We start from the raw sequence: 114742 nt of genomic DNA, 5'->3' as shown, positions 1-114742 counted from the left end.
CGGCCGCCTGGGCGCGCTCGTCAATTTTCAGGATGGAGGCCGATTGATACACCGGCTTGGTGTAGCGCAGGTAAAGCCACGAAGCCGTAACGCCCAACACCACCAGCAGCAACAGCCACAGCAGGCTGCGGCGGGCCACTAGCACCAAGGTAGCCACATCGAGGCCGCCCGCATCGTCTTCCTCGGCCGTCATGCCGGCCATAGGCGTCGCGGGAGGCGTCGCTACGCCGCCCGAAGCGTTGCGGATGAGCTCTTCTAACTCGGTGTTCTCATTTATAGCCATTGCACTGGAATTGCATCTCACGCTCGATTCCCAGCCGCAGCATACGCCGGGCGAAGCACCAGAGAATTAACGGTTTAATTGCGAGATAATAAAAAAAGTAGTCGTGGTCAGCAAGCTTGCTATCCCGATGATGGGATTAATGTCGTTGAGTGCATCCAGGAACGGCCGGCGGATGGGCTCCACGTAAATTACATCATTGGGCTCCACCTGCAGGTTGGCCCGGCGCATGCCATTGAGGGTCGACAGGTCGATTTGCTGCACGCGCGGGTTTTTCAAGTCGCCGCGGATGATGCGAATGTTGTCGGCCCGGCCGCCGTTGCGGTACAGGCCCGCCCCGCCGGCCCCGCCGGCTCCGTCGACGCCGCCGGCCAGGGCCAGCACTTCCAGCAGGTTCATGTTGTCGTTGGTGAGGGCAATGACCTGCCCGCCCGCGGCTCCCAGCACAATCACCCGGTTGTTGGTGACGTGGGTGGTCACGAACGACTCCTTGTAAAACTCGTTGAAGCGCCGGGCCAGCATGCTGTCGGCCTGTAGCAGCGTCAGGCCGCTCACGCTCACCCGGCCCACCAGCGGCAGCGTGGCCGTGCCATCGGCCTGCACCAGAAATTCGGAGCCGCCGCTAGTGGCCCCGGCGCCTTGGCCCGTGTTGCGGGTGCCTGCGCTGCCCTGCTGGCCGCCCCGCACGCTACTGCGGCTGGGCAATGTGCCCGTGGGCTGCCCAAACTGCAACTCGCCGTTGGGGTCCAGAATGCGTTCGCCCTTGTTGGTGTTCACTCGTACCTCCAAAAAGTCGTTGGGCTGAATGACATAATTGCGCTCGCTCCGGTTCACCGCAATGCGCAGCTTGGTGGTGTCGAGTTGGTGGCCCTGGCTGTCGGTAAGGCGAAAAAGGGTTCTCTTTTGATAGTATTTCGTCGAGGCACACGACGAGAACAGCAGCACGGCGGGCAGCGCAAGCAGCCACAGCCGCCCGAGGCGGCGAAGGAAAAAAGTCGGCATGAAGGCCAAGGAGCGCAAAATCAAATAAAAAAACCAGGAAAAACGCGGGCCGTGGGCGTCAGGTTCTCCCCAAAAAGCCTCAAAAGTAACGCTTTTGCCGCGCCCTTTCAACTACGGGCCGGCGAGCGGTGCCCGCCGGCCGCCGTTTCCAAGCGCCAAAACCGTACTTTCGTGGAGCCAAAACGAACGGTCGTTGGTTTTGGTCTTACCCGTTCTGCACCTATTAATAATTCCCACCAACCGTTCTCCATCCATGGAAGCCGTAGCCACCGAAAACCAGACCATGATTGCGCAGATGGTGCGCGATTTTGGCGCCCAACACATCAAGCCCCACATGATGAAGTGGGACGAAAGCCAGGAATTTCCCGTCGAGGTGTTCCACAAATTGGGCGAGCTGGGCCTGATGGGCGTGCTCGTGCCGCAGGAATACGGCGGCTCCGGCTTCGGCTACATGGAGTACGTGACGGCCATCGCGGAGCTGTCGAAAATCGACGGCAGCATCGGCCTGAGCATGGCGGCCCACAACTCGCTGTGCACCGGCCACATTCTGCAACACGCCTCCGAAGAGCAAAAGCGCAAGTACCTGCCCAAGCTGGCCAGCGGCGAATGGATTGGCGCCTGGGGCCTCACCGAGCCCAACACCGGCTCCGATGCCGGCAACATGCGCACCACCGCCGTGCTCGATGAAAGCGGCGAAAACTACGTGCTCAACGGCGCCAAAAACTTCATCACCCACGGCAAAACCGGCAACGTGGCCGTCGTCATTGCCCGCACCGGCGAAGTGGGCGACTCGCACGGCATGACGGCCTTCATCATCGAGCGCGGCACGCCGGGCTTCGCCGCCGGCCGCAAGGAGGACAAGCTGGGGATGCGCGCCTCGGAAACCACGGAGTTGATTTTTACCGATTGCAAAGTGCCCGTGGGCAACGTCATCGGCAAAGTGGGCGACGGCTTCGTGCAGAGCCTCAAAGTGCTCGACGGCGGCCGCATCAGCATCGCGGCCCTCAGCCTGGGCATCGCGCAGGGCGCATTCGAGGCCGCCACGCAGTACAGCAAGGAGCGCCAGCAGTTCAACCAGCCCATCAGCAAGTTCCAGGGCATCGCCTTTAAGCTGGCCGACATGGCTACCGAAATTGAAGCCGCCAGCCTGCTCACCTACCGCGCCGCCGACATGAAGGACCGCGGCCTGAACGTGAACCTCGAATCGGCCATGGCCAAGCTCTACGCCTCCGAAGTGAGCGTGCGCGTGGCCAACGAAGGCGTGCAGATTTTCGGCGGCTATGGCTACACGAAGGACTACCCGGCCGAGAAATATTACCGCGACGCCAAGCTCTGCACCATCGGCGAGGGCACCAGCGAAATTCAGAAGCTGGTTATCGCCCGGGCGTTGCTGAAGTAGAACCGCCGACTTGACCGCAGATTTAACGAATTTTAACGGATGAAACGGATTTTGTGGTTCCGCGGCAGAGGACCAAAGGGCTTTCGGCGCGGTGCTAAAGGCTAAACCACAAAAAATCTGTTGCATCCGTTAGAATCTGTTAAATCTGCGGTTTATCTTTGCGGCCCGGTTTGCACCGACCTCCTCTGAAAAATCCCCTCATTCCCTGGTATGATTATCGTTCAAATCAAAGACAACGAATCGGTTGACCGCGCTCTGAAGCGCTTCAAGAAGAAATTTGAGCGCACCGGCGTGCTGAAAGAGCTGCGTCGTCGCACGTTCTTCCAGAAGCCCAGCATCACGCAGCGCAAAATGAAGCAGAAGGCCGTCTACAAGCTCGCCACTTACGGCCAGCCCAACGAATAGCCTCCCGCTTTAGGGCCGTTTAGCTTTGCTAAAACCGGCCGGTTTGCCCCATTTGGCAAGCCGGCCGGTTTTTTCGCGTCCGTACCCCAGGCGTTTGCTTGGTGAAAAATAAAAAAGCCCTACATTGGATGCCCGGCCCAACCGCCGGGCATTTTTGCTGTGTATGGACGCTTTTCTCGATTTTCTGCGCTTTGAAAAGCGCTACAGTGGGCACACGCTGACCTCGTACCAAACCGACCTGGGCCAGTTTGCCGCCTACCTGAAATCGGCCTACGAGCTTGACGACCCGGCGCAGGCCACGCACCCGCTTATCCGCGGCTGGGTGGTGGAGCTGATGCAGCAAAACCTCGACCCGCGCACCGTGAACCGCAAAGTGGCCTGCTTGCGCTCGTACTACAAGTTTCTGCTGCGCGCCGGCACCATTGCCGCCAATCCCATGCTGCGCATCAAGGCCCCGAAGATGGCCAAGAAGCTGCCCGAGTTCGTGCCCGAAGAGGCGCTGAACGGCTTGTTGAACTCGTTCGAGTTCGGCGACGACTTCGCCGGCGTGCGCGACCAGCTGGTGCTGGAAATGCTCTATGGCACCGGCATCCGCCTTTCGGAGCTCATCGGCATTCACGCCGACGACGTGAGCCTAGGCGCGGGCACGGTGCGCGTCACGGGCAAGGGCAACAAGCAGCGCATCGTGCCGCTAAACCCGACCTTAAAGCTGGTGATTGAAAAATACCAGGCCCGGCGGGCGCACGAGTTTGGCGCCACCGAAGGTCCGCTGCTGCTCACCGACAAGGGCGAGGCCATGTACGAGAAGTTTGTCTACCGCTGCGTGAAGCGGTATTTGAGTCAGATTACGACCTCCGGGGCGCAGCAGCACCCGCACGCCCTGCGGCACGCGTTTGCCACGCATTTGCTGGGCAAGGGCGCCGATTTGAATTCCATCAAAGAGCTACTAGGACACGCCAGCCTGGCGGCCACGCAGGTGTACACGCACCTGTCCGTCGACCGCCTGAAATCCGTATTTGAACAGGCCCATCCCCGGGCCTGAGTTTGCCACACCCTTTTACCCTCTTAATCAAACGCTTTATGAAAGTTCAGATGCATTCGGTGCACTTCGACGCCGACAAGAAATTGCTTGATTTTGTGCAGCAACGCCTCAATAAGCTCGAAACTTTTTACGATAAGTTTACCGACGGCGAGGTAATCATGCGCCTCAACAACAAGGACGGTATCGACAATAAAACGGTTGAAATTAAGCTTTTCGTGCCAGGCACTACCTTGTTCAGCGCCGAAGACGCCGCTTCCTTTGAAGCCGCCGCCGACGCCGCCACCGAAAGCCTGCGCCGCCAAATCACGCGCTATAAAGAGAAGACGCTGAGCCATTAATCATTGAGCTATTAGCTGATGGCTATTAGCTGTTAGCTTCTATAAAGTCATAGCAAAAAGCCCCGCCTGATTACTCAGGCGGGGCTTTTTGCTATGACTTTATAGAAGCTAATGGCTATCAGCTAAAGGCTGACCGCTAAAAAGCTACAAGCCAAACTCGGCCTTAATCTGGGGCACGTAGTCGAGCTTTTCCCAGGTGAAGGTTTCGAAAGTTTTGGTTTCGCCGCCGGGCATCACCACGTTCACGGTGCCGGGCTGGCGGCCCATGTGGCCGTAGGCGGCGGTTTGGCCGAAGATGGGGTTTTGCAGGCCGAAACGCTGCACGATGGCGTAGGGGCGAAGGTCGAAGAGCGTGGTTACTTTTTCGGCGATTTCGCCGTCGGTGAGGATGCTGCCGTTGGCGCCTTTGGCTTTGGTGGTGCCGTAGGTGGTCACGAATACGCCCACGGGCTCGGCCACGCCAATGGCGTAGGCCACTTGCACCAGCACCTGGTCGGCCACGCCGGCGGCCACCAGGTTTTTGGCGATGTGGCGGGTGGCGTAGGCCGCCGAGCGGTCTACTTTAGACGAGTCTTTGCCGGAAAAGGCGCCGCCGCCGTGCGCGCCCTTGCCGCCGTAGGTGTCCACGATAATTTTGCGGCCGGTGAGGCCCGAGTCGCCGTGCGGACCGCCGATGACGAACTTGCCGGTGGGGTTGATGTGGTAGGTAATCTGGTCGGTGAACAGGGCCTGGGCGTCGGCGCTGAGGCCGGCCTGCACGCGCGGAATGAGCACGCTGAGCACATCGGCCTTGATTTTATCGAGCATCACGCTCTCCGAAGCGTCGAACTCGTCGTGCTGGGTGCTGATGACGATGGTGTCGATGGCCTCGGGCTTGTGGTCGTCGGAGTAGCGAATGGTGACCTGGCTCTTAGCGTCGGGCCGCAGGTAGGGCATGTCGCGGCCTTCGCGGCGGATAGCGGCGAGCTCTTGCAGCAGGCGGTGCGAGAGGTCGAGGGCCAGCGGCATGTAGTTGGCCGTTTCGTGGCTGGCATAGCCGAACATCATGCCCTGGTCGCCGGCGCCCTGGTCTTCGTCCTTGGCCCGCTCCACGCCCTGGTTGATGTCGGGCGACTGCTCGTGCAGGCGGTTCATCACCTCGCAGGTGTCGGCGTTGAAAAGGTATTCGGGCTTGTCGTAGCCGATGCGGCGGATGGTTTCGCGCACAATGGGCTCGGCGTCGACGTGGGCCTTGGACTTGATTTCGCCGGCTACGAGGGCGAAATCGGTGGTCACCAACGTTTCGCACGCCACTTTGGAAGCGGGGTCCTGACGCAAATACTCATCGAGAATGGCGTCGGAAATCTGGTCGGCAACTTTATCGGGATGGCCTTCCGAAACCGATTCGGAAGTGAACAGATAGGGCATTGAATGCGCGAAAAGGGCAAGAGAGAAAAAGCAGGGCGCCCGCCTAGCCAAATAACCGGCAGGCGGGCGCGCCGCAAAACTACGGAAATCTGGGCTATTGACCGTAGTGCTGGCCACGCGAAAGTGCCGGCCCGCCCGATTTGCCAACGGGCTGGCGGTGCTGGCAGCCTATAATTGGGCCAGTCGGCCGCCGTCCACGGCCAACGTCGTGCCGTGCACAAAGCTGGCTTCGCCGGAAGCCAGGAAGGCAATGGCAGCGGCCAGCTCTTCGGGCTGGCCCACGGTGGCTTTGTCGATTTTCTCGGTGCCGTTTTTCACGTTGGGGTTGCTCCAGAGCATTGGCGTGTCGACGGCGCCGGGCGCAATGGCGTTGATGCGGGTCTGGCGGAAATCCAGCTCCCGGCTCATGCCCCGCACGAAGGCTTCCATGCCGCCCTTGCTGGTGGCGTAGGGCACCACGCTGGCGGTGGTCTGGTGGGCGTGCACCGAGCTGATGGCCACAATGGCGCTGCCTTTGGGCATGTGCGGCAGACACAGCTGCGTGAGCTGGGCCAGCGAGCGCAGGTTCACCTGCATCAGCACATCCCACTTTTCCAGCGGCAGTTTCACCAGCGGCTCAAATGTCATCATGGCCGCGTCGCACACCAGCACATCGATGCGGTGGAATTTGGCCAGCACCTTCTGCACGGTGGCTTCGATGGCCTTGGGCTTGGCCAAATCGCAAGCCATGAACACGGCCTGGCCGCCGGCTTCCTTGATGAGGCGCACGGTTTCGGCGCCATCCTTTTTGTCACGGCCCAGGGCTATTACGGTGCCGCCCTCGGCACCCAGGCGCAGGCAGGCGGCCTGGCCAATGCCGGAGGTGCCGCCCGTCACCAAGCACACTTTATCGGTAAAACGCATTGCGAAAGAATTGGCCCGGAAGCCCTGCGCTTCCGGTGCTTTCACTTACGCAAGGACCGCGGGAAGGGTATAGGGCCGCCGCAACGCTAATCAGGCAGCCGCGGGCGTCACCTTCTCGCACACCAGCACCACGGGCCGGCCGCGCAGGTCGGTGGTGGCAAACAGGTATACCTCGCCGCCTTCCCGGATGCCGGTGCGTTGCCGAAAATCGGCCACCGAATCGGGGAAGTTGCGGGTGGTGACGTGCGCCCGGGCCTCCGGGCCCAGGTGCGCCTTGAGGGCGGCCCCGTCGGCCTTCTCCACGGCCCGCACCCGGAAAATGCGCCCCGGAAAATCGGCCCGCAGCACATCGGACGTATAGAGGTGGCTGTGTTGGTGTAGCTTCAGCAGCTCGAATGCCGTGCCGATGCTGCGGAAGGCGCCGGCCTTGAGCACGGCCGCGTTGGGCTCGTAGAGGTACTGCTGAGCCTCGGCGTAGCGGGGCGTGGCGCGGGCTTCGCGGGCGCGGTTGAGGCGGAATTCCTGCTGGCTGCCGTCGCGGCGCAGGTTCAGGGCGTAGCGCTCGGGGTCCACGGCGGGCTCCTGGCCCAGCTCGTACAGCACCTCCTTCACCTCGTTGTCGACGGCCACCACCCAGAGGCGGCGCACGTGGCCCAGCCCCTGCACGGCGTGCTCAATGTCGAGCATGGGCGACGTCTTGAGCAGGACTTTATCGGCCTTGTGCAGCAGCAGGGGCAGCAGCTTCACCACGTCGGGCTCGCAGTCGCGCAACAGAAAAATCTTGCGGGCGGCGGTGTCGCGCCGGGCCGGGTCGAGGTACAGCCAGTCGTAATGCTGGGGCGTTTCCTTCAGAAATTCCAGGGCCTCAGCGGCGTGCACGTCCACGTTGGTCAGGCCCAATTGGCCAAAATTATAGCGCACCACTTCGGCCAGCGCGGGGTTGCGTTCCACATAGTCGACGTGCGCCACGCGCCGGGCAAACGCCGCCGCGTCGGCCCCGAAGCCGCCGGTGAGGTCGGCCAGCCGCTGCCCGTCCACCAGCCCGGCCTTGAACGCCGCCGTGCGCGCCGAGGACGCCTGCTCGACGGACAGCGCCGGCGGAAAAATCAAATCGGGGTTGTCGGCCCAGTCGGGCAGCTTCACGCGGGCCTTCTGGCGCGCCTGAATCTGGCGCACCAGCTCGGGCACGGGCAGGCCGGGGTGGCGGCGGGCCTGCAGGGCCAAGTGGGCGGGGTCGTCGTGCAGGTGCGCGGCCACGTAGCGCCGGGCCGCTTCGGGCAGGGGGTAGTCCATGAGGAAGCGTATACGGAAAAGCGGCGGGCGTTATCGTACCGCCCAGCGCAGCGCCAGCAGGGGCTGGCCGGTGGGCGCCGCGCCCAGGCCCACGCCGCTGGGGCGCAGCCGCGGCCACAGGCTGCCATGGGCCGGCGGGGCATCGTTGTACGCCTGCACGGCGCGCTTCATGTAGGTGTTGGTGTTGCGGTTGATGAACAGCGTGGCCAGGATGCTGGTGGCAAACACGCCGAGGGCCACTTTCTGGGTGTTGTTGAAGTACTGGCGCTCGTCGCCAATCAGGATTTGCTGGCCCCACAGACCAAAGGAGCCCACGGCCACCACGCGGTCGACCAGGAAAATGGTTTTCTGGCGGCGGTACTGGTCCAGGCTGGCCAGGGCTTCGGCGTTGCCGGCCAGGTAGGGCCGCAGCTTCTGGCCAAAGAAGCCCGCGCTTTGGTAGGCCTCGCCGCCCACGCCGGGCGGCAAAAACTCGAAGTTGTGCTGCGGGCCGTTGAGGCCGCGCTCGGCGTCTTCGGGGTGCAGGCGGATGGTGGCCGGGGCCTGCTGGGCCCGCGCCGACGCCACCAGGCTAAAAACCAGCGCCATAGAAGCCGCGCCGCGAAGCTGCCACCGCGCGGCAGCCAACCAGGAAATAGTGTGCATATAACAAAGATAGAAGGCGAACGGAGGCCGAAAATGCGCCTCGCCGCCAATATTCCGGCCGGTAAACTCAACAAAGCGGGCCGTTCTCACGTTCAGGCCGGGCCGGCCGGTAGTTTCCGGGCGGCTCATCCCCACCTTTTTAGTTGAATACCTAGTATGAAAACGTCTCTCTTTTCCCTCGCCCTCCGGGCCCTGTTGCCGGCCACGGTGCTGTTGGCCTCGTGCGGCAAAGACGACGAGCCGGCGGCTCCCGCGCCCGACCAAGGCAAAGTGCTGGTGTCGCACGCCGCCGCCGCCGCCAACACCACCGTGACCGTGTTTGTGAACGACCAGCAGGGCGGCCAGCTCAACTATGGCCAAACGGGTACGTACTTTAACATCAACTCCGGAACGCCTACGCTGAGCGTTAAAAATGGAACGCAGGTTGTTGCAAGCAAGCCGTTGACGGTTGCAAAAGACCAGAACTATTCGGCCTTTGTGTACTCGCCTACCGCTACCATTGGCAGCGCCGACTTGCTGGTGGTGTCCGACGACCTGTCGGCTCCGGCAACGGGGACTGCTAAGGTTCGCCTAGTGCACCTGGGCGTGGGCGCTGCCTCGCCGGTGCGGCTGACGGTTCCGGCTGCTACCCCGGGCGGCCCTACCACCGACCTTACTCCCGATGTCGCGTTTGGCACGGCTTCTCCCTTCGCTGCCATCAACGCTGGGCCGTTTAACCTGTCGGTGACAACCGGCACCGCCGGCAACACCACCCGTACCCCGGTTATAGCGGTGGGCGATGGCACTGGGGCCGGCACGGGCAGCAAGACGTTTGAGGCCGGAAAAATTTACACCATCTTGGTGCGGGGCATTTCGGGTTCAGGCGTTCCTATTGCTCAGCAAACCCAGGTCGTTATCACTCAGAACAACTAGCTGCGACGAGGCTTTTGCAAATTTTTTTAGAGGAAAGCCCGCTGGATACTATCCAGCGGGCTTTTTTGTATCTGAGGAATTGCCTGCTCCCCCACTGTTTTGGAGCTAACTGCGAACGGGTCGGGTAGCTAAGCTTTCCCGAAACAGTGACTCTTCTGTGGCTCAAAGCCCGGAGCAAAAGCTGGGACCGTTCGGGGCAATGCGCTGCTGCTGTTGCGCTGAAGCTGTCTGCACCAGCCCCGAACAAATCCTGTATCTTTACGGTTGAAACGCGATACTCACAATCAATTCATATCATGGTGGAAACCACGACGAAAACGTACGTTCCGTACAAAGTAAAGGACATGAGCCTGGCCGAGTGGGGCCGCAAGGAAATCCGCCTCGCCGAAGCCGAAATGCCCGGCCTTATGTCGCTGCGCGAGGAGTTTGGCGCGGCCCAGCCCTTCAAAGGGGCCCGCATTGCCGGCTGCCTGCACATGACCATCCAAACGGCCGTGCTCATCGAAACCCTCACCGCTCTGGGCGCCGAGGTGACGTGGTCGTCGTGCAACATCTTCTCGACGCAGGACCACGCCGCTGCCGCCATTGCCGCCGCCGGCATCCCGGTGTATGCCTGGAAAGGCATGGACGAGGCCTCGTTTGACTGGTGCATCGAGCAGACGCTGTTCTTCGGCGAAGACCGCCAGCCCCTGAACATGATTCTGGACGACGGCGGCGACCTCACCAACATGGTGCTGGACCGCTACCCCGAGCTGGCCGCCGGCATCAAAGGCGTGAGCGAAGAGACGACGACCGGCGTGCTGCGCCTGTACGAGCGCGTGAAGAATGGCACGCTGCCCTTCCCCGCCATCAACGTGAACGACTCGGTGACGAAGTCGAAGTTCGACAACAAGTACGGCTGCAAAGAGTCGGCCGTGGACGCCATCCGCCGGGCTACCGACGTGATGATGGCCGGCAAAGTGGCCGTGGTGGCCGGCTACGGCGACGTAGGAAAAGGCACCGCCGCCTCGCTGAGCGGCGCCGGCGCCCGCGTCATCGTGACGGAAATTGACCCCATTTGCGCCCTGCAGGCGGCCATGGACGGCTTTGAGGTGAAGAAGATGGAAAACGCCATTCCGCGCGCCGACATCGTCATCACCACCACCGGCAACTGCGATATCATCCGCGAGGAGCATTTCCGCGCCCTGAAGGATAAGGCCATTGTCTGCAACATCGGCCACTTCGACGATGAAATTGACATGGCCTGGCTGAACGGCAACTACGGCCACACCAAAGACACGGTGAAGCCGCAGGTGGACATTTACACCATCGACGGCAAAGAGGTGATTATCCTCGCCGAAGGCCGCCTCGTGAACCTGGGCTGCGCCACCGGCCACCCCTCGTTCGTGATGTCGAACTCGTTCACGAACCAGACCCTGGCCCAATTGGAGCTGTGGCAGCGCGGCGACCAGTACGAAAACCAGGTGTACACCCTGCCCAAGCACCTCGACGAGAAGGTGGCCCGCCTGCACCTCGCCAAAATCGGCGTGGAGCTGGACGAGCTGACCTCCAAGCAAGCCGACTACATCAAGGTGCCGGTAGAAGGCCCGTTCAAGTCGGACCTGTACCGCTACTAGCAGCTCTTTTTAAGCCAAAAAAGGTCGGTCCACGCATGTGGACCGGCCTTTTTCGTTGCGGGTAGGGGACTACTTTACGGCAGCAGCACCCGCTGCGTGACGGCCTCGCCGCTGGCTACGCCGATGCGCAGCGAGTATAGGCCGGCCGGCAGGGCGGGCAGGCACAACTGCCACTCGTTGCCCTGGCGCGTCAGCTCGCTGCCAGCGTATTCGAAGCAGCTACGGCCGGCCGCGTCCAGCAGCTGCAGGCGCTGAATGGCTTTGTCGGCCGGGGCCCACAGCGTGAGGGAGGAGCCGGTGGCCGGCACCGGATACACGGCCCAGCCCTCGGCCGCGGTGCGGGTGGCCAGAGCGCCGCTCACCTGGAAAGTGGCCGAGGTGGAATTGCGCATTTGCTCCACGCACTGCGTGTTGCACGACTGGATGCCGATGAATGACACCGTGTAGCTGCCCGTCGGCAGCTGGCCCACGCGCACGGTATCGAGGTAGGTTTGGGGCTGGGCGAGGGGGCCACTGTAGTAGCAGCTGGTGTAGGTGAGGGCGTTGCCGGCCCGCACCAGGCTGCCGCTGAGCTGCGCGCCCCGGCCACCGGTGGTGGCCTGAAACACGAGGCGCACGTCGTCGGTAGCCGTGGGGTTGGCGGGCAGCACCTTCACGGGCTGCATGTAGGGGCAGCATTGGCCAAATGCCGTTTGGGCCGCGAGCAGGAGCAGAAAGAAGACGTAGCGCATAGCGAAAAGGCTAAAGTGAAACCATACTTCTCCCTGACCGCCAAGCCGGTCGCTGGGTTGTCTGGTGGGTAAATAAATCTTCGGCCGCAAGCGCCTAAGCTAGGCGGCGGGTTGAACACCCAGCGCCGCCCGCACGGCCGGCGCTACTTCCTGGCCAAACAGCTCCACCGAGCGCAATACGCTCGCGGGCGAAATGCCTTCGAGCACCAGCTGCGCCAGGAAACGCGTGTTGTTGAACAGCCCGTGCAGGTGCAGCAGCTTCTGGGTGATTTCCTGCGGCGTGCCCACGAACAACGGCCCCTGCGGCCCGCGCAGGAAGTCGAAATGCCGCCGGTCCATGGGCGACCAGCCCCGCTCGCGGCCGATGCGGTTCATGAGCGTGGCGTAGGGCGGGAAAAACTCGTCGGCGGCCTGCTGGGAAGTTTCGGCCAGGTGGAAGTGGCAGTTCAGGCACAGCGGCAGCCGGGCCGCGTCGTGGCCGGCCTGCTGGGCCGCCTCGCGGTAGAGTTCGGCGAAGGGCACGTAGCGGTCGGGGGCGCCGCCCAGGATGGCAATGGTGAGCGGCAGGCCCAGCTTGCCGGTCCGCACCGCCGAAGCCGGCGTGCCGCCGATGCCTATCCAGACGGGAATTTTGGCCTGGGCCGGGCGCGGGTACACGCCCTGCGCCGCAATGCCGGGCCGGTGCTTGCCCTGCCAGGTCACAACTTCGCTTTCGTTGATTTTCAACAGCAACGACAGCTTTTCCACAAACAGCTCGTCGTAGTCGTCGAGGTCGTAGCCGAACAGGGGGTAGGACTCGATAAACGACCCGCGGCCTGCGATAATCTCGGCCCGGCCGCCGGAAATCAAGTCCACCGTGGCAAAATTCTGAAAGGTCCGCACCGGGTCGGCGGAGCTAAGCACGGTGACGGCGCTGCTCAGGCGAATGCGCCGGGTGACGGCCGCCGCGGCTGCCAGCACCACTTCGGGCGAGGAAATGATGAAGTCGGGCCGGTGGTGCTCGCCGAGGGCCAGCACGTCGAGGCCCACTTCGTCGGCGCGGCGGGCCAGGGCCAGGAGTTCCTGCATGCGCTGGGTGGCGGCGTGGTCCTGGCCAGCGAGGTGGGCGGGTGCCACTTCGCCAAAAGAGCTGATTCCTAATTCCATGGAATTTATTTTCGTTTGACTTTCGGCGTAGCCGCCGGTGGCAAGTGCGTCAGGTAGGGTTGGACGTACTTGTTTTGAGGAAACAGCTGGAGCGTTCGGTTGCCGTAGTAGCGGCACAGCCTGGCGTCGTGCAAGTGGTAGAAGCACTCGGTGAGGTAGGACAGCGCTTCCTCGTGAATGGGGCTGGTGGGCAAGGCGCCGAGTTGGTCCAGGCCCAGCAGCCCCCGGGAAATGTTGTCGACGGCGCTGGCCCATTCGGCCCGGTCCAGTTGCAGGGTTCCCAGCTTCCAGTACGCTTCCGGAAACCACAGGTCCACCACAACCACGCTGTCGTTTTCGCCGCCCTGCTTGGCCAGCGTGGCCATCAGGCGTTGGTAAACGGCGTAGCTGCGCGGTTTGGTTTCGTCGGTTTTGTAGAGGGCCCGGGCGTAGTGGTAGAGCAAAAACGGATTGTTGGGCTCGTGCGCCACGGCGTCTTCGAGGGCCGCGGCGGCTTGTGGAAAAAAGCCTTCATCATAGGCTTTTTTGGCTCCGGCCAGCACCAAATCGTAGCCTTCTGACTGCACCGCAGGCTCGGGCTGCAGCGTGGCAATCTGCTGGCCTTTTGCAATGGAGGCGCCCCGGGGCAGCTGCTCCACCACATCCACATGCGTGAAGAAGACGCTGTTCTTGCGCACTGGCAGCACGGCGTCGGGCGTGCGGTGATAGTACTGAGCAGCAACTGCTGTGGGAGACAATAGCCCTAATAAAAGCGTGGCAGCGGCCCCAATGCACGAGTAAAAAGCACGCATGGTGACTGGGGCTAGGCCTGGGGTTCGCTGGGGGGCGTCACGCCCATATTCGCGTAGCAGAAGCTCCACACGTCGGCCCACTCATCGATGAGCAGGGCGGTGCTTTTGCCGGCGCCGTGGCCGGCGTTCACGTCGATGCGAATGAGGGTGGGGGAGGGGCCGGCGGTGGCGGCCTGCAGGGCGGCGGCGTACTTGAAGGAGTGCGCGGGCACCACCCGGTCGTCGTGGTCGGCGGTGGTGATGAGCGTGGCGGGGTAGGCGGTGCCGGGCCGCAGGTTGTGCAGCGGCGAGAAAGCCAGTAGGTTATGGAATTGCGCCTCGTCGTCGGAGGTGCCGTACTCGGGCGCCCAGTTCCAGCCGATGGTGAACTTTTGGTAGCGCAGCATATCCATCACGCCAACGGCGGGCAGGGCCACGCGGCACAGGTCGGGGCGCTGGTTGGCCACGGCGCCCACCAGCAGGCCGCCGTTGGAGCCGCCCGCGATGGCGAGGTGCTGGGTGTCGGTGTAGCGGTTGGTTTTGAGGTATTCGGCGGCGGCAATGAAGTCGTCGAACACGTTTTGCTTGTGCGGGGTCATACCGGCCCGGTGCCAGTCCTCGCCGTATTCGCCGCCGCCGCGCAGGTTGGCCACGGCCAGGATGCCGCCGTTTTCCAGCCACAGCAGGCGCGCCACCGAGAAGGCGGGCGTCAGGCTCACGTTGAAGCCGCCGTAGGCGTAGAGGTAGGTGGGGTTCCGGCCGTTCAGCACCACGCCCTTTTTGTGCACGATGAACATCGGAATCCGCGTGCCGTCCTTGCTGGGGTAGAACACCTGCGTGGTTTCGTAGTCGGCCGGCTGCACGTCCACGGCCGGCGCCCGGAACACGGTGCTGGTGTTGCTGGCCAGGTCGTAGCGGTAAATGGTGGTGGGGTAGGTGAAGGACGTGAAGGCGTAGTACACCGCCGTGGCCTCGCGCCGCCCGCCAAAGCCGCTGGCCGTGCCCAGGGCCGGCAGCGCCACCTCGTGCCGAAACTCGCCCTGTTCCGAGTATACCTGCACCTGCGAGCTGGCATCGTGCAGGTAGCTGGCCAGCAGGCAGCCGCCCGCCTGGGTCACGCTTTCAAGCTTGTTGGCGGTTTCGGGCAGCACCTCGCGCCAGTGGGCTTCTTCGGGCTGCTGCGGGTCGATGCCGACCACGCGGTAGTTGGGGGCCTGGTAGTTGGTGTACACCAGCACCTCGCCGCCCACGTTGCCGATGACGGTGTTGTTGAATTCGTAGGAATCGAACAGCGTAGTCCAGGCGCTGGCCTGCGTGGCGTCGGTGAGGTCGCGCACCAGCAGGCGGTTGCCGTCCGAGACGCCATCGGTGAGGTAAAGGCACAGAAACCGCTCGTCTTCGGTGGCGCCGGCCATGCGGAAACCCAGGGGCATGGCGGGGTTTTCGTATACCAGCTCGTCTTCCGCCTGCGGCGTGTGCAGCCGGTGGAAATACACCTTGTGAAACTCATTTTTGCCCGACAGGTCGTTTTCGCCGGGCCGGGGCGCGTCGTAGCGCGAGTAGTAGAAGCCCGCCGAAGTCCACGACGTGCCCGAGACTTTCACCCAGTCCAGCTTGTCGGGCAGCAGCTCCTGGGTGCGCAGGTCCATCACGCGGACCTGGTGCCAGTCGGAGCCGCCGCTGCTGGTGGCATAAGCCAGGTAGCGGTGGTCGGGGCTGAACTCCATGCCGGCCAGGGCGGTGGTACCGTCGGCCGAGAATTTGTTGGGGTCGAGCAGCACGCGCGGCTCCTCATTGCCGCGCTGGCGGTACACCACGGCCTGGTTTTGCAGCCCGTCGTTCTTGGCATACACCAGCTCGTCGCCCACCTGTTCGGGCACGCCGTAGCGCTCGTAGTTCCAGAGCCGGGTGAGGCGCTCCCGGATGGCATCCCGAAACGGAATTTCGCTCAAATACCCGAACGTGACTTCGTTCTGGGCCGTCACCCAGGCGGCGGTTTCTTCCGAGTCAAGGTCTTCGAGCCAGCGGTAGGGGTCGGGCACTTGGGTGCCGAAATAGGTGTCGGTGGTGTCGGTTTTACGGCTGTTGGGGTACTTCACGGCGGGTGGTGTCGGGGAGTTCCAGGCCGGCTTTGCGGCTGGGCTCGGCGTTTTCGGGGGTGGTGACTTCGGTCAGGGGCTGGCGGCGCGGCAAGGTGTTGCGCGCGGGCGGCGCGGTGGCCCGGCAGGCAGGCAAAGCGGCCAGCAGCACAAGCAGGCGAAAGGCAGCTTTCATAGGAGAATTAGGAAGGAGGGGAGTGGGGGTACTCAAGCTGTCAGGTTGAGCGAAGCCGGGACATCCCGCGTGCTGAAGTAATGCCTTGTTATTGATTACCAACACACGCGAGATGTCTCGACAAGCTCGACATGACGGGTAGAGTAGCACGGCCGTAGTTGTAAAGCCGCTACTTAAAGTTAATCCATCTGCACGTTATCGGCCACCGGCCCGCTACGCCCGGCGCCTGCCGGCTCTGCCTGGGCAACTGGCGTTTCCTCCGGGGCGGCTGCGGCCGCGGGCGGCGCCACCGCGGCCGCTACCAGCTCCGGCAGGTTGGCGCGCAGCCAGCGCAGTTCCTCGTCCACGCGCTGGCTCACCAGGCGCTCCACTTCCAACCGCTGGGCGGGGCTGAGCTGGTCGAGGGCCGGCGTGGGGGCGGGCGCGGCGCCGGTTTCCGAGGCAGCCAGCACCAGCGCTTCGGCCCGTTTCACGCGGGCGATGGAGTCGGCCACGGCGGCGCTGGTTTCGGCAGCGGCCGTTTGCGCAGTCGTGGCGGCCTGCTTGGCCACCAGCGTTTCGCGGCGCTGCTGCCGGCGCCACTGCCCCAGCGTGATGCGCAGCATAACGTACAGCACCAAACTCAGAATGGCCAGAATGAGCGCCAGCGGCGCGGCAAAGCGGTAGAGCAGGCTGCCCGGCCCGGCCGCGGGCAACGCCGCGGCCGAAGCCGTGGCGGCGGCGTCGCGGTCGGCCGCAGCGGCCTGTTCGGCGGCTTCGGCCGGGCCCAGCGCGCCGGGGGCGGCCGTGGTGTCGGCCGTTTCGGGCGTCATGGCCGCCGATACGTCGCCGAGCGGGGTGCCGCTTTCCACGTAGTGGGTGAGGGCGGTTTCGAGGGCTTGCACCCGCGCCATGCGGGCGGGGTCTTTGCGGCGGGCCGGCGAGCCCTTGAGCTTGCTCACAATGGCTTTGGCGAGGGCCGCCAGCCGGGCGGGGTTGTCCTTTTTGCCCTGGTAAATGGCGCCCCGGCCCTCAATGGGCTGGTAGAGCAGCGAGTACACGCGCAGGCTGTCGGGCCGGATGCTGGCGGCCAGCGCGGCGAGGTTGCCGCCTTCGCAGCGCACGGTGCCTTTGAGGTTGGGGCGCCCGGCGTCGTCGTACACGAAGCGCACCGTGGCGCACCAGATTTGCACCTTCGATTCATCGAGCGAGGGCTGCCCGAGGGGCGTTTGGGCGCGGAGCGGGCCGGTGAGCAGCAACAGAGCCAGAGCGGCCAGAACGGGGCGGAAGGTCATAAGCAGCGCGGTTTTGGCCGAAAAGTACGGCGTGAGGCGCTATTTATTATAAGATGGGTACAAGCGCGACGCCTCTCAGGGCGCCCGCAAGGCGAGCCCCGGCTGCGCCGGATACCCGAGGTCCTGAGTAGATGCCACGCTGCCCCCGTCTCTGCGGGCGCGCTTATGCTCCCCAGGAATCCGGGCCGGATAGTACTTCGCCAAGACCTGCGGCCGCCGCCTGCTAGCAGCGGCACGCCGGCCAGGGTCGCGGCTGCCGCGCCGCCCGCGGGGCGGTGCCTGGGGCGCGGACTGCTACCGGCCGGCCCCAGGCGCTGAAGACAGCAAATGAGTGGCCGCCTGTTTTCTCCCTCATTTTGAAGGCAGAGCTCCATTGGCAGCGTGCCAACGGGGCTTCTTCTGATGGAAGCGAAAAGCGCAGCGGCGAGGGATATCATTTTATTTTTATAAAGTCAGGATTTTGCCGGGCTGGAGTTTATATTTCGACTGGCGGACTGCCGCCCGGTTGATTTTTTAATTGCTGGCCGCCCTTAAATGCGCAGCAACAGACGGACAGCCGTTACCCCTAAGCCACCGGCAAATATTACTTCTCCCCGATAGCCCGCTGCCTTAGCTCAACGGTAGCTTCCTGACTATCCACTCACTGCTTTTTCACCAACCTTATTACGCTCCACTTCTCCCTTTCCTTATGCCACAACCTCTACAAGAAAGACTGCCGCGGCAACCGCTTGTTTTCTCGTCCCGCTGGGGCCGCCTGCTGGCGGTGCTGGCCCTGCTGCTCACGGGCAGCGGCGCGGCCTGGGGGCAGAGCATAGCAAGCTATGCCACAACCCGCACCACGGGTGCTACTTACAGTTCAATCGCTAGCACGGGCAACAGCTTCACTGTCTGGCGCAATAGCACCTCTACCGACGATAACCTGAGTGGTCCCACCCCAATCGGCTTTACCTTCTATTACGATGGGACGGCTTACACGCAGTTCAGCGTTTCTACCAACGGCTTTCTGACCTTTAACACCGGCACTTCGGCTACCGGGAGCGGCACAGGGGTCTATGGCCGGACAAATACCAGGTTTTCTAATGCCACCGCCACGGCCAGTGCCCTGGCGGTGCTCTATTATGACCTTACGACCGCCACCAATGCTGCCACGGCGGCCGACTTAGCATCCTCGTTTAAGTACCTCACGACCGGCACGGCTGGCAGCCGGGTGCTCACGGCCGAATGGATTGGCCTGGTTGCCTTCGGCGCTACCGGCAGCCTCAATTACCAGATTCGCCTGTACGAGTCAGACGGCCACATCGAATACCAGTACGGCACGATGACGGCCGGCAATGGCAGCTATACTTATACCTTGGGCATCAACGGGCCAGGCGGTGGCACCGCCGCCTCGCAGCTGCTCACGCAGCAGACGGCCAACAGCAACAGCTTCAGCAACACGGCCTCGAATAGCCTGGCCACTATTCCGGCTACCGGCTCGAAGTACACGTTTACCCCGCCCCCGCCGACCGCCCCCACGAGCCTGACGTTTGCCAGCGTAACCAGCACCGGTCTGACCGTCGGCTTTACCGACAACTCGACGACGGAAAACAGGTTTCTGGTGCAATACTCCACCGACAACGTCACCTTTACGACGCCGACGGGGGGCAGCATCGCCAGCACCAGCGCCGCCACCACGGGCACTGCCTACTCGCTGGCGCTCACCGGCCTGACCCCCGCCACGACTTATTACTTCCGGGTGGTGGCCATTGCCGAAGTGCCCTCCAGTGCCCTCACCGGCTCGCAGGCCACCACGGCCGGCACGCCCCGCACCGTGAATACGCTGGCCTACACGCAGAACGGCGCCGCCACCTCCCGTGGCCAGACCAACCAGCAGGTAACGGGCCTGAACGTGAACACCGCGGGCAACAGCGGCGCCGCTCTCACGCTTACTAGCATCACCTTTGACCTAGGCAGCACCAGCGCGGCCGACATTGCCAACGCCCGGCTGTACAGCACGGGCACCAGCGCCACCTTTGCCACCACCACGCTGGTGGCCACCACCGGCACTATTGCCAGCACCTACACCCTGACGCTGACCACCCCGGCCGCCCTGCCCACCGGCGACAACTACTTCTGGCTGGCCTACGACATCAGCGCCACGGCCACGCCCGGCAACACCGTGGCCTCGGTGCCGACGGCCGTGAACGTGGCGGGCACCAGCTACACCGGCAGCACCACGCCGGCCATCACGCTGAGCGGCCCGGCCGCCACCCGCCTCATTGTGGGGCCGCTCAATGGCACCTACACCGTGGGCGTGGGCGGCAACTACACCACCCTCACGGCAGCCATTGCCGACCTGAACCTGCGCGGCGTGGACAACACCACGGCCGGGGCCACGGGCGTCACGTTCTCGCTTATCAACCCGGCGGCTACCACCTTTTACAACACCACCAACGGCGAAACCTTCCCCCTGACGGTGAACGTGCTGACCGGGGCCGACGCCACGCACCGCGTCACCATCAAGCCGGCGGCCGGCGTGACGGCCAGCATCAGCGGCAGCGCGGCCAACTCGGGCCTGCTCGTGCTGAATGGGGCCGACTACGTGACCATCGACGGCTCGAACACGGTGGGCGGCACCACCCGCGACCTGAACATTGCCAACACCAGCACCGGCACCTCGGCCGTGGTGTGGGTGAAAAGCCTGGGCACGGCGGCGGGCGCTACGTTCGACCAGCTGCTGAACCTGAACCTGCGGGCCGGCTCCAATACCGCGACGACGTTTGGGGTATTTGCGGGCGGCAGTGCTCTGAGCTTGACCAGCACCGGTACCGGGGCCGACAACGACAACCTGACCGTGCAAAACAATGCGCTGACCGGCTGCTACGTGGGCATCCTGGCGGCGGGCACGGCCACAACTTCAGCCGGGGGCCTCGACGGGCTGGTGATTAACGGAAACGTGGTGGGGCCCGCCACGGCTGCCACGGCCGACAACATCGGCTACGAAGGGCTCGATGTGAGCAATGCCGTGAACGCCGGCATTGCCGCCAATACCGTGCAGAACGTGCGGACCGGCAGCGACCTGGACCCCACGGGGATGTACCTGCACGCCATCGCCGGCCTGCAAGTGCGCAACAACACGGTGAATGGGATAGCCGTCACGACTACCTCGGGCACTTACCTGGCGTATGGACTGTACCTGAGCGCGGTTACGAACGCCGTGGTGAACGGCAACAACGTGACGGCCGTGTCGACGGTGGGCACCAGCACCACCTACACGCCCATCGGCGTCGGCATATACGTGGGGAGCGGCGGCGCGGCCGCCAACGTTACGCTCAGCAACAACTTTGTAAGTGCTATTACCGGGCGCTTTGGGCCGGTTGGCATCTACCTGAATGGGTCCACAACGGCGCAAAGCGGCATCAACCTGTATTACAATTCGGTAAACCTGCAAGGCAGCTACACCTCCTCGGCGAACGCAACCTCGGCCAGCCTGTACGTGACGGCCGGCAATACGGGCCTCGATGTTCGGAATAATATTTTCAGCAACACCCTGGCGGGGAGCAACGCCACCACCTACGGCTACGCCTTCCTGAGCTCCGTCGGCGGCAGCGCCTATGCTCCCATCGACTACAACGACTACTACGTCAGCGGCTCGCAAAACGTACTGGCTTACCTCAATGGCAGCGACCAGGCTTCGCTGGCGGCCCTGCGCACGGCTACCGGCCAGGATGCCAACTCGCTGAGCGTAGCGCCGCCTTTTGTGTCGGCCACCGACCTGCACCTCGACAACACGCAGGCCACCGCGGCGTCGTTTGATGGCAAAGCGGTAGTCATCAGCGGCCTGACGACTGACTATGACGGCGCGACCCGCAGCGCGACCACGCCCGACGTGGGCGCCGACGAATTCCTGCTGCCCAGCCAGGACGTGGGCATTACGGCGCTGCTGCAGCCGGCGGCCAGCAACTGCTACGCGGGGGCCCAGCCGGTGCAGGTCACCATCCGAAACTACGGCAGCACCGCCACCACCCAGGCCGTGCCGGTGGCCGTCACGGTTACCTTCCCCAATGCCACCACCCAAACGCTGACGGGCACCTACTCGGGCGCGGCCATCGCGGCGGGCGGCACCGCCAACTTCACGGTGGGCACCTACACCGTGAACGGCAGCGGCTCGTACGGCTTCGCGGCCACCACCACCTACAACCCCGACTCGAACCCCGGCAACGACGCACTGGCCCCGCAAACGGTGGCCGTGACCGTGCCCGATGCCATCACCATCACGCCCTCGACGTGCGGCGCCACCGTGTACGCCAACACGGCGGTGACGCTGACGGCCGGCAGCAGCACGGCCTACACCTACACCTGGGCCAGCACCGCCGGGGGCGGCCTGGCCACCAGCACCGGGGCCGCCGTGACCGCCACGCCCACCCAAACGGCTACCTACACCGTGACCGGCACCAGCGGCGCCTGCTCGATTACGCAAACCATCACGCTCCAGGTAATCGGGGCGACGGCCCCCACCCAGGCCCAGTGCGCCGGCGCGCCCTTCACGATAACGGCGGCGGTGCCCGTGCCCACCTACGCGGGCACGGCTGCGCCCGGCGCCGCCATTCCCGACAATAGCACGACGGGCGTATCGTCGACCATTGCCATCAGCGGGGCGCCGGCGGGCAGCGTCATCAGCAACAGCAGCGTGGTGAAAGTGACGCTCAACATCACTCACACCTTCGACGCCGACGTGCAGGTGTACTTGGTGGGACCCGGCAACGCGGGCACGCTGGAACTGACCACCGACAACGGCGGCAGCGGCGTCAACTATACCAACACGGTGCTGAGCACGGCGGCCGCTACATCCATTGCCGACGGCTCGGCCCCCTTCACGGGCACCTTCGCCCCCGAGGGCACCACGGCCGTCGGCTACGGCGGCACCACCTACGCCCTGCCTGCTGCGGCCCTCAACGGCGCCCCGCTGAACGGCACCTGGACGCTGCGGGTGTTCGACAACGCATCTGGCGACGTCGGAACGCTCAATAACTGGGCGCTGGAAGTGGGCAGCCCCACCGGCACCACCGCGCTCACGGGCCCGGCCGGGGCCACCATTGCCGGGCCCACGGGCAGCGGCGGCACGGCCACCTTCACGGTGAGCAACGCGCCAACCGGCAACAACACCTACACCCTGACCACCACCGACAACGCCACGAGCTGCGCCGCCACCACCAGCTTCGCGGTGAACACCACCGAAACCACCACCTGGACCGGGGCCGTGTCGGGCGCCTGGCTCACGAGCGGCAACTGGAGTGCCTGCGTGCCGAGCGCCACCATCAGCGCCCGCATCCCGGCCGGCCTGACGACTTACCCCACCATATCGGCCGCCAGCGTGACCAAAGACCTGGTGGTGGAGGCGGGGGCCACGGTGACCCACACCGGCGGCAACCTGCAGGTGTGGGGCGACCTCACCAACAACGGCACCTACGCGGCCACGGGCGGCACCATCGCCTTCCGCGGGGCCGCGCCGCAAATGGTGACGGGCCTGAGCACGTTCAACAACCTGACCGTGAACCAAGCCGTCACGGCCTCGACCGTGACCCTGATGAGCAACGCCACCGTCACCAACAACCTGACCCTGACCAGCGGCGTGCTCAACACCAACGGCAACACCCTGACGCTGGGCAACACGGCCAGCATTGTGAACGAAGACGACGCGGACTACGTGCTGGGCCGCGTGGCCACCACCCGCACGCTGGCCGCCGGCACTGCCCAAAATTTCGGCGGCCTGGGGCTGACGCTGACGCCCGACGCCGGCTCGACCGCCCCAGGCCTGACGGCGGTGGTACGCACCACTGGCACCACCCTCACCGGCCAGGGCACCAGCCAGAGCATTCAGCGCTACTTCGACATTCAGCCAGCCGTGAACACCGGCCTGAGCGTGACGATGGCCTTCAGCTACCTCGACCACGAGCGCAACGGCATTGCGGCGGCCAGCATGCGGCTGTTCAAGTCCACGGCCGGCACCAGCGGGCCCTGGCAGCCGCAGCCCGGCGCCTCCGTGAGCGGCAACACGGTGACCAAAACCGGCATCAGCGACTTCAGCATCTGGACGCTGGGCAATGGGGCCAACCCGCTGCCGGTAGAGCTGGCGAAGTTCGAGGCGAAGCGCCAGGGCCCGGACGCGCTGCTGAGCTGGGCCACGGCCAGTGAGCTCAACAACCGGGGCTTCGAGGTGCAGGTGAGCACCGATGGCAGCCGCTACCGCGCCCTGGGCTTCGTGGCCGGCGCGGGCAGTAGCGCCGGTGCCCACAGCTACCGCCTGCTCGACCAGGAAACCGGCAAGGCAGGCGTGCGCTACTACCGCCTACAGCAGCTTGATTTCAACGGGGCCAGCACGTTCTCGCCCGTGCGCACCGTGCTGTTCGACGCGCCGGCCGGCCAGCTGCTGGCCTGGCCCAACCCCAGCCCACAGGCCCCGCACCTGAGCCTGACCTTGCCCCAGGCGGCTGCCTCGGCCACCCTCACGCTCACCGATGCCCTGGGCCGCCAGGTGTGGCGCCAGGAACTGGGCGCGCTGCCCGCCGGTCCCAGCCAGCCCATGCTCGACGCGCCTGCCTTCAGCCGCTTGCCAACGGGCATCTACGTGCTGCGCCTGGCAACGCCCACCGGCACCCAGACGCTGAAGCTGGTGAAAGAGTAGGCAGCACCCGCGTAAGCAAAAAGGCCCCGGCATCCGCCGGGGCCTTTTTGTGGGTTAATTTCTGCTCTGGAACGAGGTAGAGACGCAATACTTTGCGTCTCGTCGTGCGCGCCGTATCAACGATTTCGTTCAACGACGAGACGCAAAGTATTGCGTCTCTACCTCAGCCAGCGCCCACAGCTGCTCAGCGGGCACACCCATTGATATTAACCGCCGCTGCCCAAAGAAACCACGCTGCCAGCAAGCACACCTGCGCTTTGCCGTGCAACTTGCCGCCACTCATCTTCCCCGCCTTCGCATGCGCCCCGCCCACACCCGCCACCGCGGCCCCCATCCCGCCGATGCCCACTTGTTTGCCCCCAAGTGGGTGCCGCTGCTGCAAAGCGCCGTGGCGGAGCTGTCGTGGCTGCTCACGCGCGGCTACCCGCCCGGCGCCACCCTCAAGCTGGTGGGCGACCGCTACGCCCTAACCGAGCGCCAGCGCTGGGCCGTGGGCCGCGCCGCCTGCACCGAGGCCCAACTCGCCCACCGCGCGGCCACGCAGCTCCCGCCCACCGACCTGGGCGGCCGGCCCGTGTCCATCGACGGTTTCAACCTGATTATCACCCTTGAAGCGGCCCTGAGCGGCGGCGTGGTGCTGCGGGGCCGCGACGGCGCCCTGCGCGACCTCTCCAGCATTCACGGCACCTACCGGGCCGTGCAGGAAACCGACCGCGCCATCTGGCTGGCCGCCGACGCGCTGCGGCCCCTCGGGCCTGGCCCCGTGCGCTGGTTGCTCGACCAGCCCGTGTCCAACAGCGGCCGCCTCGCCGCCCGCCTGCGCGAACTGGGCCCTGCCCTGGGCCTGCCCTGGACCGCCGAAGTGGTGATGAACCCCGACCGCGAGCTGGCCGAAACGACCGACATCGTCGTCACCGCCGATTCGGCCGTGCTCGACCGCGCCGCGGCCTGGCTCAACCTCGCCGCCCTGGCCCTAGAGCCCGAACCCCCGCGCTGGCTCCTCGATTTAAGCCAGGGCAGCACCGACACGCCGGCCGTTTAGCCCATGCGAAAGGCGAACGGAACGTTGCGCAGAATAATAAAGTAGCCCGTCATGCAGCGCGCAGCAAAAAAAGAACGTCATGCAGAGCGCAGCGAAGCATCTTTACCGCCACTACTAATCATTTACTGCTACAGAAAAGATACTTCGCTGCGCTCTGCATGACGGGCTGAATAATTGATGCGCTTAATCTCCTGACCATTTCTCAGTTATCAATAATATGCACTACAGAGAATACCGGCCGGGAGGTGCTTTGAGCAACTATGTGCAGTGCTATTTTACCTGTGCCACGGACGCGGCTTCGCTCACCGAGGACCGGGTATTTGCCAATGGCTGCGTCGAGATAATGTTCAACCTAGGCCCCCAAGGCCCGCAGCAGCTGATAAGCGCCGGACGGGTAAGCGCCCCGCGCATTCAATTGTGGGGGCAAACCATCGCGCCTCTGGTTTTTAGTTCGCTGGGCCGACATTCCATGCTGGGGGTTCGCTTTTTTACGCACACGGCGGCTTGCTTCTTTGAGGAGCCGATAGCGCTTTTCAACAACCAGGTGCTGGACTTCTACGACTTCGCTGGGAAGGAAATCCGGGAGCTGTACGCCCGGCTGCTGGAAACCACCGCGCCCGGCGACCAAATCAGCCTGCTGGAAGCCTTTCTGCTGGCCCGGCTGCTCCGGTTCCGGCCCCGGTTCACGAAATTGAAGCTGATGAACAGCCTCCTGCTGGCAGCCCGGCAACCGGACTTTCCGGAGCGGGTCAACACGATTGCCGCGCGCCATGGGGTGTCGTCCCGCTATGTGCAGAAGCTGTTTATCACGTACACCGGCCTGAGCCCAAACCTCTTCCTGAAGATTGCGCGTTTTCAAAAGAGCCTGCCGCTGCTGCTCGAAAAGCAGGCGCCCCTTACAGCCATTGCCTACCACTGCGGGTACTACGACCAGTCGCATTTCATCAAGGACTTTCGGGCTTTCACGGGCTTGGCCCCCTCGCATTTTCAACCCCTGCTTTCCAGCGACCTGTATTGGCCGCTGAATGGCTGAGTGTTCCGTTTTTTACAATTTACCGATTGCGGCCGCCGGTAGGTTTGCGGCCATGAAAGCAAAAACCACCTTCCTCCCGCTGGCCGGCACGGCCTTGTTCCTCGGCCTCGCGTCTTGCGCGGCAAATGCCCAAAATCTGCCTGCGCTCAAGGCCGAGCTGGCAGAGACGAACCGCCGGTACTTCGAGCTCTTTCAGCAGAAAGATGCCCACATTGTTGAGTTGTACACCGAGGACGCCTGCTTGATGTCGCCCAATGCCCCCGCAATCTGTGGCAAAACTGCGCTGACCAAAGATTTCACCGACACGTACGCGGCTGGCCAGGTGAGCGGGGTCAAGTTTCAGACCCAGCAGGTGTATGGAGCGGGAAAAGAGTACCTCACCGAACAAGGCACCTGGCAGGTGTTCAACGCCAATGGCCAGGTAATCGACGACGGAAAATACCTGAAGCTGTGGAAGAAGACCAGCGCGGGGTGGAAGATATTCCGGGACGTATTCAACAGCGACCATAAAAGCTGATGCCCCGAAAGCTGCTGGTCCGCAGCCGGGCGTCGGCGGGGCCCGGCCGTGGGTGATTTCGCTTTTCGATGGGTGGGTGTCCGGTCCGTGCTTATGGCCCCAGGGCTTTTGGGGCGGTTAGGCCCAGCGGCTTATCTTGCCCGCCCATGCTCGCCGCCTACCTCCGCCGCTTCCAGAAACTGCGCGTTGCGCGCACCGCCCGCCACGGCGAAGCGCCCTACAAGCCCGCCCTGCCGCTAGCCGTGCTCGACGGCATCGCCGACGGCAGCATCCGCGACAACCGCATCGAAATCACCCCCGAGCTCATCGCGGCCTTCACCGCCATCTGCACCGACCTGAGCACCGGCTCCCACTTCACGGCAACCCACGGCTCCCGCCCCCTGGCCAGAGAGGGGGCCGCTAAAAATTGCTGCACAGAGCTGCCAGGTGCGCCCCGGGCGGCATGAACGGCGCAGCCGGCGCTACCTTAGCAACATGGCTGCCGATGTGCCTGTGGGGCCGGCCACGCTGCCCCCGCCCCTTACCTGCGCCGTGCTCGACGATGAGCTGCTGCCGCGCCTGGCCGTGGTGAAAGCCCTGCGCCCTTATGCGGGCCTAACCTGCGTGGGCGCGTTTGCCAATGTGCCCGCCCTGCAAGCCGCGCTGCCCGTGCCGCCCGACGTACTGTTTCTGGATATTGAGGTGGGCCCTGACAGCGGGCTGGCGTACTACAAAAGCCTGCCCGCGCCGCCGCTGGCCGTGTTCATCACCTCGCACCCCGAATACGCGCTCGAAAGCATCGAAGCCGCGGCCTTCGACTACGTGCTGAAGCCGCTGACCGACGAGCGGTTTGCGCGGGTGGCTCAGCGCCTGCTCGACTACCAGGCCCTGCGCCACAAGGCGGCGCTGTTCGAACTGCACCTGGGGGCGGAGTTCCTGACCATTCGGGAGGGCTACGAACTGAGCCGGGTGCCGGTGTCCGATATTCTGTACCTGGAGGCGCTCGACAACTACACCAGGATTTACACCACCGAGCGGCGCTACCTGACGTTGGTAACGCTCAAAAGCCTGTGCGAGCAGCTGCCGGCCCACCGGTTTTTGCGCGTGCACCGCACCTACGCCGTGGCCGTGAGTAAAATAAGCCGCCTGAGCGGGGGCGAGCTGTTGCTGGCGGGCGGCCGGCCCCTGCCCGTGGGCCGCACCTACCGCCAGCGCGTGGCCGACACCCTGCGCCAAGCTTCCGCCCGCTCCTGACCTGACTGCTGCCGATGAGAACAGCGTGGCTTCTGACTCTGCTGCTGGCGGCGCTACTGCCCGCCCCGCGCCCGGCAGGGGCGCAACAACTGGTCGCCCGGCCCTTACCCGACTCGCTTAGCGTGCTTAAAAAGCGGGCTGACGACTTCGTGCACCGGCAGCAGTTCGACAGCCGGGGGCTGCCGCTGTTTGTGCACCTGGCCCGCTCGGCCCGGCGCGAGGGCCGCTACGGCATTGCCAGCGCCAACCGGTTTTATGCGGCCGTGAGCTACCTCCACCTGGGCCGCTCGGACAGCGCCGCCCGCTGGCTGCGCGGCAGCGTGGCCGATGCGCGGCGCGGGAACAAGCCCTATTGGGAGATTAAGGCGGAGAGCCGGCTGCTGGACGTGTATACCACCTTGGGCCTGCCCGACTCGACGCGGGCGGCGCTGGCCCGGCTGCAGGCCTTGCAGCAGCGCCTGCCGCCCGAGACGCCGGGCTACATCACCCTCTACGGGGCGCTGGCCAGCTACTACCAAAACGAAGCCCGCTACCCCGAAAGCATGCGCTACCGCCTGCTGGAAACCGCCTACCACCGCCAGCGCCGTGACACCGCCAACCTGGGCGTGGCCCTGTCCAACACGGGCGAGGTGCTCTACCTGATGGGCCAGTACCGCGAGGCGCTGCGCTACCGCTTCGAGGGCTTGCGCTGGGTGCGCCTCGATGCCAGCATGGCCGGCACCTTGCCCGAACTGCACGCCATGATTGCCAAAACCTACACCGAGCTGCACCTGCTCGACTCGGCCCGCTACCAGTACGAAACCAGCCTGCGCCTGCTGCAAGCCAACCCCGACCCCTACGGCGCGGCCTACGTGCACTCGGAGCTGAGCGGCGTGCTGGCCCGGCAGGGACGGCTGCCGCTGGCCCGCTACCACAGCCGCCTGGCGCTGGGCGTCATCAACCGCGAGGGCGACGTGGGCGACCGCGCCAAGGTGAATTATTACGCCGGCGACCTGGCCCTGCGCGACCACCGCCCCGCCCAGGCGCTGGCCTACCTGCGCCGGGCCTACGCGCTGGCCCGCCAAATCAAAAACAACGACTTCCTGGAACCCACCTCGCGGGCGCTGGCCCAGGCCGAAGCTGCCAACGGCCACTACGCCGAGGCCTACCGCCTGCGCGACCTCTCGGCCCGGCTGCTCGACTCGGCGCACGTGGCCAGCGGGCAGCGGGCCATGGCCGAGATGGAAGCCCGCTTCCAGAACCGCGACAAGCAGCAGCAGATAGCGGCGCTACACCGCGAAAACCAGCGGCGCGCGGCCGAGGCCGCGCGTGAGCGCCGCGCCACCCGGCAGGCGCTGGCCGCCGCCGGCGCGCTGCTGCTGCTGCTGGCTGCCATTGGCTACTTGCTGCGCCAGCGCCAGCGCACCGCCGCCCGCCTGGCCCGCCAAAACGCCGAGCTGGCCACCCTCAACCAGCGCCTGAACGGCAGCAACGCCCAGCTGACCGAAGCCAACCAAACCAAGGCCAAGCTTTTCTCCATTATCAGCCACGACCTGCGGGCCCCGGTAAGCAACCTGTTTCAGCTGGCCGAGCTGGCCGACACCGCCCCCGACCTGCTCGACGAGGCCACTCGCCGCCAGCAGTCGGGCCAGATTCGGCAAACGGCCCGCGACCTGCTCGACTCGATGGAGGAGCTGCTGGCCTGGTCGAAAGACCAACTCGACCGCCTCGACCCTGTGCCCGAAGACGTCGCGCTACTACCTGCCCTGGCCGAAATTCAGGCCCTGTACCAGCCCCTGGCCCAGCGCCAGCAGATAGCGCTGGCGGTGGCTTGCGACCCCGGCCTGCACTGCCACGCCGACCCAAACTTCCTGCGCGTGGTGCTGCGAAACCTGGTGCAAAATGCCATTAAGTTTACGCCCGCCGGCGGCCGGGTGCAGCTTTCGGCCGAGGCGGCCGGCCCCGCCGCCGTGCGCCTGCGCATCGCCGACACCGGCGCCGGCCTGGCGGCTGCCCGCCTCGCCCAATTACTGAGCGATACCGCCCCGCCGCCCACGCACGGCCTGGGCCTGCGCCTCACCCGCGAGTTCGTGCAAAAGCTGGGCGGCCGGCTGACGGCCCACTCCATACCCGGCCAGGGCACCACCTTCGAGGTGAAGCTGGCCGTAAATAAGGCCTTGCGATAGCAGCGGGGAATAAAATCACGCCAGGCCTGGTGTGATGACGGAAAATGGCAAAACGTAAGCAGGCAGCCAGCAGCCCTGTCGGCGGCTGCCGGGCGGCGGGCTAACGGAAGGTGTGCAGGTCGAACGTGCCGTTGGCAACGGTTGCAAACTCCGTAGGAGTAGGGTTGCTGGAAACCAGGCCAGCGGTGAAACTGAACGTGCCGCTGATTTGCTGCTTGGCTTTGTCGTACTTGGTCACCACGATGGTGCCGTTGCTGGCGTTGGGACCGTTTTGGGTATTGTAGTATTTGCTTGGGCTGGTCGCAGCCACGGTCAGGGTGCCCGCCGACACGCTGCCGGGGCTGCTGATTCTGGGCAACGTGTAGGTGCCCACGCCGTGGGCATCAATCCCCTCGATGCTCAGGTGGAGGGTGCTATTCTTGTCGACTGCCCCCGTGATGCCGATAGCCGTGCCATCGACCACGGCCCCCGAATACACGGTGCTGGTGTAGTTCTGGCCATTATACGTCCACGTGATGGTGCCATCGGAAGTGGAGGAGGGAGTTTCGTCGGCTTTCTTGGAGCATGCGGTGAGCAGTAGCACGGCCGTCAGCAAGGGCAGAAAGGCAGCATTTTTCATGGCAATCAGGGGAAAGCAGGGGTAAAAAATTTACGTTGCCAAAGCTCCCGCTTGTCCGGCCGGCTTCCGAAAAAAATGGGTCAACGGCCCGAACTAATACGCCAACGACCAGCGCCCCGGCCAGTACCGCTACTGCGATGCCCGGAAAAACCAGAAGCGGCAGGCCCTGATAGGGCAAGGGCAGCCGATTTCCACATGAATGGGGTAAAGTATGTGGAAAACTCTCGTCCCCGTCACCATTTCGGCACGTTCACGTCCGGTCACTCCCCATGCTGCTGCCCCCGCTCACCCAACTATCGGCGCTTCATTCCCCACAAGGCAGCTGCACGATGCTGAAGAAGTCCACCTTGGCCGGAGTAGCGTGGCGGGCCGGGGCGAAGCCCTGAATGGCAAACAAAGCCACGTAGCGGGGCTCGAAAGTGAAATCGCCCCGAGCCACCTCTTTGAAAGCAAAGCTTTCCAGCGAGCCGGCGGTGTAGAGAAAGCGGAAGTGCCGGCCCTTCTTTTCAATCTTCAGGGCCGACTTGCCCAGGTTGGCGGCCACGAGGCGGTCGCCGGGCTGCCGCAGGGCAAACAGCGGCACGTGCGCAAACTCTTCGGGCTTGCTGCGGCTGTCGGCCTCCGTCGAGCTGATGCCCTGCACCAGGATTTCGGCCGGCTGGGCGTAGCCGCCAAAGTAGTCGTTGTACGACAGCGACAAGCGCAGCATCTTCCCCGTAAACGCGTCGTTCTCCGCTAGCAGCAGGCCGGCCTGCTGCCAGTTGTGGGCGGGCACGAAGTCGCGAAAGTGGATTTCGGTCGAGAAGCAGTCGGCCGCCAGGGGCCGCACCAGCAGGTTGCGAATGGCCGCCGGCTGGTCGGGCGCCGGCCAGTTGTCGCCGGGCAGCGTGTAGAGCGTCAGCAGCCCGGGCTCGGTGGCGCGCCGCGTCCACCAGGCGGCATCGGGGTGTTGCACGGCCCAGCCCCGGGCGCGCAAGGAGTCGGCCGCCGTGCTGGCAAACGAGTCGGCAAAGTCAGCCAGCGCCGCAGGCGGCTGCCGGTGGCGCCAGTGCCACAGGCCCCCGGCCCCAATCAGGAGCAGCGCCAGGGCGGCCAGCCAGCGGATGCCGGGCCGCCCCGCCGGGCGCCCGGCCGGGGTGGGAGGCACCGCTTCGGCCACGGAAGCAGGCGCCGCCTCGGCCGCGGGGGGCGCCGCGAGTTGGCTGCGGTACTGAAACCAGTAGGGGTAATGGCTCTCGTGGTCCTTGCGCTGCGCCTCGTCGGTGCTGGGGGCGTGCAGCACAAAGCGCGCCAGCGTGTCGAGCGTCGCCACCGACGGATTTTCCCGCTTGCCCTCGGTCGGGTTGAGCACGTAGAGCGAGTAGTTCTTCAGGCTCTTGCCGCCCACCACCAGGCCGGTCTGCTCCAGGATGGCCGCGGCCAGCACCTTGCCGTCGGTTTCGGTGAGGGGAGCCGTGAGCGGGTAGCCCAGGCCTAGCTGGCAGGCTTCCCTAAACAGGGCCATAAAAGCCGCCTCGTTGCGCTCTTTGTGCATATACCGCATAATGGTACAACATTTCCGGGGCAATTCCCAAGGTTTCCGGCGCAATTCCGCGCTGCCGTTCGGCCCGCCGGCACCTTTGCCCCATGTCCAAACGAACCCCGGTAGCCCCGATACTGCTGCTGCTGAGTGCCTGCCTGCGGTGGGCGCCCGGCACCCAGGCGCAAAACCTGCAGCTGCACTACGACCTGCGCCACACCCTGCAGCCGGCCGCCAACAAGGCCAACTTCCCCACGTTCAGCTTCGAGTACTTCAAGAACACGGACTCCCTCAACCGGGGCTCGTTTCTGCTCAAGCTGCAGGCCGACCTCACCGGTCCGCGCTACAACGCCGGCCAGGTGTACCTGCAGCTCACCCAGACGCTCCGCTTCTGGCAGCCCAAGGTCTTTCTGGCCCTGAGCTACACCGGCGGCCTGGGGGCCACCCCCGACGGCTACGGCTACTACCTGTCCAACGCGCTGGGCACCGGCCTGGCCTACCCGTTCCAGTGGAAGGGGGGCTGGTTTTCGGCCAGTGTCCTGTACCGCTACAGTGCCTTCGCCGTGCCCAGCCACGACCCGCAGCTGATGTTTTACTTCGGCCGGGGCTTCTTTCACTACCGGCTGTTCGCGGCCGGCAGCCTGGTGGGCTGGACGGAAAACCGCAACCAGGGCACCGCCCCCACCGCCGACCTGAGCGGCAAAAAAGCCGCGTTTTTCGCCGACCCCCAACTCTGGCTTTCTGTGCGCAAAGGCTTCTCCGTGGGCACCCGGGTCAACGTCTTCTATCACCTGCTAACCACCGACAACACTGTGCAGCTATACCCCACGCTCGGCACAAAATACCAGTTCTGACGGGCGGCCCGGCCGCCAATGGCTTCGCTTCGGGCACCTGCCCCGGCCCGGAGCTGCTGCTCAGCGACTACCACTCCGTGCGCAGCTTCCGCCACCTGCGCGACGCGGTGACCTTCGCCGCCCCCATTGCCGACTTCTGGCTGCTGTCAGCGCCCGCTCATCAGGCCATCCTCACGCAGGCCCAGCCGCCGCTTCGCGAGCGGCCGGAGTGGTGGCCGGGATGGAAGAAGCTGAGGGCACAAAGGGGCGGTGACTTATCGTATACTTGAATTACCCTTTCGCTGAACCGCTGCTGGTCTACTTGGCACAGCTACGGCCCGAATACCTGCGGTCGCTTTTCCGGCACTTGTAGCCCACCTTCACTTGCTGAACGGACCATTGGCCGCGTTGGCTGACAAAGGTGAACACGCGGCGCACGGCATACATCTCCTCGTCGAGCACGCTTTCCTGTGTGGCAATTACTGTCACGACCCCGTTAAGGTGGTGCACTTCCTGGTAGGTAACGATACCCGACTTGCGGCTGGGTGGCCCGAGCAGATGTTCGGCAATGCGGCGGGGAGTGGTGGTCCAGGGCTGAGGTCTTCCTTGAATGACTTGCCGGAAATACGGCTCAAGGGGTTCTGTGCGAAAGCTCGCGGTTTCCTCGTCCCATTCGCACCCAGTGACTGCCCCATAGAGCAGCAGCGCAACGAGATAAATACGAATTGAACCCATGCAAGCAAAGTAACGCTCAGTTTACTGAACTACTGCCACGAGGGCAGAATAAGGAGCTAACAAGCTACCGGAGCACTTGGTGAGTTTACGAAACTCGTCTACGATTCAAAGTTTACGAAACGCACCGAGTAGATGAGTTTCGTAAACTTGGTAGCCTTTAGAAAATACTCGCATTGCAAAGGATTTTCCGAGGTGCTCAGAAGCCCTGCAGCAGCACAAAAGAAGCCCCGGCCGCACCAGCCGCCGGGGCTTCTTTCGCTGCTGCCCTTGCTTCCGGCCTCCCGGACGCGTAGGCTTTTAGCATTATCCCGGGTTTTCCGGCGGCGGGCCCTTCCGAGGCTCCTCCGAGCTCCCTTCGACCATCCTTCGACCGCCGGATACCGGCGGAGGCAGACCAGAAATAGGATTTTTTAGAGGGTTTGGGTGTTGGTCGTGACGTGGCCGGGGTTGTCGTACGCCGTCACCGTGATTTTGTCGCCGTCCAGGGTGGTGTTGCGGGCTGTGGCCGTGTAAAGCCACTGGTTGGGGTCGGCCTGCTGTTGGGCCGCGCCTTCCTCCACCAGGCTGCCGTCGCCGTTTTCAATCTTCACCCGCACGCCCTTCACGGCGTGGTCGTCGGTGGCGGTGATGGCGATAACGTCGTCCACCTTGCCCGTGTAGGCCGCAATGTTCACCTCCTGGATGTCGGGCGCGTGGAAGTAGTCGGACACCAGCACATTGCTAATGGTCTGGTTTCGGGCCTTGGCGTCGGCCGCGTACTCCGCCTGCACGGCCGGGTCCTGCGCCTGCCCGCGGGCGTAGATGATGGCCTGCTGGAACCGCTCGCGCTGGGCCGTCTGCGCCGCCGAGGGCGGGCCGCTGGGCGCCTGCGGGGCCACGCTCACCTCGGTGCCCCGGCTCGTTTGCCGGAACACCAGCTGGCCGCCGAGCGTGCCGCTCAGCCCCAGGGTCACGATGTTGTTTTTAACCTTTGCCATTGTGTTTGAGAATTGGGGGTTAGGGGTGGCTAAATGCCAGGCCGTCAAGCCTGACTGTCAGCGAGCCAACGCGGCACCGCCCGGCCTAGTATGCCCCGCAGCTATTTTGCAACCCCCAGGTTCTGACGGCCAACTATTCCACCCCGCTCCCTCCGCAACCCAACCAACAAACCGTGCGCCACCGTGGCTCCCCTCTCCCAAGGAGAGGGGCCCGCCCCGCAGGGGGCTCGTGAGGCGCCCGTCCGCGCCGCTTAGGCTCTTCTCTTAAAAGCCGATAACCCGGAAAAGAAGTACCTTAGCCGCTACGGGTGCGCTAGCTTTGCTTAGGTAATTCGCGCACACTCATTTTCCACCCTTTTTCCCTCTTCACCACCATGATAAACTATTTACGTTTCACGCCATCCTTCCGGTCGGGAAGGGGCTGGGCCGGCGCCCTGGCGCTGCTGGCCTGGCTGCTGCCGCACCTGGGCCAGGCCCAGGCCCGCGCCGATGCCTACGGCTTCACCCAAACCACGGGGACCTACACGCCCGTCACCGGCGGCACAGTCCTCAGCACCGACAATACCGACGATGACGTGGTGTACGCCGCCACCACGCTGCCCTTCACGTTCAACTTCGCGGGCACCGATTACACCACCCTGCGCGTCACCTCCAACGGCTTCATCACGTTCGGGGCTACCGCGCCCAGCAATACGCTCTACACGCCCATTTCATCGAGCACCGCCTACGCTGGCGCCATTGCCGTGTTTGCCCTCGACGGGGGCGGGCGCGCCAACCCGGGGGCGGCCGTGAGCACGGCCACCGTGGGCACGGCCCCGAACCGGGAGTTTGTGGTGCAATACACCAACTGGAGCGCCTTCGGCGACGTGGGCGGGAGCGCCAACTACCAGATTCGCCTGGCCGAAACCAGCAACGTCATCCGCCTGGTGTACGGCACTTTCACCGGCCTGGCGGCGGGCACCAACCCGCAGGTGGGCCTGCGCGGCGCGGCCAACACCGACTTCAACAACCGCGTAAGCACCGTGGGCTGGGACCAGACCAACACCGGCGCCGTGCCCGCCAACTCGGCCCGCGTGACGGTTAGCAGCACCCTGGTGCCGGCCTCGGGCCTCACCTTCACCTACACGCCTTCCACCACGGCGCAGCTGCCGGCCATCCGGCCGTCGGCCACGGCCGTGGCCATCGGCACTGGCACCGCCACCATCGGGTTTGTGGCCCCGGCCACGGCCACCACGGCCCCTACTTCCTACACCGCCACCGTGACGCCGGCCGTCGCCGGCAGCCCCTTCACGGTCACGGCTTCGCCCTTCACCCTCACGGGCCTGGCGCCCCTTACGCCTTACGCCGTGAGCATCGTGGCCAACTACGCCGCCGGCCCCTCGCTGCCCACCGAAACCCGGTTTGTGTCGGCCGCGGCCTGCGCCGCCCCCACGGCCCTGGCCGTCACTGGCATCACCACCACCACGGCCAACCTCACGTTTACCGCCCCCGCCTCGGGGGTGGCTAACTACACCGTGACCACCACGCCCGCCACCACCAGCTACACCGTGGCCAGCGCCACCACCGCCGCGCCGGTTGTGCTCACGGGCCTCACGGCGGGCACCACCTACACCGTGACCGTGGTGAGCAACTGCTCCGCGGGCGGGGTGGCCCCGGCCGCTACCACCACCTTCGTTTCGGGCTTTACCTGCGTGACGCCCACTTACGCCACGGTGCCCTACACCCAGACCTTTGAGAACACCTGGGTGAGCAACTGCGCCCTGCGCGACGTGCCGAGCCTGAACTGGAAGCTGACGGCCGGCAACGACCCGGACGCTTCGTTCCGCCGCTACGACGACGGCGCCGCGGCCGGTTGGACCAACAGCTTGTACGGCTACACGCCGGCCGGCAGCAACGCCGGCGGGGCGTCGTCCTCGTTCTCGGCCCGCTACCACTCGGGCAACGTGTCGCCCGCGACCGAATTTGCCACCTTCGACCTTTATGTAAACGCCGGCGCCACCACGGGCACGCCCACCCTCACGTTTGACTACATCAACGTCGACGGCTCGGACAAGCTGGAAGTGCTGCTGAGCACCGACGGCGGCACCACCTTCGGCGCGCCCCTGTTCACGCGGGTGCAGTCGGCCACCTGGGCCACCTACACCGTGCCGCTGACGGGCGCCACGGCTACCAGCGTCATCCGCTTCCGCGCCACCGGCGACAACGGCAGCTCCGACATCGGCCTCGACAACGTGGCCGTGAACTACGTGGCCTGCTCTATCGTGACGGGTCTGACCGTGGCCAACGTCACCGCTACCACGGCCAACGTGACCTTCACGGCGCCCACCGGCGGGGCCAGCTACACGGTGACCTACACGCCCGCCGCCGGCACAGCCACCACCGTCACGCCCAACCCCACGGCCTCGCCCGTGCCCCTGACGGGCCTCACGCCCAACACCGCTTACACCGTGACCGTGACCACCAATTGCGCCGGCAGTACCACTTCGGCCGCCGTAACCACCACCTTCACCACGGCCTGCGCCCCGGCTCCCTACGCCACGGTGCCCTACACCCAGACCTTTGAAACCACCTGGGTCGATGCCTGCGGTACCCGCGACATCCCGGACGTTAACTGGCGCTCTTCGCCCCTGACGGGCAACAACGCCTGGCGTCGCTTCGACGACGGCTCGGCCGCCGGCTGGAGCACCACCAACGGCGCCTACAGCCCCGCGGGCAGCAACGCCAACGGCGCCTCGTCGTCCTTCTCGGCCCGCTTCCACGCCTACAACGCCGCCGTGGGCAGCCAGGGCCTGCTCGACCTCTTCGCCAACGCAAGCAGCGGCACCGGCACGGCCACCCTCACGTTTGACTACATCAACACCAGCGGCGCGGACAAGCTGGAAGTACTGCTGAGCACCGACGGCGGGGCCACCTTCGGCGCGCCGTTGTTCACGCAGGTGCTGTCCCCGACCTGGACCACCTACACCGTGCCGCTGGCCGGCGCCACGGCCACGAGCATCATCCGCTTCCGCGCCACCGGCGACGACGGCCTCTCCGACATCGGCCTCGACAACGTGGCCATAAGCTACGTGGCCTGTGCTCCGGCGTCGGCCGTGGCCGTGCCCGCGGCCACCATCACCGCCACCACGGCCCAGGTGACGTTCACGCCCTCGCCCAGCGGCGTGACCAACTACACCGTGACCACCTCGCCGGCCACCACGCAGGCCAACGCCACGGCTTCGCCCATCACCCTGACGGGCCTCACGCCCGGCACCACCTACACCGTGACGCTGACCACCAACTGCTCCGGCACCAGCGGCAGCTCGACGGCCACCGCCCCGGTGACCTTCACCACGGCCTTCCTCTGCGTGACGCCGACCTACGCCACGGTGCCCTACACGCAGACTTTTGAGAACACCTGGGTAACCAATTGCGCCTTGCGCGACGTGCCCAGCCTGAACTGGAAGCTGACGCGCGGCAACGACCTCGACGCTTCGTTCCGCCGCTACGACGACGGCGCTGCGGCCGGTTGGTCTTCGACCAGCTACGGCTACACGCCGGCCGGCAGCAACGCCGGCGGGGCCTCGTCCTCGTTCTCGGCCCGCTACCACTCGGGCAACGTGTTTCCGGTGACCGAATTTGCTACGTTCGACCTCTACGCTAACCTAAGCGGCACTGGCGCGGCCGCGGCCGCGTTGAAGTTTGACTACATCAACGTCGACGGCTCGGACAAGCTGGAAGTGCTGCTGAGCACCGACGGCGGGGCCACCTTCGGCGCGCCGCTGTTCACGCAGGTGCTGTCCCCGACCTGGACCACCTACACCGTGCCGCTGACGGGCGGCACGGCCACGAGCGTCATCCGCTTCCGCGCCACCGGCGACAACGGCAGCTCCGACATCGGCCTCGACAACGTGGCCCTGAGCTTGGTGACGGCCACCCGCAACGAGGCCCTAGCCGCCCGGGTGAGCGTATATCCCAACCCTGCTCATGAGAGCTTCACGGTGCTGATGCCAGGCGTGGCCCACGCCACCAGCGTGCAGGTCGAGCTGCTCAACGCCCTGGGCCAAGTGGTGCGCACGCAGTCGGCGGCGTTGCCAGCGGCCGGTGCCAGCCTCCTGGTGCCCACCGCCGAGCTGGCCACCGGCGTGTATACCCTGCGCCTCCAGGCCGGGGATACGATGTTGACCAAGCGCGTGGTCATCAACTAGCTGGCCGGAGCCGGCCCTGCCTCGGGGCCGGCTCTCAAGCCCGCGTGATTGCCTGAAATAAAGAGCCCCGGCTGCGTGAGCAACCGGGGCTTTTTTGTGGCATGTCGACTGCGGTGATGGGCTAGCTGTAGTCGATTTCGGTGTTGTCGCCGATGTTGAGCGAGTGGTTCATGCCCCGGAACGAGGCGTCGGAGCCCACGATGCAGTCGTGCATCACGGCCGAGCGCAGCTCGGAGTAGGAACCGATGATGGAGTCGCTCAGGATGGTGTTCTGCACGATGGTTTTGTCGCCGATGGCCACGTTGGGGCCGATGATGGACTGCGAAATCTTGCAGCCCCGCCCGATGTATACCGGCGGAATAATCACCGAATCCGGAAACTCGGAGTAGTTCCGGTCTTCCAGAAATTCGGCCGTGTTGAGGAGGCGGGCGTTGGCTTCGAGCAGGGTTTCCTTGCGGCCGCAGTCGAACCAGTTGTCTACGGGGCAGGTGGTCATCACCTCGCCGTCCTCGATGAGGTGCATCAGCGCGTCGGTGAGCTGGAATTCGCCGTGGGTGCGCACGTCGGTTTCGCGCAGCCACTCCAGGGCCTGGGCCAACTTGTCGGGGTAGGCCAGCTTGTAGAGGCCCACCATGGCGAAGTTCGACTTCGGGATTTTGGGCTTTTCCACTACCTTGTTTACCCGGCCCTGGGCACCGGTTTCCACGATGCCGAAGCGGGTGGGGTCCTTCACTTCCTTCACGGCCAGCACCGAGCCGGGCGTGGCCAGCAGGGCCGGCAGGTCCACGTCCACGATGGTGTCGCCGAGCAGGATGAGCACGCCGTCCGGGTCGTGGCGGAATTCCTCGCGGGCCAGCCACAGCGCGTGGCCCAGGCCCTCGCGCGGCTCCTGCACCACAAAGGTGGCGTTGAGGTCGGGGTAGGTGCGGCGCACGTAGCGCACGATTTTATCGCCCAGGTAGCCCACGATGAACACAAACTCGGTGAGCCCGGCCCCGAGCAGGCGGTCGATGATGTGGCCCAGGATGGTGTTGCCGGCCACCGGCACCAGGCTTTTGGGCTGGGTGTGGGTGTGGGGGCGCAGGCGCGAGCCAATGCCGGCGACGGGAATGACGGCTTTCATTGTAATGAACCGAAGAAGAAGTCGATTAAGGAGGAGCTACCGCGGCCGGATGCCCCGGCTAGGCAGCAAGCTACAACTACTAGGGCCAAGCTACGTACTTTGCGCCAAGCCCGGAACCAAACCGGCGCGGCGGCCACAGGTTTCGCCGCCGCTTCCTACGTCCCGGGCATCTTTCACCTTCACCCCTTCTTTTTCACATGAAACGCTTTCTTCTGTATTTCGCGGGCCTGGCCCTGTTGCTCACCCAGTCGTCGTGCGGCTACAATGGCATGGTGCAGCGCGACCAGGCCGTGAAAGCCCAGGCCGGCAACGTGCAAAGCGCCTACCAGCGCCGCAACGACCTCATCGGCAACCTGGTGAACACCGTGAAGGGCGCCGCCAAGTTCGAGCAGGGCACCCTGACGTCGGTCATCGAAGCGCGGTCGAAAGCCAGCAGCGTACAGCTCAACGCCGCCGACCTCACCCCCGAAAACATCAAGCGCTTCCAGGAAGCGCAAAGCCAGCTCTCTACCGGCCTGAGCCGCCTGCTGGCCGTGTCGGAAGCCTACCCCGACCTGAAAGCCAACGCCAACTTCCAGGAGCTGCAGGCCCAGATTGAGGGCACCGAAAACCGCATCAACGTGGAGCGCAACAAGTTCAACGCCGTCACCAACGACTACAACACCTTCACCCGCTCCTTCCCCAACAACCTGTTTGCCGGCATGTTCGGCTTCCCACCCAAGCCTTATTTCGAGGCCGACCCGGCCGCGAGCAAGGCGCCGACGGTGCAGTTTTAGGTTTGGTTGGTAGAACGTCATGCCGAGCGCAGCGAAGCATCTTTACTGCGTAAGTAATTCTAAATAGTAGGATTAGTCGCGATAGTAAGATTAGTTGCGCGGTAAAGATGCTTGGCTGCGCTCGGCATGACGACCTTTTTTCCTCCTAAAACCCCGCCCATGACCTCACCTCTTACTCCCGCCCAGGACGCGGCCCTGGTGGCCGCCATCCGGCAGGCCGAAGTCACGACTTCGGGCGAAATCCGGGTGCATCTGGAAGACACCTGCCCCACGCCCGAACCGCTGGACCGCGCGGCCCAAGTGTTTGGCGAGCTGAACATGCACAAAACCGCCGCCCGCAACGGCGTGCTGTTTTACCTGGCCTGGCAAAGCCGGCAGTTTGCCGTCATCGGCGACTCGGCCATCAACGCCGCCGTGCCCGACGACTTCTGGGAAACCACCAAAGAAGCCGTGCTGGAGCAGTTTCGGCACGAAAACTACGTGCTGGGCCTGGAGCGCGGCATCAAGATGGTGGGCGAGCAGCTACAGCGCTACTTCCCCTACAACGCCAAAACCGACCAGAACGAGCTGGACGATTCCATTTCCTTCGGCGGCCCGAAGCCGTCTGCCAACGCATGAAGAATTCTGAGGCTGACGCCAGGGTAGGGGCGCCCCGCGCGCTGGTCGGTGGGGCGCACGCGCCGCGGGCGTGGCGCTGGCTGCTGGTGCTGCTGTGGGCCCTCTCGGCCCTGGGCGCGGCCGCCCAAAGCCTCCCGCCCCGGCCCAACCCGCCGCGCCTGGTGAATGACCTGGCGGGCCTGCTGCAGCCCGGCGAAGCCGACGCGCTGGAACGCAAGCTGGTGGCCTACGACGACAGCACCTCCTCGCAGATTGCCGTCGTCACCGTGCCCAACCTGGATGGCGACGACATTGCCGACTACGCCCAGAAGCTCTACGAAAGCTGGGGCATCGGCCGCAAAGGCAAGAACAACGGCATCCTGATACTGGTGGCCCAGCAGGAGCACCTGGCCCGCATCCAGACTGGCTATGGCCTGGAAGGCGCCGTGCCCGACGCCCTCGCCAAGCGCATCATCAGCAACACGCTGGTGCCGGCCTTCAAGCAAAACCAGTACGGCGCCGGCCTCGACCGCGCCACCGACCAGCTCATCGCCCTCGCCAAAGGCGAATACCAAGCCGACCCGGAAGACGCCCGGCCGCAGCGAAGCCGCGACCGTAGCGGCTCCGGTGTTCCGTTCGGGGCCATCATCATCGTGCTGATTGTCGTTTTCATCATGCTCCGCAACCGGGGCGGTGGCGGCGGGCGCGGCAACCGCGGCTTCGGCGGCGGGTTTATCCCGCCCATCATCTTCGGTGGGGGCTTCGGCGGCGGAGGTGGCGGCTGGGGCGGTGGCGGCGGTGGGGGCGGCGGCTTCGGCGGTTTCGGGGGCGGCAGCAGCGGCGGCGGCGGCGCCAGCGGCAGCTGGTAGCCGGTTGTTATTGCGAGCGCAACGAAGCAATCTGTCCTGTTCTCAGCGACTACTCTAATAAAGTAACAAATCCAATTGGAAGCCCCGGCACTGCGCAGTGCCGGGGCTTTCTGATTATAAGGTCATTGCGCGATGAGAGAATAAATTGCTTCGCTGCGCTCGCGATGTCAGCCGTTTCCTCAATGGGTGCTCTGCACGCCCACCGGGACGGCCACCGCCAAGCGGTTTTCCGCCGGCGGCACGGGGCAGGAATAGCCGTGGTTATAAGCGCACGAGGGATTATAGGCTTTGTTGAAATCGAGCTGCATCACCGTGGTGCCGGCCGGCGGAATGCGCAGGTCAATGTAGCGGCCCCCGCCGTAGCTGCCATGGCCGTTGGTCAGGTCCGTGAAGGGCAGGAACAGGTAGTCTTCCAGGCCGGGCCGCTTTATCAGTTCCTGGCTCTGGTACACGCTGAGCCGTTGCGGCTGGCCGTTTAGCACGAAGCGCAGCTCGCCGTATTTGCGGTAGGTGGGGCGCCGGACGGTGCTCGTGGCCATGGCGAAGGGCCGCGACGTGGAATCGCGCACAAACGTGGCCGTGACGTAATACCGGTACTGGGTGGGGTAGAAGGGCAGGCTGCTGAGGGCCTGCTGCTCGGCCGGCGTCAGCGGCGACTCCTTGGGGTTGCGGAACTCCGCATTAAGGGCCTGCTGAAAGGCCAGCACGCTGCGCTGGTGCGCCACGGAATCGAGGTGAATGGGCGCCGTCTGGGCCCGTGCCGGACCGCCGGGCAAGACGGCCAGCAGCAGGAAAGGAAGAAGCGGTTTCATGGCCCAAAGCTACTGCCCGACCCGAGCCAGGCTGCCAATACCAACCTTATTGGCAGAACCTAAGTATCAGGATTTATTCAGCGGTGCCAAGGCCGCGGACAACTTCTCTCATCCCCCTTCTTTTGTCAACGCCATGAATGCTTCCCGCCTTGCTCTCCTGTTCTTTTTCTTCGCGCTGGCCACCACGCTCACCGGCTGCGACGCCATTGCCGGCATCTTTAAAGCGGGCATGTACACGGCCGTTATTGGCATTTTTATAGTGGTAGCCCTGCTGTTCTTCATCGTGAACAAAATGCGCGGCCCGCGCTCCTGAGCCGGCCTTCCTACCAGAAACAAAAAGCGCGACTCCTGAGCAGGGGCCGCGCTTTTTGCTGAAAACGGAAGTCGGAAAGCTATTCGCTTTTCTTCGTGGGCATGGTGCCGATGATGTGGTCCCAGAGCGTGCTGCTCACGCCAAAGGCCACTTCGTCCTGTCGGTAGTGGTGCTGGCTGTGATGCGTCCACCACACTTTCAGGAAGTTCTTGGGCGGCGCGTAGGCATGGATGGCGTAGTGCACGAACAGGTACATGGCGTAGCCGAACGTGAAGCCCGACAGCAGCCCGAACGCATAAGAGCCAAAGCTGAAGCGGAAAATAAAGAACAGCAGCGAGGCCACAAACACCGTGATGATGGGCGGCATGGCCAGGCGCGTCTTGTCCTTGGGGTACTCGTGGTGCACGCCGTGCATGGTGTACTGGAACTTGGCCCGGCCCGGCGTGGTGGCCGGAATGTGGTACACGTAGCGATGCACCAAGTACTCCACCAGCGTAAACGCCAGCAGGCCCATCAGAAACAGCCCCAGCGCGCCCACCCCCGTCATGAAGCCGCGGGTGAGGCCATAATACATGCTCAGAATGCCGGTAACGGCGAAAATGCCCACCGGCAGAGCAATGTGCGTGTGCGAAAGCCGCTCCAGCACGGGATTCTGAAATAGCTGGGCGGAGCCTTTGTGCTTGGGCCGCACCGGGGCCGTTGCGGGCGCCGGGGTCGGCTTAACGTCTGGTTCTTCGGTGGATACGGATTGCATAAGGCTAACGAACGACGAACGAATGAAGAAACAAAATTACGAGGCCGGCGGCAAAGTGCCCGGCAGGGCAAAACCCGCGCCCGCCAGCTGGGCCACCACCGCCGGCAGTGTGCAGGCCGCCGAGCAGCGCAGCCGCGCCCGGGCATAAAACCGCTTCCGAGCCGCCAGGGTTTCGCGCAGCCAGGCCTCGGCCCCGCCCGCGGCAGCCATGAGGGGGCGCTTGGCCACTTCCTCGGGCGGCAGGCGGGCGGCCAGCACCTCCACCGGCACATCGAGCCAGAGCGTGGGGCCGGCGCTGTTGAGCAGCGTCATATTATCGTGGAAGCAGGGCGTGCCGCCGCCCGTGGCCAGCACCAGTGGCGCGCCGGAGTGGGCAAGGGCCCGGCGCAGCACCGCTGCTTCTATTTCCCGGAACGTGGCTTCGCCGTCGGTGGCAAACAGCTCGCGCACCGTGCGGCCGGTCTGCGCCTCAATGGCAATGTCGAGGTCGAGAAAGGGACGGTTGAAGTGGGCCGCGAGCTGGCGGCCCAGCGTGGTTTTGCCAGCGCCAGGCAGGCCCACGAGGCTCAGGTGGCCGGAGCCGCCGGGCGGAAATGGAGTGGTGGGGAGAGGCAACTTTCTGTCGTTTGTCATCCTGAGCGCAGCGAAGGACCTTCTCACGTCCCTGTCGTTCGTTTCCATTCCATTGAAGTACTGCAATTCGTTGGTCGGTGAGAAGGTCCTTCGCTGCGCTCAGGATGACCGACACGTCCGATAATGAAAACTACCCCAGCTTCACGCGCGGGTCCAGCACGGCATACAGCACATCGACCGCAATGTTGATAACCACGAACAGGGCCGCCACAAACAGCGTGGCGCCCATCACCACCGGGAAATCCAGGTTTTCTACGGCGCGCAGCGTCACGGTGCCCAGGCCTTTCCAGTTGAAGATGTATTCGATGAAAAACGCGCCGGCCATGAGCGAGGCCAGCCAACCCGACACGGCCGTTACCACGGGGTTGAGGGCGTTGCGCAGGGCGTGGTGCAGCACCGTGGCCGGGCGGCTCAGGCCCTTGGCGCGGGCCGTGCGGATGTAGTCCTGGCTCAGCACATCGAGCATGCTGGAGCGGGTGAGCTGCGTGATGATGGCCAGCGGCCGGATGCCCAGCGCCACGGCCGGCAGCAGCAGGTTGCGTAGCACCAGGTGCCGCGCGCCCGTGAACGGGTCCGTCTCGTACAGTTGCCCGGTGAGGCTCAGGCCGGTCCAGTGGCTCCAGTAAAAGCCGAACGTGACGGCAATGAGAATGGCCGCCACAAACGACGGCACCGAAATGCCCAGCACCGAGGTGCTCACCAGCACCCTGTCGAGCCACGACTGCGGCCGTAAGGCCGCCGCCGCCCCAAACGCCACGCCGCCCACGCTGGCAATGAGCATGGCCGCCAGCGCCAGCCACATGGTGCCCGGGAAATAATCGAGCAGGATGCGCAGCACGTCCTTGTTGCTCTGGAAGGAGCGGCGCAGGTAGGGCGTTTTCAGCACCAGGGCGCGCTCGCCCAGCGGCAGCACCGCCAGGCCGCCGTAGCGGGCGCGGCCGGCCGAGTCGGCGGGGTGCAGGCCCAGCGGCGAGACGTCGTTGAGGTAGCCCAACAGGCGCGCGGGCAGCGGCTGGTCGAGGCCGAGGTCGGCGGTGATGGCGGCTTTGGTGGCCAGGTCGGTGCGCTGGCCGGCCAGCAGGGCGGCGGGGTCGCCGGGCAGCACGTTAAACAGCAAAAACACCGTGCACGCCACGCCCACCAGCACAAGCAGGCCCTGGCCCAGGCGACGAAGAATGAAAGCAAGCATAGGAGGGGGCTACCGGCGCCGGGTTATTCTGCGGCCGGGCCCTTCATCAGCCGCTCCACCTCGTAAAGCTGCGGAAGGTCGTGGTAGTGGTACTTGGCCTTAATCACGCCGTCGCTGAGCACCATCAGGCCAGGGTTGGAGCGAATGATGGACTTCAGCACCGTGGCATCGGCGAAGTAGTAGGGGCCGGGCAGGTTCACGTCGTGGCGGAACGAGTCGAACTTGGCCGCGCTGGTGCTGGTGATGGTGAGGGCCGTGATGCCGCGGCGCGACTTGCTGGCCGCGTTCATCAGGGCGTTGATGGCGTCGAACCGGTCGCGGTCTGTCTTGTTGGTGTTTTGCACGATGAGCACCAGCTTGTTGCCTTTCAGCAGCTCCTGGGTGTAGGAGTTGCCGTCCACGTCACTCACCTCGAAATCGGTCACGGCCGGGGTCGACTCCTTGGGGTTCAGCGTGGTCATGGCCTGGTATTTCCAGGTGGTGTCGGTGGGGTACTGGTCAAACTCCTTGGTTTCGCCGTTGCGCGTCATCGTGTAGCGGTAGCGGGCGGGCTCGGCCGGCTTCATCAGCTTGTGGATGTCGGCGCCCTCCTTGTAGGGCAGGAAATCGAAGTAGGGGAGGTGGCCCAGCGCCCGCACCCCAATGCCGATGGCAATGGCCGAGGCAAACGTCATCACCATGATGCCGAAGGTGCCCTGCACGAAAGCGTGGCGCAAAAACCGCTGGTGGGTGAAGACCATGAACCACAGCGCCAGCAAAAACAGGTCTTTGAAAAACGACGTCCAGGGCGTGAGCTTGATGAAATCGCCGAAGCAGCCGCAGTCGGTCACCTTGTTGAAAGCCGCCGAGTAGAACGTGAGAAACGCGAAAAACGCCAGCAGCCCCAGCAGCGCCCACAGAATGATGCGCAGGTGCCAGCGCAGCAGCAGCGCCACGCCCAGAATCACCTCCAGCGAGCTGAGCGTGATGGACAGCGTGCGCGAAATGTTCTTGAACCACAGGAAGAAGCCGCCAATGGCGGGCAAGGACTCGGCAAACACCTCGAAGTATTCTTCGAGCTTGTAGGCCGTGCCCACGGGGTCGTTCAGCTTGACGAGGCCCGAAAAAATGAAAAGGGCCCCCAGCAAAAACCACGCAACGCGCGTGGCAGTGCGTAGCGCGTGAGGCGCCGGAGCGGTGGCGGGAGCGGAGCTAGTAATGGACATAAGACAAAGTAAGCCCGTGGCAAACGGCTGGGCAACGCGCAATGTTTGGGCAAAGGTCGGGCCGGTGGCCCAAACCCGCCGCATTGGCGTGGCGCTGGCGGGCTAGCGGCGGGTCAGCGCCTCGGCATAGCCGCTTTCGGCCAGGAAAGCTTTGGCGTCGTGCAGGGTGAGGATGTGGGCCAGGGCCTGCTTTTTGTCGGCGGTGCGGGCGTAGTAGGCCTGCACAATGCGGTAGCCCACGTAGTAGCCCAGGTCGCAGGGTTTTTCCGGCGTTTCCTGGCTGCCGTTGGCCATCCAGTTGGCGGCGTTGGTGCCGAGCATTTCCTGCTGGAAAGCGGCCCACAGTTCTTTCTCGTGGGCATTGCCGTAGGGGTGCAGGCGAGCATTGGTGAGGTGGCCGGTCACGAGCTCGGCCACAAAATCGGCCATGCCTTCGTTGAGGGCATAGTTGAGCAGGGTGCCGTCTTGGGGGCCCTGATTGCGGTGCACCAATTCGTGCACCATCAGCGAGGGCATTTCCGAAACCGGGGCGCAGCGGTTGCGCTGCACCAGGCTCAGCTCAGTGGTGTTCACGCCGGGGCCGTTGGCCACCTGGTCGGCCCCGATGAGCAGGCCGGCGTCCGACACGGTGCCGCCCGACACCCAGCCGCCCACCACGAAGTAGATAGGCTGAAAATGCACGGCCGGGTACAATTCCTGAAAGCGCCGAAATGCCGCCACAATCTTCGGCTTCTCGCCCGCAATGGCCTTCGTGGTGGCCTGAATGGACTGGTAATACTGTGGCCGCTGCAAAATGCGCTTCGTGAAAAAGGCGTCGCTTCCGATTTTCAGCGAGTAATAGTCCTGCAAGCCCACGGAAGCTTGGTCGAAATAGTCGCGCCGGAAAATGGCCCGCGCGTGGGCCGTGTCGCGGCGAGCGGCGGCGTAGGCGTTCCAAAAATGGTCGATGTCGGTGGTCACCAACTGCACGTCCTCGGGCCGCTTTATCTTCTGCCGGTCTTCCAGCCGGCGGGCGCGGGCCAGCAGCCGGGGCCACTGCTGGTCGGTGTGCAGCAGGTCGAGGTCGGAATCGACGGCCATGTGGCCGGCGTTCACATACCCCGCGTCGATGGCCCGGCGCAAATACATCCGGGCATTGGGTGCGTCGTGCAGCAAGCCGTAGTAGCAGGCGATGTTGTAGTAGCTCACGGCCTTGTAGCGTGGCTTGGCCGAGGGTTCCTGCACCACTTGCTGGTAGGCCGCAATGGCGGCGGGGTAGTCTTTACGTTTGCTAATGGCCTGAGCCTGGTTGATGAGCGAATCGGCCCGGGTCATGGTTTGGGCGGGCGCCGCCAGGGCCGTGCAAAGCAGCATAAGCAGCAATAGGAAAGGTCTCATATCGTAGAGAATTGATTGCACGCCAGATGCGCGGGGCTGCAGGCAGTTGCTTTCGCAGCCTACTGGCAGGTTACCGGACTTCCGCAACCGGCGCTACCGCTCCCCGCGCAAAATGAGCGCAAACACGGCGTAGTTGAGCATGTCGCGGTAGCTGCCTTCCACGCTCTCGCTCACCCAGGCGTCGCCGCCGATGTTTTCGAGCTGCTTCACGCGGTGCAGCTTCATCAGGATGAGGTCGGTGATGCTCGACACGCGCATCTGGCGCCAGGCCTCGCCGTAGTCGTGGTTTTTGGCCAGCAGCAGGCGGCGGTTTTCGGCGGCTTCCGCGTCGTAGGCGGCGGCCACGGCCTCGGGCGTCATGTCCAGCGGCGTGTCAGCGGGTAGGTGCAGCTGCATCAGGGCAATGAGGCAGTAGTTGACGATGGCCACGAACTCCTCGTTCACGTCGTCGGCCACCAGCTGCACGCCGGTTTCCTGAATGGTCCGGATGCGGTTGGCCTTGATAAAAAGCTGGTCCGTGACCGAGGGCAGCCGCAAAATGCGCCAGGCCGTGCCGTAGTCGTGGGTTTTGGCCAGAAACAGCGTGCGGCAGCGGGCCAGCAGCAGGTCGTAGTGCTCGGGGGTTGAAAGGTGGGACACGGAGTAGGGGCGGGGCTTGCCCCCGCCCGTCGTTGAACGGGTTAGATAATTTTTTTTGAGCCGGAGAGTACCTTTCGGGGCGTTCTACAAGCCGGGCGGGGGCGAGCCCCGCCCCTACATCGTGCAAGATACTTTGTTCTCCTTCCCTCATACCCTGCTCAGCCCCCACGGCCGCCTGCTCAGCCTGCGCCGCCCGCAGGTGATGGGCATCCTCAACCTCACGCCCGACTCCTTTTTTGCAGGCAGCCGCGTGGCTTCGGAAAAAGACCTGCTCACCCGCGCCGAAGCCATGCTGAAAGCCGGCGCCGCCGTGCTCGACCTCGGCGCCTACAGCACCCGCCCCGGCGCCGAGGATATTTCCGAAGCCGACGAAACCCAGCGCCTGCTGCCCGCCGTGGAAGCCCTGCGCCGCGAGTTTCCGCAGGCTTTCCTGTCCGCCGATACCTTCCGGGCCGCCGTGGCCGCCGCCGCCGTGGCCGCCGGCGCCGACCTCGTGAACGACGTGGGCGGCGGCACCCTCGATGCGCAGATGCTGGCCACCGTGGGCCGCCTGCGCGTGCCCTACGTGCTGATGCACCTGCGCGGCACGCCCCAAACCATGAGCAAGCTCACGCATTACGAAGACGACCTCGTGCTCACGCTGCTGCGCTACTTCCGCGACGGCGTGGCCGCCCTGCGCCAGGCCGGCGCCGTGGACATTGTCATTGACCCCGGCTTCGGCTTCGCCAAAACTGCCGCCCAGAGCCACGAGCTGCTGCGCCGCCTGCCCGAGCTGCGCGCCCTGGGCCTGCCCATCCTGGCCGGGCTGTCCCGCAAGCGCATGGTGTACGGCCCCCTCGGCCTCGGCCCCGATGCCGCCCTCAACGGCACCACGGCCCTGCACATGGTGGCCCTGCAGGGCGGCGCCCGGCTCCTGCGAGCCCACGACGTGGCCGAAGCCGCGCAAACCATAGAATTATTTGCCAATACCTTTCCATTGGCGGAATAAAGGCCGTAATTTGAGGGAAACAAAGGCCTGCTGTGCAACGGTGCCGCCCGCTCGTTGTCATCCTGAGCGCAGCGAAGGACCTTCTCACGTTTGAAGCAATAGCTACTGTATGCTGTAGAGCGGTGAAAAGGTCCTTCGCTTTACTCAGGATGACAGACGTTTCCTTATTCTCCATCCCCCAACCGCCATGTCCGGCCCGTTCCCCATCAATTTCCTGCGCTTCGGCTGGATTGACGCGGCCGACGTGCTCCTGGTGACGGTGCTGTTGTACCAGCTCTACAAGCTGCTGCGCGGCTCGGTGGCCCTGAACGTGGCGCTGGGGCTGGTGTCGTTCTACGTGCTGTACCTGCTGGTGAAAGCCACCGGCATGGAGCTGCTCACCAAGATATTGGGCCAGTTCATGAGCGTGGGCGTGCTGGCCAGCATCATTTTGTTTCAGCAGGAAATCCGGCGGTTTTTGCTGAACGTGGGCAAGGCTACGGCCCTGGAGCGCATGCGCGGCTGGAGCTGGGGCCGCACCCCCGACGCCGCCCCGCTGGCCGTCGGCCCCTTTGTGGAAGCCGCCAAAAGCCTCTCCAACAAGTACACCGGCGCCCTCATCTGCTTCGCCCAGGCCTCCGACCTCACCGCCTTTGCCGAGTCCGGCGACCGCCTCGACGCCGAAATCAGCAAGCGCCTGCTGCTGTCCATCTTCAACAAAACCTCGCCCCTGCACGATGGCGCCGTCATCATCGCCGGGGGCCGCATCCAGGCGGCGCGCTGCATCCTGCCGGTGAGCGAGAACCCCGACGTGCCCGCCTCGCTGGGCCTGCGCCACCGCGCGGCCATCGGGCTGAGCGAAATCACTGACGCGGTGGTGCTGGTGGTGAGCGAAGAAACCGGCGCCATGAGCCTGGTGCGCCACGGCGACGTGCACCGCAACCTGGCCACCGCCGAGCTGCGCGCCCGCCTCAACGAGTGGCTGCTCAGCGGCCCCGGCCCCGCCGCGGCGGCCCCGCTGCCCTCGGCCGAAGCCGCTGCCTGAGCCACCGCTTTGGGGCCGGGCTGGCGGGCTATTACCCAAGCGTGCCCGCGCCCAATACCCCCGGGACAGGGCGGTAGACCTGGCCTGGTGAAGGCAATAGCGCCCATGCCCGGGTAAGGGACATGCACAATAAGTGTATTCGCATATGCTGCTGCTAATCAAGAAGTAATTTGCTGTTGCTGAGGATTTTTAAAATAGGATATAACGCTTATGCTATTAGGTTTTAGGGCTTTTCGTTTTTAATTTTCTCGGAGCATTCAACTTCTGGCCTGCTGGGCCGCGGCGTTTTAACGTCTTTGGTTGAAGCTTTGTAAAACCGATGCCGGCTGCCTGACCGCCGCCGGAACCTTGCACTCTGCCACCCGTTGCCCCGTTCGCTTTATTCACCTTTTCCTTCTTTTCACCCACCGTATCCATTCACTTTTACCCTCGTTTCATGCGTAAAAATTTACTTCCCGAGCCGCAGCAGATGCGGTCCGGAATCCTGGCGGCGCGCAAGCGCCTGCTGGGCCTAGTGGGCGCGGGCGCCCTGCTGCTGAGTAGCGTGGCGGCCCAGGCCCAAACCCCCACCACGGTGTTCAGCGAAACGTTTGAAGGCGCCACCAACTCCTTCACCATCGTCAACGGCACTCAGGTCAACCAGTGGTACGTGGGCACGCCGGGCGGCAACGGCCCCACCACGCCGGGCACCAAAGCGGCCTATGTGTCGAACGATGCCGGGGTGACGAATGCGTACACCCTCACCTCGACGTCGACGGTGCACATGTACCGCGACGTGACCTTCCCGGCCGGGCTGGCCGCGGTGGAATTGTCGTTTGACTGGAAGGCCGTGGGCGAAAGCGTCGGCGCCAACATGTACGACTACATTCAGGTGTTTGTGGTGCCCACCACGGTGACGCCCGCCGCCGGCACGCAGCTGGTGAGCGGTACGGCCGGCGCGGTGCAGCTGGGCTACAACCTCAACCTGCAGGCCGCATTCGGCCGTACCACGTTTCAGGTGCCGGGCAACGTGGCCGGCACCACCCAGCGCCTGGTGTTCACTTGGCGCAACGACATCACGGGCGGCGCGCAGCCGCCGGCCACCATCGACAACATTACCGCGACGGCCGCGGCGGCCAACCCCATCAGCGGGGCCTACACCATCAACAGCGCGCAGCCCACGGCGGGCACCAACTTCGCCAGCTTCACCGATGCGGCCGCGCGGCTGAACCGCGACGGCATCAGCGGGCCGACCACGCTCACGGTGTCGGGCGGGCCCTACACCGAGCAGTTTTTGCTGGGCCAGGTGACGGGCACCAGCGCCACCAACACCCTGGTGGTGAACGGCGGCGGGCGCACCATTCAGTTTGCTTCCACCAACAGCGGCCAGCGGGCGGTGGTGCAGCTCAACGGCACCGACTACACCACCATCAACAACCTGAACATTGACGCCACGGGCGGCGCGGGCGCTTCGCCGGCGGCCACCTTCGGCTACGGCATTCTGCTCACCAACGCGGCCGACAACGACCGGATTAGCAACAACGTCATCAACGCCGACATTGCCACCACGTCGACCTCCTTTGCCGGCATTGCGGTGAACGGCTCGACGGCGGCCGCTTCGACCAGCGGCAATTCGGCCAACAGCCTCGTCATTGAAAACAACACGGTGAACGGCGGCTATTATGGCATCACCCTGTTTGGCAACAGCACCACCACGGCGTTTGCCACGGGCAACGTCATCCGCAACAACAACGTGCGGGATTTTTACACCTACGGCATCTACGTGGGCTACCAGGACGGCCTGCAGGTGATTGGCAACGAAGTGGCCCGCCCCCTGCGCACCAACGGCACCACGCTCTACGGCATCTACTTCAGTGGCGCCTCGCGCAGCCTAGCCGTGGAGAAAAACCGCGTCCACGACCCGTTCACGGGCAACCCGGCTTCGACCAGCAGTGCTTACCTGCTGTACATTACTACCGGCACCGGCGCCACCGCCGCCGCGCCCAACGACTTTGTGAACAACGTGTTTTACAACCTCAACGGCAACGGCACGCACTACATCATCTACAACTCAGGCGCGGCGTACAGCCGGATTTACAACAACACCATCAACGCCGACGACCAGGCGGGCAGCACGGCCACCACGTACGGCATCTACAGCACGGGCACGGGTGCCGACGTTAAGAACAACGTGGTGAGCATCACCCGCGCCGGCACCGGCACCAAGTACGGCTTGTACTACACGGTCGGCGCCACGCTCAGCAACAACAACGACGTGTATGTGCCCGCCGGCAACGTGGGCTACTACAACACGGCCTTCCCCACCCTGGCCGGCTTCCAGGGCGCCAACGGCGGCGCCTTCGACCAGAACAGCGTGTCAGTCGACCCCGCGTTCGTGAACGTCGGCACCGGCAACCTCACCCCGGCCAACGTGCTGCTCAACAACGCGGGCGCTCCCCTGGCCCGCGTGACCGACGACATCACCGGCGCGCCGCGCGGGGCCACCCCCGACATGGGCGCCTACGAGTTTACGCCCGTGGCCATCGACGTGGCCCCCGTGAGCCTGCTCACGCCCGCCGCCGGCACCAGCTGCTACAGCGCCGCCGAAGCCGTGAGCATTCAGATTCGCAACGCGGGCACGGCCACGCTGAACTTCGCCACCAACCCGGCCACCGCCACGGTGGTGGTGACGCCGCCCACCGGCCCGGCCCAAACCTTCAGCGGCACCCTGAGCACCGGCACGCTGGCCAGCGGCGCCACCCAAACGCTGACCCTGAACGGCACGCTGAACATGACGGCTCCGGGCGCCTACTCGTTTGCCATCACGGCCACGGCCACCGGCGACCTCAACCCCGGCAACAACGTGCTCGCGACCACGACCACGCGCACGGTGGTGGCCCCGGTGGCCGGCACGCTGTCGCCGACCACCGCCAGCCTCTGCGTGAGCGGCACGGCCGTGCTTTCCGTGGCGGGCTCGTCCAATGGTAACATTCAGTACCAGAGCAGTAGCAGCGCCACGGGGCCGTTCACGGACGTGGCGGGCGCTACCTCGGCCAGCTTCACCACGCCGGTGCTCACCGGCACCACCTACTACCGCGTGCGCACCACCTGCAACGCCAACACGGTGTACAGCAACGTGGCCGCCGTGGTGGTGAACAACCCGGTGATTTCGGCCGCTCCCTCGCCGGTGAGCACCTGCGCCGGCGCCACGGCCACGCTCTCGGCCACGGTGCCGGCGGGCATCTCGGTGCGCTACTTCACGGCGGCCACGGGCGGCACGCTGGTGGGCACGGGCAATCCCTTCACCACGCCCGTCCTCACGGCCAACACCACGTACTACGCCGAAGCCTTCTCGGGCGGCCGCGAAAACGTGGGCCCCACCACTAATTCGATTGGTGCGGGTGGTGGCACCAACCTGACCTACGCCCTGATTTTTGATGCGACCGCGCCCACGGTACTCACCGGCGTGTACGTATACCCCACGGCCGCTGGCGTGAGCAACATTCAGCTGCTGAGCGCCACCGGCACGGTGTTGCAAACCTACCAGGCCACGTTCACGGCCGCCGATTTGAACGCAAAAACCTTTGTGCCGCTGAACTTTAACGTGCCTGCGGGCACTGGCCTGCGGCTGGGACTCACATCCACGGGCTCGACGGCCAGCCTGTACCGCAACACCGCCGGCGCGTCGTACCCCTACACCTCGACCAGCGGCAACGTGAGCATCACGGGCAACACCTTCTCGGGCTACCCGCAGTACTACTATTATTTTTACGACTGGGTCATTGGTAATGACTGCATCAGCACCTCGCGCACGCCCATCCAGGTGAACGTGACGCCGGGCCTGGTGGCTTCGCTGCCCACGGCCGCCGCCACCATTTGCGGCAATACGCCCTACGTACTGACGGGCTCGATTGCGGGCACGGCCACGGGCGCGGTGTACACGACCAGCGGCACGGGCACGTTCTCGCCCAACGCCACCACGCTCAACGCGACTTACACGCCTTCGGCGGCCGACATCGCGGCCGGCACGGTCACGATTACGCTCACCCCCACCGGCCCGGCCGCGCCGTGCACCTCGACGGGCCGGGTGGTGCTGACCCTGGTGGCACCGGCGGCTTCGGGCTTCAGCTATCCGTCGGGCACGTACTGCACCAACTCGCCGGTAACGGTGGCGCCCATTCTGGCGCCGGGCGCGCAGGCCGGCACGTTCTCCGCCTCGGGCTTCGGCCTGCGCATCGACCCCGTAACGGGCGTCATCAACCTGGCCAACACCAACATCGACGGCACGTTCACCATCACCAACTCGGTGGCGGTTACCGGGGCTTGCAGCGGGGCCTCGGCTTCCACCACGACGTTCACGGTCATCTTCGGCATCGGGCAGCCCACGCTCACGGCCACGCCGCAAACGGGCGGTGCCGTGCTGCTGAGCACGCCGGCGCTGGCGGGCGCTACCTACCAGTTCTTCAACAGCAACGGCGCGGCCGTGGGCCCGCCCAGCGCTTCGAATACGCTGACGCTAAATGGCAACAACCAAAGCGGCAGCTACACCGTGGTGGCCATCTCCACCACGGGCTGCCGCTCCATTCCGTCGGCGGCGGTGACGGCCACGGTGCTGGGCACGCAGACGGCCACGCTCAACGGCGTGAGCCTGCGCGTGTACCCCAACCCCACGCCCTCGGGCCAGCTCACGGTGGAGCTGAGCGGCGTGAACGCCAAGGCCTCACGCCTGACGGTGCTCAACTCGCTGGGCCAGGTGGTGCACACCGGCTCGGTGGCCCCCGGTACCGCCTCGCTGGACCTGGCGCGCCTGGCCTCGGGCGTGTACACGCTGCGGGTGCAAACCACGGAAGGCGTGCTCACGCAGCGCATTGTGCGTGAGTAGTACCACACTTTCTTAAGTAACAAAAAGCCCCGCTGGCACCACGCCGGCGGGGCTTTTTTGCGTGGCCTGTGAGGAGGGAAAAGGCCTTGGTCCGGCCTGGTTTCCGGCAACGCCGTCGGCCGAAGCAACGCTTTGCCTTGCAGGCAGGATGACTGGTTATAGCAATTATTTTTCTGAATATTTTACGCTATATCAGGTGCTGTGGCGGGCTGCGGAAGAGTTTATAAAGGAGGCAACATTAGGATACTGCTTTTTTATCTATAATTTCGACAGTCTGGACGCTGCGAAAAGCTTGCTGCTTTTGGGATTTCAGATGGCGCCGTTGGCGCCCGCCCGGGCTTTCTGCCACCCGTTGCCCGGTTGCTTTCCGCTGCCTCTTTCCCTTTCTCACCCACCGTATTCACTCACCTTTACCTTCGTTTGTATGCAGAAAAATTTACTTCGCGAGCCGCAGCAGGTGCGGTTCGGAATCCTGGCGGCGCGCAAGCGCCTGCTGGGGCTGCTGGGCGCCGGCGCGCTGCTGCTCGGTAGCCTGAACGCCCAGGCGCAGCTCGCGGGCACCAAAGCCATTCCCGGCGACTACGCCAGCGTGGCGGCGGCCGTCACGGCCCTGAACGCGCAAGGCGTGGGCGCCGGCGGCGTCACCTTCAACATTGCGGCGGGCTATACCGAAACGGCGGCCAACGTGGTCGTCACCGCCAGCGGCACCGCCGCCAACCCCATCGTGTTTCAGAAAGCGGCCGGGGCGGGCGCCAACCCCGTCATCACGGCCGCGGCCGGGGTTTCGACCACGCTCGACGCCATTTTCACCCTGCAAGGGGCCGACTACGTCACCTTCGACGGCCTGACGCTGGTGGACCCCGCGGCCAACGCCACCACCACCACGCGCATGGAATGGGGCTTTGCCCTGCTCAAAACCAGCACGCCCGTGGACGGCTGCCAGAACGTGGTGATTCGGAACTGCGCCATCACGCTGCAGAAAGGCACGGCCACGTCGGGCATCTACTCCAACAACCACACGCCGGCCAGCACCAGCCAGCTCGTGCCCACCACGGCCGCCGGCACCAACTCCAACAACAAGTTCTACGGCAACACCATCAGCGGAGTCAACAACGGCGTGTACGTGAACGGCTACGCGGCCTCCAGCCCGTACCTGTACTACGACCAGAACAACGAGGTGGGCAGCGTGGTGAGCGGCACCGCGCCCACCGGCAACACCATCTCGGACTTCGGGACCACGAGCACGGCCTACGGCGTCTACTCCGTGTCGCAGAATGGCATGAAGGTGCAGGGCAACACCCTGAGTAGCACCACGGCGGCCACCACCACGGGCCCCACCAGCACGCTCTACGGCATCTACCTGGGCACCGGCGGCGGCGCCGACGCCCTGGGCAACACCCTGAACCTGAACAGCAACGCAACGGGCTCGTCGACCTACGGCATCTACAACGGCAGCGGTGCCAATGGCCTCAACGGCGCGGCCGCCACGGTGAACGTGGCTAATAACAGCTTGAGCGCAAGCTCGTTGCTTAACTCGTCGGGGTCGTTGTACGGCATCTACAACGGGTCTTCGGTGCCGACGCTGAACGTGTCCGGCAACACCATCAGCAACGTCAACCGCACGGGCTCCACGGCCTTCAATTACCTGGTATACATCAGCACCAGCCCCACCACCGCGCTGAACGTGTACAACAACACCATCAGCGACGTGGCGGTGACCGGCACCGGCAACTACGTCTACTGCTTCTACGGCTTCCCCAACTCCACGACGGCCGTCCAGTTCTACGGCAACACCATCCAGAACATTACCTGCGACGGCAGCAACCTCTACGGCGTGTACCTGAGCGGCGGCAGCACCGCCGACGTGTACCGCAACCGTGTGTCGGCCCTGACGGCCACGGGCACGTCGGCCACCATCTACGGCATCTACACCACCAGCACCACTTCCACGGTCACCAACAACCTCATCGGTGATTTGCGGGCGCCCAATGCTTCGAGCACCACGGCCATCACGGGCCTGTACCTGGCCGGCGGCACCACGGCCGATGCCCAATACAACAGCATCTACCTGAACGCCTCCAGCTCGGGCACCAACTTCGGCACGTCGGGCATCTACTTCACCTCCACGGCCACCACGCTCGTCACCCTGCGCAACAACATCGTGGTGAACACGTCGACGGCGGCGGGCACGGGCAGCACCGCGGCCCTGCGCCGCTCCGGCGGCACCACCGGCGTGACGCCGGCCAACCTCACCAACCTCACCAACAACAACCTGTACTACGCCGGCGCGCCGGCCACGACGGGCAACTACATTTACGCCGAAGGCACCACGCCCGCCACGCTGGCCAACACGGCCTCGACGCTGGCGGATTACAAGGCTTTCCTCGGCAACCGCGAAGGCAATTCGCTGACCGAAAACGTGCCCTTCGTGAGCACCTCGGGCACGGCGGCCACCTTCCTGCGGGTGAGCACCACCACGCCCACCCAGGTGGAGGGCAACGCCGCGCCCATCAGCGGCATCACCACCGACTACGCCAACGCCACCCGCAGCGCCACCGCGCCGGACCTCGGCGCCTACGAAGGCACCTACCAGTTGCTCGACCTGAGCGGCCCCGCCATTCTGAACGCCACCCTGAACAACACCACCAGCACCGCCAACCGCACGCTGACGGTGACCATCACGGACCCGGCGGGCGTGGCCACCGGCGCCAACGCCCCGCGCCTGTACTACCGCAAAGGCACCAGCGGCGCCTTCGTGTTCGTGAACGCCACCAGCGTGAGCGGCAGCAGCTACACCTTCACCCTGAACTACGCCCTGCTGCCCGGCGGCGGCGTGGCTTCCGGCGACGTGGTGCAGTATTACGTGGCCGCGCAGGACCTGTCGGCTACGCCCAACGTGAGCACGGCGCCCAGTGGCGGCACCGGCGCCACCCCGCCCGGCACCACGGCCCCGGCCACGCCCGGCTCGTTCCAGATTGTGACCACGCTGAGCGGCACCTACTACGTGGGCACCTCCACGCCCCCGGCCGGCACCGCCGCCGACCACATCTTCCCGACCCTGACGGCCGCGGCCAATGCCTACAACGCCAACGTGCTGAGCGGCGCCGTGACGTTCTACCTGCTCGACGCCACGTACTCGACGGCCGAGACGTTCCCCATTGTGTTCACCGCCAACCCCTCGGCTTCGGCCACCAACACGGCCCGCTTCAGCCCCTACACGGGCGTGACGAGCACCGTGTCGGGCTCGGCCAGCAGCCTGCTGACCTTCAACGCCACCACCTACCTCACGCTGGACGGCTCGAACGTGGCGGGCGGCACGCAGCGCAACCTCACCCTGACGAACGGCCAGAACACGGCCGCCGCGGTTATCACCGTGGGCAGCCAGGGCGTGGGCGCCGGCACTTCCAACCTGGCCCTGCGCAACCTGAACCTGCGCGGCGGCAGCAACACCAACACGACTTCGTTTGGCATTTTGGTGACGGCTACGCCCGTGGGCAGCCCCACCACCGGCACCGGCGCGGATAACGACAACCTGACCATTCAGAACAACTCGATTACGGGCGTGTACTACGGCATTTACGCCAATGGCAGCGCGGCCGTGAGCGCCGGCGGCCTCGACGGCCTGTCCATCACCAACAACCTGATTGGGCCGGCCACGGCCGCCGCGGCCGACAACATCGGCAACACCGGTCTGTACCTGGCCAATGCCGTGAGCCCGCTCATCAGCGGCAACTCGGTGCGCAACGTGTCGGCTTCGGCCACGACCTACGGCATGAACTTCCCGAACGGCGTGAACGGCGCCACGGTGAGCCAGAACGTCATCAGCGGCGTGACGACCAGCAGCACCAACGCCTACGGCATCGCCCTGGGCACGAACTTCATCAACGGCGTGGTGGACCGCAACCGCGTGGAAAACGTGTGGGGCGCCCCCACCGGCGGCTACGGCGGCAAGGGCATCGAGATTGCCACCGGCAACGCCACCAGCAACCTGCGCGTGAGCAACAACGTGGTGTCGGGCATGAACGGCTCGGGCTGGAGCTCGCTCACTACGGACGCCATCATCGGCATTCGCGTGGCCAGCGGCTCGGGCATCACGGTGGCCTACAACTCCGTGAACCTGTACGGCAACTACCTCACGGTTCCTACCAGCACTTACCTCTCGGCGGCGCTGTTTGTGAACTCGGGCTCGACCAACCTGACCGTGGCCAACAACGTGCTGGTGAACTCGCTCGTGACCGGCGGCACCACCGCCAGCGTGGCGTACTCGTTCTACACCTACGCCCCGGCCTCGGCCTACACCGTGCTCAATAGCAACGACTACTTCGTGGCCGGTGCCCAGGGCGTGCTTGCCAACGTGGGCGGCACGGGCGGCGTCTCGACCAGCACGGCCGTGGCCACCCTGGCCGCGCTGCAAGCCGCGACCGGCAAAGACGCCAGCTCGGTGAACGCCGACCCGGTGTTCAGCACCAACACCGACCTGCAGCCCATCAGCCCCCTGCTCAACAACGTGGGCACGCCGGTGGCCGGCATCACCACGGACTTCACCGGCGCCCCGCGCTCGGCCACGACGCCTGACATCGGCGCCTACGAGTACACGCCCCAGACCGTGGACATTGCTCCCATTGCCCTGGTTTCGCCCAACAACAGCAGCGCGGCCACGTGCTTCGGCGCCAATACGCCCGTAACCGTGACCGTGCGCAACAACGGCTCCTCGGCCCTGAACTTCGCCACCAACCCGCTCACAGTGTCGGTGGTCATCAGCGGCCCGGCCGGCTCCACGCAAACCCTGACCCCGCAGGTCATCAACACGGGCACGCTGGCGCCGACGGCGACGCAAAACGTCACCCTCACCAGCCAGGCCAACTTTACCCCGGTGGGCGCCTACACCTTTGCGGTGCGGGCCACCGTGACCGGCGACGGCAACACCGCCAACGACCTGCTGGTGCCCGCGCCCACCCTGAACGTGGCCGCTCCGGTGGCCGGCACGCTCTCGCCCGCTTCCTACTCCATCTGCGTGAGCGGCACGGCCACGCTGAGCCTGGCCGGCTTCTCGGGCGGCACCCTGCAGTACCAGAGCAGCGCCAGCGCCACCGGCCCGTTTAGCAACGTGGCCGGCGCTACGTCGGCCAGCTACACCACGCCGGTGCTCACCAGCACCACTTACTACCGCGTGCAAGCCAGCTGCGGCACCAACGTAACGAACAGCAACGTGGCCGTGGTGGTGGTGAACAACCCGGTGATTTCGGCCGCTCCCTCGCCGGTGAGCACCTGCGCCGGCGCCACCGCCACGCTCTCGGCCACGGTGCCGGCGGGCATCTCGGTGCGCTACTTTGCAGCCGCTACCGGCGGCACCGCCCTCGGCACCGGCAACCCCTACGTGACCCCGGCCCTCACGGCCAACACCACCTACTACGCCGAGGCCTTTGCGGGCAGCCAAGAGAACGTGGGCAAGCCCTCGACGACGGGCACCGACGGCTCCAACGGCACCGGTGGCATCAACTTCACCGCCACGGCCCCGACGTCCATCGTCAACGTGACCGTGTATCAGACCGCCAACGCCTCGGCCGGCACGGCCACCATTCAACTGCTGAACGGCAACAACCTGAACGGCACGGCCGCGGGCGGCATCGTGACGCAAACCACCGTGTCGATTCCGGCCAACACAACCAACGCTCTGCAAGCCCGCACCCTCACGCTCAACTTTGCCGTGCCGGCCGCCGGCCCGTACCAGTTGTTCTTGAGCGCTTCGAGCACCACCCTCGTGCGCGACTTCAGCAGCACGCCCCAGCCCGCCACGGCTTATCCCTACACTTCGCCGAGCGGCGTAGTCTCGCTCACGAGCGGTAGCCTGGGCATCGATTACTACTACTTCTTCTACAACTGGCAGGTGGGCTCGGAGTGCGTGGGCACCTCGCGCACGCCTATTCAGGTGAACGTGACGCCCGGCCTGGTGGCGACGCTGCCGGCTTCGGCGGCCAGCATCTGCGGCAGCACCCCGTACGTCCTCACCGGCGCCATTGCCGGCACGGCCACGGGCGGCTTGTATACCACGAGCGGCACGGGCACGTTCTCGCCCAACGCCACCACGCTCAACGCCACCTACACGCCCTCGGCGGCCGACATCGCGGCCGGCACGGTCACGATTACGCTCACCCCCACCGGCCCGGCCGCCCCCTGCACCTCGACGGCCCGGGTGGTGCTCAGCATCACGGCGCCGCCCGCTTCGGGCTTTAGCTACCCGGCGGGCACGTACTGCACCAACTCGCCGGTGACGGTGGCGCCCATTCTGGCGCCGGGCGCCCAGGCGGGCACGTTCACGGCGTCGGGCTTCGGCTTGCGCATCAACCCCACCACCGGGGTGATTACCCTGGCCAACACCAACATCGACGGCACCTTCACCATCACCAATACGGTGGTTGGCACGGGCGCTTGCAGCGGCGGGGCCTCGTCCACGGCCACGTTCACGGTCATCTTCGGGGTGGGCCAGCCCACGCTCACGGCCACCCCGCAGCCGGGCGGTGCCGTGGTGCTGAGCACGCCGGCCCTCACCGGCCTCACCTACCAGTTCTACCAGGGCACTACCCCCGTGGGCGCTCCCAACACGACCGGCACGCTGACGCTGAACGGCAACAACCAGAGCGGCAGCTACACCGTGGTGGCCACCTCGGCCAACGGTTGCTCGTCGATTCCTTCGGCGGCGGTATCGGCGGTGGTAACGGGCACGCAAACCGCCAGCCTGAACGGCGTGAGCCTGCGCGTGTTCCCCAACCCGACGGCCGACGGCCAACTGACGGTGGAACTGAGCGGCATCAACGCCAAAGCTTCGCGCCTGACGGTACTCAACTCGCTGGGCCAGGTGGTGCACACCGGCACGGTGGCCGCCGGTACGGGCCAGCTCAAGCTCAGCCAACTGGCTTCGGGCGTCTACACCTTCCGGGTGCTAACCGAGCAGGGCGTGCTCACGCAGCGCGTGGTGCGCGAGTAGTACTTCGCTTCGCGTAAGTGAAATAAAAAGGCCCCGCTGGCAATGCCAGCGGGGCCTTTTTGTGAAAAGCAACTTGCGAAAAAGCACAGGCTTGGTATCAGTAGCAAGATGAATATTAGAACATTTGCTTTATTATAATTATTAGTGATAATATAGCAGTATTATTGTGGCCAAGTGGTGTGTGGGAAGAAAATAGTAAGGCTCTTAACGTTCTACCTATGAAGAAACTATACTTTTTGGCAATTGGATGGTGCCTGTTGTGGCTGCCGCTCGCCAGCTATGGGCAAAATGCGGTGCGGATGGCGCATTCACTGCACGTTTTCTATTCCCGCTCCGATAGTCTGATTCGTGTTGGGACTGGGGCAGGGCAACAAGAAACCAAGCTACTAGAGGCCAGCCAGGGCTTTTTTCAGGTATTGGCCACCAATACGCCGACGGATTCGGGCGTGACCACCGTGGTGAAACTGCGAAAAGCTTATCAGAGAAATCCACTCTTGGCCACGGCCATGGACACAATGTTCAACCGGTGGGCGCGGGGGGTGCAGAATGGTAACCGCATTCGGCTGGCCCTTGAGGCAAAGGATGCGGAAAGCAAGGCGGCTGCCCAAGTGAGGGCCGCGCTGGAACGGGCCGCTGGGTTGGCCCTGCGCCCTGCCACCAACCGCGCCGATTCGGCCAGACGGGCCGCTGGCCTGTTCGGGGCTTACAAAGTGGCGTGTGCCCCCGCCGATACGGCGAAGCAGGCGCCCGAGCTGGTAAGAAGCGTGTTTTTGAGGCTGGCAAAAGAACAGTTGGAACGCGAGGTGCAACATTTCTGGGGTGAAAAGCCCGTGCTGCTGAAGCTGGGCGCCGATAGCCTGCTGCTGTGGAGCCGGTTTGTGGAAAACAAAGCGCTGGCGGCGGTTTTGCGCGACAAGGCGGCTCACGTGGCACAGCCCGACCGTCAGATTTCCTTTGATGTCCAAAATGCGCTGAATGCGCCGGTTTCGTTTTCTACGCCCGGCCTGGGGCTGCCCCCGCCCTCGCCGGTGGCCACGCAAGGCTCCAGCCGTCCGCGGCAGAGCACGGGTTCGCTGCAATCCGACATTGTGGTGGGCACCGCCGACTTCCTGGCCGACCGGCTGAAGCAGGAAGTGAATGCCGCGTTTTTTCAGCACTTCGCGGCCCTGCTGCACGACACCACCTACGTGGAACTGCAGCTGCTGTTTCCAAGCACGGCCCGCCTGCTCACCAGCGGCACGGCCGATTACGGCACGCTGGTGCAAACGCTGCGCGGCACGTTCGAGCACGACCTGCGGGAACTGCTCTTCAGCTACAGCGAAATGCTACGGACCCAAAAGTTTTACCAGCGCCAGTTGCGGGAGGCGTCCACGTCGGGGCAAGTGCTGCGCTATTCTTACGTGGCCACGCGCGCGGTGCATTACCTGGCCCACGGCACGCACCCGGCCGACCTGATTTCCTATCTGCAAAACGACGTGACCACGGCCTTCGCGGCGGAAATCAACGCCAGCAAATATCCCATTCAGGAGGCTTTGCAAGTGTCGAAAGTGTTGTCGGATGCGCTGCTGGATGATGGAAGCCTGACCCGAGCCTGGCAACTGCGCGCGACTCTGACGCCCCTGCTCACCGAGGCCCAAACGCAGCGTTTCTTCACCGGCCTGGTGTGGCAGCGCGTCAGCCGGCTGCCGTTTGTGGCCAGCCTTGGGCCGGTGCCCCTGCCCGCGCACCCTTACTTCAAGCTGATGCACGAACGAGGCGGCGAGAAGTTCCGGGAAGTAGCGCTGGGCTTCGTGAATTTGAGCACCGAACTGGAGCAGCAGGTGCAGCGGCTGAAGGCCCCCACCGACGCGGCCGGCGCCACCTCCCGGCTGCGCGCCGACGATTTTGTGCCGCTTTACCAGACCGTGCAGCAAAGCCTGGATTTCGTGGCCGGCAACATCCTGCCCGTTAGCAGCAAAACCCAGCAGTTTTTGGCCGTGCTGCCCACCCTCAACAAAGTGAGTCGGGCTCTGCTGGAAGGCTACGTGGCCGCTGACCGCGGCGATTACGGCGTCACCATCTCAAACTTTCTGGAAGTGGTGCTGCTCACGCTCTCACCCGTTTCGACGGCGCCCACCGCCGGCACCAAAACCACGGACCCCGCCGAACTCGTGGCACAGCTCTCGGCTACGCAAGCCGCGGATACCCGCCTGCGCAGCCTCCCGCAGATAGTCCGCTACGGGGGCTTCATGGCGGCGCTGGCCCAGGCTAAAAACCCCGACGACGTGCGTGCCGCCCTCGAAGCCGCGGCCCTGCCCGTGGGCAGCTCCAGCGTGAAGCGACGCAGCTTCAGCAGCCTTACCCTCAATGCGTTCGGCGGCGTAACGGGCGGGTTGGAACGCACTTCGGTCCCGGCCGATGCGGCAGCCGTGGTGCCGAGCACCCCGTGGCGGTCCAACGTGGGTTTCAGTGCCCCCATCGGGCTGGCGTTCAGCTGGGGCTGGCGCGGGGCAGCCCAACAAGCCCGCCTGAACGCCCTGCAGCACCCCACCTCGGGGCGGTACGCCAAGCGCCTCGGCCGGGTCGACCAGGCCTACCGCTACTACAACGCCACTGGCCAGGAAAGCTACCTCACGGGCTCGGCGTTCAGCTTGTTCGTGTCGGTGGTCGATTTGGGCGTCCCGGTACTCCTACGCCTCAAAGACTCGCAAACCAGCACCGTGCCGCAGAATGTTGATTTCCGGCACGTATTCGCGCCGGGCGTATTTGCCATCCACGGGTTCCGCAATACGCCCATTTCAGTGTTTGCCGGGGCCCAGTTCACGCCGCAACTGCGGCAGTTGGACACGACTGGGCTGAAAACGGCGGGCTCCGCTCCGTTCTTAAATTCCATGCGCTTCAACGCGGGAGTCACCATCGACATTCCCATTATCACCTTGTTCAACCGCACCGAATCGCGACAGCCAACTCCGGGTGCCCGGCGGGTGGAACGGCAGCAGCGCTACGACCGCCTCGAACTGGTGACGCTGGGCTACCTCATGGCCGTGCCCGACGAGCAGGCGCGCCTCCAGAAATTCATCAGCAGCGTGGAGGCACTAAAGGCGAAAGCCAAGGCGCTGCCCGTGGGCTACGGAGCATTGGGCACGCAGGTAATAACGTACCAGAAACGAGTAAAAGCCGTTCACGACCTACTGGACGAAGCCAGCAAGGCGGCTCAAAAGCAGGACTTTGCCCAAGCGGCTCACAAGCGCATGCAAGCCGAGAAAGCCCTGAACGAAGCTCTTCAGCCCCTAAACGAGGCTGCGGCCAGAATGAGAGGCACTTCCCCCGCCAAAATGAGCACGCCAACGCCGGAGCTGCCTGACATCATCAAAGAATTTGAGCAAGCCCCGAAATAATCGGGGCTTGCTCAAAAACGGCCGCTTTCAGCCTCACGGCGTGTTCGTCACCACCTGCCCGGCGCCGGACTGCGCCGCGCCCGGTTCCTTGAGCGTGCCCAGTTCCTTGCCCACTGCAATGAATGCGGCAATGGCCTTGTCGAGGTGGGCGCGGGTGTGGCCGGCCGAAAGCTGCACCCGGATGCGGGCCTGGCCCTGCGGCACCACCGGGTAGTAGAAACCCACCACGTAGATGCCCTTGTCGAGCATTTTGGCCGCGAATTCCTGGGCCAGCTTGGCGTCGTAGAGCATCACGGGCACGATGGGGTGCTGGCCGGGGCGGATGTCGAAGCCGGCGGCCGTCATCTTCTCGCGGAAGTACTGGGTGTTTTCCTCAAGCTGGTCGCGCAGCTTAGTGCTTTCCGTCAGCAGCTCCAGCACGCGCAGCGAGGCGCCCACGATGGCGGGCGCCAGCGTGTTGGAGAACAAATACGGGCGGCTGCGCTGGCGCAGCATGTCGATGATTTCCTTGCGGCCCGAAGTGAAGCCGCCCATGGCCCCGCCCAGCGCCTTGCCCAGCGTGCCGGTGATGATGTCGATGCGGCCCATCACGCCGCGCATTTCGTGGGTGCCGCGCCCGGTTTTGCCCAAAAAGCCAGAGGAGTGGCACTCGTCCACCATCACCAGGGCCTGGTATTTGTCGGCGAGGTCGCAGATTTTATCGAGCTGCGCGATGGTGCCGTCCATGGAGAACGAGCCGTCCGTCACGATGATGCGGTGGCGCGTGCCCTTGGCCTGGGCGTCCTGGAGCTGCTTTTCCAGGTCGGCCATGTCGTTGTGCTGGTAGCGGTAGCGCTGGGCCTTGCACAGGCGCACGCCGTCGATGATGCTGGCGTGGTTCAGGGCGTCGGAAATAATGGCGTCCTGCTCGTTAAACAGCGGCTCGAACACCCCGCCGTTGGCGTCGAAGGCGGCGGCGTAGAGAATGGTGTCCTCCGTGCCCAGAAACTCGGCCAGCTTGGCTTCCAGCTGCTTGTGAATGTCCTGCGTGCCGCAGATGAAGCGCACCGACGACATGCCGTAGCCGTGCGAGTCGATGGCTTCCTTGGCGGCCTTGATGACCTCGGGGTGCGAGCTCAGGCCCAGGTAGTTGTTGGCGCAGAAGTTCAGCACTTCGCCGGCTTCGTTGGTTTCAATCTCGGCGCCCTGGGGCGAGGTGATGATGCGCTCCTTCTTGAAAAGGCCGGCGTCTTTTATTTCCTGAAGCTGCTGGGTGAGGTCGGGCTGGAGGGTGGCGTACATAGGGTGGGCGGTGGGAAGTGGAAACCGGGAAGCCAAAGATACCGGCGGGCCGGGAGTTGTGGCGCCCGCCGGCAGCGGGGCTTGAGGCGGGCTTACTTAGTGGGCGCCGGCAGGGCGTAGAGCGCTTCCAGGTCGACGAGCCCAAAGGTGAGTTGGCCAAATTGCTTTTCGGTCAGGACCTGGTTGGGCATGTCCGCATTGGGGTCGCGCCGGTCGATGAACGTCTGCCCGAACTTGTGCAGCTGAATGCGGCCCGAGGCCGGCACGTATTTGAAGGTGACGTACTCGTTGATAAAAAACCAGCCGCCGCAGTTTTGCTGCTCAATGGTGAAGAAATTGCCCTTGACCACCACCGTGCGGAACCCGTCGGCGGGGCAGTCGGTGCGGTCTTCGGCCTGCCGAATGAGGCGGTTGTTGCGAGCCACCACGCCGCCTTTCGCGTCGGTGATGACGGCGGCGTGGCCCCGCACGGTCAGGCGCAGGCCGTGGGGCAGGGCAAAGGCGGCCGGCGTTTGCGCGCGGGCGGTGGTCAGCCCGGCAAAGGCCAGCAGGAGCAAGAGGCAGCCGTTTCGCATGGTAACTTAAGGTAAGCCGGAGAAGCGCCGGCAAGTGCGCGCAAAGCTACACGGCACTTTTGGCCGCCCCTCATGCAACCCTGGCGCGGGCTTCTCGTTAGACTAAATAAGTTAGCTTTTATCTCCCAAAAAATTTAGTGTTATGAAAATCGCAGTTGACAAAGGCCAGGAAAAAGGCTTCCTGCCCGACGGCCGCCACACGGTCGAAATCACCGGCATCGAAGAAGGCGTGAGCGAGCACCAGAACGTGCCGTTTTTCGCCGCGCACATGGAAAACGAAGACGGATTTGTGACGCAGCGCTTCTACAATTCCGAAGCCGGCCACCCCATCATTCTCCAATTGTACTCGGCCGTGGGCATCAAGCCCGAAGCCGGCAAAGACCTCGACACCAAGCAACTGGTCGGCAAGCGCCTGTCGGTGGAAGTGGGCGACCATTCCTACGCCGACCCGGCCACCGGCAACGAGCGCAACATTCGCCAAGCTACGGGCTTCCGCACGGCGTAGTCAGATTTTGGCCGCGGTATGAAACGAAGGGGTGCAACGGCTTTAAGCCGTTGCACCCTTATTGTTTTAGTTGGCTGTTAGCTGGAAAAAGGGCTGAAAAACTTTTTGAACTTAGAATCCGTGGGCAACCATGCAAATCGTTGGTTGATGACTTCGGCTTTGACGGCTGGCAACACGGATAGCCAGTCAATTGCATCGCACAGCAACGAAGTCACCCGCAGTTCACGGGCATTCGTGAGGTAAAGAATTGCATAGCTATAGTCAGCACTCGCAGCCCGGGTTGCAGCGGGAGTACAACGAACAAATCGTTCGATTTCCGACACTGAAAAAGTGAAGTTGATTTCCCGATTGGTATAGGTTATTTCTCTTCTCGCCCGGTCGAAGCGAAGGAAAGCCCGGCCATCCCATTGCCAGTATGCCCACCACAAGCAAATAGCCGGAAAACAACGCCAAGCCACCAGCAAAAGCAACGTGTCTGCAATAAAAGTAAGTGGGTTGACTCCTGACTTGACCGCCGTGAAACCCGCTCCTACAAGCAACGCCAACCCGTAAAAAGTCTGCAACAACGTCCACCAGAAGCTCATGTCGCGCCAAGGTCTGTATACAAACCGAACGACTGGCTGGGCGAGCTTTTGATTGCGGAAATATTCACCGGTGCTCAGCAGCAGTGGCAGCACCACAACCAGCAGCAACAAAGCAGCAGTGCCTGCTCCTGTTTTTAAACTCATGAACGAAAGGAATCACTTTTCATGAGGGTGTTATCGTCGTCGCCGGCGCGTTGTTACACAATTATCTTCCTTCTTGCCGCGCCAGAAACGCCCGCACGCCCCTGCGTCCGCTGTCCATCAGCTGCTGCTTCTGCGCATCGGTCACGCGCTTGATTTTGGGGCTGAAGTTCAGGAAGTCGATGCTTACGGTGCGCACCCGGTCGGCGGGCTGCACGGGGTTGAGGTTTTCGAGGGCCACGGTGTAGAGCGCGGCCATGTAGGAGTTGAAATCCTGAATGTCGTAGGGCGCCAGCTGCTGACGGCCGGTGGGCGCCGCATCCAACGGAATCTGCTCGGCGCGGTCGAGGCGCAGGCCCAGGGTTTCGGAGTTGAAGACGTGGCCGCGCGCGTCGGGCGGCCCGGTGAAGCCGGCGGGCAGGTAGCGCGGGTAGTCGAACAAATCGATGGGATAGTTGGCCAGCAGGCCGCCGTCCACCAGCACCTGCACGGGCTGGCCGGGGGCGGGGTTGCCCGTCACCACGTTGCCATGGGCATCGAGCAGCACGGCCCGGAAATACAGCGGAATGCTCATGCTGATGCGCACGGCGTCGGCCACGCGCATGGCGGGGTTGGTTTCGTAGCTGAACACCTGCACGCGCTGCTGGGTGAGGTTGGTGCCGGTGGTGTAGAGGTCGCGGTAGCGGCCGGGCTCTTTTTGCGCCAGCTCGTGCAGTTCGGCCAGCGTGAGGTTGGGCCGCTGGGTTTTGCGGGCCACTAGCTCGCCGAAGTAGCGGGCAAACTCGTCGCCCCGGTACCAGCCGTACTGCGTGATGAGCCGGTGCGTGCCCCCGAAAAAGATGAACCGGCCGTCGTTGAGCCGTTGCACGGGCGTGGCGTTCACCACGTCGATGATTTCCTGCGCCGAATACCCCACGGCCAGCAGCGCCGCCTGAACGGCTCCGGCCGAGGTGCCGCCTACCCGCCGGATGCCCGCCAGCACCCCGCGCTGCTCCAGCTCCTGCAGCGCCCCGCCGTAGGCAATGCCCCGGATGCCGCCGCCCTCCATCACCAAGTTGCGGTAGGGCGGGGCGGGGGCCGTTTGGGCGCGGGCGGCCGGGCGGCCCAGCAGCGCGCTCAGCCCCAATACCAGGAAAAGCAGTCGGTTACTCATCGGGCCGAAGATACCGCCGGGCCCCGGCTGCGAGGCTGCCGCCTACGATTCGGCGGCGCGGTCCTGGGCGAAGCTGCGCAGCAACTGGCTCACTTCCTTGCACGGGCCGGCCGTGAGGCCGATGTCGGCGGGCAGGGGCACGCAACCGGCCACTTTTTCAATGAAAGCAGCTTCGACGAACTTGTAGGCCAGGGGCGCGAGCGGAAACGAGCGGGCCTCGATGGGCCCGTAGCTGAGCGTGCGCACGTCGTAGTGCCGCGGGTCGTCGTTGATGCGGGCGTACAAGTCGCTGAGGGCGGATTCAGGGCCTTCCAGCAGCTGCAAAAACTGCCCTTTGGCGAAGAGCAGCAGGCCGGTGATGCGGGCTTGCTGATTGTAGAGGCGGGCCTTGCGCAGCAGCGACGTCAGGGTGACTTCGTGCACGGCGCGGGAGGCCTGGCTGCGGTAAATCAGCGAGTAGAGGGGTGTGGGTTCGGGCATGGAAAGAACCGCCCCGGGGGAGGGGCACGGGCAACGTGGAAGATGCTACTACGTAGCCCGCCACGGTTGGGCTACGGCAAGGCCGGTATCTTTGCGCCCATTCCGGCTTCCCACCCCACTTATTCTCCCCATATGACCCCCACTTCCGGCGACCCCGCTACTACTGTTTTACCCGGCTCCGTGCTGGTCATTGGCGCCTGCGGCCAGCTGGGCCTGGAGCTGGTGGCGGCCCTGCGCCAGCGCTACGCCCCCCACTGCGTGGTGGCCGCCGACGTGCGCCCCCCCAAGAACCCCGAACTGCTGGCCGACGGCCCCTTCGAGCTGCTCGACGTGCTCGACCGCACCCGCCTTGACAAGCTCATTCGCCAGTACCGGCCCAAACAGATTTACCACCTCGCGGCTCTGCTCTCGGCCACGGCCGAGAAAAACCCGCTTTTCGGCTGGCAGCTGAACATGGACGGCCTGCTCATCGTGCTCGAAGCGGCCGTGGCCCACGGCGTGGCCCAAGTGTACTGGCCCAGCTCCATTGCCGTGTTCGGGCCCGACACGCCGCGCGAGCACACGCCGCAGGTCACCATCATGAACCCCAACACGGTGTACGGCATCAGCAAGCTGGCCGGCGAGCAGTGGTGCGAGTGGTACCACCGCAAGCACGGCCTGGACGTGCGCAGCCTGCGCTACCCCGGCCTCATCGGCTACAAGAGCCTGCCCGGCGGCGGCACCACCGACTACGCCGTGGACATCTACCACAAGGCCGTGGCCGGCTCAACCTACGAGTGCTTCCTCGAAGAAAACACGTATTTGCCCATGATGTACATGCCCGACGCCCTCAAGGCCACGCTGGACCTCATGCACGCCCCGGCCGAGCAAATCAAGGTGCGCACCAGCTACAACCTGGGCGCCATGAGCTTCTCGCCGGCCGAAATCACGGCCAGCATCCAGCAGCACCTGCCCGGCTTTGAAGTCACTTACAAGCCCGACGGCCGCCAGCAGATTGCCAACTCCTGGCCCGCCAGCATCGACGACTCCAAGGCCCGGCAGGACTGGGGCTGGCAGCCCGATTTTGACCTGGACAAGATGACGGCCGACATGCTGGAGCATTTGAGTTAAGAAGTGGCGGTTAAGGGCGCCTGTCATCCTGAGCGCAGCGAAGAACCTTCTCACGGCTAAACGATTAAGCAGTAATCATGTAAATACTGCAAGCTGTTCTACCGTGAGAAGGTTCTTCGCTGCGCTCAGAATGACAGGCGCCCCAATGCTTAACCCTTGGCTCCCCCCGGCCGCCGGGGCACGTTGAACAGCAGCGACGTGGCCCATGGCACCAGGAAGCAGGCCACCGTGAGCACGGTGAGGGCCACGTCGGCGGCTTCGCTTTCCAGGGCCTCGCTCACGGGGTGGCCGGGCAGGAAATGGCTCAGCAGCGACAGCAACAGCTTGAGCCCCAGCAGGGCGATGACCACGAAGGCGGCCGTTTCCAGAAACGGGTACTTGCCCATGAGCAGCACGAAGGCCTGCGCCACCAGCCGCATGGCCAGAATGCCGATGAACACGCCCGCGCAAATCAGAATCAGGTTGTCGGTGAAGGCCACCACGGCAAACACGTTGTCGATGGAAAAGGCCAAATCCATCAGCTCAATCAGGGCCACGGTGGCCCAGAACTTGCCGAACAAGCCGAGCGTGTTGCGATAAAACCAGCTTTTTTCCTTGACGATGACCTCCTCGTCGGGCGCGGGGCGGGCCTTGAAATGGCCGTACACCAGATACAGCAGGTAGAGCCCGCCCAGGGGTTTCAGAAACCAGAACTGGATGAGAAACGACGCAAACAAGATGCACAGCCCCCGGAAAATATACGCCCCAAAAATGCCGTAGCGCAGGGCTTTCTGGCGCTGTTCGCGGGGCAGGTCGCCCACCATGGTGGCCAGCACGGCGGCGTTGTCCACCGACAGCAGGCTTTCGATGATGACCAGATTGCCCACAATGGCCGCGGAAGCCATGGGGTTGTCAATGATTTGCTGGAGGTAGGGGTTCAAGGGCAAAGGCTGAATGTAGCGCCAACACGGTAGCTGGCGCGTTCCCGCGCCGTTGGCAGCGGTTCATAGGCCAAAGAACGTTAAACGGGCAATTAGTTCTGCCGGTGCGGGCCGCGCGCGCTATAAAGGCGGCACCAGGGCCGGCAGCAGCCCGCTCATTTCTTCCAGAATGGCCGGCCAGTTTTCCAGATACAGCATGTGGCCCTGCTGCGGCAGCAGCTGCACCGTGGCCCGGGGCAGCCGCCCGGCCACGTAAGGAATGTTGCCGGGCGCCCACACGCCGTCATCGGCGCCGTGCCAGAGGCGCACGGGCGCGTGCACGTCCTCAATGCGGAAGCCGGGCCGGCGGCACCAGGCTTGGGCATCGTCGTACACGCCGCGGCCGTGGTTGGCGAATCCCTGCACGGCGGCATCGCGCAGCAGGGCCCGGTAGCGGGCCGTGACGCGGGCTTCTTCTGCGCGCATGAGGCGAATAAACCAGTCGATGGCGGCATCGGGCCGGCGCGCCCACTGCCGGCTCAACCACAGGAAGGTGGTGCGGTTGGCCCACGGGAAGGCCGTCTGGCCCCAGCGCAGCAGTTTCCAGGTGCGGGAGAGGCGGCGGTAGGCGGCGGGCTCGCCCAGCGGCAGGCAGGTGCTGAGCAACTGCACCGCCGCCACCCGCGCCGGGTGCCGCGCCGCCAGCGCCAGCGCGTGCACGCCGCCCACGGACCAGCCCATCACGCCCACCGGCCCCGGAATGTCGAGCGCATCGAGCGCCGCCGCCACGTCATCGGCAAACGACGAAAACGTGAGCGGCCGATACACGCTGGACTGCCCCACGCCGGGCCGGTCGAAGGCCACAATCTGCAGCTGCCGGCGGGCCAGCAGGGCCGGCTCATCGGGCAGCTCCAGGCCGGAAGAGCCGAAGCCGTGGTGGAACACTACTGGCCGGTGCGCGGGGTTGCCGTAGCGCGTCAGGCCCAGGCGGCGGCCGTCGGGCAGGCGCAGGGCGAGGGGCGTGGGACGGCCGGCGGTGAACTCAGGCATGGCCGGGATACGGCGGGCGGGGCGGGTGGTTTATTCCACCACCAGCTTGCCGGTGGCCGCGCCGCAGCGCACAAAGTAGAGGCCGGGCGCCAGGGCCTGCACGTCGAGGGCGACCGAAGTGGCGCGAGCGGGCAGCAGCTGGCGGCGCACTTCGCGGCCCAGGTTGTCCAGCACCAGCACAGGGCGCGGGGCGGCCGTGGCTTCGGGCCAGCTCAGGCGCACCTGGGTAGCGGCGGGGTTGGGGGCGAGGGTGAAGACTTCGGCCGGGGCGGCGGCGCGGGCGGCCGTGACCAGGCCCGTGAGGTGGGCCACGTACGCCACCTGAATGCTGGGGCCACTGCCCGGCAGCGTGGTGCTGCCGAAGCGCGTGGCATTGCCCATGAAATAGCCCGAAACGGTGGCTTCGGAGCCATTCGTGGTCAGGGCGTAGGCGTAATCTTCCTCAGAGCCGCCGCCCTGCACGGCTTGCATCCACTGCCCGGCAGGGTTTAGGCGAGCCACGAAGACGTCGTTGCCCCCGGCGCTGGCCAGGCTGGTGGCGCCAAACGCGGTGCTGCCCCGAAACACGCCGGCCACGGTGGCCGTCCCCGCCGCGTCCACGGCCAGGGCCAGCGCTACGTCGTTGTTGGTGCCGCCGGCCCGCACGGCCTGCGTCCACTGCAAGGTGGGGCTGAGCCGGGCCACAAATACGTCGGGGCCGCCCGCGCTGGTTAGGGCAGTGGCCCCGAAAGCGGCACTGCCATTGAAATACCCCGCCAGCACGACATTGCCCGCCGCGTCAAGGCGCAGGGCCATGCCAAAGTCGTTGTCGGCGCCGCCGGCCCGCACGGCCTGCGTCCACTGCAGGGAGGGGTTGAGCCGGGCCACAAAGGCGTCGGGGCCGCCCGCACTGGTCAGGATGGTGGCCCCGAAATCGGCCGTGTTGAGGAAGTAGCCCGCCACGAAAGCGTTGCCGCCGGCATCCACGGCCAGGCCGTAGCAGTAGTCGCTGCTGCCGCCGCCCGCCCGCGCCGCCTGGCTCCAGGTGCCGCCCGGGGTGAGGCGGGCCACAAACACGTCGGACCCGCCCGCGCTGCTGAGCGGCAGCGAGCCGAACCCGGCGCTGCCTTCAAAATTGCCCGCAATCAGCAAATCGCTCGGGCCGCCGGGGGCCGCGCCGTAGGCGGCATCGGCCCCCGCGCCGCCGGCCCGCACGGCCTGCGTCCACTGGCCGCCCGTGCCCAGCCGGGCCACGAAGGCATCGGCCCCGCCCGCGCTGGTCAGGGCCAGCCCGCCAAAGCTGGCCGTGCCCGCAAACTCGCCCACCACCGCCACCGCGCCGCTGGCTTCGACCAGCAGGCCGTGGGGAAAATCGTTGCCCGCGCCCCCGGCCCGCGCCGCCTGGGTCCATTGCCCGGCCGCATCGAGGCGGGCCACGAAAATGTCGGCGTTGCCGGCGCTCACCAGCGTGGTGGCCCCCAGCGTGAGGGTGCCGTAAAAATTGCCGGTCACGACGGTGTTGCCGGCGGCATCGGTGGCCAGGGCCGTGGCATACGACTCGCTGGCCGAGCTACCGGCCAGCCCTTTGCTGGCCCATTGCCAGGTGGGCTGCGTCCAGGCCGGGGCGGCCCCGAGCAGCAACAGCAGAATCAACAGCGCCCGCAGGCGAAGGGTAAAAAGAGGCATAGGAAATGAAAGGGGAGAGGCGTAACGATATTGCTGTCGGGATGCGGGCGGTTTACTCCACCACGAGCCGGCCGGTGGCCGCGCCGCAGCGCACGAGGTAGAGGCCCGGGGCCAGTCCCTGCACCTCCAGCGTGGCCGCGGTGGCGCGGGCGGGCAACTCCTGGCGGCGCACTTCGCGGCCCAGGTTATCGAGCACGAGCACGGGGCGCGCGGTGGCGGCCGCTTCGGGCCAGGTCAGGCGCACGTTCGCGGTGGCGGGGTTGGGGGAGAGGGTAAACACCTCGGCCGGCGTGGCGGCCCGGGCGGCCGTGACCAGGCCCGCCAGCCGGGCCACAAATGGGGTGGTGTAGGGCCCCGCGTGGGTGAGGGTGAACGGGCCGAAAGTGGCGGTACCCGTGTAGTCGCCGCTGATGGTGGCGGTTCCGTCTGGGCTCAGGGCCAGCAAAAAGATGTCGTCGTCGAGCGGGCCGCCCACGGGCGCGGCTTGCAGCCACTGGCCCGCCGCGCTGAGCCGGCCCACGAACCCGTCGGACCCGCCGGTGCTGCTGATGGTGAGGCCGCCAAAGTCGGCCGTGCCTCCACTCGAAACCGGGCTGATGTCGATGCCAAAAATCCCGGCCACCACCACGTTGCCGGCTCCGTCCAGGGCCAGGTCGGTGAGGGCATCTATGTTCGGCCCTCCGGCCCGCACGGCCTGGGTCCAAGTGCCGGCGGCGTCGAGGCGCGCCACCACTGCATCGAGCTGCCCGGCGCTGGTGAGCGACAGGCTGCCAAAGGACGCGACGGTGCCGCCGGTGGCTGCGCCCCCGATGTAGCCGCCCACCACCGCGTTGCCGGCCCCGTCCACGGCCAGAGCTAGGGCGCTGTCGATGTCCGGCCCGCCGGCCCGCACGGCCTGCACCCATTGCCCGGCCGGGTTCAAGCGAGCCACAAAAATGTCGTCGCTGGCGGCCACCGCGCTGGCCAGGGGAGGGGTGGGGCCGAAACGGAACGTGCGATTAAAACTTCCCGCCACCACCAGGTTGCCCGCGGCGTCCACCGCGGCGGCTTTGGGGTAAGCGGACCCAATGGCGTTGGCGCCGGCCGCCTGCACGGCCTGCACCCATTGCCCGGCCGGAGTGAGCCGGGCCACGAACAGGTCGTACCCGTTGGCGGGGTTGACGAGCGTGCTGCTGCCGACCACCAGCGTGCCGGTGAACTGGCCCACCACAACGGCGTTGCCGGCCGCGTCGAGCACCAGCGGCCCGGGCGCTACGTACCCCGTCCCCGCGCTGGTCAGGCTCCGCGCCTGCGTCCAGACCCCCGCCGCGCTGAGCCGGGCCACGAACAAGTTGTAGTTTCCGGTTCCGGTGAGGGTGATGGCCCCGAAGGTGGCGGTGCCCGCGCCCGGCGTAGTGGAAGAACTGCCGAAGTTGCCCGAAATGGTCACGTTGCCGGCGGCGTCCACCACGGCGTTGCCCACTTCCAGCCCGTCCGAGGCGGTGGCCTTCACGGCTTGCAGCCATTGCCCGCCGGGGCTCAGGCGCGCCACGAAGACGTCGTTGTCATAGTCCACAGAGTTCCGCCGGGACACCAAAGTGGTGGTGCCGAGCGTGAGGCTGCCCTCAAAGTTGCCGACCACCACCGTGTTGCCGGCGCCATCCACGGCCGTGGCAACGACGCGGTAAGCGTCGTCCGGCCCGCCCGGCGTGACGCCCTGGGTGGCCCACTGCCAGGTGGGCTGGGCCCATGCCGGCCCGGCCCCGAGCAGCACCAACAGAAACAAGAGCGCCCGCAGGCGAGGGGTAAAAATATTCATAGACAGCGTTTTTATGCAAAGGTAACCCCCGGCCCGTTGCCTTGCGAGAGCTCTCGCAGGCCCTCCGGTCCAGTCCGGAGCCCTTCCGAGAGCTCTCTAAAGCATCCCGGCCGAGCCGGGAGGCCTTGCGAGAGCTCTCTAAACCGGTCCGGACCAGCCCGGAGCGCCTGCGAGAGCTCTCTAAAGCACCCCGGCGGAGTCGGGAGGGCTCGCGAGAGCTCTCTAAAAGGCTCCGGATTGGTCCGGACCGGTTTAGAGAGTAATTTTTACCGGTTCAGTGCAATTCAACCGGCCGGATGAGGGGCGGCGGGCAGGCTGGGCAGGTTGTCGTCGGTAGCCGCGCCGGTGGTATTGGGGAAGGGAAAGTAGGCGTAGGCCCGTTCGGGGTGTTCAAAGTGCGTGTGCAGCAGGCCGGCGTAGGCGCGGTAGAGGCCGGTGCACACGTTTAGCTCCTCGGCGTCGACGGCGGCGCTGCCCTCCCGGTGGTCGGCGTGGTCGGTGGTGCGGCCGGTGAGGGCTTCTTCCAGCTTCTTGTATTCGGCGGCCGCCTGGGCCGGGGGCACCTTGGTTTGGGCGCCGTAGGTGGTGCTGATGCGGTCGAGGTAGTACTTGGCGCGGCCCAGAACATTGCTTTGGTCGGCATGATAGAGCGCGTCCATGCCGCCGGGGAAGATGTCGATGCGCTCGGCCTGGGCGCGGTCCGGGAAGGCCGGAAACACCTTGGCGGTGTTGGTGAGCTTGGCCCAGGCCAGGAAGTTTTTCACGGCCGTGCGCAGCGTGGCGGCCGTGGCCGACTGGCCCTGCGGCCCGCGCTGCTCGTGGGCGGCGCGCAGCTTTTCCACCAGGGACTGGAGGTAGGCCATGTCCTCGGCGTGGGCCTGGGCGTCGCGCTCCAGGTTGAGGAGCACCGTGGTGGCAAAAGCCAGAAACTCGTCGTCGCTCAGGGCGGCGCACAGGGCCACGAAGAAATTCTGAAAGTAGGTTTTGTGGGTCATGCGTAGGGGTAAAAAGGTTGAAAAAAAGAGACTTAGCGGCAGGCAAGGTAAGGAAATAATGTGGGTTGGGGAGATGAGGAGAAAGGGTTGCTCCGGCCCGTCATGCCGAGCGCAGCGAAGCATCTTTACCGAGGAAGTAAGTTGATTTACTACTGCGGTAAAGATGCTTCGCTAGCGCTCTGCATGACGTTCTGTTCGTATTCATTATTCCCGCTCCCTTTCCTTCTTCCCTGCTCCCCTATTCCTTATCCCTTTTTCCTTACACCCCGCCCATGATAGTCAACTCCACGCCCGCCGGCTGGCAAATCATCTACCAGCAGGCCCACGCCCTGCTGGCCGCGCAGCTGGCCTGGCACTGGCCGCCCACCCTGCTGCCGCCCGACCGCTGGGTGGGCCTGCTAGCCGCCATTGCCCAGCACGACGACGAACAAGAAGCCTGGCGCGGCCGCGGCGGCCACCACGGCCTCACGGCCGCCGGCGCCCCGGCCAACTTCACCCAAAAGGCCTTTTCCTTGGAGCAGGCCGCCGGGGTGCTGGCCGCCGCCCGCTTCCAGGGGCGCTGGCGCAGCCTGCTCACCAGCCTGCACCTGAGCTGCCTCTACGAGGGCCTGCGGGGCCAGTCCGAAGAAATCACCTCCTTTCTCGACTACCTCAAGGCCCGGCAGCAGGAGTGGCGCCGCGGCCTCAAGCTCACCAAGGCCGAAGCCCAGCAGGCCTACGACCTGCTGCACTGGTGCGACCGCCTGTCGCTCATCCTCTGCCGCCACGAAATCCCGGAAATGGGCCGCGCCGTCGAAATCCACCACGGCCCCGACGGCCGCCGCTACGACTTGCGCCAGCCCCAGGGCCCCGGCGGTCCGGTGCTGGTGGAGCCCTGGCCCTTCGCCCAGCCCGAAATCGAAGTGAGCGTGGAAGCCAGCGTGCTCACGCAACTGCAGTTCCGCGACGATGCCGAGCTGGCCGCCGCCCTGCGGGCCGCCCCCATCGAAACGCTGCGCTGGACGCTGGCGAAGGGGTGAGTGTGGATGATGGTGGAGGGAAAAGAACGTCATGCAGAGCGCAGCGAAGCATCTTTACCTCGGAAGTAATTATTTACTCTCGCGGTAAAGATGCTTCGCTGCGCTCTGCATGACGTTCAGGAACGCCAAGCCAGCCAACGCCCCGCCGTACTAGCCGTACTACAAGCCGCGCAACCCACACCTTTCCCCACATGGCTTCCCACTACAAATTCTCCGACGTCATCGCCGTGCTCAAGTCCTCGGCTTCGGAGTTCAGCAACAACAACTCGTTTCGGCACGCGGCGGCGCTGTCGTACTACACCATCTTTTCGTTGCCGCCGCTGCTGCTCATCGTCATCACGGTGGCCAGCGCGGCGTTTGGGGGCGAGGCGCTCACGGGCCAGATTTACGGGCAGCTGAAGGGGCTGGTCGGGGCCGATTCGGCCAAGTTCCTGCAGGACAGCATCGCCAAGTTCACGGTGCAGCAGCGTGGGCCCATTGCCACCACCATCGGGGTGGCCACGCTCATTTTCGCGGCCACCACCTTCTTCGTCACCCTGCAGGAAAGCATCAACGACATCTGGAACCTAAAGGTGAAAACCGCCGGCATCGGCATCGGGGCCTTCATCAAGCAGCGGTTTCTCTCGTTTGGGCTCATTTTGAGCGTGGCCCTGCTACTGCTCATTTCCTTCGTGGTGAGCGCCGTGCTGAGCACCTTCACCGACTGGCTGCAGCGGCAGATTCCGGAAGTGGGCGTCATCGTCATCCACGTCGTCGACGTGGTGCTGTCGCTGGGCATCACCACGCTGCTCTTCGCCCTCATCTACCGTTTCCTGCCCGACGCCGTCATCCGGTGGCGCGACGTGGGCATCGGGGCCTTCATCACGGCCCTGCTCTTCGTCATTGGCAAGTACCTCATTGCTTTTTACATCGCCAAATCGAACCCCGGCTCGGCGTTTGGGGCGGCGGGCTCGGCCATTGTGCTGCTGCTGTGGGTCAACTACTCCTCGCTCATCATCTTCTTCGGGGCCGAGTTTACCCAGGAGTTTGCCGACGCCTTCGGCCAAAAGGTGCAGCCCAAAGCCCACGCCGTGCGCGTGCGCCTGGAGGAAATTGCACCCGGCGAAACCGACGAGGAAAAGGCCACCGGCCGCCCCCGCTCCACCGGCAGCTGGAAATCGTAGGGAGCGCGCCGGGCCGTGCAACCAGTTGCGGGCCGCCGTGCATCTTTGCGGCACCACCACTTCCTGTCGGCCATGCTGAGGTTCCCCGCTTGCGTTACGCTTTGCCTGCTGGCCGCCCCCTGGGCCGCGCTGCGCGCCCAAACCCCGGTGCCCGGCCCGGTGGCGCTGCCCTCGGCGCCCAGCGCGCCGGCCGGAGTACCCGCCGCTCCTGCCCCCGCCGCCCCGGCCCCGAGCTCCGGCACCGACGAAATCATCGGCCGCACCTACAGCGTGGAGCTGAAAGCGGGCACCGCCTTCGTGGGCGAGCTGCGCAGCGCCGGCCCCGAGGAACTCACGTTTGAAACCAAAGACCTGGGCTTGGTGCGCGTGCCGCGCGCCAACCTCAGCCGGCTGGCGCTGCTCTCGGCCGAGCAGGCCCGCCTCGGCTACGACGACGTGGGCAACGGCAACCGCCTGTTTTTTGCCCCCACGGCCCGCAACCTGCGCAAGGGCGAAGGCTACGTGCAAAACCTGGAGCTCTTCCTGCTGAGCGCGAACTACGGCGTGACCGACAACATTTCCATCGGCCTGATGGGCAGCATTATTCCCGAAGCCGGCGACGTCAATTTCATTGGCTTCACGCCCAAGGTGAGCTTCCCGGTGAGCGAAAACTTCCGGGTGGGAGCGGGCGGGCTGCTGCTCTTCAACCGCACCGGCGCCTTTGGCCTCACCTACGCCAACGCCACCTACGGCAGTGCCGACAACAACCTGACCCTGGGCGTGGGCTACGCCTACGATGGCTCCGCGGGGTTTTACGAAACGCCGGTGTTCGAACTCGGCGGGGCCACCCGCATCAGCCGCCGCGTGTCGCTGATGAACGAAACCTATTTCATTCGCAGCTCCGATGCCTACGGAACCGCCACCGGCGTCTTCGGCATTGCTGGGGCGCGCTACGCCGCCCAGCGCATCGGCGGCGGCTTGGGCCTGGCCTACGTCTACGGCAACTACGAGGACAACGGCAACGGCACCTTCCGCTTCGGCTATAACGACGGTACCGCGTTTCCCTTCGCCGAGCTCACGGTGCGCTTCGGCAAAATCAAGTAGCGCCTCAGCTGCGCAAAAAGGCCCGCCTGCTAGTCAGCAGGCGGGCCTTTTTTATTTAGAGTTTAGAGCGAAGTGGCCTGGGCTACGCCGCCTCGGCCTTTTCCTTCACCGCCAGCTGCCCGCAGGCGGCGTCGATGTCCTTGCCGCGCGAGCGGCGGATGTTGGTTTGCACGCCGCGGTCGGCCAAGAACTTGTGGAAGGCGGTGATTTTGTCGTCGGCCGCGTTCTGATAGCTCGCGTTGTCGATGGGGTTGTACTCAATCAGGTTCACCTTGCAGGGCAGCCATTTGCTGATTTTCAGCAGTTCGGCGGCGTCGTCCAGCCCGTCGTTGAAGCCGTCGAACACGATGTATTCGTAGGTGACTTTGCGGCCGGTTTTCTGGTGGTAGTACTGCAGGGCTTCCTTGAGCGCGGCCAGGGAGTTGGCCTCGTTGATGGGCATGATTTCGTTGCGCTTCCCGTCGGTGGGCGCGTGCAGCGAGAGGGCCAGGTTGGCCTTCACGTCGTCGTCGGCCAGCTTCTTAATCATCTTGGCAATGCCGGCCGTGCTGATGGTGATGCGGCGCGGGGCCATGTTCAGGCCGTCGGGCGCGGTGATGCGGCGCACGCTTTCCACCACGTTGGCGTAGTTGAGCAGCGGCTCGCCCATGCCCATGTACACGATGTTGGTGAGCGGCGTGCCGTACTGGGCCTCGCACTGCTCCCGGATGCGCACCACCTGGTCGTAAATCTCGGCCGCGTCGAGGTTGCGCTTGCGGTCCATGTAGCCCGTGGCGCAGAACTTACACGTCAGCGAGCAGCCCACTTGTGAGCTGATGCAGGCTGTCATGCGCGTGTCGTGCGGGATGAGCACGCCTTCCACCACGTTGCCGTCGTAGAGCTTGAAGGCCGATTTGATGGTGCCGTCGTTGCTGAGCTGCTTGTTCTGCACCGTCACGCCGTTGATGACGAAGTGGTTGGCCAGCAGCTCGCGCGTGGCCACCGAGATGTTGTTCATCTCCTCAAACGAGGAAGCGGTGTTTTTCCAGAGCCATTCCAGCACTTGCTTGGCGCGGAAAGGCTTCTCGCCGTGCTCCACCATAAAGGCCTTGAGCTCGTCGGGCGAGGTTTTGCGGATATCACGCTTTTTAATGACGGGGGCGAGGGGCAGTTCCAGCAGCATAGCACAAAGATACAAGCCGACAGGGCGTTGGGTTCCCGTTAGCGCTTAGCGCAGTTGTTGCCTCCTGCTTCACGATAAAAACGAACTTTTCGCCGACACCGCGGTATTTTGCAGAAGGAATTTCAATTGAGTCCCATGCGTAACGAAACATTGATTGCTGAAACTGGCCGCTTCTTGGCTTCGCTGTCCGAAGCTCAGGCTCAATCTGTGCGCGATTTCGCGGCCTTCTTGGCTCAGCAAACATGGGACAATTTGCCGATAGTGGCCGCCGAACTGGATGCTGACGAAACCGAAGCGGATTTTGCTGCCGATATGCGAATCATTCAGCAGCAAAGCCGGGCATACGACTTTCTAAACGAGGAAAAGTAACGGGCCCGGTATTTTCTGCGTCAGTGGGAGCATATGAAAAAGGGTGACATTCTTCAGGTACAGTTTCCGTTCACCAATCAACAAGGCTCCAAGCGGCGGCCGGCACTGGTTTTGGCTGTGGAGGCTCCGGATGTGACGGTAGCATTCATCATTGGCAATCTGGGCTTAGCTCAGCCTTATGATGTGGTGCTACAACCCACTGCGCTCAATCGGTTAGGCAAACCTTCATTGGTCCGGGTGCTAAAAATAGCCATGCTTGACCGCAGTCAGTTGCATGGTCGGGTCGGAGAACTAACTGACGCAGAACTTCAACAGGTAAACCAAGGCTTGCGGAAAGGATTTCAACTTTAGGCTACCCCACCCGCGCCGCCAGGTCCGGCGGCAGCAGGCGCAGCTTGCGCACGTTGTAGTCGAAGCAGAGCATGCCGGTTTTGGCGCGGGCTATTTCTTTGCCGGCCTGGTTGTGCACGTGGTACACCACGTCGAAGCCGTACTTGCTGGCGTCGGCGGCGGCCATGCGGAAGTGCAGCACGTCGCCGTGGAAGGCCTCGCCCTTGTACTCCACGGCCACGTCGACCATGATGAGGCCGAGCTTGCTCACGGGGTCGTAGTCGTTTTCCAGGCCCAGGGAGCGCAGAAACTGCACCCGCGCCTCGTGTAGCAGGCTCAGCAGCGCATCGTTGCCGAGGTGGCCGCCGTAGTTGAGGTCGGTGATGCGCACCGGAATTTCGGTGGCAAAGGGGAAGGCATCGGGCAGGGATACTTTTACGCGGGCCATGTGGGCAATGAGTGAATAGGTGAATCAGCGAATGAATCGGCAAATGGAAACCAATGACCAGCAGGCACCGGAAGCGCCAAAGGTAGAAGTGCGGCGCACGGCCGACGGCTCGGCCACGCTCTACGTGCCGGCGCTCGACGAGCATTACCACTCGCGGCACGGCGCGCGGCAGGAGTCGGAGCACGTGTTCATCGAGGCGGGGCTGCTGCCCCTGCTCGAAGCCGGCCTGGGCGGGCCCTGCGCCCGGCCGCTGCACCTGCTCGAAGTGGGCCTTGGCACCGGCCTCAACGCCCTGCTCACCCTGGGCCGCGTCCAAACCGCCGGCGCCGCTGTGGCCTACGACGCCCTCGAAACCGTGCCGCTGCCGCCCGAGGTAGTAGCCGAACTGGCCGCAAAATGGGCCACCGAAGCGCCCGAAACCGTGGCGCTGCTGCACCGGCTGCACGCCGCCCCTTGGACCGAAACGCACCCGCTGGCGCCCCATTTTTTCCTCAGCAAGCTGCCCGAGGCGCTGGAGCAGGCGGCTTTGCCCGCCGCGTACTACGACCTGATTTACTTCGACGCCTTCGCCCCCGAAAAGCAGCCCGAGCTGTGGACGGAAGCCATTTTTGCCAAGCTCTGCGCGGCCGCTGCCCCCGGCGCGGTGCTGGTGAGCTACTGCGCCCAGGGCCAGTTTCGGCGCAACCTGCGGGCCGCTGGCTGGCGCACCGAAAAGCTCCCCGGCCCGCCCGGCAAGCGCGAAATGACGCGGGCGCGGAAGGAATAGGGTAGGGAGGGTTGGGATTAGGAGGGAAAAGAGTTGGACGTCATGCCGAGCGTCAGCGAAGCATCTTTACCGCAGAAGTAAATAATTACTATTGCAGTAAAGATGCTTCGCTGACGCTCGGCATGACGTTCTTTGAACCCGCACCTCATCCCTTCATACCTTCCTGTCCTAAAAACCTTGTCCCGTAAATTTCTCGAAACCGAAAGCCCCGGCTGGGTCACCGACGGCCTCATCAGCGAAGCGCAGCGGCAACAGCTGCTGGCCCGCTACCCGGCCGAAGTGCCGGCCGTGGGCCTGCTGCCGCTGCTGGGCAGCGTGCTGGTGGGCCTGAGCGCCCTGAGCGTGGTGGCCGCCAACTGGCAGGGCCTGCCTGCCGTGCTGCGGCTGGCGCTGCTGCTGGGCAGCCTGCTGGGGGCCTACGGGGCGGGCACGTATTTCCTGCGGCGCGGCAATGCCGATTTGGGCCACGGCCTCATCGGGCTGGGGCTGCTGGTGTTTGGGGCCGCCATCATTCTCGTCAGCCAGCTCTACCAACTGGTGGGGTACGATGTGAGCGGGCTGCTGGCCTGGGTGGTGGCCGGCGTGGCCCTGAGCTACGTGTACGGCTCGCGGCTGCTGGTGCTGCTGACGGTGGTGATTGGGGCGGGCGTGCAAACGTATTGCGTGCAGGCGCTGGGCAGCTTCAGCTACGCCACGGCGGTGCTGGTGGCCGCGGGTCTGGGCTACTACTGGTGGCGCCGGCCCGAGGTGGTGAGCAGCACGGTGCTGTCCACCGGCCTGCTGTGGCAGGCGGGCTTGCTGGTGCTGGCGCTGCACGCCAAAATCACCTGGTTTTTTGTGCCGGCCATGGCCATTTACGCGGCCGGCGACTGGCAGGCGCGCGGCAACGGCGCCCGCGCCCTGCAGGGCCCGCCGCTGGTGGCGGCTTACTTGTTCATGTTCGGGCTGGCCACCTTTGGCGAAACCGATGCCTACGCCGACGTGCTGCGGCCGCCGCTGCTGCCGTATCTGGGGGCGCTGGGGGCGGTGTTTGCGCTGTCGGTGGCCGGCAAGCGGGCGCTCGGACGCCTCAACACGCTGCTGGACTGGCTGCTGCTGCTGCCGGGGTTCTACCTGCCGGGCGGGCTGCCGCTGGCGGTGGCCACGCTGGTGGTGCTGTACGCGCACGCCGGCTCGGTGCTGGCCCGGGCCCACCGCAACCAGGACTCCGACCAACTGACGGTGGGCGCGGTGCTGTTTGTGGCCGCCACGGCCGTGGCCTATTTCAAGCTGACCTGGGCGTTTCTGGACAAGTCCTTGTTCTTCCTGCTGGGCGGCGTGCTGCTGCTGAGCCTGAGCTGGTACCTGCGCCGCCGCAACGCCCAAACCCTGGCCGCTGCCCCGCCCGCGCCGCCCGTCGCCACGCCCGATGACGCCGCTCCAGAGCCCCCGGCCTCAACTCATAATTCATAATTTACAATTCATACTTAACCGAAATGGCCGACCTGCTGACCTGGGCTTCTGACCCCGCCCGTCGCCGGCCCTTGCTGCGCCTGCTGGTGGCCGCCCAGGTGCTCTACGTGCTGGGCGTGGCCGGCGCGGGCTACGCCACCACGGCGCTGGGCCAGCACATCGTGCTGGCCACCACGCCCGTCGACCCGCGCGACTTGCTCTACGGCGATTTTGTGCGCCTGCGCTACACCATCAGCGAAGCGCCCCTGCGCCAGTGGCACGGCGAGGCGCCACCGAAGCGCCGGCAGGGCGTGTTCCTGCTCCTGGCGCCCGGCCCCGACAGCCTCGCCACCGCCGTGGGCGTGTACCCCAATTCCCCCAAAGCCGGCCCCAACCAAGTGGTGCTGCGCGCCTGGGTCACGGACGTATACCGGCACTCGCTGGCCCTGCGCTTCAACCTGGAGCGCTACTACGTGCCCGAAGCCAGCGGCCTGCGCCTCGAAAAAGCTGGCCGGTTGCACCCCTTGCGCGTGCACGTCAGCATCGCGCCGTGGGGGCAGGCCCGCATTGCGCGGGTGGAAGAGGTAATGGTGAGGAAATAACTGGCTTTCCTGACAAAGGAAAAAAGCAAAACGTCAGGTCGAGCTTGTCGAGACATCTCGCATGCAGTAGTAACTCCTGATGATTGGATTACTACCACACGCGAGATGTCTCGACAAGCTCGACCTGACGTTTTGCTTTCCGGCAGACTAGGTATTGGCGCCGCTACTGAATTTTAAACGTGATGGGCACGGTAAACGACACGCTTACCTCGCGGCCGTTTTGCTTGCCGGGGATGAACTTAGGCAGGGTCTTCACCGCCCGAATCGTTTCCTCGTCCAGGCCGGAACCCAGGCCCTTTACCACTTTCACGTCCGAAACTTCGCCCAGGGTATTCACCGTGAAGCTCACGAAAATGCGGCCTTCAACTTGGTTGCGGAGGGCCAGCGACGGGTACTTGGTGGCTTTCTGGATGGCGGCTACGATGGCGGCGTTGCCGCCCCCGCCGGGCAGTTGGGGCATTTGCTCCACGTAGGTGTACACGGTGGGGGCCACCACGTCGCGGGTCACAGTTTCGTCGGTGCCGGGCCGCAGGTCCTCAAGGTTGTCGGTGTTGCCCGCGTTGGGGTCGCCCTCAATGGTGCGCACGCCGGGCGGGGTGTCGCGCAGGTCGTCCTGGTTGGGCACGTCGCTTTCGGCGGGCGCTTTTTTGTCGTCCACCACCACCGGCACAATGTCTTTTATGGTGGGCTGTTGCGGGGGCGCACTCGGCGGCGTGGCCGCGGGCGGCGGCGGGGGCGTCAGCACCTCGGGGGCCAGCGGCGGGGCCATCAGGATGTTGCCCTCGTCAATGACCCGGGGCGCTACGGGCATTTTGTCCTTCAGCCACTGCGCGGCAAGCGGAAACACCAGCAGCAGCGCAAAAACGGCCGTGGCAATGACCAGTGCCCGCGTCACGTGGCGCTGGTAGAGGGCGCGCAGCTGGTAGGCGCCGTAAGTGCGGTTGCGACCATCGAACACGATGTCGTCGAGGCTGGCCGTGGCCAGCTGGGCATTGGTCATCATAAGGTGGAAGTTTTAAGGAGGGTGAGGTCGTCGGGGGTGATTTTTACCAGCGCGTACTTTTTCTGGTTCGTGATGCTCATCTCGTCGAGAATGTCCACCATGTCCTGGTATTTGGAATCTTCGCTGGGCTTGATGAGCACCACCAGGCCGGGCGATTCCTGCCGTTTTTCCAGCAGCACTTTCCGGATGCCAGTGGCGGCAAACGTGGTGGTGCGCAGATGGGCTGGGCGCACGGTCTTGTCGTACGGCGCGTTCAGGCCGAAGAAATAATGCACTTGGTGGCCCTTGCCAAGGATGACGGTCAAGGCTTGCTTCATGGGCACGGAGGTCTCGCCTTTCACCGGCATCGTCAGTTCCAGGTTGAAGGGCTTGGCGAAGGTGGTGGTGAGCATGAAAAAGGTGAGCAGCAGAAACGCCAGGTCCACCATCGGCGTCATGTCAATGCGGGTCGACATCTTCTTGGCTCGTCGCTTGCCGGCTTTGTTCGGCCCGGCAGCCTGCGGTTGGATTTCGGCCATGGTTCTATCCGTTTGAAGTGAAAGATTACCCGGCCAACGCAAAGCGCTATTCCCTTATTGCGAGACTTTTATGCGTAAAATATAAATTTTTAAACGCATACCAGTTTCGGTGTTCTGGCGTTTTGCCAGGTTGTCCTGCCGGCAAGCGGCGGACCTAAAACCGCCACACCCGGCCCGGCGTGATGCAGGCCGTGAGGGGCACATCGGTGGGCAGCACGTCGGCAATGCGTTGCACGGGCGCCTCGTTCAGCACACTCAGCCCGATGAACTGCGTGCCCGGCCGGCACTGCGCCAAAAACCGGTCGTAGAAACCGCCGCCGTAGCCCACGCGCTGCCCCGTGCGGTCGGCGGCCAGCAGCGGCACCAGCACGGCATCCAGCGCGGCGGGCGCTACTTCCGGCGCGGCTGTGGGGTGGGGCACCGGCTCATCAATCCCCCAGCGGTTTTGGGTGAGCTGGGTGCCCGGCGTCAGCTCGTAGTGCTTCAGCGAAATGCCGTCGGCCTGCACCACGGGCACGGCCAGGCGCAGCGGCATTTCCTCGCCCCAAATCCAGCGGATTATCGCCCAGGTATCGGGCTCGTTTCGCTTTTGCAGCGGCAGAAACACGTGCAGCCAGCGCCACTGTGCCACCGGAAACTCACGGAACAGGTTCTCGCGCAGCTTGTCGCTGCGGCGGGCCACCTGGCCCGCGTCCAGGGCCAGGCGGCGGGCCAGGGCGGCGCGGCGCAGGTCGGCTTTGGAGGAAGCTAAATCCATTCAAAATCTACTTCATCCAAGTCCACGTCTGGAAAGCCGAAATGCGTAATTAATTCCTGGCGCGAAAACCGGCGGGCACTTGGGTCGAGAAGCCGGCATACCGTCTGCCTCACGGCGGCAAGCAGCGCGTGGTCGTAACTGTTTATAAACCGACGCGCAACCAAGATGACGTATTGAGCTTCCGCTGAGCTTGCTTCTAACCAACCACTGTTGAATTGCTGGAGTTGGTACTGCTCGTGCAATAACCGGAAGAGCTTTTGATAAAGCATTCGGTAGTGGAGGCCAGCCGCTGGACCAGGAGCACTAGCCAATACCCCCTGTTGATGCAGCAGCATTAGTTCGTTTTGTATAAACTGGTACAAATGAGGCGCTCGTCCGAACAAAAAAGTCCCGTTTTCCAACTCTCGTAATGCCAGTGGCAAGTCAAAAGCACGCAATAAGGCTTGTAAGCGCTGGTATCGGTAGAGGCGCGGTGGGTTCTTCTTAAAAGCCCGTTCCGACCACAGTTCTATTGCGTCGCCAGCAAAACTGCGCAATTCAAAGTACGCGTCCAATACTGCACCGGCGTCGAAAGAAGTAGCGCTATCCATTGATTACTCTTCCACCAGCACCGTAAACTCCAGGGCCAGCGGCTCAAACGCTTCCAGCAGCTGCCGGATGAAGCCGGGGTTGTTTATCAAAATGCTCAGCACGTTCTCGCTGCGTTCCTGCAGGCCGCCGCCCGGAAACAGCTTCTCCTTGAGCGCCGTGAGCTGGGCGTAGGCGGTTTCGTGCTTGGCTTCGGCGGCCTTGCTCAAGCGCTTTTCGAGGCCGGCGAGGCCGCCGGCAGCTTTCTGGGCTTCGGCGGCCACGGTTTTTACCAGGGTAGGGTCGAGGCGCTGGGCCAGGTCCTGCACCTGCTGAAAGGCGGCGGCCAGGGCCTGCTGCTGCTCCTTTAAGCTGATTTCTTCCTGGCCCAGGGCGGCGCCCACCTGCTTTTTCAACTCGGGCAGCGGCCGGAAAATCTCGCGCCAGTCCAGGCCCAGCTTTTTGAGCTTGCCCGCGTTGGCCCGGCTGATGTACTCGGCCGAGTTGCGGGGCAGCACGATGGGGTAGGGCACGCCAAACGCGGCAAACACGTCCTTCAGCTGAAACCAGTACGCCACCTCGGCCCCGCCGCCGACGTAGGCCAGGTTGGGCAGCAGCATTTCTTGGTACACCGGCCGCAGCACCACGTTGGGGCTGAACTGCTCGGGGTGCGTCTGGGCCAGTTCCAGCAGCTCGGCCTGGCTGTGGCACTTGGCCGTGTTGCGGATGGTGACTTCCACGCAGTCGGCGCCGCTGGCGTCGGGTTCCAGCCGCTCGCGTTTGCCCTCGTCGGTGATGAAAAACAGGTTGATGGGCCGCGAATACACCTGCGGCTTGTAGCCGGCCGCCGTGAGGCGGGCGTTGGTGGCCTGCACCGCCGCGTTGGACACCTGCTCCCGGATTTCCTGCTCCAGTACCGGCACCAGCGCCTGTTTCAGGGCCGGCCGGTCGGCGTCCAGCGTCACCAGCCCAAATTCGCCAAACAGTGAGTCGACCAGCTTGCGAGTGGCTTCGGCCAGGTTTTTCGACTCGGCGTAGGCCCTGTGAAAAGCCGCCGGCACCTCGGGCGGCAGTTGGCTCAGCAGCTGCTCGGCCAGGCCGTCGAGCGGCAGGCGGCCCACCGGCCCGCCAGTACCCGCCGCGTCCCACGAATAGGTTTTGCCGAACAGCGAGAAGTGGTTGATTTCGGCAAAATCATGGTCTTCCGTGGCCATCCAATACACCGGCACGAAATCGTACTGCGGGTATTTCGCCTTCAGCTCCCGGCTCAGCTTGATGGCCGACACGATTTTATAGATGAAATACAGCGGCCCGGTGAGTAGGTTGAGCTGGTGCCCGGTGGTCACAGTGAAAGTGGTGGGCTCGGCCAGCAGCATCAGGCTGTGCTCAATGGCCGGTTCGGGCTCGGGGGCCAGGCCGTACTGGTCGCGCAGGGCGGCCACCAGTCGTTTGCGGGCGTTGGGGGTGTAGCTGGCCTGCTTTTCTTCAATTTGCGCCGCGAAATTTTCCAGCGCCGGAAAGCGGTGGTAGAAGGGCGCCAGTTCCGGCTTCTGGGCCAGGTAATCGGTGAGGAGGCCGGAGAAGGCGCCGGTTTCGGCGTAGGGCAGGGTGCTACAGGTGGTGGGCATGGGAAAAGAGCGGGGCCGGGTTCAGCGCGAACCCTTGCCAATGGCAAAAGTCCGCACAAAACCCGGCCCCGGCCGAAAAGTTAATTTGTTGTCAGAACAATGCAGAGACGCAATATTTTGCGTCTCGTCGTCCGCGCCGCTTGGATGTCGTTCAACGATGTCCGTTCAAAGTCAATCGTTCAACGCCGAGACGCAACCTATTGCGTCTCTACACCAAATGGCCGTAGAGGTCGAAATCCGAGGCCGAGTCAATCTTCACGTTCGCGAAGTCGCCGAGGCGCACGAAGGTGTTTTTCTCCACCGGCACCAGCACTTCGTTGTCTACTTCGGGCGAGTCGAACTCGGTGCGGCCCACGAAATGGCCACTTTCCTTGCGGTCGAACAGCACCTTATAGGTCTGGCCCACGCGGGCCTCGTTCAGCTCCATCGAAATGCCCTGCTGCAGCTCCATGATGGCGTCGGCGCGCTCCTGCTTCAGCTCGGCCGGCACGTCGTCCACCAGCGTGTGCGAGTGCGTGTTTTCCTCGTGCGAGTAGGTGAAGATGCCCAGCCGCTCAAACCGCGTTTGCTCCACGAAATCATACATCTCGCGAAAGTCCTGCTCCGTTTCGCCGGGGTGCCCGCTGATGAGCGTGGTGCGCAGCGCAATGCCCGGTACGCGCTGCCGGATGGTGTCCACCAGCTCCACGGTGCGGCGCTTGGTGATGCCGCGGCGCATGGTCTTCAGCATGTTGTCCGAGCCGTGCTGCAAGGGCATGTCCAGGTACTTGCAGATGTTGTCCCGCTCGGCCATCACGTCCAGCGCCTCCAGCGGAAACTGCGAGGGATAGGCGTACTGCAGCCGAATCCAGTCGATGCCGTTCACGTCGGACAGGTGGCGCAGCAGGTCGGCCAACTTGCGCTCACCGTAGGCCTGCAGGCCGTAATAAGTCAGGTCCTGGGCAATGAGAATCAGCTCCTTGGTGCCCATGCCAGCCAGGCGCTTGGCTTCCTTCACCAGGTCCTCGATGGGCCGGTCCACGTGCTTGCCGCGCATCAGCGGGATGGCGCAGAACGAGCAGGGACGGTTGCAGCCCTCCGCAATTTTGAAGTAGGCGTAGTGCCGGGGCGTGGTAATCAGGCGCTCGCCGATGAGCTCGTGCTTGTAGTCGGCGTTGAGCACTTTCAGCATCTGCGGCAGCTCCAGGGTGCCGAAATAAGCGTCCACCTGCGGGATTTCTACTTCCAGCTCGTCCTTGTAGCGCTGCGAAAGGCAGCCCGTCACGTAGAGCTTTTCGAGGCGGCCCGCTTCCTTCTCGTCCGCGTAGCGCAGGATGGTGTCGATGCTCTCCTGCTTGGCGTTATCAATGAAGCCGCAGGTGTTGATGATGACGATGTTGGCATCGGATTTCTCGGCTTCGTGCGTCACGTCGAAGTCGTTGGCCTGCAGTTGGCCCATCAGCACTTCGCTGTCCACCACGTTTTTGGAGCAGCCCAGGGTGATGACGTTTACTTTATTGGTGGTTTGATTTCTAACCTTCATGAATCACGGTTTTGTCGAAATGCGCGCCGGAAAGGCAGATTTCGGAAGAGTAGCAGTCTGAGATAAATGCGTAAATGGAAATGCCCGGCAAGCAGGCAGTTCTCTTAGAATGACAAAATTACGACGGCGCGAGTGCCCGGCCGTCCTTCGCGTGGCGATGATGCCCGTCGGGAACCGTCCTACTTGACGCCGGAAGCAGCCTGAGCCCTTTGAGCGTCAATCAGCGCCTGCATCAGGGCCTGGCCCCGCGACACCACCGGCCCTCCTAACGGGTCCTGGGCCAGGGTGTTGAAGGGCGCTTCGCCAAAATACAGCCCGCTGGGCGTGAGGGCGTTGATGCGCACGTGGCCCACCGGCGGGGCCGCCCGCCGCGCTTCCAGCCAGGGCCCGATGACGTTGGCCATCTCCTGGCCCGCGGCCAGCAGGTGCTGAATGGGGCTGCCGGCCAAATCGGTGCCTGTTTCCCACACCACGCCCGCGCCGCTGTGGTTAAAATACCGGGCCGAAAGGTCGGCGTAGGCCACCACCAGGTCGAGGCCTTCGGGCAGCGTCACTTCCACCACCACGCCCAGCACGCGCCGGCCTTCGGCCAGGGGCGGTTCCACGCCCAGCATCCGCAGAAACTGCCACGCCTGCAGGTACTGGCGCGACTCCTGGCCCGGGGTGTCCAGCACCTGCTGCAGGGCCGCAATGGCCGCGGCGGTATCGCCGCTCTGGTAGGCGTCCTGAGCGGCTGCAAACGGCGCCCAGGGCGGCTCCAGGCGGTGCGGGGCGTCCGGCCGGGGCCATTCCAGCACCGGCACATCGCCGAACAGCACTTCGCGAATGGCCGGCGATGCCGGCGCAGCGGCCGGCTTCTTATTAAAAAAGGATAAGAAGCCCATAATCTGGCTGGTAAGCTTGGGGTGACGGTGAAATTACAGCGCCTCGAACTGCCGCAGGAAGCGCAAGTCGTTTTCTGTGAACAGGCGCAGGTCCTTAATCTGGTACTTGAGCATGGCAATGCGCTCGATGCCCATGCCCCAGGCATAGCCGGAGTATTTCTCGGGGTCAATCTTGGCGTTTTCGAGCACGGCCGGGTCCACCATCCCACAGCCGCCGATTTCGACCCAGCCCGAATATTTGCAGATGTTGCAGCCCGCGCCTTTGCAAATCAGGCAGGTGATGTCGATTTCGGCGCTGGGCTCGGTGAAAGGGAAGAAGCTGGGCCGGAAGCGGATGTTGATGTCCTGCCCGAAGAGCTCCTGCACAAAGTAGTACACCGTCTGCTTGAGGTCGGCGAAGCTCACGCCCTCGTCAATGAAAATGCCCTCTACCTGATGAAACATCATGTGCGCTCGCGCCGAAATGGCCTCGTTGCGGAACACGCGGCCCGGCATCACCCGGCGAATAGGCAGCGGCTCGGTTTCCATCACGCGCACCTGCACGGTGCTGGTGTGGGTGCGCAGCAGGTGAGGCTTGGGCGTTTCTGATTCGCTGGTAACTCCGCTACTAACCATTCCGCCACCTTCTCCCGCCACAAAAAACGTGTCCTGCATGTCGCGCGCCGGGTGGTTTTCGGGAAAGTTGAGGGCGGTGAAGTTGTGCCAGTCGTCCTCAATTTCGGGCCCCTCGGCCACGGCAAAGCCGATGCGGGCGAACACGCGCAGCATTTCTTCGCGCACCAGGCTCAGGGGGTGGCGGGTGCCCAGGGCGTGGGGCACCACGGGCAGGGTATAGTCGAAATCGGGGTTGGCGGGGGCGTTGTCGGCGGCGGCTTCGGCGGCCTGCTGGGCTTCGTCGAAACGGGCCTGGGCCTGCTGCTTCAGGGCGTTGAGCTGCTGGCCCACGGCGCGCTTCTCTTCGGCGGGCACCGTCTTCAGTTGGTCGAACAAGTCGGCCAGCCGACCCTTGCGGCCGAGGTAATTGATGCGAAAGGCATCGAGTTCGGCGGGATTATTCAGTTCGGCCTTCGTAATTTCGGCCGTGAGAGCGGCAATGGATTCCTGCATCATAGGCCGCAAAGTTACGGCAAGGGCCCGGCCCTCGCCGAACGATTCCCGAACACATTCAGTTACCCCGGTTCCGTATTCCCCTTACTTAAAGCTCATTCCATGAAACGTGCGCTATTTTTTCTCTTTATTTTCGGAGGATTAGCCTCTTCCGCCTCGGCCCAGAGCGGCTGGGATACCCCCGCCGCCGGCTGGGGCGACACCCCCAAAAAAGCCCCCGCTAAGAAAACCACCACGACCAAAACCGCCACCGCCGCGGGCCAGAAGGCCACCCAGAGCGCCGGTGCCACCGCGGGGCCCATCCCGGAAGCCGCTCCGGCCCCGGAAGAAACCGCTGCTGCCGCACCTGCTGCGGGTGCCGACAAAGGCTTTGGTGCCGCCGGCGGCGCCTCCTCGTCTTCCGGCGCGGCCAACATCGGCCAGGGCATTTCCGTGGCTCCCGGCTCGCCGGTGATGATGCGCGGCGGCCGCCACGTGATGGCCGACGACGCCATTGCCGCCCGCGAGCGTCGCCTCAACCGCAAGCCCCGCCGCGAAAAGCCCTGGCCGCCCCGTCCCGTAGACGCCACGCCCGCGCCCGCCCCGGCCGCGGCTGCCGCTCCGGCTCCCGAAGCTGCCCCGGCCGCTGAGCCCGCCACCGCTACGGCGGGCACGGGAGCTACGGCCGCCAAAGGCGGCGCGGCCACCCCGGCCCCCAAAACGGCTCCTAAAGCTGCTGCGGCACCGGCCAAGGCCCCTGCTCCCAAGAAAAAAGCGCCCGAGCCGCTCGGCTGGTAAGCGCGCCCGGCTCTTCGCCGCATCTGTCCGCACGGCCCGGTTGTTTCCCTGAAAAGGGGAGCAGCCGGGCCGTTTGGCGTAGTGCCCATTCATAAAGCGGAGAATAAACGGGAGTAAACCCAGAAGTTTCGGGGGCTGCCGTACCGGGACGCGGCATTTCGCGTATGCCTACCGCAACCGTAGCGCGCCGAAACCTGCTGTTTTGGGGTTGTTGTGGTAGCCCCTTCTCTCACCCTTTCAGCATTCCTCTCATGGTTCGCACCCTTCTTTCCGTTGCGTTTGCGCTGGCCGTGGTGGCCGAAGCCGCGGCGCAGTCCGCGCCCGCCGGCACCACCAAAACCACCCAGACCACCCGCAAAACCACCCGGCCCGCCGCCAGGACCCAAGCCACCACCCGCGCAACCACCACGAAGCGCACGAACACCACGGCCGCCCCTGCCAACGGCGGCCGCGACGACATCGGCCCCGGCGGCAACGGCGCGGTGGGCTCCACCGAAAGCGCCGACGGCAAAGGCCAGAGCGTGTATGCCGCCCCCGGCATGCCCGTGAACGTGGACAACCCCAAGAAGGTAGAAGGCTACAACGGCCCCGCGCCGGCCCGCGCCAAAACCCCAACCACGCTCACCCCGCGATAAAACGCGGGAGTTTGTCGGGACAACGGCTCGGTTGGTATGCGTTTGCGCACCTTCCGGGCCTTTTTGGTGGGGCAAATGGAGGAGTTGGGAAAGTTGGCACGCCTTTGGAATATGTCCTTACAACCACGGTAAGCAACTTTTCTTCACTCACTCCTTCACTCCTTCAGCCATGTTTCGTTCATTCCTCACCCTCGCCCTGTCGATGTTCCTGCTGGCTGAAGCTAGCGCCCAAACCACCCCGGTGGCGTCGACCAAAAAAACCACTAAGGCCGCCAAAGTAGCCGCCCGCAAAGCCGCCAAAGCCCGCCGCGTCGCCGTGAAATCGGCCCCCGTCGCGCCCCTCAACGACGGCTGGCCGGCCATCGAAAGCACCCAAACCGCCGTGGCCTCGAACGACGGCTGGGGCTCGCCCGAATCGGTACTGCCCGCCAGCACTTCCCGCGGCGAAATCGATAATCAGAACATCTCGGCCGCGCCCGGCATGCCCGTGCACGTGCGCACCAGCAACGGTCTCGTACCGTACAGCGTGCGACCCGCCCGCAAGCCCGCCACCCAAACCACGCTCGGCAACTAAACCAGCCACGCCCAACAGCCGGCCCCGGATTCATCCCCGGGGCCGGCTGTTTGGTTTCCCGGAGTGCCGGCTGCCGGGCGGCGTCAGCATCCGGCCCGGGCCGTTGTTGCGTATGAAGCAGAACCGTTGGCTGCGGGCCCGGTGCTGGCCGTGGTGCCGCGGCGGCTTCCTTTTCATCTCCAATTCTTTATCTATGCTCCGTTACTTCTTCGCTTCGCTGCTGCTGCTGGCCTTCGCCGCCTCCGATGCCAGCGCCCAAACCACCACGCGTAAGGCCCGCAAGAAAATTGCGCCCTACTCATCGCGCGGCGCGCGCAAGGCCAAGCCCGCCGTGAAAATCAACCCGCATACCGGCAAGCCCTACGGCGCCGGCGTGCCCGAAGACATCAAGAACGGCTCCACCTCGTACCTGGCGCCGGCCATGCCCATGCGCAAGCAGGTGGGCTACACCGGCAACGGCGGCTACAACGACAACCGCACGCCCCGCCCGCGCTACACCAAGCCCGCCAACAGCTCCCTCAGCCGCGACAGCAACCTGCCGGTGGCCCCGGCCAAAACCAAAGTGAAGGCGAAAGCCAAGTAAGTCTAGGGTAAAAGGCCGTTATGCTGAACGCCGTGAAGCATCTCTACCGCGCAAGTAAGTAGGTTTACTGCTGCGGTAGAAATGCTTCACGGCGTTCAGCATGACCGTTCTGTTATTCTACGCCTGCTCCACGGCTTCGTAGTACAGCGTGCTGCAGTTCTCCGGCCGTAGCACCTCCTGCGCCGCGGCCCGCACGCTGGCCACCGTCACGGCCTGGATGCGGCCGCTTTCCTCGTTCACCAGGTTGGCGTCGCCCTGCAATTTGCTGTAGGCCAAGTTCAGGGCGCGGTTCAACAGGTCGATTTCGCCAAAAACCAGGCTGCTCTCGGCCTGGTTTTTTACTTTTTCGAGTTCCTGGGCATTCACGTCCTCGGCCAGGAACTCGGCCACCACGGCTTCCACCGCCGCATCGGCCGCTTTGAGGTCCACGCCCGCGTTCAGCTTGCCGCTGATGACGAGCAGGCCGGGGTCGAGCGAGCCGGTGAGCGAGGCCGAAATGTTGTTGAACAGCGCCTGCTCCTTCACCAGGCGCTGGTGCAGGCGCGCCGACTTGCCGTGGCCCAGCATGTCGCTGAGCAAGTCCACGGAATTGTAGCGGGCATCGGCGCGGGCGGGCATGTGGTAAGCTTTGTACAACGCCGAAAGCGGCACGGGCGCCGTGGCCGTGAGGTGCCGTGCCTCCTGCTGCGGGGGCTCCTGGGGCAGCTGGCGCTGGTAGGCCGGCCCGCCGGGAATGGGCCCGAACCACTTTTCGGCCAGGCGGCGCACCTCGGCGGCGCTGGCGGCGCCGGCCACCACCAGCACGGCGTTCTGCGGGGCGTAGTGCTTCTGGAAAAAGCCGCGCACGTCGTCCATTACCGCGTTTTCGATGTGCGCAATCTCCTTGCCGATGGTGTTCCACTGGTAGGGGTGGGTGTGGTAGGCGAGGGGCTTGAGCTTGAGCCAGACGTCGCCGTAGGGCTGGTTGAGATAGCTCTGCTTGAACTCCTCCACCACCACTTTGCGCTGCACTTCGAGGCCATTTTCGGAGAAAGCCAGGTTCAGCATCCGGTCGCTTTCGAGCCAGAAGCCGGTTTCGAGGTTAGCGGCTGGCAGCGAGAGGTAATAGTTGGTGACGTCGCTGGACGTGAAGGCGTTGTTCTCGCCGCCCACGCGCTGCAGCGGCTCGTCGTAGCTCGGAATGTTCACCGAGCCCGAAAACATGAGGTGCTCAAACAAGTGTGCGAAGCCAGTGTGGCCGGGGTCTTCATCGCGCGAGCCCACGTCGTACATCACGTTGAGCACGGCCATGGGCGTGCTGAAATCTTCGTGGACGATGCAGCGCAGCCCGTTGGCGAGGGTGAATTCTTCGAAATGAATCATGGAGTAAAAGTAGCGGTGTGGGCCGGTTCAGGCCAGGGGCTTCCATAACACCGGGCGGGGTAGCCGGGTTGGCGGCGGGGTGCTTTTAAAGAAAATTCAGTGGCTTCACTCACTATTAGATTTCTATACTACATATTTGAGAAGGCAAGCGCTTGACCAACGCAAGGCCCTTACCCTCACCTTTCTTTTACCCCTGCCCGCCGCGATGCACGCCGACAAATGCCAGAACCCTTTTCTGTTCATTGTGGCCACCCGGGGGCAATAGGGGCAACGACCGGATGGTCTGTTCCTCCCGCAGGCAGGCCCTGGCAATGACCGGTTACCTCCTTTTCTTATCCCCAGCCGGGCGCTGGTAAGTACCGCGCCCTTGCTTACCCCCTGGCGGGGGGGCCGGCAACACCCGGGGCCCTGCCCGCCCCGATTGGGCCCCTATGCCTTGAGTTCTTTATCCTTCATCCTTTTTCCCATTTCTGTATGAAAAAAACGATACTACTGGCTGGGCGGGTGGCCCGGCGGGCACTAGTGGCCGTGGGCCTGCTGGCTGGGCTGAGCGCCCGCGCCCAGGCCCCCGCCAACGACGACCCCTGCGGGGCCGTGGTGCTCACGCCCCAGGGGCCCGTGTGCACCACGCCCACGGCGAGCACCAACGCCAACGCCACCACCACCGTGCCCAACGGCTACTCTAACACCGGCAACCCCAAAGACGTGTGGTTTAAATTCACGACGGCGGCCACGGGGGCGGCCAGCTTTGGGGCCACCATCACCGTGACGGGTAACGCGGCCACGTTCGTGCAGCTGTTTTCGGGCACGGCGTGCGCGGGGCCGCTCACGCCGGTGGCCTATTCGGCCTCGAACCAAGCCAACACCACCGCCCCCCGCCTCATAACCGACCTGCTGCTCCCCAACTCGACTTACTACGTGCGGGTGGCGGGCAATGCTTCTTTTAATGACGTGCCGGGGGCATTCACCATTTGCGTGAGCGACGGACCGGGCACGGCCGGCTGCGGCGCACCCACGGTGGGGCCGTTTGTGAGCACGGGCCTTACCACGGGCACCATTGCCTTCACGCCGGGCATCAACAACGTGGCCCCGTTCGTCATCACCGTGCGCGACCTGACGTCCCAGACCACGCTGCCCACGTTCTCGGCCAGCGTCTCGCCGCAGCCGCTCACCGGCCTCACGCCGGGCCACAGCTACTCGGTGACGGTGGCGGCCAACTGCTCGGGCTCCGGGCAGTCGAGCGGGGTCTACGGCTTTGTGCTGCCCGTGCCCAACGACGAGCCCTGCGGGGCCATCGCCCTGCCGGTGAGCACCACCTCCGCCTGCGTGCCCACGGCTGCCGACAACACCAACGCCACGGCCTCGACCGTGACCACCAACGGCCCCGCCAACTGCGCCAACGTGGTGGGCTCGCACGACGTGTGGTTCACCTTTACCACCGCGGCCAGCGGCACGGGCAGCACCGGCGTCACGGTGCAAAACGCCGGCCAAAGCGGCGCGGGTACCCTGCGGGTGTACCGGGCCGCGAGCTGCGCGGGGCCATTCACGCAGCTGGGCTGTTCCACCAACAACTTTATCAGCGGCGGGGGCTCGGCCGGGCCGTTGGTGGTGAACGGGCTGGCGCCCAGCACCACGTACTACGTGCGGGCCGACGAGGGCGGCGCCTTCAACCGGAACACCCCCGGCGCGTTCACCATCTGCGTGGTGGGGGCGGTGGGCTGCGCCGCGCCCAGCAACTTTTATTCGGGCATTAAAACCGACACCACGGCCCCGCTCTACTTCACGCCCGGCAACAACAACCAGAACTACACCATCACCTACACCGCCCAGGGCGGCACCCCCCAAACGGTCACGGCTTCTGCCTCGCCCTACACCCTCACGGGCCTGCTGCCCGGCACCGCCTACACGGTGAGCCTGGTGGCCAACTGCGGCGGGGGCCAAACCTCCAGCCCGACCACCCTCACCTTCACCACGGCCATCGTCAACGACGAGCCCTGCGGCGCCATTGCCATCCCGCTGAATGCCAGCGGCACCTGCCAGGCCACGGCCTACGGCTCGGTGAACGGGGCCACGTCCACGGTGCCCTACGGCTACACCAGCACCGGCTGCGGCACTATTTCTTCGAATCCCTACGACGTGTGGTTTACGTTCACGACGCCCACCACCGGCACGGCCAGCACCGCGGTGAGCCTGGCCCTGAACGGCACCGGCAAGCAGGTGCGGGTGTTCAGCGCAGCCTCGTGCGCGGGGCCCTTCACCGAAATAGATTGCGCGGGCCTAAGCCCGGGGCAGCGCACGCTGCCGGTGCTCACGCTGCGCACCCTCACGCCGGGCACCACCTACTTCGTGCGGGTGGCCCAGACCGGCGCCAACAACGCGGCCACCGCCACCTTCACCCTTTGCCTCACGCCGGCGCCCAGCTGCGCCGCCCCCACGGGCCTGAGCGTGAGCACCACCTCGGCCACGGTGAGCAGCCTGGCCTTCGCGGCGGGCTTTGGCGCCAATGCCTACACCGTGACCTACCAAACGCCCGGCGGCGCGGTGCAAACCGTGACGCCGGCGCCCACGGCCTCGCCGGTGGCCCTCACCGGTCTGGTGGCCGGGCAGGCCTACACGGCCACCGTGGTGAGCAGCTGCGGGGCGGGGCAAACCTCGGCCCCGGCCACCATCACCTTCGTGGCGGGCGGCTGCGCCAGCCGCGCCTACGCGGCCCTGCCTTTCAGTGAAAGCTTTGAGGCCGAATGGCTGAGCGTGTGTGACGTGCGCGATGCTCCCAACGCCAGCTGGCGCACCACCCCCGCCACGGGCACCAACTCGTGGCGGCGCGAAGACGACGGCGAAGCTGCCCTCTGGACCGCCCCCGACCTGGGTCTGTACACGCCCACTGGGTCGCAGGGCTCGGCGCATTCGGCCCGCTTCCACAGCATGTACGCCGTGAACCTGCCCGCCGGCAACCTCGACTTGCTGGTGAACCTGAGCGCGGCCGGCAGCAAGCGCCTGACCTTTGATTATACTAACACGACCGGCAACGACTCGCTGAAAGTGCTGCTCTCGGTGGACGGCGGCACCACCTTCACCCGCTTGCTGCGGCTGGGGGTTCAGCCCACGTTCTCGGCGCAGGTGGTCGACTTTCCGGCCAGCTCGGCCACGGCCATCATTCGCTTCGTGGGGCAGCCCGGGCAGTCGGGCAACGTCAACAACACCGACATCGGGATTGACAACGTGCAGGTGCTGCTCTCGCCGGCCTGCGCCTCGCCCACCCTCAGCCTGCTGACCAGCACGGCCAACACGGCCAGCATCGGGCTGGCGGGCGGCAACGGCGCTACCACCTACACCGTCACCTACCAAGCCACCAACGGCTCCCTGCAAACCGTGAGCCCCGCGCCCAGCGCCTCGCCGGTGAGCCTGACGGCCCTGCTGCCCAGCACCACCTACACCGTGACGGCTGTGAGCAACTGCGCGGGCGGCACCACCAGCACGCCCCCGGCCACGCTCACCTTCACCACCCCGGCCGTGACGATAGGCAACGACGACTGTGGCTCGGCCACGCCACTTACCCTCGGGGTGGGGGGCTGCACGGCCGTTACCATCGCCAACAACGGCGCGGCCACGGCCTCGGCGCCGGTACCGGCCTGTGGCTCGGTGACGGCTGACGTGTGGTACCGCGTGACGGTGCCGGCCAACGGCGTGGTGGAAGCCACCACCAGCGCCGTGCCCGGCTCGCCGGTGAGCGATACCGTCCTGGAACTGCTCGCGGGCACCTGCGGCAGCCTCAGCAGCGTGGGGTGCAACGACGACGCCACGGGCTTTGGCAACTACTCGCACGTGCGGGCCACGGGCCTTACGCCGGGCGCCACGGTGTACGTCCGCATCTGGACGTATAACACCACCGCGCGGGGCGACATCGGCCTGTGCGTGCAAACCGACGCCGCCTGCCCGGCCGTGACCCAGCTGCTGGCCACCGCCACCGGTACCACGGCCAGCATCTCCTTCACCGGCCCGTCGGTGGCCAGCGGCGGCTACACCGTCACTTACACGCCCAATGGCGGCACCGCCACCACCGTTACCTCGGCCACTTCGCCGGTGAGCCTCACGAACCTGCTGCCCTTCACCACCTACACCGTGACGGTGACCAGCAACTGCGGCGGGGGCCTCACGTCGATTCCGGCCACGGTGAGCTTCAACACTAGCACCTACTGCACGGCCAACATCGGGGGCGGCTGCGGGGGCAACAACATCGTGGCCGTGGCCATTCCCACCACCACGCTCAACAATGCCGGCACTACCTGCACCACCGTGGCGGGCAATGCCTATTCCAGCTTCCCGGTGGCGGGCAACACCACGGCCAGCCTGGCGCAGGGCCGCACGTACCAATACAGCGTGACCACGGACGGCACCTCCGACATCACGGCCTGGATTGACTTCAACCAGGACGGGGTGTTTGCTGCTTCGGAAGGCACCCAAGTTGTCCTCAACGGTGCTGCCAACCTGCCTGGGCTGGCCAACTTCACGGTGCCGGCCGCGGCCGTGCTGGGCCGCACCGGCCTGCGCGTGCGCAGCCGCACGGCCGGCGCCGGCAACGGTCCGGCCGATGCCTGCTCCAGCTTTGCCTCGGGCGAAACCGAAGACTATGTCGTGACCATTGTGCTGCCGTCGGCCGCGCACGAAAGTGCCCTGGCTGCGCAGGTGGGTCTGTTTCCCAACCCGGCTTCCGGCGCCTTCACGGTGCAGCTGCCCGCCGAGCTTAGCCGCAAGCCCGTTGCGGCCGGCCTCTACAACGGCCTGGGCCAGCTGGTGCGCCAGCAGTCCGTGGCGGCCAGCTCCACCGGCACCGAAGCCCGCTTTGATGTGCGCGGCCTGGCCGCCGGCGTCTACTCGCTCCGGCTGGCCACGGCCGCCGGGCTGGTGGTGAAGCGGGTGGTGCTGGAATAAAGCCGCCCGGTCAATAACCCAAAGCCCCCAGCCACCATAGCGGCTGGGGGCTTTTTGCTGCGCGGCAAGTTCGGCCCGGCTGCCGCTCGTCATCACCTTGCCGGGCGCAAAAAGCGCGGCCGCCCATCTGCTACCTTTGTCCCATCAATCCCACCCGCTTGTTATGACGTTCGACCGCCTCGACCTCTCCAACGAAACCCTGTTGCACCTCTACCAGCACCTGCTGCGCCCGCGGCTGATTGAGGAAAAAATGCTGATTCTGCTGCGCCAGGGCAAGGTGAGCAAGTGGTTTTCGGGCATTGGGCAGGAAGCCATTTCGGTGGGCAGCACCCTGGCCCTGGAGGCCGACGAGTACATCTTGCCGCTGCACCGCAACCTGGGCGTGTTCACGGGCCGCGAGGTGCCGCTGGGGCGCCTGTTTGCGCAGTGGCAGGGCAAGCGCACGGGCTACACCAAGGGCCGCGACCGCAGCTTCCACTTCGGCACCAACGAGCACCACATCGTGGGCATGATTTCGCACCTGGGGCCGCAGCTGGCCGTGGCCGGCGGCATTGCCCTGGCCGATTTGCTGGACAAAAAGCCCAAGGTGACGCTGACCTACTCCGGCGATGGCGGCGCTTCGGAAGGCGACTTCCACGAGGCGCTGAACGTGGCCGCCGTGTGGCAGCTGCCGGTCATTTTCATGATTGAAAACAACGGCTACGGCCTCAGCACGCCCTCCAACGAACAGTTTCGCTTCAAGTCCTTCGTCGACAAAGGCCCCGCCTACGGCATGGAAGCCGTGCAAGTGGACGGCAACAACGTGCTGGAAGTGTACACCACCGTCAAAAAGCTGGCCGAAGACCTGCGCGAAAACCCGCGTCCGGTGTTGGTGGAAGCCCTCACCTTCCGCATGCGTGGCCACGAGGAAGCCAGCGGCACCAAGTACGTGCCCCAGAGCCTGATGGAAGAGTGGGCCCAGAAAGACCCGGTGGAAAACTACGAAAAGTGGCTGCTGGCCGAAGGTGTCCTCACCGAAACCGCCAAGCACGGCATCCGCGAGAAAATCAAGGCCGCCATCGAGGCCGGCTTGCAGGAAGCCGACGCCGTGCCCATGCCCACGGCCGACATTCAGGAGGAAGTTGCCGACATGTACCAGCCGTTCGAGGCGCCTGTGACGGACGCGCCGCAGGACGGGGCCGCGCCCGAAAAGCGTTTCATCGACGCCATTTCCGAGGGCCTGAAGCAAAGCATGGAGCGCTACCCCGACCTCGTGCTCATGGGCCAGGACATTGCTGACTACGGCGGCGTGTTCAAAATCACGGAAGGCTTCGTGGCCGCCTTTGGCAAGGCGCGGGTGCGCAACACGCCCTTGTGCGAGTCGGCCATCGTGGGGGTAGGGCTGGGCCTGAGCATCAAGAAGAAGAAAAGCATGGTGGAGATGCAGTTCGCCGATTTCGTGACCTGCGGCTTTAATCAAATTGTGAACAACTTGGCCAAGAGCCACTACCGCTGGGGCCAGAATGCCGACGTCGTTATCCGGATGCCCACCGGTGCGGGCTCGGCGGCCGGCCCTTTCCACTCGCAGAGCAACGAGGCCTGGTTCACGCACGTGCCCGGTCTGAAGGTGGTGTACCCCAGCAACCCGCACGACGCCAAGGGCCTGCTCTGCGCGGCCATTGAGGACCCCAACCCGGTTATGTATTTCGAGCACAAGATGCTCTACCGCAGCCTGAGCGGCCCGGTGCCGGCGGCATATTACACCACGCCCATCGGCCAGGCCGCGCTGGCGGCCGAAGGCGACGAGCTGAGCATCATCACCTACGGCATGGGCGTGCGCTGGGCCTTGGACGTGTGCCAGGACCTGGGCGTGTCGGCCGACATTCTGGACCTGCGCACCCTGCTGCCCTGGGACCAGGAAGCCGTGCGCCGCACCGTGCAGAAAAACGGCCGCGTGCTCATCCTGCACGAAGACACGCTGACCGGCGGCATCGGCGGCGAAATCGCGGCCTGGATTGGCGAAAACTGCTTTGAGCACCTCGACGCGCCCGTGCGCCGGGTGGCTTCGCTGGACACGGCCATCCCGTTTGCGCCGCCGCTGGAAGCCGCGTTTCTGCCGCAGCAGCGGCTGCGCGAGCAGGTGCAGGCCCTGCGGCAATACTAGGCGCCGAAGTTGGCGCGGTTTTCGCGCCCGTAAGCCTTACCTTTCGCGCCCTTCTTCCCTGACTTTGCCCGTTTTACGGTGACATCTCGTATACCTTCCGTTGTTCTTCGGTCCTTGCTGGGCGCGTGGCTGCTGAGCAACTGCACGCTCTATCACAAGGTGGTGCACCCCTACCGCCTGCCCACGCCCAAGCCCTCGCCCGAGTACAAAGCCCAGCTCGAAGCCAAGAAGAAAAAGGAAAAAGAAATGCTGGCGTTTCAGCACGACGCCGAAAAGAAAACCAAATCGGGCGACGGCACCGAAGAAGCCGCCACCGACGTCTCGACGCCCAGCGGCGGCACCCTGAACACCCCGGCCGCTACCACCACCGAGCCCCGCACCCTGCCCGAGCGCTCCACGGTGCGCTACGACAAAAGGGGCATGATGAAAAAGCCCAAGCTGAAGCGCCGCCAGGTGAACAAGCGGCACAAAGCTTTCCGTCCCGTGCAATCCATCAAGGACTTCTTCAAATATGGCCTCCACAAGAAACCCAACTACGACATCGACCACCGGGCGGCTCCCAAAGTACCGCAGGACGCCCCCACGCCCGATGCCGAGCCCGACGCTGGCAGCAAGCCGTAGCCGCCTGCTGCTGGGGCTGGCCGTGGCCCTGTGGCTGGGCAGCGGCACCGCGCACGCCCAAATCGTGCGCGAAAAGCCGGGCCAGGTGAAGGCCGCCAACCGCCGCGCCCTGCGCGAAGCCAAGCGCGCCGACGTGCCCTTCAAAGACAGCCACCTCGACGTGACGGCCGAGCAGCTCAAGCGCGGCAGAAGCACGCAGCCCCAGCCCGAGGTCAGCCGCGAGGTGAACTACAAAAACGGCACCGCTCCCAACGTGAAGCCGGCCGGATTTCTGGGCCTGCGCCGCGACAAAACCACCACCCTGGTGCGCAAAGAGCAGCGCCAGAAGCCCCGCAATGCCACCAGGGACAAGGACGATAAATAAAATTGCCCAACCTTCGGGGAATCAAGTGGCCCGCAAACGTTGTAGTGCTAGCGTGCCGGCCCGCCGCCGGGCCGCGTGCTTGTGGCGGGGCCGCGGCCGCCTTTCCTTCTTTTTAACTTTGTCCGATGTCCACTCCCTGGCTTCCCCTTACCCAACCCGACCAGCTCACCGAACTGGCGCAGGCCTCGCACGAGCAGCCGGTGCTCATTTTTAAGCACAGCACCACCTGCTCCATCAGCGCGGCGGCCAAGAGCAAGATTGAGCGCCAGTGGGCCGACAGTGGCCTCGACCTCCCGATTTATTACCTCGATTTGCTGCGCTACCGCCCCCTTTCGGCCCAGATAGCCGAGCAATTCGGCGTGCGCCACGAGTCGCCGCAGCTCCTGCTCATCCAGGACGGCGCCTGCACCTACGACGCCTCGCACATGGGCATCCGCCTGAGCGACGTGCAGGCCGTGGTGAAGTAGTCTCGCGGTTGGAAAAGAACGTCATGCCGAGCGCAGCGAAGCATCTTTACTGCGATGGTAAACCCTTTCGATTGGATTACTTCCGAGGTAAAGATGCTTCGCTACGCGCTGCATGACGGCCCAATTAAACTACCTTTCTACCGATACTCAAACACCACGTTCTGCCTGATGTCCGGGTGCAGGCTAAGGGTGACGGGGCAGGTGAGGGCAGCGCGCTCCAGCAGGGCCCGGTCGGCGGGCGCCAGGGCGGCGGGCAGCTGAAACGTGACGTCAATCTGGGCGATGCGGCGCGGCGCTTCGGCGCTCATGTGCTTTGTCACGGCCCAGGTGCTGCCCACGAGGTCCCAGGCGTGGCGCTCGGCCACGATGCCCATGATGGTCATCATGCACGAGCCCAGAGCGGCGCTCACCAAGTCGGTGGGCGAAAACGCTTCGCCCCGGCCGTGGTTGTCCACGGGAGCATCGGTTTGAATAACGGTGCCGGAGGCCACGTGCGTGGCTTCGGTGCGCAGGTGGCCGGCGTAGCGGGCGGTGGCGGTGTTCATCAAGTCAGGCAGTTACCTTTACCAAGTTGTTTCTTATTTCGCTAAATTACGTATTCCAACGCGCGCTGCGCCGGTGGCAGCCCGCCTGGTAATTTATTCGGTTGACCATGCTTTCTTTCATTTCTCGTTTCGGAGGGCTGCTGGCCCTCGGTTTGCTCGTCGCCGGCGGCGCCCGGGCCCAGGCGCCGCTGCGCGCGGCCGTGGTGCCCAGCGCGCCTTCCGATGAGCAGTCGTACAGCAAAGAGTTTGTGTACGGCGTCAATTTCAACACCCAGGGCGGCCTGCTGGGTGGCGTGTCGGTGCGCTCCACGCGCGTGCTCGACGACCGCCTGCTGCGTTTCTGGAGCATCGAGGGCGTGATGCTGAAAAATGCCAAAGAGCAGACCATCAACACCATTGTGGGCGGCAGCTACGTCGACCGCAAAACCAACTACGCCTTCGTGCTGCGGCCGTCCATTGGCATGCAGCGCATCCTGTTCCGCAAAGCCGCCGACGCCGGCGTGCAGGTGAACGGCCTGCTGAGCCTGGGCCCTTCAATAGGCCTGCTCATGCCTTACTACATCAGCTACGACTACACGGCGGCCCGCACGCAGGTCATCAACGTGGCCACCGACGACATCGTGAACGAGCAGTACGACCCCCTCAAGCACGTCGACCCGGGCGTCATCCTCGACCACGGCCCGCTCTTCAGCGGCATTGGCCAAACCAAAGTGGTGCCGGGCTTCCACGTGCGCGGCGGCCTCAGCTTCGAGTACGGCCGCTACCGCGACGCCGTGACGGGCCTGGAAGTGGGCGTGCTGGTGGAAGGCTTCACCAAGCGCATGGTCATCCTCAGCCCCGGCAACCTGGCCGAAACCGACGGCCTGAACCGGCAGTTTTTCCCCTCGGTGTACCTCACGCTGTATTTCGGGCACCGGAGCTAGGGGCAGTTATCAGTTAATAATGAGCAGTTGACAATTGGCCGTTGGCAAGGGCTGCCAACATAATAGAAGCCGGCCTTTGTGTGCGTAATTTTGGGAAGCATTTTCCTCGAACTGATTGGGTGGGAAAATGCTTTTACCAGAAGTTAACTGCTCACTGTTAACTATCAACTGTCAATTGAGATGATAGATTTGCCCGTTATCCAGCCCGAAACGGCTGCCCCCGCCCGCCCCCGCAAGCCCGACTGGTTGCGCGTGAAGCTGCCCGTGGGCCAGGAATACGCTGCTGTGCGCCGCCTCGTGGACGAGCACAAGCTGCACACCATCTGCGAAAGCGGCAACTGCCCCAACATGGGCGAGTGCTGGGGCGCGGGCACGGCCACCTTCATGATTCTGGGCAACATCTGCACCCGCTCGTGCTCGTTTTGCGCCGTGGCCACCGGCCGCCCCACCGAGTATGACCTCGACGAGCCCCGCCGCGTGGCCGAGGCCATTGCCCTCATGAAAGTGAAGCACGCCGTCATCACCAGCGTGAACCGCGACGAGCTCAAGGACCGTGGCGCCAGCGTGTGGCGCGAAACGGTGGTGCTCACTAAGCAGCTCTCGCCCGGCACCACCATCGAAACCCTGATTCCGGACGTGAAAGCCAACTGGGACGCGCTCGACGTGATGATTTCGGGCGGCCAGGAAGTGATTTCGCACAACATCGAAACCGTGGGCAGCCTCTACCGCCTCGTGCGCCCGCAGGCCCGCTACGACCGCAGCTTGGAGCAAATCCGCCGCACCAAGCTGGCCGGGCACCGCACCAAATCCGGCATCATGCTGGGCCTGGGCGAAAAGCCCGACGAGTTGTACCAGGCCATGGACGACCTCGTGGCCAACGGCCTCGACATCCTCACCCTTGGCCAGTACCTGCAGCCCACCAAGCGCCACCTCGACGTGGCCGAGTTCATCACCCCCGACCAGTTCGCGCACTATCGCGAAGAAGGCCTGCGCCGCGGCCTGAAGTACGTGGAAAGCGGCCCGCTGGTGCGCAGTTCCTACCACGCCGAGCGCCATGTGAACGTGCCGGTGTAACGTCGCTGTATATTGGGCCAAAAAATCAGATATGGCCTTTTTTACGGCGAACGGCCGGCTGCGGCGCCGGGACTATTTCTTCCGGGTGTTGGGGCTCAATGCCCTGGTATTCGGCATCTATGCCGTTCCGGGCTTGCTGTATAAAGCCGATGTGCCGCCCGGGGTGGCCCTGGCATCGTTGGCGGGAATAGCAGCGGTGCTGTATCTGACCGTGGTTCAATCCCTGCTACGGCTGCACGACTTGGACTTGCGCGGCTGGTGGTTTCTGGTCGCCTTTCTGCCCGTGGTGAGTTACGTATTGGGCGCCGGGATGCAACTGGTTCAGGGCACCATCGGCCCCAACCGCTTTGGCCTCGACCCCAAACGCCCGCTGTTGCTGCCAGCAGCCCCAATAGCTTCATTGCCTGATGCGCCGCTCTCGGAGGCGGAAGGAGATGAGCAATAACGAAAAAGCCCCGCTAGAACCAGCGGGGCTTTTTCGTTATTGCTGCCTGAAGCAGGACGGAGCCTTAGCGGCGGGCGTTGTTGTCCTGCGGCGGGTAGGTGCTCAGGATGCCGTTCACGATGCGGTGGGTTTCGGCTTCGTCGATGGTGTTCTGGTCGACCTGGGCCTGGCCGGTGCCGCGCCACGCCAGCTCCTTGCGGCGGGCATCGATGATGTCAATCACCACGGTGCCGGCTTTGTACTGCGTCACGGGCGAGTAGGCGCGGCCGTAGTAGCCATAGCCGTACCCGTAGGGGTAGCCCAAGCCATTGTAATACGGCGACACTTGCTGCTTGTCTTCCACGCGGGCGCTGTAGGCGACGTAAATGTCGGGGGCCGAAGTCACTTCGGTGAGGCCTTTGGCGGTCATTTCGGCGGCCACGGCGGCGCGCATGCGCTTGTCGAGGAAGGACTCGTAGCCTTTGGCGGGGCCGCCCTCGGCGTCCCTGGGCTGCTGCGGGTACCAGGCCCAGGTTTTGAAAGCACGGAAGTTGACGGCGTGGTCAAAATCGTTGGTGACGCCCACGCGGGCGGCGGTGGTGCAGCCGCTGGGGCCCAGCAGCAGCACCAGGCTGGCGGCCACGAGGGCCACCGGATGAGCCAGGAAACGGGTGATGCGGTTCATAAAATGGAGAAGAGTAGAGGGTAAAAGAAACGCGGGAACGGCGGTGGACAAAAGCCCACGGGCCTGTTTCGGAATCTATTAGCCTAACGAAAAACGGTACGCCGACGTTCATATTTTAGTCGGACAAAGTGCGGGGTTGGGCGAGGAATCATTGCTTGTCTATAATTGGGATAACGGGAATTTATCCTACCTTTCCCCGAAATTCCCACCTTCTTGTTCCTGACTTTGTCAATGAAACGTACTGCCTTGTTGGTTTTGGCTACTGCCGGTTTGCTCACGGCCTGCACTTCCGCCCGCGACGAGGCCCGGCGCCCGGCCCCCAACGCCGTGCCGGTGGCGCACAACACCATCGTGGACTGCCCGGTGTATGATGGCATGAAGAAAAATTCTACCGTACTCGTGCAAACCACCGCCGGCAACGAGGTACAGGTGCTCGACACCATCAACGCCTACTTCGTGCGCGTGCGCCTCGACAAAAACGGCCTGGTGCAAACCGGCTACATGGACCGCCGCTGCTTCGGCGAGCGCGGCACGAAGTAGGACGCGGGCAAAGCTGGGTGAGGAGAAAGGGGGCGGCATGGCCTAAACAGGTCATTGACCGCCGGTGCCGGGGCCGGCTACTTTTGCCCCATGCAAACGCCGCCCCTGGCCCTGGCCATCATCGAAGACCAAGCCCCCATCCGGGAGGCGTTGAACGAATACCTGTGCGCCCAGCCGGAGTTTCACTGCGTGCTGGTGGCCCGCTCCATGGAGGACTTCCTCAACCGCTTGCCCGGCGTGGCCACGCCGCCCGCGCTGGTGCTGAGCGACATTGGCCTGCCCGGCCGCTCGGGCATTGAGGGGCTGCCCGTGCTGCTAGAGCGGCTGCCGGCAGCGCAGGTGCTCATGCTGAGCGTGTTTACGGACGCCGAGCGGGTGTTTGAGGCCATTTGCGCGGGGGCGGCGGGCTACCTGGTGAAGTCGACGCCGCTGCCGCAGCTCAAGCAGCATTTGCTGGAAGTGGCGGCCGGCGGCTCGCCCATGAGCCCGGGCGTGGCGCGCTTCGTGCTGCAGGCGTTTCGGGCGCAGCCGCCGGTGCGGGTGGCGGCCGCGCCCGAGAACCGGCTCTCGCCGCGCGAGCAGGAGGTGGTGCAGGGCGTGGAGGAGGGGCTGGGCTACAAGGTCATTGCCGCCCGGCTGGGCATCAGCCCCGACACGGTGAACAACCACGTGCGCGCCATCTACCGCAAGCTGCAGGTAAACTCGAAAAGCGAGCTGCTGGCCCGCTCCCTGAAGCAGCGCGGGCCGGGCGGCGGCATGGCCTAAATAGGTCATTGCGCCGGGGGGCGGAAGGGGCGGAGCTTTGCCGGGCCCCGCCGGGCGGTTCCGGCCGGGGTGTTCACGCCCGCTTCCATGACGCACTTTTCCGCTCTCCTTCGCCGCCGGCTGCTCCTGACGGGGCTGGCCGGGGCCGCCCTCGCCACTGCCCAGGCCCAGGACCTGACCAATGCCGGGGCCACCATTACGGTGCAGCCCGGCGCCACGCTCTACGTGAGTGCCGGCCGCCTCACCAATCAGACGGGCAGCACCCTCACCAACGCCGGCACCCTGCGCGTGGACGGCCCCCTCACCAACGCCGGCACCCTCGACCTGAGCACCGGCACCCTGGAGGTGCGCGGCGACCTGGCCAACACCGGCACCCTGGCGCCCGGCACCAGCCTCGTCACCTTTAGCGGGGTGGCCGACCAGCTGCTGACCGCCGGCGGGGCCGCCCTCTACCAGCTCTTCGTGAACAAGCCCACGGCCGGGGCCAACACCCTGCGCCTGGCCGACGACCTCCGGGTGGGCAACCTGCTCAGCCTGACCAACGGCCTGGTGAGCACCCGCAACGGCGCTACCCTGAGCACCCTGCGCCTGCCCAACGGGGCCACGCTCAGCGGCGAAGCGCCGGGCCGCTACGTGCTGGGCCGGCTCGAAATCCTGCGCAACGGGGTGAGCGGCGCGGCGGTGGACTTTGGCCACGGGGCCGTGCTCGACCCCAAAACCAACAACCTGGGCACGGTGGCCATTACGCGCACGGCCGGCCTGCTCACCGACGACGTGAGCCGGGGCGTGAACTTCGCCAACGCCGCCTACAAGGGCATCGACCGCATCTGGGCGGTGGTGCCCGCCACCCAGCCCACCGCGCCCGTGCAGCTCACCCTGAGCTGGCTGCCCGACAACGACAACGGCCTGACCAGCTTCGCGCAGGCCCGCATGTGGCAGCAGGCCGCGGCCGGCCAGCCCTGGGCCCCCGTGGGGGCCGCGGCCGATGCCAGCGCCCGCAGCCTCAGCATGAGCCCGGCGGTGCTCAGCCGCTTCACGGTGAGCAACGCCGCCAACCCGCTGCCCGTGACGCTGCTCGACTTCACGGCGCAGGCCGAGGGGCCCGCCGCCGTGCGCCTGGCCTGGGCCACGGCCACGGAGGCCAACAACGCCGGCTTCACCGTGGAGCGCAGCCTCGATGCGCGCAGCTTCGCGGCCATTGGCACGGTGGCGGGGGCGGGCACCAGCACCACGCGCCACGACTACGCCCTGCTCGATGGCCAGCTGCCGGCCGGGGCCGCGCTGCTCTACTACCGCCTGCGCCAGACCGACCAGGGCGGCACAATCAGCTACTCGCCGGTGCGCACGGTGGCCTTCTCGGCCCGGGCGGCGGGCTTCGGGGTGTACCCCACGCGGGTGGCCGCCGGGCAGGCCGCCACTTACCTCTACACCGGCCCGGCGGGGGCGGGCACGCTCGACATCCTCAACGTGCTGGGGCAGGTGCTGGGCACGGTGGCCCTCGACGGGCGCCCCACCGGCGCGGTGCCGCTGGCCGGGCTGGCCACCGGGGCCTACTTCCTGCGCTACACCGGCCCGGCCGGCCGCTTCGTCACGCGCTGCGTGGTGGAGTAGGGGCGTGCCGTGGTTTTCTCAACGCATCATCTCATCTCATCTCATTTCCCCAGTTCTTGTTTATGAAACACGTTTCCATTCTTCGCCGGGGGCGGCTGCTGCTCGCCCTGCTCACCACTGGCTTCTTCACGGCCCACGCCCAGACGGGCGGCGTGCGCATTGGCACGGCCGGCGCCCCCGATGCCTCGGCCGTGCTCGACGTGGTGAGCACCACCCAGGGCTTTCTGCCCCCGCGCCTGACCAGCGCCCAGCGGGCGGCCATTGCCAGCCCCGCCGCCGGCCTCATGGTGTACCAAACCAACGGCACGCGGGGCATCTACTACTACGACGGCACGGCCTGGGTGAACCTGACCGATGGCAAGGTGCCCGATGCCAACGGCTTGACCGGGCCCCCGCCCCCCAACGGGGGCGTGGTGAGCACGCTGGCCGGCGCGGCGGGCCTCGATGGCAGCGCCGACGGCACGGGCGCCGCCGCCCGCTTCTACTACCCCGCCGGCGTGGCCGTGGACGCGGCGGGCACCGTGTACGTGGCCGACCAGTTCAACCGGACCATCCGCAAAACCACGGCGGCGGGGGTGGTGAGCACGCTGGCCGGCCTGGCCGGCGCCTCCGGCAGCGCCGACGGCACGGGCGCCGCCG

Annotated in this window: 97 protein-coding genes and 1 pseudogene (1 of these 98 cut by a window edge); 50 read left to right on the top strand and 48 right to left on the bottom strand. The window is 64.9% G+C overall.

Going from position 1 to position 114742, the window contains the following annotated elements; translation table 11 throughout:
• Both I2H31_RS16090 and I2H31_RS16085 read right to left on the bottom strand, forming a co-directional pair.
• On the bottom strand, positions 1–283 hold the start of the coding sequence (locus I2H31_RS16090; protein ID WP_196294071.1) for a polysaccharide biosynthesis tyrosine autokinase. It extends 2225 nt beyond the left edge of the window; 283 of the gene's 2508 nt are visible here — the first part of the coding sequence; it begins with the start codon at positions 281–283; its stop codon lies beyond the left edge, outside the window.
• Positions 284–349: 66 nt separating this feature from the next.
• A complete protein-coding gene (locus I2H31_RS16085) occupies positions 350–1282 on the bottom strand; it encodes a polysaccharide biosynthesis/export family protein (RefSeq protein WP_196294070.1) in 933 nt (310 codons plus the stop codon).
• Between the two features lie 253 nt (positions 1283–1535).
• Between I2H31_RS16085 and I2H31_RS16080 the strand changes: the two genes are divergently transcribed.
• The 4 genes from I2H31_RS16080 to hpf all read left to right on the top strand — a co-directional run bounded on the left by I2H31_RS16080 (position 1536) and on the right by hpf (position 4466).
• Entirely contained in the window at positions 1536–2681 is a 1146-nt protein-coding gene (locus tag I2H31_RS16080) for an acyl-CoA dehydrogenase family protein (protein ID WP_196294069.1), read from the top strand.
• 210 nt (positions 2682–2891) lie between these two features.
• Entirely contained in the window at positions 2892–3086 is a 195-nt protein-coding gene (gene rpsU, locus I2H31_RS16075) for a 30S ribosomal protein S21 (RefSeq protein WP_190924805.1), read from the top strand.
• A 163-nt stretch (positions 3087–3249) separates the two neighbouring features.
• Entirely contained in the window at positions 3250–4128 is an 879-nt protein-coding gene (locus I2H31_RS16070) for a tyrosine-type recombinase/integrase (RefSeq protein ID WP_196294068.1), read from the top strand.
• A gap of 38 nt (positions 4129–4166) precedes the next feature.
• Positions 4167–4466, top strand: coding sequence for a ribosome hibernation-promoting factor, HPF/YfiA family (gene hpf / locus I2H31_RS16065; protein WP_196294067.1), 300 nt, complete (start codon positions 4167–4169; stop codon positions 4464–4466).
• Positions 4467–4610: 144 nt separating this feature from the next.
• Here hpf and metK read toward each other — a convergent pair whose 3' ends face one another.
• The 4 genes from metK to I2H31_RS16045 form a co-directional block, all read right to left on the bottom strand.
• A complete protein-coding gene (metK, locus tag I2H31_RS16060) occupies positions 4611–5873 on the bottom strand; it encodes a methionine adenosyltransferase (protein ID WP_196294066.1) in 1263 nt (420 codons plus the stop codon).
• A gap of 168 nt (positions 5874–6041) precedes the next feature.
• Positions 6042–6776 (bottom strand): SDR family NAD(P)-dependent oxidoreductase, encoded by a 735-nt coding sequence (locus I2H31_RS16055; RefSeq protein WP_196294065.1) that lies wholly within the window; start codon positions 6774–6776, stop codon positions 6042–6044.
• 90 nt (positions 6777–6866) lie between these two features.
• A complete protein-coding gene (locus I2H31_RS16050; RefSeq protein ID WP_196294064.1) occupies positions 6867–8069 on the bottom strand; it encodes a THUMP-like domain-containing protein in 1203 nt (400 codons plus the stop codon).
• Positions 8070–8099: 30 nt separating this feature from the next.
• Positions 8100–8714, bottom strand: coding sequence for a hypothetical protein (locus I2H31_RS16045; RefSeq protein WP_196294063.1), 615 nt, complete (start codon positions 8712–8714; stop codon positions 8100–8102).
• A gap of 156 nt (positions 8715–8870) precedes the next feature.
• Between I2H31_RS16045 and I2H31_RS16040 the strand changes: the two genes are divergently transcribed.
• Positions 8871–9626, top strand: a complete 756-nt coding sequence (locus I2H31_RS16040) for a DUF4397 domain-containing protein (RefSeq protein ID WP_196294062.1) — start codon at positions 8871–8873, stop codon at positions 9624–9626.
• A 296-nt stretch (positions 9627–9922) separates the two neighbouring features.
• On the top strand, positions 9923–11242 hold the full coding sequence (ahcY, locus tag I2H31_RS16035; RefSeq protein WP_196294061.1) for an adenosylhomocysteinase: 1320 nt from the start codon (positions 9923–9925) through the stop codon (positions 11240–11242).
• A gap of 74 nt (positions 11243–11316) precedes the next feature.
• Here ahcY and I2H31_RS16030 read toward each other — a convergent pair whose 3' ends face one another.
• The 6 genes from I2H31_RS16030 to I2H31_RS16005 all read right to left on the bottom strand — a co-directional run bounded on the left by I2H31_RS16030 (position 11317) and on the right by I2H31_RS16005 (position 17437).
• Positions 11317–11973 (bottom strand): hypothetical protein, encoded by a 657-nt coding sequence (locus I2H31_RS16030; protein ID WP_196294060.1) that lies wholly within the window; start codon positions 11971–11973, stop codon positions 11317–11319.
• A gap of 99 nt (positions 11974–12072) precedes the next feature.
• Complete coding sequence (locus I2H31_RS16025) at positions 12073–13119, bottom strand: LLM class flavin-dependent oxidoreductase (protein ID WP_196294059.1); 1047 nt, start codon at positions 13117–13119, stop codon at positions 12073–12075.
• A gap of 5 nt (positions 13120–13124) precedes the next feature.
• On the bottom strand, positions 13125–13910 hold the full coding sequence (locus I2H31_RS16020; RefSeq protein ID WP_196294058.1) for a hypothetical protein: 786 nt from the start codon (positions 13908–13910) through the stop codon (positions 13125–13127).
• Between the two features lie 11 nt (positions 13911–13921).
• The gene (locus I2H31_RS25670; protein ID WP_196294057.1) at positions 13922–15988 is read right to left on the bottom strand and encodes a prolyl oligopeptidase family serine peptidase; all 2067 of its coding nucleotides are present in this window, start codon (positions 15986–15988) and stop codon (positions 13922–13924) included.
• Positions 15966–16163, bottom strand: coding sequence for a hypothetical protein (locus I2H31_RS16010; protein ID WP_196294056.1), 198 nt, complete (start codon positions 16161–16163; stop codon positions 15966–15968). The genes I2H31_RS25670 and I2H31_RS16010 overlap by 23 nt, the downstream gene beginning before the upstream one ends.
• A gap of 179 nt (positions 16164–16342) precedes the next feature.
• Positions 16343–17437, bottom strand: a complete 1095-nt coding sequence (locus I2H31_RS16005; RefSeq protein ID WP_196294055.1) for a hypothetical protein — start codon at positions 17435–17437, stop codon at positions 16343–16345.
• 688 nt (positions 17438–18125) lie between these two features.
• Here I2H31_RS16005 and I2H31_RS16000 point away from each other — a divergent pair.
• The 7 genes from I2H31_RS16000 (at position 18126) to I2H31_RS15970 (ending at position 30091) form a co-directional block, all read left to right on the top strand.
• On the top strand, positions 18126–24101 hold the full coding sequence (locus I2H31_RS16000) for a BNR-repeat neuraminidase N-terminal domain-containing protein (protein ID WP_196294054.1): 5976 nt from the start codon (positions 18126–18128) through the stop codon (positions 24099–24101).
• Between the two features lie 298 nt (positions 24102–24399).
• Positions 24400–25143, top strand: coding sequence for a DUF434 domain-containing protein (locus tag I2H31_RS15995; protein WP_196294053.1), 744 nt, complete (start codon positions 24400–24402; stop codon positions 25141–25143).
• 217 nt (positions 25144–25360) lie between these two features.
• Entirely contained in the window at positions 25361–26176 is an 816-nt protein-coding gene (locus tag I2H31_RS15990) for a helix-turn-helix domain-containing protein (protein WP_196294052.1), read from the top strand.
• Between the two features lie 52 nt (positions 26177–26228).
• Complete coding sequence (locus tag I2H31_RS15985; protein ID WP_196294051.1) at positions 26229–26693, top strand: YybH family protein; 465 nt, start codon at positions 26229–26231, stop codon at positions 26691–26693.
• 146 nt (positions 26694–26839) lie between these two features.
• Complete coding sequence (locus tag I2H31_RS15980) at positions 26840–27139, top strand: hypothetical protein (RefSeq protein WP_196294050.1); 300 nt, start codon at positions 26840–26842, stop codon at positions 27137–27139.
• Between the two features lie 28 nt (positions 27140–27167).
• Positions 27168–27926 carry a LytR/AlgR family response regulator transcription factor gene (locus I2H31_RS15975; protein WP_196294049.1) on the top strand — a complete coding sequence of 253 codons (759 nt, stop codon included), beginning with the start codon at positions 27168–27170 and terminating at the stop codon, positions 27924–27926.
• Positions 27927–27940: 14 nt separating this feature from the next.
• Positions 27941–30091 (top strand): sensor histidine kinase, encoded by a 2151-nt coding sequence (locus I2H31_RS15970; protein ID WP_196294048.1) that lies wholly within the window; start codon positions 27941–27943, stop codon positions 30089–30091.
• Positions 30092–30191: 100 nt separating this feature from the next.
• On the opposite strand, the gene I2H31_RS15965 is transcribed toward I2H31_RS15970, so the two are convergent.
• Positions 30192–30710, bottom strand: coding sequence for a DUF6252 family protein (locus I2H31_RS15965; RefSeq protein ID WP_196294047.1), 519 nt, complete (start codon positions 30708–30710; stop codon positions 30192–30194).
• 304 nt (positions 30711–31014) lie between these two features.
• Positions 31015–32244 (bottom strand): hypothetical protein, encoded by a 1230-nt coding sequence (locus tag I2H31_RS15960; RefSeq protein WP_196294046.1) that lies wholly within the window; start codon positions 32242–32244, stop codon positions 31015–31017.
• 92 nt (positions 32245–32336) lie between these two features.
• Between I2H31_RS15960 and I2H31_RS15955 the strand changes: the two genes are divergently transcribed.
• Positions 32337–33083: a DUF5020 family protein gene (locus I2H31_RS15955; protein WP_196294045.1), complete on the top strand. Its 747-nt coding sequence runs from the start codon at positions 32337–32339 to the stop codon at positions 33081–33083.
• 297 nt (positions 33084–33380) lie between these two features.
• On the opposite strand, the gene I2H31_RS15950 is transcribed toward I2H31_RS15955, so the two are convergent.
• Complete coding sequence (locus I2H31_RS15950; protein WP_196294044.1) at positions 33381–33797, bottom strand: hypothetical protein; 417 nt, start codon at positions 33795–33797, stop codon at positions 33381–33383.
• Positions 33798–34207: 410 nt separating this feature from the next.
• Entirely contained in the window at positions 34208–34774 is a 567-nt protein-coding gene (locus tag I2H31_RS15945; RefSeq protein ID WP_196294043.1) for a hypothetical protein, read from the bottom strand.
• A 374-nt stretch (positions 34775–35148) separates the two neighbouring features.
• Here I2H31_RS15945 and I2H31_RS15940 point away from each other — a divergent pair, with 374 nt between their 5' ends.
• Positions 35149–38961 carry a fibronectin type III domain-containing protein gene (locus tag I2H31_RS15940; RefSeq protein WP_196294042.1) on the top strand — a complete coding sequence of 1271 codons (3813 nt, stop codon included), beginning with the start codon at positions 35149–35151 and terminating at the stop codon, positions 38959–38961.
• Between the two features lie 121 nt (positions 38962–39082).
• On the opposite strand, the gene I2H31_RS15935 is transcribed toward I2H31_RS15940, so the two are convergent.
• A complete protein-coding gene (locus I2H31_RS15935) occupies positions 39083–40084 on the bottom strand; it encodes a sugar phosphate nucleotidyltransferase (RefSeq protein WP_196294041.1) in 1002 nt (333 codons plus the stop codon).
• A 197-nt stretch (positions 40085–40281) separates the two neighbouring features.
• Here I2H31_RS15935 and I2H31_RS15930 point away from each other — a divergent pair, with 197 nt between their 5' ends.
• From I2H31_RS15930 to I2H31_RS15920, 3 genes are all read left to right on the top strand, one after another.
• The gene (locus tag I2H31_RS15930; protein WP_196294040.1) at positions 40282–40860 is read left to right on the top strand and encodes a LemA family protein; all 579 of its coding nucleotides are present in this window, start codon (positions 40282–40284) and stop codon (positions 40858–40860) included.
• A gap of 159 nt (positions 40861–41019) precedes the next feature.
• Complete coding sequence (locus tag I2H31_RS15925) at positions 41020–41478, top strand: TPM domain-containing protein (RefSeq protein WP_196294039.1); 459 nt, start codon at positions 41020–41022, stop codon at positions 41476–41478.
• Positions 41475–42326: a TPM domain-containing protein gene (locus I2H31_RS15920; protein ID WP_196294038.1), complete on the top strand. Its 852-nt coding sequence runs from the start codon at positions 41475–41477 to the stop codon at positions 42324–42326. Before I2H31_RS15925 ends, I2H31_RS15920 begins: the two co-directional genes overlap by 4 nt.
• A 179-nt stretch (positions 42327–42505) precedes the next feature.
• Here the strand turns inward: I2H31_RS15920 and I2H31_RS15915 are convergent, their stop codons facing one another.
• The gene (locus tag I2H31_RS15915) at positions 42506–43138 is read right to left on the bottom strand and encodes a DUF1684 domain-containing protein (RefSeq protein WP_196294037.1); all 633 of its coding nucleotides are present in this window, start codon (positions 43136–43138) and stop codon (positions 42506–42508) included.
• Between the two features lie 133 nt (positions 43139–43271).
• Between I2H31_RS15915 and I2H31_RS15910 the strand changes: the two genes are divergently transcribed.
• Positions 43272–43451, top strand: coding sequence for a hypothetical protein (locus I2H31_RS15910; protein WP_196294036.1), 180 nt, complete (start codon positions 43272–43274; stop codon positions 43449–43451).
• A gap of 79 nt (positions 43452–43530) precedes the next feature.
• Here I2H31_RS15910 and I2H31_RS15905 read toward each other — a convergent pair whose 3' ends face one another.
• The 6 genes from I2H31_RS15905 to I2H31_RS15880 form a co-directional block, all read right to left on the bottom strand.
• Positions 43531–44205 carry a sterol desaturase family protein gene (locus I2H31_RS15905; RefSeq protein WP_196294035.1) on the bottom strand — a complete coding sequence of 225 codons (675 nt, stop codon included), beginning with the start codon at positions 44203–44205 and terminating at the stop codon, positions 43531–43533.
• A gap of 36 nt (positions 44206–44241) precedes the next feature.
• Positions 44242–44838, bottom strand: coding sequence for a shikimate kinase (locus tag I2H31_RS15900; protein ID WP_196294034.1), 597 nt, complete (start codon positions 44836–44838; stop codon positions 44242–44244).
• 130 nt (positions 44839–44968) lie between these two features.
• Entirely contained in the window at positions 44969–46027 is a 1059-nt protein-coding gene (locus I2H31_RS15895) for an ABC transporter permease (protein WP_196294033.1), read from the bottom strand.
• Positions 46028–46050: 23 nt separating this feature from the next.
• Positions 46051–47232 (bottom strand): BT_3928 family protein, encoded by a 1182-nt coding sequence (locus I2H31_RS15890; RefSeq protein WP_196294032.1) that lies wholly within the window; start codon positions 47230–47232, stop codon positions 46051–46053.
• A 102-nt stretch (positions 47233–47334) separates the two neighbouring features.
• On the bottom strand, positions 47335–48609 hold the full coding sequence (locus I2H31_RS15885; RefSeq protein WP_196294031.1) for a gliding motility protein GldB-related protein: 1275 nt from the start codon (positions 48607–48609) through the stop codon (positions 47335–47337).
• 93 nt (positions 48610–48702) lie between these two features.
• Positions 48703–49248, bottom strand: a complete 546-nt coding sequence (locus I2H31_RS15880) for a DUF1599 domain-containing protein (protein WP_196294030.1) — start codon at positions 49246–49248, stop codon at positions 48703–48705.
• 121 nt (positions 49249–49369) lie between these two features.
• Between I2H31_RS15880 and folP the strand changes: the two genes are divergently transcribed.
• Together folP and cdaA are read left to right on the top strand one after the other, a co-directional pair.
• Positions 49370–50236, top strand: coding sequence for a dihydropteroate synthase (gene folP / locus I2H31_RS15875; RefSeq protein WP_317192233.1), 867 nt, complete (start codon positions 49370–49372; stop codon positions 50234–50236).
• A gap of 187 nt (positions 50237–50423) precedes the next feature.
• On the top strand, positions 50424–51260 hold the full coding sequence (gene cdaA / locus I2H31_RS15870; protein ID WP_196294029.1) for a diadenylate cyclase CdaA: 837 nt from the start codon (positions 50424–50426) through the stop codon (positions 51258–51260).
• A gap of 216 nt (positions 51261–51476) precedes the next feature.
• Here the strand turns inward: cdaA and I2H31_RS15865 are convergent, their stop codons facing one another.
• Entirely contained in the window at positions 51477–51677 is a 201-nt protein-coding gene (locus I2H31_RS15865) for a hypothetical protein (RefSeq protein WP_196294028.1), read from the bottom strand.
• Positions 51678–51696: 19 nt separating this feature from the next.
• On the opposite strand from I2H31_RS15865, the gene I2H31_RS15860 reads away from it, so the two are divergent.
• The 3 genes from I2H31_RS15860 to I2H31_RS15850 all read left to right on the top strand — a co-directional run bounded on the left by I2H31_RS15860 (position 51697) and on the right by I2H31_RS15850 (position 66483).
• A complete protein-coding gene (locus I2H31_RS15860; RefSeq protein ID WP_196294027.1) occupies positions 51697–56121 on the top strand; it encodes a beta strand repeat-containing protein in 4425 nt (1474 codons plus the stop codon).
• A gap of 424 nt (positions 56122–56545) precedes the next feature.
• Positions 56546–63106, top strand: coding sequence for an Ig-like domain-containing protein (locus tag I2H31_RS15855; RefSeq protein WP_196294026.1), 6561 nt, complete (start codon positions 56546–56548; stop codon positions 63104–63106).
• 506 nt (positions 63107–63612) lie between these two features.
• Complete coding sequence (locus I2H31_RS15850; RefSeq protein WP_196294025.1) at positions 63613–66483, top strand: hypothetical protein; 2871 nt, start codon at positions 63613–63615, stop codon at positions 66481–66483.
• Between the two features lie 33 nt (positions 66484–66516).
• Here I2H31_RS15850 and kbl read toward each other — a convergent pair whose 3' ends face one another.
• Both kbl and I2H31_RS15840 read right to left on the bottom strand, forming a co-directional pair.
• On the bottom strand, positions 66517–67764 hold the full coding sequence (gene kbl, locus I2H31_RS15845; protein WP_196294024.1) for a glycine C-acetyltransferase: 1248 nt from the start codon (positions 67762–67764) through the stop codon (positions 66517–66519).
• Positions 67765–67856: 92 nt separating this feature from the next.
• The gene (locus I2H31_RS15840; RefSeq protein WP_196294023.1) at positions 67857–68339 is read right to left on the bottom strand and encodes a hypothetical protein; all 483 of its coding nucleotides are present in this window, start codon (positions 68337–68339) and stop codon (positions 67857–67859) included.
• 142 nt (positions 68340–68481) lie between these two features.
• Here I2H31_RS15840 and I2H31_RS15835 point away from each other — a divergent pair, with 142 nt between their 5' ends.
• The gene (locus I2H31_RS15835) at positions 68482–68844 is read left to right on the top strand and encodes a hypothetical protein (protein ID WP_196294022.1); all 363 of its coding nucleotides are present in this window, start codon (positions 68482–68484) and stop codon (positions 68842–68844) included.
• 77 nt (positions 68845–68921) lie between these two features.
• Here the strand turns inward: I2H31_RS15835 and I2H31_RS15830 are convergent, their stop codons facing one another.
• The 3 genes from I2H31_RS15830 to I2H31_RS15820 form a co-directional block, all read right to left on the bottom strand.
• On the bottom strand, positions 68922–69572 hold the full coding sequence (locus I2H31_RS15830) for a hypothetical protein (RefSeq protein WP_196294021.1): 651 nt from the start codon (positions 69570–69572) through the stop codon (positions 68922–68924).
• Between the two features lie 61 nt (positions 69573–69633).
• Complete coding sequence (locus I2H31_RS15825; protein ID WP_196294020.1) at positions 69634–70722, bottom strand: patatin-like phospholipase family protein; 1089 nt, start codon at positions 70720–70722, stop codon at positions 69634–69636.
• Between the two features lie 42 nt (positions 70723–70764).
• Positions 70765–71202 (bottom strand): BLUF domain-containing protein, encoded by a 438-nt coding sequence (locus tag I2H31_RS15820; RefSeq protein WP_196294019.1) that lies wholly within the window; start codon positions 71200–71202, stop codon positions 70765–70767.
• Positions 71203–71334: 132 nt separating this feature from the next.
• On the opposite strand from I2H31_RS15820, the gene I2H31_RS15815 reads away from it, so the two are divergent.
• Positions 71335–72312: an NAD-dependent epimerase/dehydratase family protein gene (locus tag I2H31_RS15815; protein WP_196294018.1), complete on the top strand. Its 978-nt coding sequence runs from the start codon at positions 71335–71337 to the stop codon at positions 72310–72312.
• A 149-nt stretch (positions 72313–72461) separates the two neighbouring features.
• On the opposite strand, the gene I2H31_RS15810 is transcribed toward I2H31_RS15815, so the two are convergent.
• The 5 genes from I2H31_RS15810 to I2H31_RS15790 form a co-directional block, all read right to left on the bottom strand.
• Positions 72462–73232, bottom strand: a complete 771-nt coding sequence (locus I2H31_RS15810) for a DUF475 domain-containing protein (protein WP_230687859.1) — start codon at positions 73230–73232, stop codon at positions 72462–72464.
• A gap of 120 nt (positions 73233–73352) precedes the next feature.
• A complete protein-coding gene (locus I2H31_RS15805) occupies positions 73353–74261 on the bottom strand; it encodes an alpha/beta fold hydrolase (RefSeq protein ID WP_196294017.1) in 909 nt (302 codons plus the stop codon).
• 30 nt (positions 74262–74291) lie between these two features.
• On the bottom strand, positions 74292–75926 hold the full coding sequence (locus tag I2H31_RS15800; protein WP_196294016.1) for a T9SS type A sorting domain-containing protein: 1635 nt from the start codon (positions 75924–75926) through the stop codon (positions 74292–74294).
• Between the two features lie 52 nt (positions 75927–75978).
• Positions 75979–77724, bottom strand: coding sequence for a hypothetical protein (locus I2H31_RS15795; RefSeq protein WP_196294015.1), 1746 nt, complete (start codon positions 77722–77724; stop codon positions 75979–75981).
• Between the two features lie 284 nt (positions 77725–78008).
• Positions 78009–78719: a hypothetical protein gene (locus I2H31_RS15790; RefSeq protein ID WP_196294014.1), complete on the bottom strand. Its 711-nt coding sequence runs from the start codon at positions 78717–78719 to the stop codon at positions 78009–78011.
• A 272-nt stretch (positions 78720–78991) separates the two neighbouring features.
• Here I2H31_RS15790 and I2H31_RS15785 point away from each other — a divergent pair, with 272 nt between their 5' ends.
• From I2H31_RS15785 to I2H31_RS15775, 3 genes are all read left to right on the top strand, one after another.
• Entirely contained in the window at positions 78992–79738 is a 747-nt protein-coding gene (locus I2H31_RS15785) for a DUF3891 family protein (RefSeq protein ID WP_196294013.1), read from the top strand.
• Positions 79739–79929: 191 nt separating this feature from the next.
• The gene (locus I2H31_RS15780; RefSeq protein ID WP_196294012.1) at positions 79930–80901 is read left to right on the top strand and encodes a YihY/virulence factor BrkB family protein; all 972 of its coding nucleotides are present in this window, start codon (positions 79930–79932) and stop codon (positions 80899–80901) included.
• Between the two features lie 72 nt (positions 80902–80973).
• Complete coding sequence (locus I2H31_RS15775) at positions 80974–81984, top strand: hypothetical protein (RefSeq protein WP_196294011.1); 1011 nt, start codon at positions 80974–80976, stop codon at positions 81982–81984.
• Between the two features lie 82 nt (positions 81985–82066).
• Here I2H31_RS15775 and rlmN read toward each other — a convergent pair whose 3' ends face one another.
• Positions 82067–83146: a 23S rRNA (adenine(2503)-C(2))-methyltransferase RlmN gene (gene rlmN / locus I2H31_RS15770; RefSeq protein WP_196294010.1), complete on the bottom strand. Its 1080-nt coding sequence runs from the start codon at positions 83144–83146 to the stop codon at positions 82067–82069.
• A gap of 135 nt (positions 83147–83281) precedes the next feature.
• On the opposite strand from rlmN, the gene I2H31_RS15765 reads away from it, so the two are divergent.
• Together I2H31_RS15765 and I2H31_RS15760 are read left to right on the top strand one after the other, a co-directional pair.
• Complete coding sequence (locus I2H31_RS15765) at positions 83282–83515, top strand: hypothetical protein (RefSeq protein ID WP_196294009.1); 234 nt, start codon at positions 83282–83284, stop codon at positions 83513–83515.
• A 33-nt stretch (positions 83516–83548) separates the two neighbouring features.
• Complete coding sequence (locus I2H31_RS15760) at positions 83549–83866, top strand: type II toxin-antitoxin system PemK/MazF family toxin (RefSeq protein ID WP_196294008.1); 318 nt, start codon at positions 83549–83551, stop codon at positions 83864–83866.
• A 1-nt stretch (position 83867) separates the two neighbouring features.
• On the opposite strand, the gene I2H31_RS15755 is transcribed toward I2H31_RS15760, so the two are convergent.
• The gene (locus I2H31_RS15755; protein ID WP_196294007.1) at positions 83868–84293 is read right to left on the bottom strand and encodes a thioesterase family protein; all 426 of its coding nucleotides are present in this window, start codon (positions 84291–84293) and stop codon (positions 83868–83870) included.
• A gap of 43 nt (positions 84294–84336) precedes the next feature.
• Here I2H31_RS15755 and mnmD point away from each other — a divergent pair, with 43 nt between their 5' ends.
• The 3 genes from mnmD to I2H31_RS15740 all read left to right on the top strand — a co-directional run bounded on the left by mnmD (position 84337) and on the right by I2H31_RS15740 (position 87092).
• Positions 84337–85059, top strand: coding sequence for a tRNA (5-methylaminomethyl-2-thiouridine)(34)-methyltransferase MnmD (gene mnmD / locus I2H31_RS15750; protein ID WP_196294006.1), 723 nt, complete (start codon positions 84337–84339; stop codon positions 85057–85059).
• A gap of 177 nt (positions 85060–85236) precedes the next feature.
• Positions 85237–86511: a DUF2157 domain-containing protein gene (locus I2H31_RS15745; protein WP_196294005.1), complete on the top strand. Its 1275-nt coding sequence runs from the start codon at positions 85237–85239 to the stop codon at positions 86509–86511.
• A gap of 23 nt (positions 86512–86534) precedes the next feature.
• Entirely contained in the window at positions 86535–87092 is a 558-nt protein-coding gene (locus I2H31_RS15740; RefSeq protein ID WP_196294004.1) for a GDYXXLXY domain-containing protein, read from the top strand.
• 163 nt (positions 87093–87255) lie between these two features.
• Here I2H31_RS15740 and I2H31_RS15735 read toward each other — a convergent pair whose 3' ends face one another.
• The 8 genes from I2H31_RS15735 to pheS all read right to left on the bottom strand — a co-directional run bounded on the left by I2H31_RS15735 (position 87256) and on the right by pheS (position 95078).
• Entirely contained in the window at positions 87256–88095 is an 840-nt protein-coding gene (locus tag I2H31_RS15735) for an energy transducer TonB (protein ID WP_196294003.1), read from the bottom strand.
• Positions 88092–88613, bottom strand: a complete 522-nt coding sequence (locus I2H31_RS15730) for an ExbD/TolR family protein (protein WP_196294002.1) — start codon at positions 88611–88613, stop codon at positions 88092–88094. Before I2H31_RS15730 ends, I2H31_RS15735 begins: the two co-directional genes overlap by 4 nt.
• Positions 88614–88767: 154 nt before the next feature.
• A complete protein-coding gene (locus tag I2H31_RS15725; RefSeq protein WP_196294001.1) occupies positions 88768–89370 on the bottom strand; it encodes a 5-formyltetrahydrofolate cyclo-ligase in 603 nt (200 codons plus the stop codon).
• A complete protein-coding gene (locus I2H31_RS15720) occupies positions 89361–89960 on the bottom strand; it encodes a hypothetical protein (RefSeq protein WP_196294000.1) in 600 nt (199 codons plus the stop codon). The genes I2H31_RS15725 and I2H31_RS15720 overlap by 10 nt, the downstream gene beginning before the upstream one ends.
• Before the next feature lie 3 nt (positions 89961–89963).
• The gene (gene bshC, locus I2H31_RS15715) at positions 89964–91565 is read right to left on the bottom strand and encodes a bacillithiol biosynthesis cysteine-adding enzyme BshC (RefSeq protein WP_196293999.1); all 1602 of its coding nucleotides are present in this window, start codon (positions 91563–91565) and stop codon (positions 89964–89966) included.
• A 208-nt stretch (positions 91566–91773) separates the two neighbouring features.
• Positions 91774–93087 carry a 30S ribosomal protein S12 methylthiotransferase RimO gene (gene rimO, locus I2H31_RS15710; protein ID WP_196293998.1) on the bottom strand — a complete coding sequence of 438 codons (1314 nt, stop codon included), beginning with the start codon at positions 93085–93087 and terminating at the stop codon, positions 91774–91776.
• Positions 93088–93266: 179 nt separating this feature from the next.
• On the bottom strand, positions 93267–93971 hold the full coding sequence (locus I2H31_RS15705; protein WP_196293997.1) for a hypothetical protein: 705 nt from the start codon (positions 93969–93971) through the stop codon (positions 93267–93269).
• A 33-nt stretch (positions 93972–94004) separates the two neighbouring features.
• Positions 94005–95078: a phenylalanine--tRNA ligase subunit alpha gene (pheS, locus tag I2H31_RS15700; protein WP_394368966.1), complete on the bottom strand. Its 1074-nt coding sequence runs from the start codon at positions 95076–95078 to the stop codon at positions 94005–94007.
• A gap of 102 nt (positions 95079–95180) precedes the next feature.
• Between pheS and I2H31_RS15695 the strand changes: the two genes are divergently transcribed.
• The 4 genes from I2H31_RS15695 (at position 95181) to I2H31_RS15680 (ending at position 97647) form a co-directional block, all read left to right on the top strand.
• A complete protein-coding gene (locus I2H31_RS15695) occupies positions 95181–95855 on the top strand; it encodes a hypothetical protein (protein WP_196293995.1) in 675 nt (224 codons plus the stop codon).
• Between the two features lie 251 nt (positions 95856–96106).
• Positions 96107–96490, top strand: a complete 384-nt coding sequence (locus I2H31_RS15690) for a hypothetical protein (RefSeq protein ID WP_196293994.1) — start codon at positions 96107–96109, stop codon at positions 96488–96490.
• A gap of 169 nt (positions 96491–96659) precedes the next feature.
• Positions 96660–97064 (top strand): hypothetical protein, encoded by a 405-nt coding sequence (locus tag I2H31_RS15685; protein ID WP_196293993.1) that lies wholly within the window; start codon positions 96660–96662, stop codon positions 97062–97064.
• A gap of 193 nt (positions 97065–97257) precedes the next feature.
• The gene (locus I2H31_RS15680; RefSeq protein ID WP_196293992.1) at positions 97258–97647 is read left to right on the top strand and encodes a hypothetical protein; all 390 of its coding nucleotides are present in this window, start codon (positions 97258–97260) and stop codon (positions 97645–97647) included.
• 117 nt (positions 97648–97764) lie between these two features.
• Here I2H31_RS15680 and I2H31_RS15675 read toward each other — a convergent pair whose 3' ends face one another.
• Positions 97765–99009: a M16 family metallopeptidase gene (locus I2H31_RS15675; RefSeq protein WP_196293991.1), complete on the bottom strand. Its 1245-nt coding sequence runs from the start codon at positions 99007–99009 to the stop codon at positions 97765–97767.
• Between the two features lie 474 nt (positions 99010–99483).
• Between I2H31_RS15675 and I2H31_RS15670 the strand changes: the two genes are divergently transcribed.
• From I2H31_RS15670 to ytxJ, 5 genes are all read left to right on the top strand, one after another.
• Entirely contained in the window at positions 99484–103941 is a 4458-nt protein-coding gene (locus tag I2H31_RS15670) for a fibronectin type III domain-containing protein (protein WP_196293990.1), read from the top strand.
• A gap of 163 nt (positions 103942–104104) precedes the next feature.
• Positions 104105–106084 carry an alpha-ketoacid dehydrogenase subunit alpha/beta gene (locus tag I2H31_RS15665; protein ID WP_196293989.1) on the top strand — a complete coding sequence of 660 codons (1980 nt, stop codon included), beginning with the start codon at positions 104105–104107 and terminating at the stop codon, positions 106082–106084.
• 114 nt (positions 106085–106198) lie between these two features.
• On the top strand, positions 106199–106705 hold the full coding sequence (locus I2H31_RS15660; protein ID WP_196293988.1) for a hypothetical protein: 507 nt from the start codon (positions 106199–106201) through the stop codon (positions 106703–106705).
• Positions 106674–107069: a hypothetical protein gene (locus I2H31_RS15655; RefSeq protein WP_196293987.1), complete on the top strand. Its 396-nt coding sequence runs from the start codon at positions 106674–106676 to the stop codon at positions 107067–107069. The genes I2H31_RS15660 and I2H31_RS15655 overlap by 32 nt, the downstream gene beginning before the upstream one ends.
• 125 nt (positions 107070–107194) lie before the next feature.
• Complete coding sequence (gene ytxJ, locus I2H31_RS15650) at positions 107195–107536, top strand: bacillithiol system redox-active protein YtxJ (protein ID WP_196293986.1); 342 nt, start codon at positions 107195–107197, stop codon at positions 107534–107536.
• A gap of 137 nt (positions 107537–107673) precedes the next feature.
• Here the strand turns inward: ytxJ and I2H31_RS15645 are convergent, their stop codons facing one another.
• Positions 107674–108081: an OsmC family protein gene (locus I2H31_RS15645; protein WP_196293985.1), complete on the bottom strand. Its 408-nt coding sequence runs from the start codon at positions 108079–108081 to the stop codon at positions 107674–107676.
• Positions 108082–108188: 107 nt separating this feature from the next.
• Here I2H31_RS15645 and I2H31_RS15640 point away from each other — a divergent pair, with 107 nt between their 5' ends.
• From I2H31_RS15640 to I2H31_RS15630, 3 genes are all read left to right on the top strand, one after another.
• Positions 108189–109004, top strand: a complete 816-nt coding sequence (locus I2H31_RS15640) for a hypothetical protein (RefSeq protein ID WP_196293984.1) — start codon at positions 108189–108191, stop codon at positions 109002–109004.
• 180 nt (positions 109005–109184) lie between these two features.
• Complete coding sequence (gene lipA, locus I2H31_RS15635) at positions 109185–110078, top strand: lipoyl synthase (protein ID WP_196293983.1); 894 nt, start codon at positions 109185–109187, stop codon at positions 110076–110078.
• A gap of 31 nt (positions 110079–110109) precedes the next feature.
• On the top strand, positions 110110–110523 hold the full coding sequence (locus I2H31_RS15630; RefSeq protein WP_196293982.1) for a DUF805 domain-containing protein: 414 nt from the start codon (positions 110110–110112) through the stop codon (positions 110521–110523).
• A gap of 64 nt (positions 110524–110587) precedes the next feature.
• On the opposite strand, the gene I2H31_RS15625 is transcribed toward I2H31_RS15630, so the two are convergent.
• Entirely contained in the window at positions 110588–111187 is a 600-nt protein-coding gene (locus I2H31_RS15625) for a DUF4136 domain-containing protein (protein WP_196293981.1), read from the bottom strand.
• A 231-nt stretch (positions 111188–111418) separates the two neighbouring features.
• Between I2H31_RS15625 and I2H31_RS15620 the strand changes: the two genes are divergently transcribed.
• From I2H31_RS15620 to I2H31_RS15605, 4 genes and pseudogenes are all read left to right on the top strand, one after another.
• Complete coding sequence (locus I2H31_RS15620; protein WP_196293980.1) at positions 111419–111727, top strand: SH3 domain-containing protein; 309 nt, start codon at positions 111419–111421, stop codon at positions 111725–111727.
• A 90-nt stretch (positions 111728–111817) separates the two neighbouring features.
• On the top strand, positions 111818–112492 hold the full coding sequence (locus I2H31_RS15615; RefSeq protein ID WP_196293979.1) for a LuxR C-terminal-related transcriptional regulator: 675 nt from the start codon (positions 111818–111820) through the stop codon (positions 112490–112492).
• A gap of 87 nt (positions 112493–112579) precedes the next feature.
• Positions 112580–114103, top strand: coding sequence for a fibronectin type III domain-containing protein (locus tag I2H31_RS15610; protein ID WP_196293978.1), 1524 nt, complete (start codon positions 112580–112582; stop codon positions 114101–114103).
• A gap of 62 nt (positions 114104–114165) precedes the next feature.
• A pseudogene (locus I2H31_RS15605) lies at positions 114166–114742 on the top strand (hypothetical protein); the annotation flags it as partial.

Source organism: Hymenobacter ruricola (assembly GCF_015694525.1).
Classification (GTDB): Bacteria; Bacteroidota; Bacteroidia; order Cytophagales; family Hymenobacteraceae; genus Hymenobacter; species Hymenobacter ruricola.
Note: the sequence above shows the minus strand (reverse complement) of the source record. Positions and strands in the feature narration are given on the sequence as shown.

Bases quoted from the DNA above. Each gene is read 5' to 3' on its own strand.
- I2H31_RS15800 (WP_196294016.1), bottom strand. From the start codon at position 75,926: ATGCCTCTTTTTACCCTTCGCCTGCGGGCGCTGTTGATTCTGCTGTTG.
- I2H31_RS15950 (WP_196294044.1), bottom strand. From the start codon at position 33,797: ATGGGTTCAATTCGTATTTATCTCGTTGCGCTGCTGCTCTATGGGGCA.
- I2H31_RS15855 (WP_196294026.1), top strand. From the start codon at position 56,546: ATGCAGAAAAATTTACTTCGCGAGCCGCAGCAGGTGCGGTTCGGAATC.
- I2H31_RS15815 (WP_196294018.1), top strand. From the start codon at position 71,335: ATGACCCCCACTTCCGGCGACCCCGCTACTACTGTTTTACCCGGCTCC.
- I2H31_RS15795 (WP_196294015.1), bottom strand. From the start codon at position 77,724: ATGAATATTTTTACCCCTCGCCTGCGGGCGCTCTTGTTTCTGTTGGTG.
- I2H31_RS15755 (WP_196294007.1), bottom strand. From the start codon at position 84,293: ATGGCCCGCGTAAAAGTATCCCTGCCCGATGCCTTCCCCTTTGCCACC.
- I2H31_RS15930 (WP_196294040.1), top strand. From the start codon at position 40,282: ATGAAACGCTTTCTTCTGTATTTCGCGGGCCTGGCCCTGTTGCTCACC.
- I2H31_RS15910 (WP_196294036.1), top strand. From the start codon at position 43,272: ATGAATGCTTCCCGCCTTGCTCTCCTGTTCTTTTTCTTCGCGCTGGCC.
- I2H31_RS15960 (WP_196294046.1), bottom strand. From the start codon at position 32,244: ATGCACAAAGAGCGCAACGAGGCGGCTTTTATGGCCCTGTTTAGGGAA.
- I2H31_RS15720 (WP_196294000.1), bottom strand. From the start codon at position 89,960: ATGGATAGCGCTACTTCTTTCGACGCCGGTGCAGTATTGGACGCGTAC.
- I2H31_RS15630 (WP_196293982.1), top strand. From the start codon at position 110,110: ATGGCCTTTTTTACGGCGAACGGCCGGCTGCGGCGCCGGGACTATTTC.
- I2H31_RS15895 (WP_196294033.1), bottom strand. From the start codon at position 46,027: ATGCTTGCTTTCATTCTTCGTCGCCTGGGCCAGGGCCTGCTTGTGCTG.
- I2H31_RS16010 (WP_196294056.1), bottom strand. From the start codon at position 16,163: ATGAAAGCTGCCTTTCGCCTGCTTGTGCTGCTGGCCGCTTTGCCTGCC.
- I2H31_RS15805 (WP_196294017.1), bottom strand. From the start codon at position 74,261: ATGCCTGAGTTCACCGCCGGCCGTCCCACGCCCCTCGCCCTGCGCCTG.
- I2H31_RS16030 (WP_196294060.1), bottom strand. From the start codon at position 11,973: ATGCGCTACGTCTTCTTTCTGCTCCTGCTCGCGGCCCAAACGGCATTT.
- I2H31_RS15920 (WP_196294038.1), top strand. From the start codon at position 41,475: ATGAAGAATTCTGAGGCTGACGCCAGGGTAGGGGCGCCCCGCGCGCTG.
- I2H31_RS15840 (WP_196294023.1), bottom strand. From the start codon at position 68,339: ATGCGAAACGGCTGCCTCTTGCTCCTGCTGGCCTTTGCCGGGCTGACC.
- I2H31_RS15655 (WP_196293987.1), top strand. From the start codon at position 106,674: ATGCCGAGCCCGACGCTGGCAGCAAGCCGTAGCCGCCTGCTGCTGGGG.
- I2H31_RS15825 (WP_196294020.1), bottom strand. From the start codon at position 70,722: ATGAGTAACCGACTGCTTTTCCTGGTATTGGGGCTGAGCGCGCTGCTG.
- rimO (WP_196293998.1), bottom strand. From the start codon at position 93,087: ATGAAGGTTAGAAATCAAACCACCAATAAAGTAAACGTCATCACCCTG.
- I2H31_RS15740 (WP_196294004.1), top strand. From the start codon at position 86,535: ATGGCCGACCTGCTGACCTGGGCTTCTGACCCCGCCCGTCGCCGGCCC.
- I2H31_RS15995 (WP_196294053.1), top strand. From the start codon at position 24,400: ATGCGCCCCGCCCACACCCGCCACCGCGGCCCCCATCCCGCCGATGCC.
- I2H31_RS15675 (WP_196293991.1), bottom strand. From the start codon at position 99,009: ATGATTCATTTCGAAGAATTCACCCTCGCCAACGGGCTGCGCTGCATC.
- I2H31_RS15685 (WP_196293993.1), top strand. From the start codon at position 96,660: ATGTTTCGTTCATTCCTCACCCTCGCCCTGTCGATGTTCCTGCTGGCT.
- cdaA (WP_196294029.1), top strand. From the start codon at position 50,424: ATGTCCGGCCCGTTCCCCATCAATTTCCTGCGCTTCGGCTGGATTGAC.
- lipA (WP_196293983.1), top strand. From the start codon at position 109,185: ATGATAGATTTGCCCGTTATCCAGCCCGAAACGGCTGCCCCCGCCCGC.
- I2H31_RS16050 (WP_196294064.1), bottom strand. From the start codon at position 8,069: ATGGACTACCCCCTGCCCGAAGCGGCCCGGCGCTACGTGGCCGCGCAC.
- rpsU (WP_190924805.1), top strand. From the start codon at position 2,892: ATGATTATCGTTCAAATCAAAGACAACGAATCGGTTGACCGCGCTCTG.
- I2H31_RS15735 (WP_196294003.1), bottom strand. From the start codon at position 88,095: ATGATGACCAATGCCCAGCTGGCCACGGCCAGCCTCGACGACATCGTG.
- I2H31_RS15705 (WP_196293997.1), bottom strand. From the start codon at position 93,971: ATGGGCTTCTTATCCTTTTTTAATAAGAAGCCGGCCGCTGCGCCGGCA.
- I2H31_RS16085 (WP_196294070.1), bottom strand. From the start codon at position 1,282: ATGCCGACTTTTTTCCTTCGCCGCCTCGGGCGGCTGTGGCTGCTTGCG.
- I2H31_RS15865 (WP_196294028.1), bottom strand. From the start codon at position 51,677: ATGGATACGGTGGGTGAAAAGAAGGAAAAGGTGAATAAAGCGAACGGG.
- I2H31_RS15980 (WP_196294050.1), top strand. From the start codon at position 26,840: ATGCTCGCCGCCTACCTCCGCCGCTTCCAGAAACTGCGCGTTGCGCGC.
- I2H31_RS15790 (WP_196294014.1), bottom strand. From the start codon at position 78,719: ATGACCCACAAAACCTACTTTCAGAATTTCTTCGTGGCCCTGTGCGCC.
- I2H31_RS16055 (WP_196294065.1), bottom strand. From the start codon at position 6,776: ATGCGTTTTACCGATAAAGTGTGCTTGGTGACGGGCGGCACCTCCGGC.
- I2H31_RS16040 (WP_196294062.1), top strand. From the start codon at position 8,871: ATGAAAACGTCTCTCTTTTCCCTCGCCCTCCGGGCCCTGTTGCCGGCC.
- I2H31_RS15900 (WP_196294034.1), bottom strand. From the start codon at position 44,838: ATGACAAACGACAGAAAGTTGCCTCTCCCCACCACTCCATTTCCGCCC.
- I2H31_RS15935 (WP_196294041.1), bottom strand. From the start codon at position 40,084: ATGAAAGCCGTCATTCCCGTCGCCGGCATTGGCTCGCGCCTGCGCCCC.
- I2H31_RS16005 (WP_196294055.1), bottom strand. From the start codon at position 17,437: ATGACCTTCCGCCCCGTTCTGGCCGCTCTGGCTCTGTTGCTGCTCACC.
- I2H31_RS15915 (WP_196294037.1), bottom strand. From the start codon at position 43,138: ATGAAACCGCTTCTTCCTTTCCTGCTGCTGGCCGTCTTGCCCGGCGGT.
- I2H31_RS15730 (WP_196294002.1), bottom strand. From the start codon at position 88,613: ATGGCCGAAATCCAACCGCAGGCTGCCGGGCCGAACAAAGCCGGCAAG.
- I2H31_RS15975 (WP_196294049.1), top strand. From the start codon at position 27,168: ATGGCTGCCGATGTGCCTGTGGGGCCGGCCACGCTGCCCCCGCCCCTT.
- mnmD (WP_196294006.1), top strand. From the start codon at position 84,337: ATGGAAACCAATGACCAGCAGGCACCGGAAGCGCCAAAGGTAGAAGTG.
- I2H31_RS16020 (WP_196294058.1), bottom strand. From the start codon at position 13,910: ATGCGTGCTTTTTACTCGTGCATTGGGGCCGCTGCCACGCTTTTATTA.
- I2H31_RS15985 (WP_196294051.1), top strand. From the start codon at position 26,229: ATGAAAGCAAAAACCACCTTCCTCCCGCTGGCCGGCACGGCCTTGTTC.
- I2H31_RS16045 (WP_196294063.1), bottom strand. From the start codon at position 8,714: ATGCACACTATTTCCTGGTTGGCTGCCGCGCGGTGGCAGCTTCGCGGC.
- I2H31_RS15890 (WP_196294032.1), bottom strand. From the start codon at position 47,232: ATGTCCATTACTAGCTCCGCTCCCGCCACCGCTCCGGCGCCTCACGCG.
- rlmN (WP_196294010.1), bottom strand. From the start codon at position 83,146: ATGCTGCTGGAACTGCCCCTCGCCCCCGTCATTAAAAAGCGTGATATC.
- I2H31_RS15765 (WP_196294009.1), top strand. From the start codon at position 83,282: ATGCGTAACGAAACATTGATTGCTGAAACTGGCCGCTTCTTGGCTTCG.
- I2H31_RS15615 (WP_196293979.1), top strand. From the start codon at position 111,818: ATGCAAACGCCGCCCCTGGCCCTGGCCATCATCGAAGACCAAGCCCCC.
- I2H31_RS15620 (WP_196293980.1), top strand. From the start codon at position 111,419: ATGAAACGTACTGCCTTGTTGGTTTTGGCTACTGCCGGTTTGCTCACG.
- I2H31_RS15860 (WP_196294027.1), top strand. From the start codon at position 51,697: ATGCGTAAAAATTTACTTCCCGAGCCGCAGCAGATGCGGTCCGGAATC.
- metK (WP_196294066.1), bottom strand. From the start codon at position 5,873: ATGCCCTATCTGTTCACTTCCGAATCGGTTTCGGAAGGCCATCCCGAT.
- I2H31_RS15780 (WP_196294012.1), top strand. From the start codon at position 79,930: ATGGCTTCCCACTACAAATTCTCCGACGTCATCGCCGTGCTCAAGTCC.
- I2H31_RS15970 (WP_196294048.1), top strand. From the start codon at position 27,941: ATGAGAACAGCGTGGCTTCTGACTCTGCTGCTGGCGGCGCTACTGCCC.
- I2H31_RS15965 (WP_196294047.1), bottom strand. From the start codon at position 30,710: ATGAAAAATGCTGCCTTTCTGCCCTTGCTGACGGCCGTGCTACTGCTC.
- I2H31_RS15665 (WP_196293989.1), top strand. From the start codon at position 104,105: ATGACGTTCGACCGCCTCGACCTCTCCAACGAAACCCTGTTGCACCTC.
- I2H31_RS15680 (WP_196293992.1), top strand. From the start codon at position 97,258: ATGCTCCGTTACTTCTTCGCTTCGCTGCTGCTGCTGGCCTTCGCCGCC.
- I2H31_RS15835 (WP_196294022.1), top strand. From the start codon at position 68,482: ATGAAAATCGCAGTTGACAAAGGCCAGGAAAAAGGCTTCCTGCCCGAC.
- I2H31_RS15725 (WP_196294001.1), bottom strand. From the start codon at position 89,370: ATGGATTTAGCTTCCTCCAAAGCCGACCTGCGCCGCGCCGCCCTGGCC.
- I2H31_RS15625 (WP_196293981.1), bottom strand. From the start codon at position 111,187: ATGAACCGCATCACCCGTTTCCTGGCTCATCCGGTGGCCCTCGTGGCC.
- I2H31_RS15940 (WP_196294042.1), top strand. From the start codon at position 35,149: ATGATAAACTATTTACGTTTCACGCCATCCTTCCGGTCGGGAAGGGGC.
- I2H31_RS15670 (WP_196293990.1), top strand. From the start codon at position 99,484: ATGAAAAAAACGATACTACTGGCTGGGCGGGTGGCCCGGCGGGCACTA.
- I2H31_RS15695 (WP_196293995.1), top strand. From the start codon at position 95,181: ATGAAACGTGCGCTATTTTTTCTCTTTATTTTCGGAGGATTAGCCTCT.
- ahcY (WP_196294061.1), top strand. From the start codon at position 9,923: ATGGTGGAAACCACGACGAAAACGTACGTTCCGTACAAAGTAAAGGAC.
- I2H31_RS15775 (WP_196294011.1), top strand. From the start codon at position 80,974: ATGCTGAGGTTCCCCGCTTGCGTTACGCTTTGCCTGCTGGCCGCCCCC.
- I2H31_RS16070 (WP_196294068.1), top strand. From the start codon at position 3,250: ATGGACGCTTTTCTCGATTTTCTGCGCTTTGAAAAGCGCTACAGTGGG.
- I2H31_RS15830 (WP_196294021.1), bottom strand. From the start codon at position 69,572: ATGAGTTTAAAAACAGGAGCAGGCACTGCTGCTTTGTTGCTGCTGGTT.
- I2H31_RS16025 (WP_196294059.1), bottom strand. From the start codon at position 13,119: ATGGAATTAGGAATCAGCTCTTTTGGCGAAGTGGCACCCGCCCACCTC.
- I2H31_RS15990 (WP_196294052.1), top strand. From the start codon at position 25,361: ATGCACTACAGAGAATACCGGCCGGGAGGTGCTTTGAGCAACTATGTG.
- I2H31_RS16080 (WP_196294069.1), top strand. From the start codon at position 1,536: ATGGAAGCCGTAGCCACCGAAAACCAGACCATGATTGCGCAGATGGTG.
- I2H31_RS16000 (WP_196294054.1), top strand. From the start codon at position 18,126: ATGCCACAACCTCTACAAGAAAGACTGCCGCGGCAACCGCTTGTTTTC.
- I2H31_RS15640 (WP_196293984.1), top strand. From the start codon at position 108,189: ATGCTTTCTTTCATTTCTCGTTTCGGAGGGCTGCTGGCCCTCGGTTTG.
- I2H31_RS15760 (WP_196294008.1), top strand. From the start codon at position 83,549: ATGAAAAAGGGTGACATTCTTCAGGTACAGTTTCCGTTCACCAATCAA.
- kbl (WP_196294024.1), bottom strand. From the start codon at position 67,764: ATGTACGCCACCCTCCAGCCCGACCTCACCCAGCAGCTTCAGGAAATA.
- I2H31_RS15785 (WP_196294013.1), top strand. From the start codon at position 78,992: ATGATAGTCAACTCCACGCCCGCCGGCTGGCAAATCATCTACCAGCAG.
- hpf (WP_196294067.1), top strand. From the start codon at position 4,167: ATGAAAGTTCAGATGCATTCGGTGCACTTCGACGCCGACAAGAAATTG.
- I2H31_RS15610 (WP_196293978.1), top strand. From the start codon at position 112,580: ATGACGCACTTTTCCGCTCTCCTTCGCCGCCGGCTGCTCCTGACGGGG.
- I2H31_RS15945 (WP_196294043.1), bottom strand. From the start codon at position 34,774: ATGGCAAAGGTTAAAAACAACATCGTGACCCTGGGGCTGAGCGGCACG.
- I2H31_RS15905 (WP_196294035.1), bottom strand. From the start codon at position 44,205: ATGCAATCCGTATCCACCGAAGAACCAGACGTTAAGCCGACCCCGGCG.
- bshC (WP_196293999.1), bottom strand. From the start codon at position 91,565: ATGCCCACCACCTGTAGCACCCTGCCCTACGCCGAAACCGGCGCCTTC.
- I2H31_RS15925 (WP_196294039.1), top strand. From the start codon at position 41,020: ATGACCTCACCTCTTACTCCCGCCCAGGACGCGGCCCTGGTGGCCGCC.
- I2H31_RS15885 (WP_196294031.1), bottom strand. From the start codon at position 48,609: ATGAGACCTTTCCTATTGCTGCTTATGCTGCTTTGCACGGCCCTGGCG.
- I2H31_RS15850 (WP_196294025.1), top strand. From the start codon at position 63,613: ATGGACACAATGTTCAACCGGTGGGCGCGGGGGGTGCAGAATGGTAAC.
- I2H31_RS15645 (WP_196293985.1), bottom strand. From the start codon at position 108,081: ATGAACACCGCCACCGCCCGCTACGCCGGCCACCTGCGCACCGAAGCC.
- I2H31_RS15690 (WP_196293994.1), top strand. From the start codon at position 96,107: ATGGTTCGCACCCTTCTTTCCGTTGCGTTTGCGCTGGCCGTGGTGGCC.
- pheS (WP_394368966.1), bottom strand. From the start codon at position 95,078: ATGCAGGAATCCATTGCCGCTCTCACGGCCGAAATTACGAAGGCCGAA.
- I2H31_RS15955 (WP_196294045.1), top strand. From the start codon at position 32,337: ATGTCCAAACGAACCCCGGTAGCCCCGATACTGCTGCTGCTGAGTGCC.
- ytxJ (WP_196293986.1), top strand. From the start codon at position 107,195: ATGTCCACTCCCTGGCTTCCCCTTACCCAACCCGACCAGCTCACCGAA.
- I2H31_RS15820 (WP_196294019.1), bottom strand. From the start codon at position 71,202: ATGCCCGAACCCACACCCCTCTACTCGCTGATTTACCGCAGCCAGGCC.